90 protein-coding genes, 6 tRNA genes and 1 riboswitch (1 of these 97 running past the window's edge) are annotated in these 115,343 nt (G+C 62.3%); of the genes, 65 read left to right on the forward strand and 31 right to left on the reverse strand.

The window, feature by feature from the left end; all coding sequences use genetic code 11:
- Positions 1-90 precede the first annotated feature (90 nt).
- From HMPREF3036_RS05035 to HMPREF3036_RS05045, 3 genes are read left to right on the forward strand one after another with little or no spacing between them, the layout of a single operon-like run.
- On the forward strand, positions 91-420 hold the full coding sequence (locus HMPREF3036_RS05035) for an ATP-dependent Clp protease adaptor ClpS (RefSeq protein ID WP_005435621.1): 330 nt from the start codon (positions 91-93) through the stop codon (positions 418-420).
- A 16-nt stretch (positions 421-436) separates the two neighbouring features.
- On the forward strand, positions 437-3,088 hold the full coding sequence (locus HMPREF3036_RS05040; RefSeq protein ID WP_062332135.1) for an AAA family ATPase: 2,652 nt from the start codon (positions 437-439) through the stop codon (positions 3,086-3,088).
- The gene (locus HMPREF3036_RS05045) at positions 3,088-3,597 is read left to right on the forward strand and encodes a DUF2199 domain-containing protein (RefSeq protein WP_062332138.1); all 510 of its coding nucleotides are present in this window, start codon (positions 3,088-3,090) and stop codon (positions 3,595-3,597) included. The genes HMPREF3036_RS05040 and HMPREF3036_RS05045 overlap by 1 nt, the downstream gene beginning before the upstream one ends.
- Before the next feature lie 66 nt (positions 3,598-3,663).
- Here HMPREF3036_RS05045 and dut read toward each other — a convergent pair whose 3' ends face one another.
- The 6 genes from dut to HMPREF3036_RS05075 form a co-directional block, all read right to left on the reverse strand.
- Positions 3,664-4,110, reverse strand: coding sequence for a dUTP diphosphatase (gene dut / locus HMPREF3036_RS05050; protein ID WP_005435627.1), 447 nt, complete (start codon positions 4,108-4,110; stop codon positions 3,664-3,666).
- Positions 4,100-5,320, reverse strand: a complete 1,221-nt coding sequence (gene coaBC / locus HMPREF3036_RS05055; protein ID WP_062332350.1) for a bifunctional phosphopantothenoylcysteine decarboxylase/phosphopantothenate--cysteine ligase CoaBC — start codon at positions 5,318-5,320, stop codon at positions 4,100-4,102. Before coaBC ends, dut begins: the two co-directional genes overlap by 11 nt.
- 87 nt (positions 5,321-5,407) lie before the next feature.
- The gene (locus tag HMPREF3036_RS05060) at positions 5,408-7,444 is read right to left on the reverse strand and encodes a cation:proton antiporter domain-containing protein (RefSeq protein WP_062332140.1); all 2,037 of its coding nucleotides are present in this window, start codon (positions 7,442-7,444) and stop codon (positions 5,408-5,410) included.
- 208 nt (positions 7,445-7,652) lie between these two features.
- Positions 7,653-8,147 carry a signal peptidase II gene (lspA, locus tag HMPREF3036_RS05065; protein ID WP_005435632.1) on the reverse strand — a complete coding sequence of 165 codons (495 nt, stop codon included), beginning with the start codon at positions 8,145-8,147 and terminating at the stop codon, positions 7,653-7,655.
- A 23-nt stretch (positions 8,148-8,170) separates the two neighbouring features.
- Positions 8,171-11,038: an isoleucine--tRNA ligase gene (gene ileS, locus HMPREF3036_RS05070; RefSeq protein WP_062332143.1), complete on the reverse strand. Its 2,868-nt coding sequence runs from the start codon at positions 11,036-11,038 to the stop codon at positions 8,171-8,173.
- Positions 11,039-11,078: 40 nt separating this feature from the next.
- Entirely contained in the window at positions 11,079-12,059 is a 981-nt protein-coding gene (locus HMPREF3036_RS05075) for a bifunctional riboflavin kinase/FAD synthetase (RefSeq protein ID WP_062332146.1), read from the reverse strand.
- Between the two features lie 105 nt (positions 12,060-12,164).
- Between HMPREF3036_RS05075 and purN the strand changes: the two genes are divergently transcribed.
- Together purN and HMPREF3036_RS05085 are read left to right on the forward strand one after the other, a co-directional pair.
- Positions 12,165-12,815, forward strand: a complete 651-nt coding sequence (purN, locus tag HMPREF3036_RS05080) for a phosphoribosylglycinamide formyltransferase (RefSeq protein ID WP_062332148.1) — start codon at positions 12,165-12,167, stop codon at positions 12,813-12,815.
- Positions 12,816-12,932: 117 nt separating this feature from the next.
- The gene (locus HMPREF3036_RS05085; RefSeq protein WP_005435644.1) at positions 12,933-14,405 is read left to right on the forward strand and encodes an RsmB/NOP family class I SAM-dependent RNA methyltransferase; all 1,473 of its coding nucleotides are present in this window, start codon (positions 12,933-12,935) and stop codon (positions 14,403-14,405) included.
- A 174-nt stretch (positions 14,406-14,579) separates the two neighbouring features.
- On the opposite strand, the gene rpmG is transcribed toward HMPREF3036_RS05085, so the two are convergent.
- A complete protein-coding gene (gene rpmG, locus HMPREF3036_RS05090) occupies positions 14,580-14,747 on the reverse strand; it encodes a 50S ribosomal protein L33 (RefSeq protein WP_005435645.1) in 168 nt (55 codons plus the stop codon).
- A 16-nt stretch (positions 14,748-14,763) separates the two neighbouring features.
- The gene (rpmB, locus tag HMPREF3036_RS05095) at positions 14,764-14,997 is read right to left on the reverse strand and encodes a 50S ribosomal protein L28 (RefSeq protein WP_005435646.1); all 234 of its coding nucleotides are present in this window, start codon (positions 14,995-14,997) and stop codon (positions 14,764-14,766) included.
- A gap of 386 nt (positions 14,998-15,383) precedes the next feature.
- On the opposite strand from rpmB, the gene ispH reads away from it, so the two are divergent.
- Positions 15,384-16,325: a 4-hydroxy-3-methylbut-2-enyl diphosphate reductase gene (gene ispH, locus HMPREF3036_RS05100; RefSeq protein WP_005435647.1), complete on the forward strand. Its 942-nt coding sequence runs from the start codon at positions 15,384-15,386 to the stop codon at positions 16,323-16,325.
- A 135-nt stretch (positions 16,326-16,460) separates the two neighbouring features.
- The gene (ybaK, locus tag HMPREF3036_RS05105; RefSeq protein ID WP_005435648.1) at positions 16,461-16,955 is read left to right on the forward strand and encodes a Cys-tRNA(Pro) deacylase; all 495 of its coding nucleotides are present in this window, start codon (positions 16,461-16,463) and stop codon (positions 16,953-16,955) included.
- A gap of 100 nt (positions 16,956-17,055) precedes the next feature.
- Here ybaK and tsaD read toward each other — a convergent pair whose 3' ends face one another.
- Entirely contained in the window at positions 17,056-18,087 is a 1,032-nt protein-coding gene (gene tsaD / locus HMPREF3036_RS05110; RefSeq protein WP_062332151.1) for a tRNA (adenosine(37)-N6)-threonylcarbamoyltransferase complex transferase subunit TsaD, read from the reverse strand.
- 231 nt (positions 18,088-18,318) lie between these two features.
- On the opposite strand from tsaD, the gene rpsU reads away from it, so the two are divergent.
- From rpsU to HMPREF3036_RS05165, 10 genes are all read left to right on the forward strand, one after another.
- On the forward strand, positions 18,319-18,531 hold the full coding sequence (gene rpsU, locus HMPREF3036_RS05115; RefSeq protein WP_005431181.1) for a 30S ribosomal protein S21: 213 nt from the start codon (positions 18,319-18,321) through the stop codon (positions 18,529-18,531).
- A gap of 113 nt (positions 18,532-18,644) precedes the next feature.
- Positions 18,645-19,088 carry a GatB/YqeY domain-containing protein gene (locus HMPREF3036_RS05120; protein WP_005435650.1) on the forward strand — a complete coding sequence of 148 codons (444 nt, stop codon included), beginning with the start codon at positions 18,645-18,647 and terminating at the stop codon, positions 19,086-19,088.
- A gap of 216 nt (positions 19,089-19,304) precedes the next feature.
- The gene (dnaG, locus tag HMPREF3036_RS05125; protein ID WP_062332154.1) at positions 19,305-21,593 is read left to right on the forward strand and encodes a DNA primase; all 2,289 of its coding nucleotides are present in this window, start codon (positions 19,305-19,307) and stop codon (positions 21,591-21,593) included.
- A gap of 53 nt (positions 21,594-21,646) precedes the next feature.
- Positions 21,647-22,585 (forward strand): ABC transporter substrate-binding protein, encoded by a 939-nt coding sequence (locus tag HMPREF3036_RS05130; protein ID WP_156469745.1) that lies wholly within the window; start codon positions 21,647-21,649, stop codon positions 22,583-22,585.
- A 13-nt stretch (positions 22,586-22,598) separates the two neighbouring features.
- The gene (locus HMPREF3036_RS05135) at positions 22,599-23,399 is read left to right on the forward strand and encodes an ABC transporter ATP-binding protein (protein ID WP_005435660.1); all 801 of its coding nucleotides are present in this window, start codon (positions 22,599-22,601) and stop codon (positions 23,397-23,399) included.
- Positions 23,396-24,142, forward strand: coding sequence for an ABC transporter permease (locus HMPREF3036_RS05140; RefSeq protein ID WP_005435662.1), 747 nt, complete (start codon positions 23,396-23,398; stop codon positions 24,140-24,142). The genes HMPREF3036_RS05135 and HMPREF3036_RS05140 overlap by 4 nt, the downstream gene beginning before the upstream one ends.
- A gap of 485 nt (positions 24,143-24,627) precedes the next feature.
- Positions 24,628-27,090, forward strand: coding sequence for an RNA polymerase sigma factor RpoD (gene rpoD / locus HMPREF3036_RS05145; protein WP_062332161.1), 2,463 nt, complete (start codon positions 24,628-24,630; stop codon positions 27,088-27,090).
- A 519-nt stretch (positions 27,091-27,609) separates the two neighbouring features.
- Positions 27,610-29,562 (forward strand): sigma-70 family RNA polymerase sigma factor, encoded by a 1,953-nt coding sequence (locus tag HMPREF3036_RS05155; protein ID WP_062332166.1) that lies wholly within the window; start codon positions 27,610-27,612, stop codon positions 29,560-29,562.
- 209 nt (positions 29,563-29,771) lie between these two features.
- Positions 29,772-31,223 (forward strand): DEAD/DEAH box helicase, encoded by a 1,452-nt coding sequence (locus tag HMPREF3036_RS05160; protein WP_062332169.1) that lies wholly within the window; start codon positions 29,772-29,774, stop codon positions 31,221-31,223.
- Between the two features lie 90 nt (positions 31,224-31,313).
- Positions 31,314-31,446, forward strand: a riboswitch (SAM-I-IV-variant riboswitch).
- Between the two features lie 141 nt (positions 31,447-31,587).
- Positions 31,588-31,848: an AbrB/MazE/SpoVT family DNA-binding domain-containing protein gene (locus HMPREF3036_RS05165; protein ID WP_005435672.1), complete on the forward strand. Its 261-nt coding sequence runs from the start codon at positions 31,588-31,590 to the stop codon at positions 31,846-31,848.
- A 62-nt stretch (positions 31,849-31,910) separates the two neighbouring features.
- Here HMPREF3036_RS05165 and HMPREF3036_RS05170 read toward each other — a convergent pair whose 3' ends face one another.
- The 4 genes from HMPREF3036_RS05170 to HMPREF3036_RS05185 form a co-directional block, all read right to left on the reverse strand.
- Positions 31,911-32,810 carry a GT-D fold domain-containing glycosyltransferase gene (locus HMPREF3036_RS05170; protein WP_062332171.1) on the reverse strand — a complete coding sequence of 300 codons (900 nt, stop codon included), beginning with the start codon at positions 32,808-32,810 and terminating at the stop codon, positions 31,911-31,913.
- A 190-nt stretch (positions 32,811-33,000) separates the two neighbouring features.
- Positions 33,001-33,076: transfer RNA gene (locus tag HMPREF3036_RS05175), tRNA-Glu, on the reverse strand.
- A gap of 159 nt (positions 33,077-33,235) precedes the next feature.
- Entirely contained in the window at positions 33,236-34,627 is a 1,392-nt protein-coding gene (gene gltX, locus HMPREF3036_RS05180) for a glutamate--tRNA ligase (protein WP_062332174.1), read from the reverse strand.
- A 229-nt stretch (positions 34,628-34,856) separates the two neighbouring features.
- Positions 34,857-36,083, reverse strand: a complete 1,227-nt coding sequence (locus HMPREF3036_RS05185) for a DUF401 family protein (protein ID WP_062332176.1) — start codon at positions 36,081-36,083, stop codon at positions 34,857-34,859.
- 303 nt (positions 36,084-36,386) lie between these two features.
- On the opposite strand from HMPREF3036_RS05185, the gene HMPREF3036_RS05190 reads away from it, so the two are divergent.
- Positions 36,387-38,351, forward strand: a complete 1,965-nt coding sequence (locus tag HMPREF3036_RS05190) for an LTA synthase family protein (RefSeq protein ID WP_005435684.1) — start codon at positions 36,387-36,389, stop codon at positions 38,349-38,351.
- A 69-nt stretch (positions 38,352-38,420) separates the two neighbouring features.
- Here HMPREF3036_RS05190 and HMPREF3036_RS05195 read toward each other — a convergent pair whose 3' ends face one another.
- From HMPREF3036_RS05195 to HMPREF3036_RS05205, 3 genes are read right to left on the reverse strand one after another with little or no spacing between them, the layout of a single operon-like run.
- Complete coding sequence (locus tag HMPREF3036_RS05195; RefSeq protein ID WP_005435685.1) at positions 38,421-39,041, reverse strand: epoxyqueuosine reductase QueH; 621 nt, start codon at positions 39,039-39,041, stop codon at positions 38,421-38,423.
- A 45-nt stretch (positions 39,042-39,086) separates the two neighbouring features.
- Positions 39,087-39,824: a hypothetical protein gene (locus HMPREF3036_RS05200; protein ID WP_062332179.1), complete on the reverse strand. Its 738-nt coding sequence runs from the start codon at positions 39,822-39,824 to the stop codon at positions 39,087-39,089.
- A 38-nt stretch (positions 39,825-39,862) separates the two neighbouring features.
- The gene (locus tag HMPREF3036_RS05205) at positions 39,863-40,570 is read right to left on the reverse strand and encodes a hypothetical protein (RefSeq protein WP_005435687.1); all 708 of its coding nucleotides are present in this window, start codon (positions 40,568-40,570) and stop codon (positions 39,863-39,865) included.
- 480 nt (positions 40,571-41,050) lie between these two features.
- On the opposite strand from HMPREF3036_RS05205, the gene HMPREF3036_RS05210 reads away from it, so the two are divergent.
- The 13 genes from HMPREF3036_RS05210 to rplS all read left to right on the forward strand — a co-directional run bounded on the left by HMPREF3036_RS05210 (position 41,051) and on the right by rplS (position 52,580).
- Entirely contained in the window at positions 41,051-41,779 is a 729-nt protein-coding gene (locus HMPREF3036_RS05210; RefSeq protein WP_062332182.1) for a YggS family pyridoxal phosphate-dependent enzyme, read from the forward strand.
- Positions 41,780-42,063: 284 nt separating this feature from the next.
- The gene (gene ugpB, locus HMPREF3036_RS05215) at positions 42,064-43,380 is read left to right on the forward strand and encodes a sn-glycerol-3-phosphate ABC transporter substrate-binding protein UgpB (RefSeq protein ID WP_062332186.1); all 1,317 of its coding nucleotides are present in this window, start codon (positions 42,064-42,066) and stop codon (positions 43,378-43,380) included.
- A 157-nt stretch (positions 43,381-43,537) separates the two neighbouring features.
- The gene (gene ugpA / locus HMPREF3036_RS05220) at positions 43,538-44,419 is read left to right on the forward strand and encodes a sn-glycerol-3-phosphate ABC transporter permease UgpA (protein ID WP_005435691.1); all 882 of its coding nucleotides are present in this window, start codon (positions 43,538-43,540) and stop codon (positions 44,417-44,419) included.
- Positions 44,420-44,432: 13 nt separating this feature from the next.
- Entirely contained in the window at positions 44,433-45,281 is an 849-nt protein-coding gene (ugpE, locus tag HMPREF3036_RS05225) for a sn-glycerol-3-phosphate ABC transporter permease UgpE (protein ID WP_005435693.1), read from the forward strand.
- A gap of 12 nt (positions 45,282-45,293) precedes the next feature.
- Positions 45,294-46,364, forward strand: coding sequence for a sn-glycerol-3-phosphate import ATP-binding protein UgpC (locus HMPREF3036_RS05230; protein ID WP_005435694.1), 1,071 nt, complete (start codon positions 45,294-45,296; stop codon positions 46,362-46,364).
- A 106-nt stretch (positions 46,365-46,470) separates the two neighbouring features.
- On the forward strand, positions 46,471-46,911 hold the full coding sequence (locus HMPREF3036_RS05235; RefSeq protein WP_005435697.1) for a YqaA family protein: 441 nt from the start codon (positions 46,471-46,473) through the stop codon (positions 46,909-46,911).
- A 44-nt stretch (positions 46,912-46,955) separates the two neighbouring features.
- Positions 46,956-48,284: a sodium:solute symporter family protein gene (locus tag HMPREF3036_RS05240; protein ID WP_231289372.1), complete on the forward strand. Its 1,329-nt coding sequence runs from the start codon at positions 46,956-46,958 to the stop codon at positions 48,282-48,284.
- Positions 48,285-48,452: 168 nt separating this feature from the next.
- A complete protein-coding gene (locus tag HMPREF3036_RS05245; RefSeq protein ID WP_005435701.1) occupies positions 48,453-49,202 on the forward strand; it encodes an electron transfer flavoprotein subunit beta/FixA family protein in 750 nt (249 codons plus the stop codon).
- Between the two features lie 20 nt (positions 49,203-49,222).
- Positions 49,223-50,158, forward strand: a complete 936-nt coding sequence (locus tag HMPREF3036_RS05250) for an electron transfer flavoprotein subunit alpha/FixB family protein (RefSeq protein WP_062332189.1) — start codon at positions 49,223-49,225, stop codon at positions 50,156-50,158.
- A 233-nt stretch (positions 50,159-50,391) separates the two neighbouring features.
- Positions 50,392-50,640, forward strand: coding sequence for a 30S ribosomal protein S16 (gene rpsP / locus HMPREF3036_RS05255; RefSeq protein ID WP_005435705.1), 249 nt, complete (start codon positions 50,392-50,394; stop codon positions 50,638-50,640).
- Between the two features lie 215 nt (positions 50,641-50,855).
- Positions 50,856-51,374: a ribosome maturation factor RimM gene (rimM, locus tag HMPREF3036_RS05260; RefSeq protein ID WP_062332192.1), complete on the forward strand. Its 519-nt coding sequence runs from the start codon at positions 50,856-50,858 to the stop codon at positions 51,372-51,374.
- 11 nt (positions 51,375-51,385) lie between these two features.
- Positions 51,386-52,126 carry a tRNA (guanosine(37)-N1)-methyltransferase TrmD gene (gene trmD, locus HMPREF3036_RS05265; RefSeq protein ID WP_062332195.1) on the forward strand — a complete coding sequence of 247 codons (741 nt, stop codon included), beginning with the start codon at positions 51,386-51,388 and terminating at the stop codon, positions 52,124-52,126.
- An 85-nt stretch (positions 52,127-52,211) separates the two neighbouring features.
- On the forward strand, positions 52,212-52,580 hold the full coding sequence (gene rplS / locus HMPREF3036_RS05270; protein WP_005435727.1) for a 50S ribosomal protein L19: 369 nt from the start codon (positions 52,212-52,214) through the stop codon (positions 52,578-52,580).
- Between the two features lie 128 nt (positions 52,581-52,708).
- On the opposite strand, the gene HMPREF3036_RS05275 is transcribed toward rplS, so the two are convergent.
- From HMPREF3036_RS05275 to leuS, 5 genes are all read right to left on the reverse strand, one after another.
- Positions 52,709-53,902, reverse strand: coding sequence for a THUMP domain-containing class I SAM-dependent RNA methyltransferase (locus tag HMPREF3036_RS05275; RefSeq protein ID WP_005435729.1), 1,194 nt, complete (start codon positions 53,900-53,902; stop codon positions 52,709-52,711).
- A gap of 35 nt (positions 53,903-53,937) precedes the next feature.
- Positions 53,938-55,206, reverse strand: coding sequence for a glutamate-5-semialdehyde dehydrogenase (locus HMPREF3036_RS05280; protein ID WP_369818385.1), 1,269 nt, complete (start codon positions 55,204-55,206; stop codon positions 53,938-53,940).
- A gap of 176 nt (positions 55,207-55,382) precedes the next feature.
- The gene (gene holA / locus HMPREF3036_RS05285; RefSeq protein ID WP_062332198.1) at positions 55,383-56,384 is read right to left on the reverse strand and encodes a DNA polymerase III subunit delta; all 1,002 of its coding nucleotides are present in this window, start codon (positions 56,382-56,384) and stop codon (positions 55,383-55,385) included.
- A 3-nt stretch (positions 56,385-56,387) separates the two neighbouring features.
- Positions 56,388-56,900 carry an LPS-assembly lipoprotein LptE gene (lptE, locus tag HMPREF3036_RS05290; RefSeq protein WP_062332201.1) on the reverse strand — a complete coding sequence of 171 codons (513 nt, stop codon included), beginning with the start codon at positions 56,898-56,900 and terminating at the stop codon, positions 56,388-56,390.
- 188 nt (positions 56,901-57,088) lie between these two features.
- A complete protein-coding gene (gene leuS, locus HMPREF3036_RS05295) occupies positions 57,089-59,725 on the reverse strand; it encodes a leucine--tRNA ligase (protein ID WP_062332203.1) in 2,637 nt (878 codons plus the stop codon).
- A gap of 230 nt (positions 59,726-59,955) precedes the next feature.
- Here leuS and HMPREF3036_RS05300 point away from each other — a divergent pair, with 230 nt between their 5' ends.
- Positions 59,956-62,409 (forward strand): ATP-dependent helicase, encoded by a 2,454-nt coding sequence (locus HMPREF3036_RS05300; protein ID WP_062332206.1) that lies wholly within the window; start codon positions 59,956-59,958, stop codon positions 62,407-62,409.
- A gap of 87 nt (positions 62,410-62,496) precedes the next feature.
- Positions 62,497-62,572 (forward strand) — tRNA-Arg (locus tag HMPREF3036_RS05305).
- 210 nt (positions 62,573-62,782) lie between these two features.
- Here HMPREF3036_RS05305 and ansB read toward each other — a convergent pair.
- Positions 62,783-63,826, reverse strand: coding sequence for an L-asparaginase 2 (ansB, locus tag HMPREF3036_RS05310; protein WP_062332209.1), 1,044 nt, complete (start codon positions 63,824-63,826; stop codon positions 62,783-62,785).
- 614 nt (positions 63,827-64,440) lie between these two features.
- Here ansB and argG point away from each other — a divergent pair.
- The 6 genes from argG to HMPREF3036_RS05340 all read left to right on the forward strand — a co-directional run bounded on the left by argG (position 64,441) and on the right by HMPREF3036_RS05340 (position 71,684).
- Positions 64,441-65,766 (forward strand): argininosuccinate synthase, encoded by a 1,326-nt coding sequence (gene argG / locus HMPREF3036_RS05315; RefSeq protein ID WP_062332212.1) that lies wholly within the window; start codon positions 64,441-64,443, stop codon positions 65,764-65,766.
- 147 nt (positions 65,767-65,913) lie between these two features.
- Positions 65,914-66,975 carry a cation diffusion facilitator family transporter gene (locus HMPREF3036_RS05320; RefSeq protein WP_062332215.1) on the forward strand — a complete coding sequence of 354 codons (1,062 nt, stop codon included), beginning with the start codon at positions 65,914-65,916 and terminating at the stop codon, positions 66,973-66,975.
- A gap of 220 nt (positions 66,976-67,195) precedes the next feature.
- On the forward strand, positions 67,196-68,851 hold the full coding sequence (locus HMPREF3036_RS05325) for a CTP synthase (RefSeq protein WP_005435754.1): 1,656 nt from the start codon (positions 67,196-67,198) through the stop codon (positions 68,849-68,851).
- A gap of 134 nt (positions 68,852-68,985) precedes the next feature.
- Complete coding sequence (gene kdsA, locus HMPREF3036_RS05330) at positions 68,986-69,843, forward strand: 3-deoxy-8-phosphooctulonate synthase (protein WP_005435756.1); 858 nt, start codon at positions 68,986-68,988, stop codon at positions 69,841-69,843.
- A 98-nt stretch (positions 69,844-69,941) separates the two neighbouring features.
- On the forward strand, positions 69,942-71,231 hold the full coding sequence (gene eno / locus HMPREF3036_RS05335) for a phosphopyruvate hydratase (protein ID WP_005435758.1): 1,290 nt from the start codon (positions 69,942-69,944) through the stop codon (positions 71,229-71,231).
- A gap of 18 nt (positions 71,232-71,249) precedes the next feature.
- Positions 71,250-71,684 carry an FtsB family cell division protein gene (locus tag HMPREF3036_RS05340; RefSeq protein ID WP_062332218.1) on the forward strand — a complete coding sequence of 145 codons (435 nt, stop codon included), beginning with the start codon at positions 71,250-71,252 and terminating at the stop codon, positions 71,682-71,684.
- 101 nt (positions 71,685-71,785) lie between these two features.
- Here the strand turns inward: HMPREF3036_RS05340 and HMPREF3036_RS05345 are convergent, their stop codons facing one another.
- Complete coding sequence (locus HMPREF3036_RS05345) at positions 71,786-72,694, reverse strand: Hsp33 family molecular chaperone HslO (RefSeq protein ID WP_005435762.1); 909 nt, start codon at positions 72,692-72,694, stop codon at positions 71,786-71,788.
- A gap of 222 nt (positions 72,695-72,916) precedes the next feature.
- Here HMPREF3036_RS05345 and HMPREF3036_RS05350 point away from each other — a divergent pair, with 222 nt between their 5' ends.
- The 7 genes from HMPREF3036_RS05350 (at position 72,917) to HMPREF3036_RS05380 (ending at position 78,394) form a co-directional block, all read left to right on the forward strand.
- Entirely contained in the window at positions 72,917-73,762 is an 846-nt protein-coding gene (locus HMPREF3036_RS05350; protein WP_062332221.1) for a PHP domain-containing protein, read from the forward strand.
- 146 nt (positions 73,763-73,908) lie between these two features.
- Positions 73,909-74,559 carry a site-2 protease family protein gene (locus HMPREF3036_RS05355; RefSeq protein ID WP_062332224.1) on the forward strand — a complete coding sequence of 217 codons (651 nt, stop codon included), beginning with the start codon at positions 73,909-73,911 and terminating at the stop codon, positions 74,557-74,559.
- Between the two features lie 59 nt (positions 74,560-74,618).
- Positions 74,619-75,149 carry a class I SAM-dependent methyltransferase gene (locus HMPREF3036_RS05360; RefSeq protein ID WP_231853576.1) on the forward strand — a complete coding sequence of 177 codons (531 nt, stop codon included), beginning with the start codon at positions 74,619-74,621 and terminating at the stop codon, positions 75,147-75,149.
- Between the two features lie 215 nt (positions 75,150-75,364).
- A complete protein-coding gene (bamC, locus tag HMPREF3036_RS05365; protein ID WP_062332229.1) occupies positions 75,365-76,522 on the forward strand; it encodes an outer membrane protein assembly factor BamC in 1,158 nt (385 codons plus the stop codon).
- Positions 76,523-76,651: 129 nt separating this feature from the next.
- Positions 76,652-77,356, forward strand: coding sequence for a DUF805 domain-containing protein (locus HMPREF3036_RS05370; protein ID WP_062332231.1), 705 nt, complete (start codon positions 76,652-76,654; stop codon positions 77,354-77,356).
- Between the two features lie 11 nt (positions 77,357-77,367).
- Positions 77,368-77,763, forward strand: a complete 396-nt coding sequence (locus tag HMPREF3036_RS05375) for a DUF805 domain-containing protein (RefSeq protein WP_005435768.1) — start codon at positions 77,368-77,370, stop codon at positions 77,761-77,763.
- A gap of 4 nt (positions 77,764-77,767) precedes the next feature.
- Positions 77,768-78,394 (forward strand): FKBP-type peptidyl-prolyl cis-trans isomerase, encoded by a 627-nt coding sequence (locus tag HMPREF3036_RS05380; RefSeq protein WP_062332233.1) that lies wholly within the window; start codon positions 77,768-77,770, stop codon positions 78,392-78,394.
- Between the two features lie 84 nt (positions 78,395-78,478).
- On the opposite strand, the gene gluQRS is transcribed toward HMPREF3036_RS05380, so the two are convergent.
- Together gluQRS and HMPREF3036_RS05390 are read right to left on the reverse strand one after the other, a co-directional pair.
- Positions 78,479-79,342, reverse strand: coding sequence for a tRNA glutamyl-Q(34) synthetase GluQRS (gene gluQRS, locus HMPREF3036_RS05385; protein WP_062332235.1), 864 nt, complete (start codon positions 79,340-79,342; stop codon positions 78,479-78,481).
- A gap of 114 nt (positions 79,343-79,456) precedes the next feature.
- Positions 79,457-82,954, reverse strand: a complete 3,498-nt coding sequence (locus HMPREF3036_RS05390) for an Rne/Rng family ribonuclease (RefSeq protein WP_062332238.1) — start codon at positions 82,952-82,954, stop codon at positions 79,457-79,459.
- Between the two features lie 1,209 nt (positions 82,955-84,163).
- On the opposite strand from HMPREF3036_RS05390, the gene HMPREF3036_RS05395 reads away from it, so the two are divergent.
- Both HMPREF3036_RS05395 and HMPREF3036_RS05400 read left to right on the forward strand, forming a co-directional pair.
- Complete coding sequence (locus HMPREF3036_RS05395) at positions 84,164-85,129, forward strand: RluA family pseudouridine synthase (protein ID WP_231853577.1); 966 nt, start codon at positions 84,164-84,166, stop codon at positions 85,127-85,129.
- A 1-nt stretch (position 85,130) separates the two neighbouring features.
- The gene (locus tag HMPREF3036_RS05400; protein ID WP_062332257.1) at positions 85,131-85,823 is read left to right on the forward strand and encodes an HAD family hydrolase; all 693 of its coding nucleotides are present in this window, start codon (positions 85,131-85,133) and stop codon (positions 85,821-85,823) included.
- 87 nt (positions 85,824-85,910) lie between these two features.
- On the opposite strand, the gene HMPREF3036_RS05405 is transcribed toward HMPREF3036_RS05400, so the two are convergent.
- The 3 genes from HMPREF3036_RS05405 to HMPREF3036_RS05415 all read right to left on the reverse strand — a co-directional run bounded on the left by HMPREF3036_RS05405 (position 85,911) and on the right by HMPREF3036_RS05415 (position 92,181).
- Entirely contained in the window at positions 85,911-89,288 is a 3,378-nt protein-coding gene (locus HMPREF3036_RS05405) for an AAA family ATPase (protein ID WP_062332260.1), read from the reverse strand.
- A complete protein-coding gene (locus HMPREF3036_RS05410; protein ID WP_062332263.1) occupies positions 89,285-90,589 on the reverse strand; it encodes an exonuclease SbcCD subunit D in 1,305 nt (434 codons plus the stop codon). The genes HMPREF3036_RS05405 and HMPREF3036_RS05410 overlap by 4 nt, the downstream gene beginning before the upstream one ends.
- 80 nt (positions 90,590-90,669) lie before the next feature.
- Entirely contained in the window at positions 90,670-92,181 is a 1,512-nt protein-coding gene (locus tag HMPREF3036_RS05415) for an FAD-dependent oxidoreductase (RefSeq protein WP_062332266.1), read from the reverse strand.
- Between the two features lie 496 nt (positions 92,182-92,677).
- Here HMPREF3036_RS05415 and HMPREF3036_RS05420 point away from each other — a divergent pair, with 496 nt between their 5' ends.
- From HMPREF3036_RS05420 to HMPREF3036_RS05445, 6 genes are all read left to right on the forward strand, one after another.
- A complete protein-coding gene (locus tag HMPREF3036_RS05420) occupies positions 92,678-95,785 on the forward strand; it encodes a molybdopterin-dependent oxidoreductase (RefSeq protein WP_062332269.1) in 3,108 nt (1,035 codons plus the stop codon).
- A gap of 23 nt (positions 95,786-95,808) precedes the next feature.
- Complete coding sequence (locus HMPREF3036_RS05425) at positions 95,809-96,705, forward strand: 4Fe-4S dicluster domain-containing protein (RefSeq protein ID WP_005435797.1); 897 nt, start codon at positions 95,809-95,811, stop codon at positions 96,703-96,705.
- Positions 96,706-96,718: 13 nt separating this feature from the next.
- Positions 96,719-97,444, forward strand: coding sequence for a cytochrome b/b6 domain-containing protein (locus HMPREF3036_RS05430; RefSeq protein WP_005435800.1), 726 nt, complete (start codon positions 96,719-96,721; stop codon positions 97,442-97,444).
- Positions 97,445-97,656: 212 nt separating this feature from the next.
- A complete protein-coding gene (locus tag HMPREF3036_RS05435; protein WP_062332272.1) occupies positions 97,657-98,541 on the forward strand; it encodes a formate dehydrogenase accessory protein FdhE in 885 nt (294 codons plus the stop codon).
- 55 nt (positions 98,542-98,596) lie between these two features.
- On the forward strand, positions 98,597-99,478 hold the full coding sequence (gene fdhD / locus HMPREF3036_RS05440; protein WP_156469746.1) for a formate dehydrogenase accessory sulfurtransferase FdhD: 882 nt from the start codon (positions 98,597-98,599) through the stop codon (positions 99,476-99,478).
- A gap of 370 nt (positions 99,479-99,848) precedes the next feature.
- The gene (locus HMPREF3036_RS05445; RefSeq protein ID WP_062332275.1) at positions 99,849-101,117 is read left to right on the forward strand and encodes a dicarboxylate/amino acid:cation symporter; all 1,269 of its coding nucleotides are present in this window, start codon (positions 99,849-99,851) and stop codon (positions 101,115-101,117) included.
- Between the two features lie 248 nt (positions 101,118-101,365).
- Here HMPREF3036_RS05445 and lplT read toward each other — a convergent pair whose 3' ends face one another.
- Positions 101,366-102,697 carry a lysophospholipid transporter LplT gene (gene lplT, locus HMPREF3036_RS05450; protein ID WP_062332278.1) on the reverse strand — a complete coding sequence of 444 codons (1,332 nt, stop codon included), beginning with the start codon at positions 102,695-102,697 and terminating at the stop codon, positions 101,366-101,368.
- A gap of 240 nt (positions 102,698-102,937) precedes the next feature.
- Between lplT and alr the strand changes: the two genes are divergently transcribed.
- The 3 genes from alr to HMPREF3036_RS05465 all read left to right on the forward strand — a co-directional run bounded on the left by alr (position 102,938) and on the right by HMPREF3036_RS05465 (position 106,353).
- Positions 102,938-104,020 carry an alanine racemase gene (gene alr / locus HMPREF3036_RS05455; protein WP_005435805.1) on the forward strand — a complete coding sequence of 361 codons (1,083 nt, stop codon included), beginning with the start codon at positions 102,938-102,940 and terminating at the stop codon, positions 104,018-104,020.
- 20 nt (positions 104,021-104,040) lie between these two features.
- A complete protein-coding gene (radA, locus tag HMPREF3036_RS05460) occupies positions 104,041-105,438 on the forward strand; it encodes a DNA repair protein RadA (protein ID WP_062332282.1) in 1,398 nt (465 codons plus the stop codon).
- A gap of 126 nt (positions 105,439-105,564) precedes the next feature.
- Positions 105,565-106,353 (forward strand): urease accessory protein UreE, encoded by a 789-nt coding sequence (locus tag HMPREF3036_RS05465; RefSeq protein ID WP_062332285.1) that lies wholly within the window; start codon positions 105,565-105,567, stop codon positions 106,351-106,353.
- 102 nt (positions 106,354-106,455) lie between these two features.
- Here the strand turns inward: HMPREF3036_RS05465 and HMPREF3036_RS05470 are convergent.
- Both HMPREF3036_RS05470 and HMPREF3036_RS05475 read right to left on the reverse strand, forming a co-directional pair.
- A tRNA-Leu gene (locus tag HMPREF3036_RS05470) sits at positions 106,456-106,541 on the reverse strand.
- A gap of 63 nt (positions 106,542-106,604) precedes the next feature.
- A complete protein-coding gene (locus HMPREF3036_RS05475; protein ID WP_005435814.1) occupies positions 106,605-107,171 on the reverse strand; it encodes a hypothetical protein in 567 nt (188 codons plus the stop codon).
- Positions 107,172-107,606: 435 nt separating this feature from the next.
- Between HMPREF3036_RS05475 and tig the strand changes: the two genes are divergently transcribed.
- The 8 genes from tig to HMPREF3036_RS05515 all read left to right on the forward strand — a co-directional run.
- Positions 107,607-108,935: a trigger factor gene (gene tig, locus HMPREF3036_RS05480; protein WP_005435815.1), complete on the forward strand. Its 1,329-nt coding sequence runs from the start codon at positions 107,607-107,609 to the stop codon at positions 108,933-108,935.
- A 183-nt stretch (positions 108,936-109,118) separates the two neighbouring features.
- Positions 109,119-109,718 (forward strand): ATP-dependent Clp endopeptidase proteolytic subunit ClpP, encoded by a 600-nt coding sequence (clpP, locus tag HMPREF3036_RS05485; protein ID WP_005435819.1) that lies wholly within the window; start codon positions 109,119-109,121, stop codon positions 109,716-109,718.
- Between the two features lie 20 nt (positions 109,719-109,738).
- Positions 109,739-110,968 carry an ATP-dependent Clp protease ATP-binding subunit ClpX gene (gene clpX / locus HMPREF3036_RS05490; protein WP_062332351.1) on the forward strand — a complete coding sequence of 410 codons (1,230 nt, stop codon included), beginning with the start codon at positions 109,739-109,741 and terminating at the stop codon, positions 110,966-110,968.
- Positions 110,969-111,064: 96 nt separating this feature from the next.
- Positions 111,065-113,548, forward strand: coding sequence for an endopeptidase La (lon, locus tag HMPREF3036_RS05495; RefSeq protein WP_005435821.1), 2,484 nt, complete (start codon positions 111,065-111,067; stop codon positions 113,546-113,548).
- A gap of 209 nt (positions 113,549-113,757) precedes the next feature.
- Positions 113,758-113,833: transfer RNA gene (locus HMPREF3036_RS05500), tRNA-Val, on the forward strand.
- Positions 113,834-113,930: 97 nt separating this feature from the next.
- Positions 113,931-114,007: transfer RNA gene (locus HMPREF3036_RS05505), tRNA-Asp, on the forward strand.
- A 47-nt stretch (positions 114,008-114,054) separates the two neighbouring features.
- Positions 114,055-114,131, forward strand: a tRNA-Asp gene (locus HMPREF3036_RS05510).
- Positions 114,132-114,252: 121 nt separating this feature from the next.
- A protein-coding gene (locus HMPREF3036_RS05515; RefSeq protein ID WP_005435822.1) for a SurA N-terminal domain-containing protein crosses the window boundary here: on the forward strand, positions 114,253-115,343 show its 5' portion. It continues 817 nt past the right edge of the window; 1,091 of the gene's 1,908 nt are visible here — the first part of the coding sequence; its start codon is at positions 114,253-114,255; the stop codon falls past the right edge of the window.

Genomic DNA, 115,343 nt, shown 5'->3' on the forward strand with positions numbered 1-115,343 from the left:
CCCCTGAAAGAGCTGTCTGACGGTCAAAGTGAATACTCTGTCTTCAGACAGGGGAGCTTCAACGGATCACACGACACTGGGAAGGCAGCTATGACTGTGGATTCTTCCTGCGGCACGGCCGCGGAAAAGGAAAGGGGCGAGGAAAGGTCGCCCGATCGCTGGATGGTGGTTTTTCTGAACGACGACTACACGCCCTTTGACTGGGTGATCGACGTACTCATCCGAATTTTCGAGCGCACGCCGGTCGACGCCATGACGGTCACGCGAAGCGTGCATCAGCAGGGCAGGGGCATCGCAGGCGTCTATCCGCGCGTCAAGGCCCTTCGCCTTGTCGCCAAATGCATGAGCGAGGCCCGCAGAGACGGCTATCCCTTCACCTGCATTGCCGTGCCCGCCGAGGGCGGCGGCCTTTCCCTCTGACTGTCCGGAGCTGCTTATGACGGAATATCGTTTTCAGGACGCCGTGGAGGAGATCGTCAGATCCACGCTCTTCTGCGCGCAGGAAGCCAGCGACGACTGGGTTCCGCTTCTTTTCCTTGCCTTCCTGTGCAGGCATCAGGCGACGCTGGACGCGCTCTCGCAGGCCGGGTTTGATGTCGAGCGCTTTGAGCAGGCCAATCAGGCGTGGCTCTCCAAGGCTGAAGACGTCTGTCGCAAGGTGGAGTCGTGCGAGGCCATGACGCTTGCGGACCTGCCGGAATTCGATGCAATCGAGGATGCCGGCGTCGTTTCGTGGCTTGCCAATGCAGGCATCCACGTGATGAGCGCGGGGCGCCGCGATCGCGTCGTCGACGTCTATGACATTCTCATCGCCATCAAGACGGTGATGTCGGCAGGGTCCGTCATTTCCCAGGCTTGGGATCAGGCGGGGGTTACGCTTGCCGAGCTTCGCAGGCGTGATGCCGTGCTTCACGGTCCTCAGGGCTTCTATACGCTGACGCCGCCTGCGACCACAGGCTTCATGGCGGATTTTCTCGATGACTTCTTGTTTGGAGGTCCCGACGAGGAGGCCAGGAATGAAGAGGTGGAAGAGGGGGAAGAAGGAGAGGGCGCAGCGACGGCCGGGACGGAGTCTTGGGGCGAGGTCGTTGCCGACGGACGCGGCGGGAAGGTCGTGCGCATCAATCTCCATGACGGTGACGAGGTTCCGGAGGCTTTTAAGAAGATGATCTTCCGTCTAGCCGACCGGGTTGCCGGGAGCGATTCTGGAGACGAGCCTGAGAATCAGGCTGAGGCGGTGGAGACGGACAAGCCCCGGGCGAAGGGCCTGAGCCGAGAGGAAAAGTACCTGCAGGGGTGCACGCGCGATTTGAGCGCGGCAGCGGCAGGAGGGGAGCTTGATCCTCTCATCGGACGCGACGCCGAGGTGCTACGCATCTGCGAAATCCTCTGTTGCAGGCGCAAGAACAAGCCGCTGATCCTCGGTGAGACGGGCGCGGGCAAGACGGCGCTGGTCGAAGGGCTTGCGCTTCGCATCCATGAGGGCCGCGTGCCTGCGGCACTCAGGGGGCTCCGCATCTTTGCGCTCAACGCCTCCTCCATGTCGAGCCGCTACAAGGGCGCATTCGCCGAAAAGCTTTCGGAAATCGTCTCCGTCATCAAGAAGGTGCCGGGAGCCGTGCTCTTCATCGACAACCTGCATATGCTGATCAACGGCACCGACGGCAACTCGCAGGAGGAGTACAACGCGCTCGGTCATCTGGCGGGCGACGATTCGCTGCGCCTCATCACGACGTCCACTTTCCGCGCCTGGCGCCAGACCTTCAGCAAGGACGATCTGCTCACGCGTCGTCTGCAGACGGTGGAGCTCGCGCCTGTCTCCAGAGATGAGGCTCTGCGCATCGTGACGGGCGTGCTTCCGAAGTTCGAGCAGTACCACGGCGTGCATTACGCGCCCGAGGTTGCAGAAAGGGCCGTGGCGCTGGCCGATCGCTGGATTACGGACAGGCCCTTCCCCGACAAGGCGCTCGATCTGGTGGATGAGCTTGGCGGCGCAGCCCGCATGAACAGGGAGGCGGGGAATGAGACGCCCATCGAGGTCGGCGTGCAGAAGCTCCCCGAGCTCGTCGCGCGCATGGCCCGCATTCCGGCCGAGCAGATTTCCGAGAGCGAGCACGGTGAGCTCGCCGCGCTCGACAAGGTCATTCGAAGTGCTGTGTTCGGTCAGGACGAGGCGATCGACAGAATCGTTTCGGCGATCCGCGTCTCCCGTTCGGGGCTCGGCAGTCCCGAGCGTCCCGTGGGCTCCTTCCTCTTCACGGGGCCGACGGGCGTCGGCAAGACCGAGGTGGCCCGCAGGCTTGCGGGAGCGCTCGGCGTACAGCTTCTTCGTTTCGACATGTCCGAGTACGCGGAATCGCATACGATCAGCCGTCTCATCGGCTCGCCTCCAGGCTATGTCGGACACGGCGAGGGCGGGCTTCTCACCGAGCAGGTGACGAAGCATCCCTACAGCGTCGTGCTGCTCGATGAAATGGAAAAGGCGCACCCGTCGCTCTTCAACCTGATGCTACAGGTCATGGACCACGGCAAGCTCACCGACGCCTCCGGCCGCGAGGCGGATTTCCGAAACGTGGTGCTCATCATGACCAGCAATGTGGGCGCCCGAGAGATGGAGCGCAACACCATCGGGTTCGGCGGAAGCAGGACGGGAGATGACGGCGCGGCCATCAGGATGGCCTTCACGCCCGAGTTCCGCAATCGACTCGACGCCGTGGTGCGCTTCGCGCCGCTTTCGGTGGATTCCATTGCGTCCGTCGTGGACAAATTCCTTGCCGAGCTTTCCGATCAGCTCAGAGCCAGAGGTGTCGAGCCCGTCTATTCGGCGGACTTCCGCGCCTGGCTGGCCAGAAACGGTTACGACCCGCACATGGGGGCGCGTCCGATGCGCCGCCTGATTGCCGACAAGGTCCGCCGTCCGCTGGCCGAAGAGCTGCTGTTCGGCCGCCTGGCGGGTGGTGGAAAGGTCGTCTTCGACATCCGAACCGATGCGGGCGGTGAGGAAGTGGTGTTTGAAATCCCTGCCGCCGACTACAATGACCAGAAGCCGTCCCGTTTGTCGGAGGACGGTCCTGAAGGAGAAGCCTGATGACTGAAATCAACGAGCTCTGCCGCGACATTCAGATGAAGCTTCCGGACGAGATCTGGATGCTGGATTCGCTCGAGCGCTACCGCCGCGGCGCCGTCCATACCGATGACTTTGCCAGAATGGACGGCCGCACCTATCTTTTCGGCGTGGTTGAGGTTCCCCTCGCCTACGAAGACGATGCGAGCTTCACATGGGGTTGCTGGATTGAGGTCGACCGTTCTCTGCACGACGCATATCTCGAGGCTTTCCAGAGTCCTGCCGCCGACCGCCTGACGGGCGATGGGAGGCTTGCCAACGACATCCCGGGGTATGAGGATGCTGCAGGCGCCCGCGTTGAAGTGATGTTCTCGTCCGAACGCCGCCCTGTCTTCGTCGTGGACGCGAGCAACTCTCTCGGGCGGGACCAGAGGAGCGGTCTTTCGCTTGAGGATCATCAGGCGCTCGACGACATCCTTTTCGGCGACGATGAGGATGAGGACGACGAACAGGACTGGAACGAGCGCGACTGACGTTTGTTTGAGATCACTGAAATGAAACAGGCTTCCGTGTGGAAGCCTGTTTCATTTGGAGAGAGGTCAGCCCCTGCCCGTGGATCCGAAGCCGCCTTCGCCGCGTTCGCTTTCGTCGAACTCATCGACCACGCGGAAGTCCGCCTGCATGACGGGCACGATCATGAGCTGAGCGAGGCGTTCGAAGGGTTCGAGCGTGAAGGGTGCCTGACCGCGGTTCCAGGTCGAGATCATCAGCTCGCCCTGATAGTCGCTGTCGATGAGACCAACGAGATTGCCGAGCACGATGCCTTTTTTGTGACCGAGCCCCGAGCGTGGGAGGATCAGGGCGGCATAGCCGGGATCTCCGATGTGGATGGCGAGGCCTGTGCGCACCAGCACGGTTTCACCGGGATTGATGACGAGAGGCTCGTCAAGAAGGGCACGGAGGTCGAGGCCTGCGCTGCCGGGCGTGGCGTAGGCGGGCATGCGTTCGCGCATGCGTTCGTCGAGGATTTTGACGTCAATCTGCATGGTTCTGAATGAGTGAGGTTTGAGAATTGAGCATGGAGGCGATGCGGCTGACGATTTTCAGTGCAACCTCCCGCTTGGAGGCAGGCCCGAAGGCTTCGGCGCTCTCTGGCGTTACAAGGAGCACGCAGTTGTCGGGGCTTCCGATGGCTGTGCGTGCAAGGTTGCCCACGATCAGGTCCGCGTGTTTTGAGATGCACTTGCCTCTGGCATAGGCCTCGAGGTTTTCAGCCTCGGCAGCAAAGCCGACCTTGAGCTTTACGTCGCTGCGCGTCCCGACAGTTCTGAGAATGTCGGGGTTTTCTTCAAAGCGAAGCTCAGGGGGGCGGCCGTCCGTTTTCTTCATTTTTCCGCTGACGGCGGTGGCGATGCGCCAGTCGGCCACGGCGGCGACGCCGATGAAGACGTCCGCGCCGTTTGCCTTGAGGGCTTCTTCGACGGAGGCGAGCATTTCCGCGGCCGTCGTGACGTCAACACGCTTGACGCCGAAGGGCGTCGGAAGGTGAACGGGACCCGAGACAAGCGTCACGTCGGCGCCCGCATCACGGGAGGCGCGGGCGATTTCGTATCCCTGAAGTCCGGAACTTTTGTTGGTGATGCCCCGAACGTCGTCGATGGGCTCGAAGGTGGGCCCCGCCGTGATGACGACGCGTCTTCCGCTGAGGCTTTTGGGTGCAAGCAGTCCGGGGAGCAGGTCAAGGACTTCCGAAGGCTCAACCATGCGTCCTGCACCGACGTCGCCGCAGGCCTGAAAGCCGCAGGCGGGGCCCGCAAACAGGGCGCCGTCCCTTCGGAGCTGCTCGACGTTGCGCAGATTCGCGGGATTCTCCCACATGAAGCGGTTCATGGCGGGCACGAACAGGACGGGCTGGCGTCTGGCGGCGATCATGGTGGAGACGAGGTCATCTGCGATGCCGTGAGCGGCCTTGGCGATGATGTTCGCCGTAGCGGGCATCACGATGAGGAGGTCGTTCGAGCGGTTGAGCTCGATGTGCGGCATGGAGCCCTGAGGACCCGGCGCCCATTCCGTGAGGGCGACGGGATGGCCCGTCAGCGCCTCGAAAGTGATGGGGCCGACGAAGGCGGCGGCATGCTCCGTCATGGCGACGTGTACGTCGATGCCGGCCTTTTTCAGACCGCGCACGAGTTCGCAGCACTTGTAGGCGGCAATCCCGCCCGTTATGGCCAGCGTGACGCTTCGCAGTGTCGTCATGAGAATCTCCATAAGAAAAGGCGCGGCCTTCACGGATGGTGAAGGCCGCGCCCGTTCATTTTAGCGGAAGCGACAGGGAGCAATCAGTCATTGCTTGCGACGCAGGAAGCTGAAGATGCCGGGACGATCCTTCGTTTCGCCTGCTGCCTTCTCTTCCGTCGGCACGGCGGTTTCGGCTCCCGATCCTTCGGAGAGGGAAACGGATTCGACTGCTTCGGCGGAGGGAGCGGAAGAGGCTTGAAGCTCAATGGAGGCATCGGAGGGTGCTGCGGGCGCAACGCCTGTAGTCTCGGACTGAGGTACGGAGACGGAAGCCTGTTCGGGAGCGGCGGTTTCATCCCTGTCCTTGTCTTCGGTGTTCTCGGTTCGTTCCTCCTCACGGGCCGTCGCCTCGGCGAGCTTCGTGTTGATGATGGTGCCGATGGGAGCGTTTTCGGCGAAGGCGGTGTTCACGTCGACGGAGATCTTTTCGGCGGCGCTTTCATAGCTGCTCACGAAGCGAACGCCGTCGATGCCGGGCACGTCGGTCCAGATGCCGGGATCGGGAGCCACGATCGTGATGGGCGTGTCACCCTTGACAGCTCGGGCGGCTTCGGCGATGCGCAGCGAAGTGGTCGAGTTGTCGAGGATCATCAGCATGCCGGCGTTCTTGAGATGCGCAGCGACCATGGCCTGCGGATCGGCGGGGTTGCAGACGATGACCGTGACGTCGAGCTTGTCGAGTTCGGTGGCGAGGTCATGATCCTGAACGATGGCGACGACGGCCACGCCTGCCTTGTGAAGCTCGGTGGCGAGCGGCGGCAACAGGCGGCTCTTGCCCGTGATGACGATCTGGTTGTGAAGCTTTTCGGCGGTCGTTTCGTTGGAGACGCGTTCGAAGGGTGCTTCACGCAGCGCGGCGGCGCGCGCCCAGGCCCAACGGGAGGTCAGCTCTCTGCCGATGGCGGGGATGAAGCTGAAGACGACGGGGTTGAGTGCGATCGACAGAATGGCGGCGCCCACGATCAGATTGACCGTGTAGTCGGTCGCCAGGCCGAGGCCCTTGGCCTGACCGACGAGAATGAACGAAAATTCGCCGATCTGTGCGAGTGAGGCGGCGACCGTGATGGCCGTGTGCAGCGGGTAGCGCAGCACGTAGACGAGGCCGAAGGCGGCGAGACCCTTGCCGAGCATGATGATGAGCAGCACGGTGAGGACGGAGAGCGGGGCCTCGATGATGATGTGCCAGTCAAAGAGCATGCCCACGCCGACGAAGAAGAGCACGGAGAAGGCGTCCTGGAGCGGGAGCGATTCGGTGGCCGCCCTGTGGGCGAATTTCGACTCGCGCATCACCATGCCTGCGAAGAAGGCGCCGAGGGCGAAGCTCACGTTGAAGATGGCGGAGGCGCCGTAGGCGATGCCAACGGCTGCGGCAAGCACGAAGAGCGTGAAGAGCTCGCGGGAGCCCGTGCGGGCAACCTGAGCCATGATCCACGGGAGGACGCGGCGGCCGACGAGCATCATCACGGCGATGAAGGCGATGACGTTGCCGATCGTGATGGCGATCTGGATCGCAATGTCCTTACCCGTAATGCCTGGCGCGGCGTCGGAGCCGAGAAGGCCGGCGAGCGGCGGCAGAAGCACGAGGATAAGCACGGTGGCGACGTCCTCGACGACGAGCCAGCCGACGGCGATCTGGCCGTCCATGCTCTGCAGGATTCCTCTCACTTCAAGCGCCTTGAGAAGCACGACCGTCGATGCACACGAGAGGCACATGCCGAGCACGAGTGCATCCCCCCAGTGCCAGTCCCAGATGAAGTGCGCGACGAGGCCGCCGAGCAGGGTGGCGATGAACATCTGCAGCACGGCCCCGGGCACGGCGATGCCCTTGACGTTCATCAGGTCTCGAACGGAGAAGTGGAGGCCGACGCCGAACATCAGCAGCATGACGCCGATTTCGGAGAGCTGCTGGGCAAGGGCCGCGTCGGCGAAGACGCCCGGCGTGTACTTGCCCGCAGCAATGCCTGCCAGAAGGTAGCCGACGAGCGGAGGTGCCTTGAAGAGGCGCTCGGCCAGAAAGCCGAAGACGAGCGCCAGACTGAAGGCGATGACGAGTGTTGAAATGAGGGGAAGGGAGTGTTCCATAGGAGGCGTTGACGCGTGTACGGGTGGCGGGGCAGGAACGGGATATTCAATCCGTGTGATTGTACTTTGAGCGCCGTTTCAATGGGGGTGAAAAAGCTGAAAAAACTTGTGCGGGATGCGTTTTCGGGAGGTGAAAGGTAAAAGGAAAGGGACTGGAATCCGTTTGGTTTCCAGTCCCTCATTGAGGAGCGGTGATGCCCGAAATGACTTATCTGCGTCCGCTTCTCAGTTCGTCGATGATCAGGAAGAAGGCGCCGCCGCAGATGGCGACGTCCGCGACGTTGAAGGCGGGCCAGTGCCAGCCCTGCCAGTAGAAGTCGAGAAAGTCGACGACGTAGCCGTAGACGGTGCGGTCAATCATGTTCCCGAGCGCACCTGCCGCGATGAGCGTGAGCGAGAGGCTCAGCAGCTTGCGGTGGCTGTTGCGCACGAGAAGCACGATCATCGCGACGATGACGGCGGCGGCGAGGGCCGCGAACGCCCAGCGCTGCCAGCCGCCCGCATCGGCCAGGAACGAAAAGGCCGCGCCCGTGTTGTGCGCCAGGACCAGATTGAATCCCGTGCACACGGGCAGGACCTCGCCGAGCGAGAAGTTCTGCTCGAACCAGATCTTCGTCGCCTGATCAATGCCGAGGACGAAGAGTCCGAGGCAGAGCCAGGCGGCGAACTTCGCGGGGGTCGGGCGGGCGGAGGCGTCCGTCATGAGGGCTTCCTCAGGCCGCCGCATCAGGCGAAGAGGCGCTTTTCACCGGCGCCGAAGAGGTTGGATGCGCAGCGCGGGCAGAGCGTCGGATGCTCGGCATCGCTGCCGATGCCGGCGACGTAGTGCCAGCAGCGCTCGCACTTGCCTTCCTTCGAAGCGGAGACGGCGAAGTGCGTCTCCTCGTCGGCGGACTTCACGAGTTCGACGGCGGAGACGATCATCACGAAGCGGAGCTCGTCGCCGAGGGACGCCAGAGCGTCGTAGACGGCGGGAGCGGCCTCGATGCGGACGACGGCCTGAAGCGAGGAGCCGATCTGGCCTTCGCCGCGGAGCTCTTCGATCTTCTTCTGAAGGTCGGCGCGTACCGTGCGGACGGCGTCCCACTTGGCGAGGAGGGCCTCGGCGCCGGCCACTTCGGGCAGCGGTTCGAAGCGTTCCGTGAAGATCGTTTCGCTTTCGTTGGGCGAGAAGACCTTGAAGGCCTCCTCGGCCGTGAAGGAGAGGACCGGAGCCATCAGGCGCAGGAGCGTCTTCGTGATGTACCAGAGGGCCGTCTGAGCGGAGCGGCGGGCCTCGGAGCCGGGAGCCGTCGTGTAGAGACGGTCCTTGAGCACGTCGAGGTAGAAGCTGCCGAGGTCGGCGGACGCGAACGTCTGGAGCATCGAGACGACGTTGTGGAAGCGGAATTCGCCGTACTCGGCGAGGACTTCCTTCTGGAACCTTTCTGTATAGGCGAGGGCCCAGCGGTCGAGCTCGAGCAGGTTCTCGACAGGCACGAGATCCTTCGAAGCATCGAAGTCGGACGTGTTGGCGAGCAGGAAGCGCAGCGTGTTGCGCACGCGGCGGTAGCTTTCGACGACGCGCTTGAGAATCGTCTGGCCGAGGCGGAGCTCGCCCGAGTAGTCGGTGGAGGCGACCCAGAGACGGAGGATTTCAGCGCCGAACTTCTCGCTGACTTCCTGCGGACGAACGACGTTGCCCTTGGACTTGGACATCTTCTCGCCCTTTTCGTCCACGACGAAGCCGTGGGTGAGAAGCATCTTGTACGGCGCGCGGCCGTCGATCATCGTGCCCGTGAGGAGCGAGGAGTGGAACCAGCCGCGGTGCTGGTCGGAGCCCTCCAGGTAGAGGTCGGCCGGCCAGGCGAGTTCGTCGGCATGGCTGCCGCGCATCACGGTGTAGTGCGTGACGCCGGAGTCGAACCACACGTCGAGAATGTCGGTGGAGCGGACGTAGTTGGCGGCCTCGTCGGCAGTGAGGAAGTCCTCGGGTTTGGCGGTGGCCCAGGATTCGATGCCCTTTTCCTCGACCATCTTCGCGACCTCTTCCATGATCTCAAGGGTGCGCGGGTGCAGCTCGCCCGTTTCCTTGTGCATGAAGAAGGGGAGCGGAACGCCCCAGTTGCGCTGACGGGAGATGCACCAGTCGGGACGGTTCTCGATCATCGCGTAGAGGCGGTTGATACCCCAGGTCGGGAAGAACTTCGTGGCCTTGACGCATTCGAGGGCGGCATCGCGAAGGGATCTTTCGCTCGCCTCTGTGTCGAGCACGCCGCGCGTGTCGGCGTTCGGAGCGTCCATGCGGACGAACCACTGGTTCGTGGCGCGGTAGACGAGCGGGGTCTTGTGGCGCCAGCAGTGCATGTAGCTGTGCACGATCGAGCCGTGGGAGAGCAGGTTGCCTGCAACGGCGATCGTCTCGCAGATCTTGTCGGCCGCAGCCCAGATGTTGAGGCCGCCGAAGAGCGGAAGCGACTCGGAGTAGGTGCCGTCGCCCATCACGGGGGTGAGGACCTGGTCGTTCGTCATGCCGTGCTTCTTGCAGGAGATGAAGTCGTCCACGCCGTAGGCGGGAGCGGAGTGCACGATGCCCGTACCGGCCGTCGCGTCGACGTAGTCGGCGAGATAGACGGGCGAGAAGCGGCGGAAGCCCTCGTGGACGTGCCAGAGAGGATGACGGAAGCGCACGAGCTCGAACTTGTCGCCCATGGCGGTAGCGATCTTCTCGCCCTTCATGCCGTAGCGCTCAAGCGCGGCTTCGGCGAGGCCCGTGCCGAGGATGAGAAGGCGGTCGCCCACGTCGTAGAGCCCGTATTCGAGCTCGGGGTTCATGTTCAGGGCCTGGTTGGCGGGAATCGTCCAGGGCGTCGTCGTCCAGATGACGTTGAAGCAGGGCTTTTCAAGGCTGTGGCCGAAGATTTCCTCGACGCGTGCGCGGTCCTCGTCGGCGAGCTCGAAGGCGACGTCGATCGTGTGGCTCTTCTTGTCCTTGTACTCGACTTCGGCTTCGGCCAGGGCGGACTGGCAGTCGAAGCACCAGTTCACGGGCTTGAGGCCGCGGTAGACATAGCCCTTTTTCACGACGGCGGCAAGGGCGCGGATTTCCTCGGCCTCGTTCTTGAACTTCATCGTGCGGTAGGGGTTGTCCCAGTCGCCGAGAACGCCGAGGCGCTTGAAGTCGGCTAGCTGGAGCTTGCTCTGCTCGAGGGCGTAGGCACGGGCAAGGCTCTGCATCTTGTCGACGGGGAGGTTCTTGCCGTGCATCTTCTCGATCTGCACTTCGATCGGCATGCCGTGGCAGTCCCAGCCCGGAACGTACGGGGCCTGGAAGCCCTCAAGGGTCTTTTCCTTGAGGATCATGTCCTTGAGGATCTTGTTGACGGCGTGACCGACGTGGATGTTGCCGTTGGCGTAGGGAGGACCGTCATGAAGGATGAACTTCTTGGCGTCGCGGCGGGCGTCGATGATGCGTTCGTAGATGTGCTTTTCGTCCCACTCCCTGATCCATTCCGGTTCGCGCTTGGGCAGGTTGCCGCGCATCGGGAACGGGGTGTCGGGAAGGTTGAGCGGGTATTTCTTGGTGTCGGCGGCCGATCCGGCTTCTTTTGCCATGGTCAGTACTCCTGGCCCCCTCGGGCTCTTCAGGTAAGGGTTAAGGATTCATGCCTTGAAGGGGGACGTCCGCCTGAGGACGGACGCACCCGAGAATCCGACGGGCATGATCGGCGTCGGACTCGATGGCGGCCTTGAGCTCGTCAAGACCGGAAAACTTCTTCTCTCCCCTCAGGCGTTCGACGAACTCGACCTTGATGATGCGGCCGTAGGCGCTGCCGCTCCAGTCAAAGACGTGCGTCTCGAGAAGCCAGCACCCGTCGGTTGCGACCGTGGGCTTGATACCGATCGAGGCGACGCCGTTCTGAACGGCCTGTCCGAGTCCGTGGATGCGGACGGCGAAGACGCCCGTGACGGCGGGACGGGAGTGGCTGCCCGGCGGAATCGGCGCCATGTTGAGCGTGGGGAAGCCCAGCGTGCGGCCGAGCGCGGCGCCGTGGATGACGCGGCCCGTCATGCTGTAGGGACGACCGAGCATCAGGGCGGCCTCGTAGAGGTCGCCTGCGGCGAGGGCCTCGCGGATGCGCGAGGAGCTCACGCGGGCCTCCTTGTGATAGAAGGTCGGGGAGACGTAGAGCTCGTAGGGCAGTGTGCGGGAGAGCTCTTCAAGAAGCTCGACGCTGCCCGCGCGGTCGCCGCCGAAGCGGAAATCCTTGCCGACGCTCATCCAGCAGGCGTCGAGTCCCTTGAGAAGGACGTCGCGCACGAACGTCTCGGCCGGCATGCAGGCCAGACGCGAGTTGAATGGCAGTATGTAGATGCGCTCGATGCCGGTTCCAAGGATGGCGTTCACCTTGTCGTAGAGCGTGGAGATGCGCGCGACTTCGCCGCCACGGCCGAAGAAGTCCTTCGGATGGGGCTCGAAGGTGACGACGGAGGGAACGAGTCCGCGCGCCTGCGCGGCTTCCTTCACGTATTCGAGAAGCGCCTGATGACCGAGGTGGACGCCGTCGAAGTTGCCGATGGCGACCGCCGACGGACGGCGCTGGAGCGGAGAAGGCAGACCGCGGAAAATGTGCATGACTTGAACGGCCTTTTGCTGGATTGGGGAAAGTTCCGATTATACGGAAAATTTCTTCTGCCCCGCCCGAAGTGTGCACGGTCTTTGGTTTAGAATGACGCCACTATGCAGAACATCGTAATTCTTATCTCCGGCCGCGGCAGCAACTTCGAGGCGATCCTTCGAACGAGCCGCGAGGAAAACTGGGAGTCCGCCTGCAATGCACGCATTGCGGCGGTGATCTCCAACCGCCCTCAGGCGGCTGGTCTTGACATCGCGCGCGCTGCGGGCATCGAGGCCGTGGCCATGGACCACAAGGCCTACGACTCCCGCGAGGCATTCGAGGCCGAACTCGCCGACATCATCAGCCGCTATGATCCGGCCGTGATCGTTCTGGCGGGCTTCATGCGCGTTCTGACGGAGGGCTTTGTCTCTAGGTTCGAGGGGAAGATCCTCAACATCCATCCCGCCTTGTTGCCGCTTTTCCCCGGCCTCAATACGCACCAGCGCGCCATCGATGCGGGTTGCCGCGTGCACGGCTCGACCGTTCACTTCGTGACGGCCGTGCTTGACGGCGGTTCGATCATCGGCCAGGCCGTCGTGCCCGTTCTGCCGTCCGACGATGCCGATGCGCTTGCGCACCGCAGCCTCGTCTACGAGCACCAGCTGTATCCGAAGTGCGTCCGCGCCATTCTCGAAGGCCGCGTCCGCTGTGAGGACGGCCGCACCGTCTGCAACGACGAGACCGCCCGCTCGCTCACGATCTTCGGCTGCTGACCGTTTTTTGACAACACCGCGCCGGCGGACGGTCCGTTCGCCGGCCTCATGGAGGAAGCGCAGGCCCCGCAGGGGTTCGGGTCGCTTCCTTTTTGCTTTAACTACCGCTGAATACATATGGCTGAAACCAAGTTCCCGAAGCGTCGCGCGTTTGCGATGCAGAAGCCCCGCAAGACCGAGCGCACTGAGTCGCCCCGCCGCACGGAGCGCCAGCGCGCCGCCGACAAGCGCCGCCGCGAGGAGGCCCGCGCCATGGGCGGCTACGCGAAGGGCCCGAAGACGCCCGAAAAGCGCATGACTGCGCTCCAGCCGGGCCAAGTCCGCATCACGGGCCTGATCGTCGACGAGCTCACCCGAGCGCTCGGCGTCATCCTGAAGCTTGACGGTCCCGCCGACGTGCTGATGAAGCTCTTCTTCCGTAGCAACCCGCGTCTGGGCATGCGCGACCGAGGCATTATCGCCGAGGGCATCTACTATGCGCTTCGCCATCTCGGCACGCTCTCCTGGGCTATGCATCCCGTGCCTCCCGCCCGTGCGCCCCGCCTTGTCGCTCTCGCGACGCTTGCACGCCAACACGGCATCGAGTCCCTCCCGCCCGCTTCCATCGGCCGCGAGGAAGGCCCCCTCAAGAACGTGCTCGCCGCAGACTTCTCGAAGGCGCCCCCCCACATTCAGGCCGAACTGCCCGAGTGGATCTACAGTCTCCTCGAAGCCCAGTACGATGACACGAAGGAGCTCTATGCCTCGATGCTCGAGGGCGCTCCGCTCGATCTGCGCGTCAATCTCCTGAAGGCCAGCCGTGAGGAGGTTCTTCAGGAGCTCGCCGCCAACGGCGTCGAGGCCTATCCGACGCCCTTCAGCCCCGACGGCGTTCGTCTGCCGACGAAGCCCGGACTCACCCAGTGGCCGATCTACAAGGAAGGCAAGGTGGACGTTCAGGACGAGGGTTCCCAGCTCATCGCCCGCCTGCTCACCCCGCGCCGCCGTGAAATGATCTGCGACTTTTGCGCGGGGGCGGGCGGCAAGACGCTCGCCATCGGCGCCCTGATGCGCTCGACGGGCAGCCTCTATGCCTTTGACGTCAACGAAAAGCGCCTTGCGGGCCTTACGCCCCGCATGCGCAGAGCGGGTCTCTCCAACGTGCATCCGATCGCGATCCGCAGCGAGCGAGACGAACGCATCCGCCGCCTGCAGGGCAAGTTCGACCGAGTGCTCATCGACGCGCCGTGCACGGGCACCGGCACCTTCCGTCGAAACCCCGACCTGAAGTGGCGTCTCGCCCCGTCCGAACTTGATCGCATCAACAAGATCCAGAAGGATGTGCTCGAGCACGCCTCGCGTCTCGTGAAGAAGGGCGGCCGCATGGTCTACGCCACCTGCTCGATGCTCAGGCGCGAAAACCAGGAGGTCGTCGAGGCCTTCCTCGAAGCGCATCCCGAATGGCATCTCGTGCCCGCGGCCGACGTATTCGCGCAGCAGGGCATTCAGTTCGACGCCTCCCAGTGGGAGCGCTTCGGCAGCTACTTCCAGATGCTCCCGCATGTCAACAGCACCGACGGCTTCTTCGCCGCCGTACTCCAGCGTGACTGACGCGGACTGACGGACCGCCCGTAACGGTTTGCACGCCGCTACCCTAAAAATGACGCTGCCCCAGACTTCTCCTGAAGTCGGGGGCAGCGGTCGGAGACTTTTCCTGTCCTCGGACAAGCAAAAAGCCCGGCCGATATGAATTGCCGAGCTTTTTCGCCGAATCGAATGCTCAGATTACTTGAGCTTCGTTTCCTTGTAGATCACATGCTTGCGAGCCACCGGGTCGAACTTGGAGATTTCCATCTTGCCGGAAGAGGTCTTCTTGTTCTTCGTGGTGGTGTAAAAATGACCGGTACCGGCCGTGGATTCAAGCTTGATCTTTTCGCGAGCGCCTTTCGCCATGGTGAAACTCCCTTAATTAGATTTCGCCGCGGGCGCGGAGGTCCGCCAGAACCGCATCAATACCAATCTTATCAACCGTACGAAGGCCAGCCGTCGTCAAACGCAGACGAACCCAACGGTTTTCGCTTTCAACCCAGAAACGGCGGTACTGCAGATTGGGCATAAAACGACGCTTGGTCTTGTTGTTCGCGTGCGAGACGTGATGGCCGACCATCGGCGCCTTACCGGTGACTTGACACACTCGTGCCATCTCTAACTCCAGTGAAATGAAAATAAAACATCTCGCAGGCCAGTCCCTCTCGGGCAGCCACGCGAGCGCATAAAAGAGAAATTATACGCCTCCTCATGTTCGCATGCCACCTGTCTCTGCAGTGCATGACACCGCATGGCAGGCTGACGCCCCACTGTGTCAGTACAGGGAGTCGGCAGTGCGCAGATTTGAGCGTGGAGCGCATTCTACCCGTTTTTTTTGATGCGTGTGCGGATTTTCCCAAAAAACTTTAGACTTAATGGAAAAATTTTCGTCCGCACGCGTGCCTGCGACCTCTTAGGAGGGACTGCGGCAGGCATATGCGCTCCGTCAGGCAGCGTCTGCGGCCTCCGACAAGCAAAGTCAGTCACGAGGAAATGACAGTCATGAAGGTTCTCCTTGCCCAGCCGCGCGGTTTCTGCGCGGGCGTCACGCGCGCCATCGCGATCGTTGAGCGTGCGCTTGCCATCTACGGCGCGCCCATCTATGTCAGGCACGAGATCGTGCACAACCGCACGGTCGTCAACAGTCTGCGTGAGCGCGGCGCAGTCTTCGTCGACAATCTTGCCGAGGTGCCCGAGGGTGCGACGGTCGTCTTCTCGGCCCACGGCGTGCCGAGGGCGGTGTCTGAAGAGGCGGAGCGCCGGGGCTTCCGCGTTTTCGACGCCACCTGTCCGCTTGTCACCAAGGTGCATCGCGAGGTTGCCCGCATGCGCGCCGAAGGACGCACCGTGCTGATGATCGGTCACGCCGGTCACCCCGAGGTCGAGGGCACGATGGGCCAGGTCGACGGCGGCATCGAGCTTGTCGAGAACACCGCCGACGTAGCAGCGCTGCCCTACACGAACGATGACTCGCTTGCCTATGTCACCCAGACGACGATCAGCGCCGATGACAGTCAGGCCGTGATCGACGCGCTCAGGCACCGCTTCCCCTTCATTCAGGAACCCAAGCGCCAGGACATCTGCTATGCCACGACGAATCGCCAGGAGGCCGTCAAGCTTCTCGCCCGCTCGGGCGTCGACATCGTGCTCGTGATCGGCTCCGCCACAAGCTCCAACTCCAATCGTCTGCGCGAAGTGGCCGAACGCGAGGGGGCCCGCGCCTATCTGATCGACACGGCCGAGCACATCGATCCCAAGTGGTTCGAGGGCGTTGCATGCGTGGGCATCACGGCGGGTGCCTCCGCCCCTGAATCCCTCGTCCAGGGCGTGCTTCGTTATCTTGAGGCCAACCTCAACGCCGAGCATGCCGTGGCGCTCGAAGGCGTCGAGGAGAACGTCGTCTTTCCGCTTCCCAAGGGACTTCGCGAGGAGGATGCCGACTGAGCCCCGCAAGGTAAAGTCGCATTCCGTTCTTGCGCTCGGGCATGGGCGGGAGACGGCGCACGCGCCGCATCCGCCCGCTTCGGGCACAATCCTTCTTTCCGCTTCCTCTATATAAGAAAGGCACGCAAGTAGAAAATGAGTTCGAAAGTGAAGCACCAGAGCCTGACGCCCGCCACCCAGTGGCTCAGGCAGCACGACATTCCCTTTGAGGAAAAGTCCTACGAATACGTCGAGCACGGCGGTACGGCGCTGGCCGCCTCGTCCTGCGGGATTGATCATCATCACGTGATCAAGACGCTTATCATGGAGGACGAGCACGCCAGACCGCTGGTCATCCTGATGCACGGCGACTGCGAGGTCTCCACGAAGAACCTCGCCCGACAGATCGGCGCCAAGCATGTTGCGCCCTGCAAGCCCGAGCAGGCCCAGCGCAATTCAGGCTACATGGTGGGCGGCACGAGTCCCTTCGGCACCCGAAAGAAGATGCCGGTCTACGTCCAGAAGACCATTCTCGAGCTTGACCATATCTTCATCAACGGCGGGCGACGGGGCTATCAGGTCGGCATCGATCCCAAGGTGCTCGTCGACGTGCTCGGCGGCATCCCCGTCGACTGCGCGAACGAGGAGTAGTCCTTCATCGGGACCTGCAGCAAAGACTCGACCAACAAAAAAAGGATCCGTATCTGAAAGATCGGATCCTTTTTCAGTTTTGAGGGCCGTGGGGCGGAGGTCAGAGGCTTGAGAGCTGCCAGCGGGGGCTGACGCCGAAGCTGCGCTTCGCCTTGAGCGCCTCGAGTTCCTCTGCCGTCATGCCTTCGAGGCGTGCGAGGCCTGCGGCGGCGATCATGGCGCCGTTGTCGGTGCAGAGCCGCATGGGCGGATAGAAGATCGTGCCGCGACGGCGGCGGACTTCGGCGGTGAGGCGCTGTCTGAGCTGGCGGTTGGCGGACACGCCGCCGGCGACGACGACGTTGCGAAGCCCCGTCTGCTTCATGGCGCGCACGAGCTTGGCGGCGAGCACGTCGACAAGAGCGTCCACGAAGCCGCGGGCGAGATTACGGCGGAAGACTTCGTCTCCTGCGTCGGGAGCACTCTGGACGGCGGTGAGCACGGAGGTCTTGAGACCAGAGAAGCTCATGTCGAGATTGGGGGCGTGGATCATCGGACGGGCAAGCTCTATGGCGCCGGGCTCGCCCTCTTCGGCAAGGGCGGACACGGCGGGGCCGCCCGGGTAGGGCAGGCCGAGCAGCTGGGCGGTCTTGTCGAAGGCCTCGCCCGCTGCGTCGTCGAGAGTCTGGCCGAGAAGCTCGTAGCTGCCGAACTTCTCCACCTTCATGATCTGGGTATGGCCGCCCGAGACGAGAAGGGCAAGAAACGGGAATTCGGGAGCGGGATCCGAAAGACGGGCTGCAAGCAGGTGCCCCTCGAGGTGGTGCACGCCGAGCACGGGCACATCGAGCGCCCAGCCGATGGCGTGCGCAACGCCCGCGCCTGCGAGCAGGGCGCCGGCAAGTCCGGGGCCCTCCGTCACGGCGACGGCGTCGATGTCTCCGCGGGTCTTGCCCGCCTTCACGAGCACTTCGTCGACGAGTGCGACGGCGCGCCGGATGTGGTCGCGGCTCGCAAGTTCGGGCACGACGCCGCCGTAGGCGCGGTGCATGTCGATCTGGGAGTAGAGGGCGTCTGCGAGGAGGCCGTCCTTGTCGGAAATCAGGGCGGCTCCCGTCTCGTCGCAGGAGGATTCAATACCGAGAACTAGCATAGTGCCGAAAATTCTAGAGCCTTTTTGCGGTGGACGTGCAAAAAAATGGTGCTTCGGTTTGAATTTTCCCAGTGTTTTATGTCAAAATCTCGGACTCGACATTCGGACGGCTCCGCTCAGGGGCCGTCTTTGTTCGATTGCGTCCTCCGTCTCTTGTCCCGGAACCAGAGATGCCGGAGGCTTTCCATTTGATTTCCGGGTCATCACACTGTTTACTGAGGTTAGGTTCTAATGCCTACTATCCGCGTTAAAGAAAACGAACCGTTTGAAGTTGCCCTCCGCCGCTTCAAGCGCACCATCGAAAAGTCTGGTCTCCTTACCGAACTCCGCGCCCGCGAGTTCTACGAAAAGCCCACCGCCGAACGTAAGCGTAAGAAGGCTGCTGCCGTCAAGCGTCACTACAAGCGCCTGCGCAGCATGATGCTCCCCAAGAAGCTCTACTAATTCGAGTTTCTGCCCGGGCGTTGGAGGCCGGAGGCCGCCGATCCCCGTGCTGTCGGTTGGGCGGCGGCACAAAGCTCCACAGACAAACAATTTTTTCCTCACGAAGGATGGTGATGATTAAGGACAGAATCCGCGAAGATATGAAGGCTGCCATGCGTGCGCATGACGCGGCGGGTCTGAGCACGATTCGCTTGCTCCTTGCCGCGATCAAGCAGCGTGAGGTCGACGAACAGATCGAGGCCGACGATGCCCTGATCCTCTCGGTGATCGCCAAGATGGTCAAGCAGCGTCAGGATTCCGTGCAGCAGTATCTGGCGGGGGACCGTCAGGATCTCGCTGACAAGGAATCGGTCGAAATCAAGGTGCTCGAAGCGTATCTCCCGAAGGGACTTTCCGACGAGGAGATCGCTGCCGTCATTGATGCTGCCGTTGCCGAAGTCGGTGCGACCGGCATGGCTGCGATGGGCAAGGTGATGGCGATCGTCAAGCCGAAGGTGACGGGCCGTGCCGACATGGGCAAGGTCAGCGCTCTCGTCAAGGCGAAGCTCACCGCTTAAGTCGAAGTCCGCTGCATGGCGGGTGCGGCTGCTCTAAGCCGCACGTTCATAACGCAGGAATGCCGCTCAAGAGTTTCTCTTGGGCGGCCTTCTTTTTTATTGGGCGCCCTCAGGAGGCACCCGAGAGCCGGCCCGCTCAAGGCTCTATAATCAAAATCCTACCCGCCGCCCCTTCCGGGCGGAAGATCCACGCCTTTTCCCCTAGCAAGACCATCCATGATTCCCGAGGGCTTTATCACAGGACTGCTTGAACGCGCCGACATCGTCGACGTGATCAACCGCTACGTCCCTTTGAAGAAGGCGGGGCGCAACTGGATGTGCTGCTGTCCCTTCCACAAAGAGAAGACGCCGTCCTTCTCGGTGAGCCAGACGAAGCAGTTCTTCAAGTGCTTCGGCTGCGGTGAGGCGGGCAACGCCATCGGCTTCATCATGAAGTACGAGGGGCTTGAATTCCCTGATGCGGTGAGAAAGCTTGCGGGCTACTACTCGATGGAGGTTCCCGAGGACCGCTCGCCCGCAAAGATCAAAGCCCGCGAGAAGGCGCGCACGCTCACGGACTACATGGGAGAGGCCGCGGCCTTTTACACGGAGCAGCTCAGGCGGAACGCTGGGGCCTCCGATTACCTCAAGAACCGCTGCATTTCGGCCGCCACGGCTGCGAAGTTCGGTCTCGGCTATTCGCCCGACGACTGGCATCCCCTTCAGACCCTTTTCGGAGAGAAGTATTCCGACAGGGCGCTTGAGGAGTGCGGTCTTGTCAACGTCAGGAACGACAGGCGCTACGATGCGTTCAGAGGGCGCATCATGTTCCCGATCCGCAACGCCAAGGGCCTTGTGATCGGTTTCGGCGCCCGCACGATGAACGGCGACGAGCAGCCCAAGTACCTCAACAGTCCCGAAACGCCGATCTACCACAAGGGCAGCGAACTCTACGGTTATTTTGAGGGCAGGGAGGCGATCTACGGCAAGGGTCGCGCCATCGTCTGCGAGGGCTACATGGACGTGATCCAGCTTTCGCAGGCCGGGTTCGAGGAGGCCGTCGCCGCACTCGGCACGTCGATCACGCCCGAGCATGTCAGGAAGCTCTTCAAGCTCACCGACAGCGTCTACTTCTCGTTCGACGGCGACGCCGCCGGCCGCAAGGCCGCGCGTCGTGCGCTTGAGGCGGCCCTGCCTGTCATCACGGACGTGCAGAAGGCGGGTTTCATCATTCTGCCGCCCGAGCACGATCCCGACAGCCTCATCAAGGCGGAGGGCGCGGAGGGGTTCGAGCGCCAGATTGAAAAGGCCTACGGACTCACGGACTTCATGAAGAAGCTCCTTCTCGAAGGGAAGGAGCTCATGTACGCCGAGGAGCGTGCGAAGCTCGTGGCCGAGGCCAAGCCTTGGGTGCTCTCGATGCAGCATGCTCCCATTCTGCGGCTTGCATTCATCCGCGAGCTCGCAGGCATCGCCCGCCTGCAGGCGGATGACATCGAGCGCCAGTACGGGCTCGCCGGCGCCGCTCCCTCCAGGCCGTCCTTCGATGGCGGCCGGCAGCAGGGCCGTGGCGGCTTTGCCCGCAGGCGTGACGACCGCTTTCCACGCTGGCCCGCGAAGCCCGCACCCGAGCCTCGAGTTCGCGTCAAGGACGTTAGGGAGCGCATGCTCCAGTGCCTCCTTTCCTATCCTCATCTCGTGAGCGAATTCAGCCACTCGATCGAGGAGGAGTTCCTGTCGAGCACGCATCCCGCCGCCGAACGCATCATCGAGGTCTGGCGCGCAGCGGCGGCCGAGGACGAGGAAGGAGGCTGCGTCAATCCTGCTTCCCTTCTCATGAGGCTCGGAGAGAGCGCCAGCCTTTCCTATTATGAGGAGCTCCTCACCGAGGAGCTCTCGACGGGCACGCCCGAGGAGGGCGCCCGTCTTGAGGTAAGGAAGGCCTTCATCGAGCTCGAGCTCGAGCGCACGAAGGCCCGCATCGAAATGCTCGCCCATGATGCGGCGAGGGACATGGACGCGATGCGCAGGCTCAACGACAGAAGGGCTGAGCTTCAGCGCCTTGCGGACGAGGCCCGTCTTGCGGAGCGCGAGTACCGCCTGCGCATTGAGAATCAGGCAAGGTTCGAGAGCCAGCGTGCGGCTGAAAAGCCTTCGGGCGGCGAGTTCGCCCCTCTTTCGTCCAATCCGATCGTCGCGCAGCTGCAGCGCTTCCTCAGGGGCGACACGGGGACTTCTTCTGTCTCGGGCGCGCAGGCCGCGCCTCAGGGAGCCTCCCGTGTTTCAACGAGTGCCGTGAGGGAGGCTCTGGCAGCAAGCGCCGCAGGGCGTACCGCGGGAGATTTCACCGCCTTCGCGGAGAGCTTGCCGCCTGAGCTTTCGGATGAGAAGGTTGATTTTGTACCCGATGGTATGAAAGAATATGACGTCTCGGGCATGCCGCCCGACGTGCCGTTCGACGATGAAGCTCCCTACCGCTATGACGACGCCGGAGATCCCGACGCGGATCTCAACGTGGGTCTGTGACGGCGGGGGAGGCCGCGCGCCGGCGCGACTAGCTTTTCCCTAAGGAGCTCATTTTGAAGAAGACTTTATGGGCGGCCCTGCTGGCTGCCGGCACGATGGTTTCTGCGGCGGTCGACGCCGAGCCCCTTCGCATCGGTGTGCTTCCAGCCGCCGACGCCATTGTGATCCACGCCGCGGCCGACGAGAAGCTGTTCAAGGCCAGAGGGCTTGACGTTGAGGTGATTCCCTTCAAGTCTGCTCTCGAACTTGGTGCCGCCATGCGTGCGGGCCGCCTTGACGGGCATTTCGGCGATCTGATGAACGTCTTCACTCAGAATGAGCGCGGCGTTCCCCAGGCCGTGATTCTCACGACGACCCATACGAGCCGGGCACAGCGTGCCTTCGGTCTCGTCGTCGCGCCTGCCGCCGAGAAGATCCGCTCGCTCAAGGATCTCGACGGCACTGAGACGGCCATGAGCTCCGCCACGATCATCGACTACCTTCTCGACCGCATGAAGGCTGAGGAAAAGCTTTCCGACGGCGCGCTCAGGAACCTTGAGGTCAAGCAAATCCCGATCCGCCTTCAGATGCTTCAGACCGGCAAGGCCGCGACGGCCATGCTGCCCGAGCCGCTCGTCTCCGTCGTCGAAGCGAAGGGCGGACGCGTGATCTGGGATGACCGCGGTCTCAACGAGGCGCTTGCCGTCGTTGCGCTCAAGAAGGACAGGCTTGACGACAAGACCGTCGCCGCCTTCCGGGGTGCCGTGGCGGACGCCGCCAGACTCATCGAGTCGGAGCCCGACCGCTTCCGCGCCGTCATGGTGAAGAAGGGCCTGCTACCTGCGCCCGTTGCGCAGAACTACACGATGGTCCGCTTCTCCATGTTCGGCACGAATGACGGTCTGCCTCCCCTGCCGAGCGCCGAAGACGTGCGCCGCGTGGGAGAATGGATGGTCGGAAAGAACATGATCAAGGCGGTGCCCGCTTACGACAGCGTGGTGATCCGTCCGTAATTCGAAGGTGCGCATGCAGAATCAAAGGGAAGAGGCGCTTGAGCCGCCGGGACTGGCCTGCAACGGGCTTACGCTTGGCTACGACGGCAGGCCCGTCATTGAGGGGCTGGATCTGTCGTTGCCGCCGGGGGCCTCGCTTGCCATCGTCGGCGAGTCCGGTTGCGGGAAGTCGACGCTTCTCACCGCTCTCGCGGGGCTGAGGCCTGCGATTTCGGGGACGGTCAGGTGGACCTCTCCTCAGGGCGGAGTCCGTTCGATTCAGGATATGCGCACAAGCTTCGTCTGGCAGCATCTCGGTCTTTTTCCGTGGAAGCGCGTGAGGGAGAACCTCGCGCTTCCACTGGAGCTTTCCGCCGGACGCTGCGCCGATTCGGCCGGGCGTGTCTCGGCCATGCTTTCCGAACTCAGACTCTCTGGGCTCGAGTCGCGCTTTCCCTCCGAGCTTTCGGGAGGACAGCGGCAACGTCTTGCGCTCGGCCGCGCGCTCATTGTGCAGCCTCAGGTTCTCTTCATGGACGAGCCCTTCTCGGCTCTTGACGCGCTTTTGCGCGCGCGCATGCAGGATTTCCTGACGGCGCTCCGCCGCAGGCATCCATGCAGCGTGATTCTGGTGACACACGACATCAGCGAGGCCGTTGCGCTCGGTTCGCATGTCCTGATGCTTGCGCCCCACGGCCGCAGAGCGCCCGAATGCTTTGAAAATCCCGCCTACTCGCAGGAGCTCGGCTGCGGCGACAGGGCCTCGCCCGCCTTTTACGACACCGTGCGCCGCATCCACGCGGGGCTGGCGGCCGCTTCGGGAGAGGACGAATGATCGTGATGCGCTACATCCTCGGCTTTCTCTTTCTGGGCGGATGCTGGCACGCGGGCGCGCTTGCGCTCGGACCCGACCTTCTGCCCGATCCCGTGGCCACGATCAGGCTCTTCGCCGAGTCTCTAGGCACGCCTGAATTCTGGGGGCACATCCTCGTGAGCCTCTGGCGCCTGACGCTCGGCCTTGTTGCGGCCGTCGCGGTTGCCTTTCCTCTGGGACTTCTGCTCGGACACTGCCGTGCGGCGGATCTGGCGGGCAGTCCGCTCCTCTTCATTACTTATCCGCTGCCCAAGATCGTATTGCTTCCCGTGTTCTTCACGCTGGTGGGGCTCGGAGACGCCTCGCGCGTTCTCCTCATTGCGCTTACAACGGGCTATCAGGTGCTCGTCATCATCCGTGCGGGGGCGCTCAGCATCGATCCCTCCTGGGCCAAGGCCTTCCGCTCGATGGGCGGCACGACGGCCGAGGCCGTCCGACATCTCTATGTTCCTGCAGCGCTCCCTGCGCTCTTCACCTCCCTCAAGGTGGCGAGCGGCACGGCGGTCGCGGTGCTCTTTCTGGCCGAAAGCTTCGCAACCACCTCGGGGCTCGGCTACCTCATCATGGACGCCTGGGGCATGGGGGACGTGCTCTCCATGTTCAACGCCATTCTGGGCATGAGCCTTCTTGGTCTCGTGATCTACGGCGTCATCGGACTGCTCGAGAGGGTGTGCTGTCCCTGGCTCTTTGCGGGCAGGAGGTAGGGCTCCGACAGAGGGTGCCTATTCGGACAAACCATCATAAACGGCGGAATTTTCCGCCGTTTTTTTGATTAAAAGCATGCTTTCTGACGGAAAAACACGACTTCGAAGGCAGGGATTGCCATTATGCCGCCTCCACTTTCGGGAGGCGGTGTGGCAAAATGATTAAGTCGTTGTCCTTTGCTTTGTCAAGCGGAAAGACGTACTTTTTTGAAACCTTTGAAAAAAGCATATCGGCTCCCGGTTTGGCGAATGACATCACGTGGAGACGACACGCGGATTTTGCCGTGAGTTTTTCGACCGGAAGAAGTCAGGGCAAAAGATGCGTCGGAGGGCGCCCGACGGGCGCCATGCTCCGCATGCAGCGGCGAAGGGAGGCCTCCGGGTCTCCGTGTTTGATCCGCGTGCCGCTCGGCCTAGTCAGTCGTGCGCAGCGCAGGGAGTCGGCGTGAGAGAGATGCGCGCCGTCTCAGCAGAAGAGGGCAGGTATGGCTGTATCCAAAAAGACGACGGTGAATGAGGCGGCTCAGGATGAAACGGAGCAGGCGCCTCAGACGGTGGCTCCCAAAAGGAGGCGTGCCCCAGCAAAGCGCGCCGAGAAGGAGGTCGCGACCTTGGAAACCGCCGGTCTGAAGCTCTCCGTGGAGGCCCCTGAAGAGGCGGAGGCCCCCAAGACCAAGCCCGTGCGTCGCCGTACCCGCAAGACCGCCGAGGCCGCTGAAGCCGCCCCTGCCGTCGAGGAAGCGGCTCCCGCCGCTGAAGAGGAGGCCGCCAAGCCCCGCCGCACCCGCCGCAAGAAGGCGGGGACCGAGGAAAAGGAGGCGGGTGCCGCAAAGGCCGCGCCGAAGCGTAGGAAGACCGCTTCAAAGAAGTCGAAGGCCAAGGGACGCTCGGATGAGGACGATCTGGCCGAATACGACGACGATGGAACGGGCGACTTCGACGCTGTGCTTGACGACGACGTCGACTACGAGGAGGACATTCCCGATCTGCCTGATGATCTTTCCGAAGAGGACGAGGCCGATGAAGTCGGCGAGGCGGAGACGGACGCCCAGATCGGCCGCCGCAAGCGCAAGGCGCGCAGCGCCCGCGACAAGAAGGCGCTTCTCAACGGTTACGGCTCCGACGAGGAGGACTCCACCGAGGACCGCCGTTCCAAGCTCTTCACGCTCATCCGCATGGGGCGCGAGCGCGGCTATGTCACCTACGGCGAAATCAACGACAACCTGCCCAACAGCCTGATCGATGACGATGCGATCGAGACCGTCGTGGCGATTCTTTCGAATCTGCATATTCAGGTCTTTGAATCCGCTCCCGACGAGGATACGCTCGCCATGATGGGCAACGAGAGCGTTGCCAGCGAGGAGGATGCGGATGCGGAGGCCGAAGCCGCGCTCTCGACCGTCGACAGCGAATTCGGCCGCACGACCGACCCCGTGCGCATCTACATGCGCGAGATGGGCTCGGTGGAGCTTCTTTCCCGTGAAGGCGAAATCGAAATCTCCAAGCGCATCGAGGACGGCCTGAAGCACATGGTGCTCGCCATCTCCCGCTGCCCGGTCACCGTGGCGGCGATCGTCGGCTATGCGCATGAAATCCGCGAGGGCACGCTGCCCATTGACGACATCGTCGACGGCCTCGTTGCTGCGGATGATACGGGCAACGTGCTCGGCCACAACGACGATGAGACCGACATGGGCGCCTCCGCCATGACGGTGGACCAGCTCGAGGACATGAAGCAGCGCAGCCTCGCGATCTTTGCCGTCGTGGAGGAGCATTTCAATACGCTCAAGACCGTTGTCCGCGAGGAGGGTTACGGCAGCGACAGGCTCGACCCGCTCAAGGATTCGATCCAGCGCGAGCTGATGGCCGTGCGCTTCACCGCCAAGACCGCTGACAAGCTCTGCGAGCTTCTTCGCACGACGATCGACGAGGTGCGCACCCGCCAGAAGACGATCTACAACGAGCTCGTGCGCCGCGTCGGGCTTGACCGCACGTGGTTCCTTGCAACATTTGCCGATCATGCGACCGATCTTGACTGGATGAGCGCCATTGTACGTGACAATCCCGAAAAGGCCGCCTATCTCGAGCACCTCAGGCCCACGGTTGAGGAGGAGCAGCGCAAGCTTGCCGAACTGGTCTCGAATGCCTGCATGACCGTGCCCGAGCTCTTTGATACCTACAAGCAGATGGCGACGGGCGAGGCCAAGGCACGCAACGCCAAGCGTGAGATGACCGAGGCCAATCTCAGGCTCGTCATCTCGATCGCGAAGAAGTACACGAACCGCGGCCTGCAGTTCCTCGATCTCATTCAGGAGGGCAATGTCGGCCTCATGAAAGCCGTCGACAAGTTCGAGTACCGCCGCGGCTACAAGTTCTCGACCTATGCCACCTGGTGGATCCGTCAGGCCATCACGCGTTCGATCGCGGACCAGGCCCGTACGATCCGCATTCCCGTGCACATGATCGAGACGATCAACCGCATGAATCGCATCACGCGCCAGATCCTGCAGGAAACGGGCGTCGAGCCCGATTCCCGCGAGCTTGCGAAGCTGATGGAGCTGCCCGAGGACAAAATTCTCAAGATTATGAAGATCGCCAAGGAGCCCATCTCGATGGAGACACCGATCGGCGACGATGACGATTCCCATCTCGGCGACTTCCTTGAGGACACGCAGACGGTGGCGCCCGCCGAGGCCATTCAGAACACGAGCCTCTCCGAAACCGTCCGTCAGGTTCTCGACAGTCTTTCCCCGAGGGAGGCCAAGGTTCTGCGCATGCGCTTCGGCATCGAGATGCAGTCCGACCACACGCTTGAGGAGGTCGGCAAGCAGTTCGACGTCACGCGCGAACGCATCCGCCAGATCGAGACGAAGGCGCTCAGAAAGCTTCGTCATCCGTCTAGAGCCGACAAGCTGAGAAGCTTCGTCGAGGGCGACGGAAAGGATTGATGCCTTGCATGACGGGGAGCGGCTAAGGCCGTTCCCCGTTTTCAAATGCGGCGCCCGTGCCGCTCGGAGGCCCTGACGGGAGGGCGACGGGCGGCGTTTCGCCGTTTGTTGCTTTTTCTGCTTGAAAAGAGTATGGCGCAGTGTTAAGCTATCCGCCTTTTTCGCCCATGACGGTGTCTGCCGACACTGTCGCGGAAGGCGTCGTGCGGTCTGGACCGCCGGAGGCGCAGGATCGCGTTGCTCCGGAAGAGAACGGGAGATCAGGCAACGACGGCACGAAGCGCGCTGACGTAGGACGAAAAATAATCGATGCAGCGCCGGGCTGCGAGGATGACCGGCTGCTTTTCCCTGGATGCATGGCTCCCAGGCCGATAGTCGGCAGGCCCCGAGAAGACAGAATGATTCGGGCGGACGAGAGGAGGATGCGGGAGAAGGGCGGCGCCGAGGCGGTCCGGAGAAATTAGGAAGAAGCGGGGCAATTGCAACAATAAGAGCCCCGCCAACGAGAGATTGGAACAGATGAAGACGAACGAAGACGCTTTTGAGAATGATGACGACATCGACGAAATGGAGGAGGACTCTTCCATCGACGATGAAGCCGCAGAACTCGACAAGTGGGAGGATGAAGGTTCCGAGGAACAGGGTTCTGCTTCTGGCAGCCGCCGTTCGGTGACGGCGGGCAATGGCTACGGCGCTCTGGTGCGTCTCGGCCGCTCCCGCGGCTGGGTGACGGTTGAGGAAATCAACGACCACCTGCCTGAAAGCGCCGTGCGTACGGCCGAAAACGTGCAGGAGATCACGGAGGCGCTCGGCCGCCTTTCGATCAAGGTGTTCGAGACGCGTCCCGACGAAGACGACCTTCTCATCACCGGCAACGGCGTCGACGAGGCCGAGGACATCGACGAGGATGACGCCGCCGCCATGCTGACGCCCGAGGAGTCCGCAGGCCTCTCCAAGGATCCTCTCCGCGCCTATCTGCGCGGCGTGGGCTCGCACAAGCTTCTCACCCGTGCGGGTGAAATCGAGGTTGCCAAGTCGATCGAAATGTTCACGGGCAGGCTTGTCTCGACGCTCGTGCAGTATCCGATGGCCGTGGCCGAGCTTTGCAAGATGGCCGAAACCCTCAAGGATACGTCCGTCTCCGTCGACACGCTCGTCGACGGCTTTACGGACAACCTCGAGGAAGTGGACGCCGTCTCCTCTGACGGCGACGACATCGCCACCGACATCGGCGCCGCCGCCATGACGGCCGACCAGCTCGAGGAGATGCGCGCTCGCGTGCTCGACATCTTCGAGAATTGCGGCAGGCATCTTGAGACCGTTCGCGCCAACTTCGGCCCGAAGGGCGACGCCGAGGCCTACAAGGCCGCCTGCGCCGCCATCGCCGAGCTCCTCGCGCCCGTGCGCTTCTCCGTGAAGGTTGTCACGCAGCTCTCCGAGGACATCTCCAAGCACATGGACGAGGTGACGACGTCCCTCAAGAACGTCCGCAGGGTTCTTGCCGACCAGTGCCGCATGCCGCAGCGCGCCACGCTTGACGTGATCAACGGTGATCCGACCGCCGACGGGCTTTTTGAGGCCATCGCCGAGAGCGAGACGCCGTGGGCGCCTGCCGTTGCGCGCAACCTTGGCGTTCTGCACGAGGAGCAGCGTCATCTGCGCGGTTTCGAGGAGCGCGCGATGATGACGATCGCCAGCCAGCGCGAACTTGCCCGTCTGCTCAAGCTTGCGCAGACGAATCTCATGCAGGCCAAGGCCCGCATGATCGAGGCGAACCTGCGTCTGGTGATCTCGATCGCCAAGGGCTATGTCAACCGCGGTCTCGCGATGACCGACCTGATTCAGGAGGGCAACCTTGGTCTGATGAAGGCTGTGGACAAGTTCGAGTATCGCCGAGGCTACAAGTTCTCGACCTATGCGACCTGGTGGGTCCGTCAGTCCGTCACGCGTGCCGTGGCCGACTTCGGCAACACCATCCGCATTCCGGTCCACATGACGGAGTCCTACAACAAGATCCGCCGTCACAAGCAGCACTTCCTGCAGGAGCACGGCCGGCAGCCGACCGAGCAGGAGCTTGCCGATCTTGCCGAGCTTCCGCTCGCCAAGGTGCAGCTTCTCACGCAGGCTATGCGCGGCGTCGAGTCCATCGACGCACCAATCGGTGATGACGAGGATGCGACGAAGCTCGACTTCGTGCGCGGCGATGAACATGACGATCCGAGCCGTGCCTTCCAGGACCGTTCGATGATCGAATGCATCAAGAAGTCGCTTGACGATCTCGCTCCCCGTGAGGCTCAGGTGCTTCGCCTGCGCTACGGCATCGGTACGAACAAGGACCACACGCTTGAGGAAGTCGGCCATGCGCTCGGTCTTACGCGCGAGCGCGTCCGCCAGATCGAGTCGGCGGCCATCCGCAAGCTTCGCAGTCCCGAGTTCCAGGAACGTCTGCGCGACTACCTGACTGAGAACTGATCCCCTTGACTCCGCCTCGTGCGGAGTCGCCTGAAAAGGCTCCTTCGGGAGCCTTTTCGCGTTTTCGGGAGGACGCGCCGCCCTGATGCGGGTGGCCGAAAACTGCGCCACGTGCGGAATCCCGCTAAAATAACGGTTTTCAGGCGTTCAGCAAGTGCCCTTGCGACGCCGCCCACACTCAAGAGCCATTCCAAGAGAACGCCAGCAGCATGTCATCGTTCGCACAATTCAATCTCGACTCCCGCATCATGTCCGCCATCGAACGCATCGGCTACAAGGAGCCGACGCCGATTCAGCTTCAGGCCATTCCCGTGGTGATGAAGGGGGGAGACGTGATGGGCGCAGCCCAGACGGGCACGGGCAAGACGGCGAGCTTCGGTCTCCCGCTCATCGCCCGCATTCTTCCGCATGCGAACACCTCGATGTCGCCCGCCCGTCATCCCGTGCGCGCGCTCATTCTGACGCCTACGCGCGAGCTGGCCGATCAGGTCTCTGCCAACATGACGCAGTATGCGGCGGACACGCCGTTGCGCGTCGGTGTGGTCTACGGCGGCGTCGACATTCGTCCGCAGTCCGACATGCTCCGCCGCGGCGTCGAAATTCTGACGGCGACGCCGGGCCGTCTGCTTGACCATATCGAGCAGCGCGCGACGAATCTCTCTCAGGTCGAGGTCGTCGTGCTCGACGAGGCTGACCGCATGCTCGACATGGGCTTCCTGCCTGACATCAGCCGCATCCTCAAGCTTCTACCGGCCAACCGTCAGAGTCTGATGTTTTCGGCTACGTTCTCGCCCGACATCGCCAGGCTCGCGAAGAACTTCCTCAAGCCCGATCCGTTCATGATCGAAGTCGCCCGTCAGAATCAGACGGCCGACACGGTTACTCAGGAGGTCTTTCAGGTCGCGGATCGCGAGAAGACGGACGTGCTGATCGACATCCTCAAGACGCGAGGTCCCGAAAACAAGCCGCTCGAGCAGGTCATCGTCTTCGTCAACGCGAAGATCACCTGCCGTCGCCTTGCCCGCACGCTTGAGCGCGTCGGGATCAATGCAGACGCCATTCACGGCGACAAGACGCAGGAGGAGCGTCAGGCGGCGCTCGACGGCTTCAAGTCGGGCGCCATCCATGTTCTCGTTGCGACCGACGTCGCGGCGCGAGGTCTGGACATCAAGGAGTTGCCCTGCGTCATCAACTATGATGTTCCGTTCAGCGCCGAGGACTACGTGCACCGCATCGGCCGTACCGGTCGAGCCGGTTCCCACGGCCTTGCCATCATGCTCGCGACGCGCGAAGACGGCCGTCTTGTCGACGCCATCGAGAAGCTCACGAAGCAGACCTTCGAACAGAAGCCCCTGCGCCCGCTCTCGCGTCAGGCTCGTTCGGAAATGCGCCGCGCCTCAGGAGAGCGTCCCGAACGACGTGGCGAGCGAGAGATCGAGCGCGTCGATACGCCCGAGGATGAACGTCTCGCCAAGGAGCGTGCCCGTGCATATGTGCCGCCCTCCCACCGCAACCGAGATCCGATCTTCGACACGCCCTATCGTGAGCGCAGCGGCGCTTCAGGCAAGCCCGAAGAGCTTCGAGTCTTCGAGCGCGAGACCGTTCGAAAGCCCCGACAGGCGGCGGTTCTGCTTTGCGGCTTTCCCCGTCGACGCGATTGATCGAAATGATCAGCTCGTCTAGGCACTTTGTCCATCACCTATCCATGGTAGGCGTGTTGCGACGAAGTGCCTCGGACGTGTATATTAATTCGACAGCATGAAGAGATGAGGACTTTCCTAAAAGCCCTCACGCCAACCTGCCCGCCTCCGGGCAAGGTGGTGGCCTCCGCGGGAGGCCATGTGGCCGGTAGCTCATCGCGCACCGACAAACATACGGAGAATGGCAATGCCTCTCGACATGCGTGTACGCTGCGGGAGGCTTTTTCGCATCAGGACCGGAGCTTCATCGAGGATGAGGCCCCTGACCGAAAAAGTTCCGCGGCATGCACATCCATCAACATTTATCTGCATGAAGGAGAAGCATATGTCGCATCGTCTTACCATCAAGGGGCAGGTCACGATCCCCAAGGAAATTCGTGACTTTCTCGGACTCGAGGAAGGCTGCTCCTGCGTGGAGTTCGTCGTTGAAGCCGACGGCAGCGTCAGCGTGCGCAAGGCGGGCGAAAAGCCTCGTTCCAGTCGTTCCTCCCGCACTTCCTCCGTTCAAACCGTGCGCAAACCCGTGCACGGTGTTCGCACGCGCGCCCATGGCGGCGTTCTCGCCCTGCTTGCGGGCGGCCTTTGAAGCGAGTCTCTACTTCAAAAGAAAGCCTCTGCAGGCGCACAACCAGCGGAGGCGAAAGTCGTCTAGTTCAAAAACTTGGCGATGATTTGAGATTCGTAAAGACTTGGGTCGAAAGGTTCTGACTCGGAATCGAAGTTGACTCTGGCTTCATTGACATATTTGTTGGGGACGCTGCCGCCCTCCTTCATTTTTCTCAGATACCATTCGTATCCAATGTCCAGATGCCCCAGATCAAGGGTTTTGAACTGGTTGGAGAGTTCGTAGGCGATGATTTTGGCTGCGGGACCGAGTGCAACGATGAAGATTGTATCCTCGGGCTGTTTGCGGGCTTCTTCGAGGAGCTGATCGCATTTTTCGAAGGCGTTTTTGGCAGGGCCGATGATTCTTTTGACGCTGGCTGCGTCGTTGAGAAGATCGTTTCCGACTCCGAAACGGGTAAGCTCCCCTTCGATCACGACAACATTTTTATTGGCCCAGAGTGTTCGGATCTGCCTAAAAACTTGAGTAGCAAGCTGGTCATCTTGACTATTGGTATAGGGTCTTGAAACGCAGGCATCCCCATACAAACGGGTTGAATCGAGAATGTGGCGGAACAGCTGAGCTCTCAAGACGACATAGGTTCTCCAGAATCTCAAGTGGGAATTGGTGCTGTTTTCTGGTGTCAGCACATCCACTGACAGAGCCTCAGGAACGGCCACGCAAATGCTCCTGCTGTTCAAAATCTTCAAAAGCGCTTCCCTGAGGCGCGGAGAGGTTCTCTGGTAGTTTGGTCCCCTCTTTTGGGCGATGATGTCGAACTCACCGTCGCCAAAACGCACAAGGGAAAGCTTGTCGTTCTTTTTCAGCAGGTCAATGGTTTCCAGCGCCGACAGCACCTTGAATTTCGGGAGGTGATTTTTGAACAGACTGAAGAAAATGACCCCAAACAGGATGGGAAAAATGTACTTTCGCAGGAACCCCATTTTGGCTATTTTGGATGTGTCGTTGATGGGAGACGGAAACGGTGTGCTTGCAAGAGTTGGGACTCTCTCGCCAGTTGAGCGACCGGATGTGGAGATTATAAAGAGGGGAGTTGTGATGTTGAGAATAGGCGGGCGGCGTTCTGATAAAACAAAACCTCCGTCAGTTCAAGATACTGCGGAGGTTGAGTTGTGGCGTCCCCAGCGGGGTTCGAACCCGCGTTAGCAACGTGAGAGGCTGCGGTCCTGGACCACTAGACGATAGGGACGTTGTTTCGTAGGAGATGAACTATACGCCGTTTTTCCAGAAGATGCGAATCGGGGTTTGCGTTAAGTCAATATTTTGCGTAATAAGGATGAAAATAAAGCTCAGCCCGGATGCTTGCGGACTGAGCTTCAACTGATCAGCTTGTTGCCTCTGTCAGAAATCAGAGCGCGCGGGCGATGCGGGCGAGCACTTCTTCCTTGCCGATGAGGCAGAGCGTTTTGTCGATCTGCGGTGTGCGATCGGCGGCGCAGACACAGACGCGGAGCGGGTTGGCGAGAACCTTCATCGCAACACCCTGCTCCTCCATCACGGCCTGAATGCAGCCGTAGACGGCCTCAGGCGTAACGTCGGAGACGGCCTCGAGCTTTTCACCGAAGAGCTTGAGGGCTTCGCGACCGCCGTCGGCGAGGACCTTGGTGGCTTCCTCTTCGTTGACCTTGGGTTCAACGTAGAAGAAGAGGGCGGCGTCGGCCAGCTTTTCGAGAGTGGCGGAGCGGGACTTCAGCAGTTCGCAGACGGCAGCGAGATCGGGACCGCCTTCAACCTTGCCGCCGCGGGCCTCGATGCGGGCCTTCGTGAGATCGGCCAGACGATTCGCGTCGGCTTCCTTCATGTACTGCTGGTTGAGCCAGTCGAACTTCTTCCAGTCGATGCGGGCGGCAGCACGGGAGCAGTCGGAGAGCTCGAACACTTCGGCGAGCTCGTCGCGGGTGAACTTCTCCATGTTGCCGTGGCCCCAGCCAAGGCGGGCGAGATAGTTGAAGACGGCTTCGGGGAGGTAGCCCTGACGTTCATATTCGAGCACGGAGACGGTGCCGTGGCGCTTCGAGAGCTTCTGACCGTCCTGGCCATTGATGAGCGGCAGGTGGGCGAAGACGGGCACTTCAGCGCCGAGCGCGCGGTAGATGTTGATCTGGCGCGGGGTGTTGTTGATGTGGTCCGCGCCGCGGATCACGTGGCTCACTTCCATGTCCCAGTCGTCGACGACGACGGCGAAGTTGTACGTGGGAATGCCGTTGCGCATGATGATCAGGTCGTCAAGTTCGCTGTTGGAGACCGTAATCGTGCCGTAGACGGCGTCGTTCCAGGTGACGGCGCCGTCATCGGGATTGCGGAAGCGGATGACCGGCTTCACGCCTTCGGGGATGGGCTTGCCCTGACAGTTCTCAGGACGCCAGCGACCGTCATAGCGAGGCTTGAGGCCCTTGGCCTTCTGTTCTTCGCGCATGGCGTCGAGCTCTTCGGGCGTGGCGTAGCAGTAGTAGGCGCGGCCGTCGGCCAGCATCTGGTCGACGACTTCGCGGTAGCGCTCGAGGCGGTCCATCTGATAGACGGGACCCTCGTCGTAGTCGAGGTTGAGCCACTTCATGCCGTCGAGAATGACCTGAACGGCCTCCTTCGTGGAGCGGACCTGATCGGTGTCCTCGATGCGAAGCAGGAACTTGCCGCCGAAGTGGCGGGCGACGGCCCAGCAGTAGATGGCCGTGCGGGCGGTGCCGAGATGCATCATGCCCGTGGGGCTCGGTGCAATGCGGGTGCGAATCGTCTTCATCACTAAAACTCGTTGTTTGAAAAGGGTCCCGCCTGAGCACTGCGGCTTCGGGCGCGGAGAGCGGACGCGCGCGGGGTTGGACGCGCGGCTTGAAAGCTGAACAAAGTCAATATTTTACCCCGTTTGCTGGTACTGACGTTAAGCGGAAGTCAAATCAGGAGGTGCGGGGAAAGAAAGGGGGGGCGACGCGTGTGAGCGTCAGGCCCCGCCTGATGGATCTGGGATGCGGTCAGGCTGCCCAAGTGAGCCAGGTCCAGGCCGAGAAGACGACGAGAACGATGGCTTCCGCAAGGATGACGGGCACCAGCGTCTTGAAGAAGTCCGACTTGAAGTAGTCGATCGTGATCGTGAGGCAGACGTGGGTGGGCGTGATCATCTGGCCTGCGACACCGAAGACCATGGCGACGCCGGCCAGATCAAGAGAGCCGGGCATGAGGCCCGCCACGATCGGCATCACGATGGCGACGTGGCCCTGGCTCATGCCGGTGAGGATGCCGATGACGAAGCTCGTGAGCGCGATGATGACGGGCACGGGAAGCGCCGAGCCTTCGAAGCAGGTGATGATCTGGTGCAGGATGCCCGTGGCCTCAAGAAGCTGGATGAAGAAGAGGATGCAGCCGACGTTGAGGAGAAGGCGCCAGTCGGCGGCGCCGACGAACACGTCCTTGACGCTCACGCCGCGCTTCATCATCAGAAGTACGGGGATGAGCAGCACGACCACGGCGCCCATGGCGAGGGCGGCGGAGAGATTGAAGGCCATCATGAGAACGACGCTCAGAAGCACGGGCGCGATGGCGAGCACGACGTTGATGAGGTCTGTCCTGCGCTGCTCGGACGACAGTTCGGCCTTGCGGCGCTTTTCCTCAAACTTGAGCGGGCGGACCATGACGAACCAGCCTGCGGCGAAGGCGACGACGGACATCCAGAAAAGATGGATGACGAGATCGGCGACGCTCACGTGAGCGATGGCGCAGCCGAGGATCATGCCGGGAATGATGGGGCTGGCGAACTCGCAGATGTGGCGGAACCAGAAGTTGATGGCGGCCTTGCTTTCGGGCTTGATGTCCATGCCTTCGCAGGCCGTCTCGACGATCGGAGCGGAAAAGCGTGCGCCGCCGACAGAGGGCAGAAGACCAAGGAAGGCGGGCATGCTGGAGATGACGACTTTCGTCGAGGAGAAGAAGCGGTTGAGCGCGTCGACCATGCCCTTGAGCGTGCCGGATCTGCGGAGCTGGATTTCAAGGCACATCACGAAGTAGAGCGCAAAGAGGAGGTCGTAGGTGCGGTTCATCGTTAGCATGTCGTGACCGGCTTCGGTGAGGGCGCGCAGAGTGGGGTCTTCAAAGAGCCAGAGAAGGGCGCCGCCGGCCAGAATGGCCGGTCCGATCGGACACTTGAAGCGAAGCAGGACGACGATGAGGATGATTGCCGCCGCAATGAGGAGGAAAACGTTCATTGTTGTTGCCTTGGTGATGGGCGGTCCCTCCTGAATTCGGGGACCGCGAATGTGCATCCCGAAATTTTCCGCCTATTCTCCGAATTTGGCAAAAAATACTTTCCGAACTCGCCATGGCCGGAGCGTGACGTGCTCGGAGCGCAACAGATTGAGGAGGTTTCGTGCAGAAAGGCGTCGTTCTTGGGGAAAAATGATCGCCCTGTGAACTGAAAAAAAGTTCGCGCCTAAGTAGAATGCACCCTTTGGCCTGCAACGGCACGGTGCCATGCGGGTCCTGCAATGATTCAACGGCTCTTTCGGACAATGACAGAATCCTTTAACTGGCTCGGGCGGTGCGCCCGGGCAGCGGCTTTCGGCATCGCCGCACTCCTTCTGCTGACGATTGCGAGAATCGTCTTCTTCTTCGCCTATAAAAACGACGATCTCGGCTTTCTGAGCGACTTTGCACCTGCAATGGTGATGGGGCTTCGCGTTGATGCCAAGTGGCTGGCAATCCTGCTACTGCCCGCCTGGATCTGCGTTCTCCTTTCCTACTGGAAGGCCTTCTTCTGGAAGCTGGCGCGCATTCTTGCCTTCGTGGGCATGTTTGTGACGGCGCTTCTGACGGTCATCAACTTCGGCTTTTACGGCTTCTACGCAACGCCCATCAGCCCTATCATCTTCGGCTTCCTTCAGGACGACACGAAGGCGATCGTCATCACGATCATGAAGGACTGGCCCGTGTTCACCTACCTGCTTTGTCTGGCGGGTTTCACGGCTCTGCCCTTTGCGTGCACCATGCTTCTCGGTCGCAGCCGTGAGCGCAGGGTCGGCAGGGCCGCCTACGGCGTCCTTTCGATTCTTTCGATTGTCGTGATGGCGCTTGTCATTCGCGGTAGCTTGGGCACCTTCCCGCTTCGAATCCAGAGCTATTCCGTTACGAAGAACGCCTTCATCAACGCCACTGTTCCCAACGGCATGGCTGCCTTCCATGAGGCCCGAAAGGGCATGCAGGTGCTTGAACTCAAGGGCGGCGCCATTGCCGCCCTCCAGCAGATGGGCTTTGGCAAGGCATCAGATGCTGAGGCTCTCATTGCCGAGGTTCGCCCTGTACTGCCTCAGAGCAAGCCGCTCAAGTCGCAGCCTCATGTTGTTCTGGCCGTCATGGAGTCCATGGGGCGTGACGTGTTCGAGTCGCACAAGCCCGGTGTCAACGACACGCTGGGTGCTCTGGCAGGCGAACTCGATTCGGCGCTTGTCTTCAAGCAGTCGCTGTGTGTGGGACAGGCAACCTTCCCGACGCTCGAGGGCCTGCTTTTCGACTCTCCCCTGAATCCGATCACGCAGAGCCGCTACGGCCGGCACGTCTTCGATTTCTCCCGTATGCTTGAGTACAAGAAGGCGGGCTACAGGACGATCTTCTTGACGGCGGGTCCCGAGGCCTGGCGCCAGATCGAAACCAATTTTCCGCAACAGGGCTTCGACGAGATTGTCGGTGCGGGCAAGCTGTCGTCCCGCTATCCCGGCGTCGAGAACGGCACGTGGGGTGTCGGTGACGCCTGGATGTTCAAGCGTGCGGAGGAGATTCTGAAGGAGGCGGACCAGAAGGGGGAGAAGCTCTTTATCGTGATGCTCTCCACCGCCAATCATCCGCCGCACAGGGTGCCCGACGGCGTCAAGGTCAATCCCGTTTCCTACAAGGAGTTGCCGCCCTTCATCACGGACAACAGGTACGACATCCTGACGGGTTCTCTTGAAACCTATCAGTACGCGGCCAATGCTCTGGGCGGATTCGTGCATGACATGAGACGCGGCGCGCTCAAGCGCGAGCTTCTGATCGTGGCGACCGGCGACCACAATCTTCGCATGTCGTACGCAGGCGGCTACGCCCATCATTTGCATGGCGTTCCGATTCTGATCTGGGCGCCAGAGAGCCTTGAGGCTGACGCCGGGAAGGTCGACGTCACGCGTTGGGCGGGGCATCGCGACATCTTCCCGACGATTGCAGGCGTCGTGTTGGGCAGGACGCCCGAAATTCACGAAGGCCGCAACCTGTTTGCCAACGAATCGATGGACCTCATCGTTTCCTATACGGGCATCGCAGCGGGCAGCTGGGGTGCCGCCGAGATCAGGGACAACGGAAGCGTGACCTGCTATCGCTGGGAGAATGACCGCATGGTGCCTGAGGATGCCTGCACGGGGCTTTCCAAAAAGATGGCCGATGCGGCCAGAGCCCAGAGGGCGCTCGCCGACTACAAGGTCAGGAAGGGGCTTCTCAACGAGAAGTAAACACCCGGATTGAAATGACAGCGGGCCCGCAGCCGAGAAGACTGCGGGCCCGCTGTCCATTGAAACTTGTCAGCCCTTTCCCGTAAGCCCCAGTGCTTCAAGATAAGGCTTCATGTGGGCGGGAAGGTCGGAGGGATCGCGTTCTCGAAGATGTCCCATGGAGAATTCGCAGCCGCACCAGAGCTGATTGTAGAAGTTTTCCTCTCTGAGGATCTCGCCCCTGCGCTCCTGCAGACCGCCCTTGCGCCAGTTCTGATCCCAGTAGGTGGTGCCGGGGTGCAGGGCAGCCGCTTCGAGCGCGGCCTCTCGAATCTGATCAAGGCGCTTCCAGCGGCTTCCTGCGAGGGTTGTCGTAAAGCGCCTGATGCCGAGCTTTGCGGCCATGGCGGCGGTGGCCCTCATGCGCACGCCGAAACACAGCCTGCAGCGTTCGCCGCGTTCTGGATCGCATTCGTGTCCCTTGACGGCGTTGCGCCAGCCTGCGTGGTCCCAGTCGCCGTCCGTGAACGGAACGGCAAGCTTTTCACAGTAGCGGATGCACTCGTTCTTGCGAACGAGATACTCCTCTTCAGGAAATATGTTGGGATTGAAGTAGTAGACGTGAGGCGCGTAGTCGTTCTGCAGAAGCCATTCGAGAATGGCGGAGGAACAGGGCGCGCAGCAGCTGTGCAGCAGAATGGGTTCTTTCACGGGCTCGGATCCCTTGCTGAGGATTGAAGTCCGCTCATTATAGGTTCAGGAAAAGAACCCGTGGAGGTGCCAGCGGACCTCCGTCTTGTCGGAATCCTCCGTTCGGTAAAGCCAGACGCGGCGGCCGCTCGAACTTTCGGCCACAAAGTAGTCGCGGATCTCCGAGTCGTCGGCATGGCGCACGGGACCATCAACCAGACGCAGGGACTCTTGACGCCATGCAAGTCCATCGTCCGAAGCGTGGAGCGGTAGCGGATCAGAGAGAAGCATCGTGGGCCTCACGTCTGCTTTGCCGGCAGGAGCGCTCATGGGCTTGCGCGCAAAGGCGTCCGCAACGGGAGCAAGACGGCTCGAGGTGGAGGGAAGGCCTTCATCGAGGTTGCTGAGACGGAAGACGCGTCCCGGACCAAGGCGTGCCTGAAGTCGGGCGGCAAGCCCCGTCGGGACGGAAGCGTTCGGCGTGTCCCTGATGAGATCAGAGATTTCGGGCTCAAGCGAGAGCGTCATGCGTCGCAGGCTTCCCGGAATGGGCGTGCGGATCAGTCGGTCGGTCAGGACGTCGGTGAAGGCGCGTGCGCTGCCGTTATTGACGCTGACGACGATCCTGCGGGTTTCGTCCAGCCCCTCGAGCGTGAGAGTGAGTTCGCCGCCTGAGCAGTCGGCGTTGCCCGCAATCCCTGCGCAGAGACTTTTGACCATTGAGGGAAGTTCCTGCAGACGGATGCCGACGGGGACGCTGACGACGGCTTTGAGGGATGTTTTGGCGCAGGTGGCGATGTTCATGAGCTGGACTCCTTGATGGACGAGCATGAGGGCTGCGTTCAGCAGGCGGGAGAGAGACGGGCCGAGGCGAGAGCCTGTTGCACTTTGCGGCGGCATGCGCGCGGGGCGGGAACGAGGGGCCTTTCCTCCAGACTGACGTCTGCTTCCCGCGTGCGGTCGAAGAATGCGCCGCGTCGCGTAGCTCGAACGTGTACGGTGCCGGACCTGCCCGGCCGCAGCATCAGACGGAGTTCGGCAGGGGACGGCGTGCAGGCCATGCTCGAGGGGCGGATGAGGAAGATCGTCGTGCCCGTCGAGTGCGCGGCCATGTCGAGCCTTGCGAGGGCCGCACCGTCCTTCCCGTGAACGAGCGGATTGAGCCAGACGACGACGGCCGAGGTTTCTCCGCTGGCGGCGGCCTGTTCCGCGCACCAGAAGGCCTCTTCAGGCGTAGAGGGAATGGAAAAGAGCTGTCGGTCAAGATCGAGGCCGGCGTCGGCAAGGGCGGGCGCGTAGGGAGCCGCCTCCGAGTCGCAGGGTAGCACCCAGGTGACGTGCTTCAGGGATGCCAGAGCGGGAAGCAGCATGCGGACCTCTCCGATGCCGGCGTGCGGAATGAAAAGCTCGGTCAGGGCGTTCACGGGAAAGCCGCCCTCCGTCAGTTCGTCGAGCGCGGGAATGCGGCTTGCAAGGCTGGCAGGGCGTTCGGAACGAGCCTCTCTCAGGGCTGCGGTGAAAAAGTCGGAAAGGACTGCGGCGGTCGACATGCTGGTACTCCTGAATTTGCTTGAACGTAACACTTGAACGATGCTGTCGTCGTAAGGTCAGTGTACTTTGAGTCTGTCTGTTGCGTATCGACCCGTGATCCTCTGGCGTGATCCACTTGTATTTTATTCTTGCTATCTTGTTGAAGAGTAAGTAAAAGATTTGTTTTGGTGGTTGATTGCGTGTCTTTGCAGGATCATGAAAGGATGCAGTGTGTCGCAAGTTGTGCGCCTTCGCAAATCCGCTCCGGGCTTCAGTTTGCGAAAAAGACAGCGTGAGCTGCGTTTGCGTCAGAACGGCGGGGACGGCTGTTCGGAGGGGGCTTCGAGAGGATCAAATCCGAAAAATGATGCATTTGAAAATTTGACGGAGGTCAAGAAATCGTCAATCTTCGTGCGATGCCGATGCGCCGCCACCCTTGCTAGACTGTCGTTGCGCACGAAGGACGCCTTTCCTTCGAACAGCTTTCAGGAGAATGCATCGTGAGCGAACTCAAGCCGGGACTGCCCGAACGACTGGAACGGGTGCGGGGTGAACTTGCGGCCGCGGAGCGTGCGGCGGGCAGGCCTGCGGGCTCCGTCAGGCTCATTGCCGTCGGGAAGACCTTTCCCGTCGAGGCCTGCGAGGAGGCCTATGCCTGCGGTCAGAGGGCGTTCGGGGAAAACTACGTTCAGGAAGGGGTGGAGAAGATCGTGCACTTTCGTGCGGTGCATCCGGAGGATCCCGGCGAGTGGCACTTCATCGGGCCGCTTCAGGCCAACAAAACCCGCCTCGTCGCCGAGCACTTCGACTGGGTTCAGTCCGTCGACCGCCTTCGCATTGCGTCGCGGCTTTCCGCTCAAAGACCCGCTGGCATGCCGCCCCTCAACATTCTGATCGAGGTCAACATCGACGGAGAGGAGACGAAGTCGGGGGTTGTGCCTTCCGAAGTCGAGGCCTTCGCGGACGAGATCGCCGGCTATCCGGGCCTGAGGCTAAGGGGGCTGATGGCGATTCCCGCGCCGGCGGCGGACAGCGAATCTCGTCGAAGGCCCCTTGCGGCCATGCGCGCACTCTTCGAGCGGCTCCGTGTGAAGCACCCCGGCATGGACACGCTTTCCATGGGCATGAGCGCCGACATGGACGAGGCGGTGTCGGAGGGAGCGACCATGGTGAGGGTCGGCAGGGCCGTCTTCGGACCGCGCGACTATTCGGCGAAGTGCGCCGTTTGAGGCAGTTGGATGCAGAAAACGCCTTTCGTAGGGAAAATCCCATCATGATGCCGCGAAGGCCTGCCAGAGCGCACTTTGGAGGCGGCTTCAGCATCTGGTGGTAGGCGCATCCACCGATCGGCGTATGGACAGGGGAGGGGGCATCCCCTATGATCCAAAATCGGACGAAGGCTTTTCGTCCAAGGAGTTTGCCTTTCCTCCTTCATGGAAGTGTCCTCGGAGACCGGTGACGGATGCTGCTGACGGCGCCTGGCAAAGGCCCCCTCTGCTCAAAGGAGAACAGCATGAGCAAAAAGTTTGTCGCTGCCGGCGTGATGGCGGCTTCCCTTATGGCCGCGGGCGCGGCCTCCGCCGCTCCCACTGAAATCACGATGTGGCATGCGATGGCCAATACGCTCGGCGACTGGGTTGCCGACGTGACCAAGGACTTCAACGCCAAGACCCCGCAGTGTCATCTCACGTCCACGTACAAGGGCAGCTACGACCAGACGATGACGTCGGGCATCGCAGCCCACCGCGCAGGACGCTCCCCTAACATTCTTCAGGTGTTTGAAGTCGGCACGGCAACCATGATGTTCAGCAAGGGTGCCATTGTTCCTGTCGGCGAGCTTCTCGACAAGGCAGGCTACGAATTCAATCCCAAGGACTACATCCCCGCCGTCTACGGCTACTATTCCACGGCCGACGGCAGGATGCTCAGCTATCCGTTCAACTCCTCCACCACCGTCCTCTACCTCAATCTCACCAAGTTCAAGAACGCAGGCCTGCCGACCGAGCCGGACAAGCTCCCGCGCACCTGGCCTGAGATCGAAAAGGCCGCCAAGGCCCTCAAGGCCGCAGGCGAAACCTGCCCGATGACCACTTCCTGGATGGGCTGGACCCAGCTCGAGAGCTTCTCCACCTGGCACAACGTCGAGTACGCCACGCTCAACAACGGCTTCGGCGGCACGGGCGCGCGCCTCATGGTCAACTCTCCTCTCCATCAGCGCCATCTTGAAAATCTGGCCCGCATGGCCAAGGAAGGCACCTTCGTCTACAAGGGCCGCGGCAATCTTGCCGACGCCACCTTCTACTCGGGCGAATGCGCGATCAACATGGGCTCCTCGGGCTCGCTCGGCAACATCCGCCGCAACGCGAAGTTCGAGTACATGACGATGCCGATGCCCTACTACGAGGGCGTGCCTGATGCTCCGCAGAACACCGCTATCGGCGGCGCCTCGCTCTGGGCCATGGCAGGCAAGTCCGACGAGCAGAACCGCTGCGTCGCCGAGTTCTTCCACTACCTCTCCGACCCGCAGGTTCAGGCGAACAACCACATGCGCACGGGCTATCTCCCGGTGACGCAGAAGGCTTTTGAAATCGCCAAGGCCAGCGGCTACTACGAAAAGAATCCGGGCGCAGACGTCGCCGTCAAGCAGATGCTCAAGACGACCGACAAGAGCCGCGGCATTCGTCTCGGCTACCTGCCCAACATCCGCACGATCGTTGACGAGGAATTCGAAAAGATCTGGTCCGGCAAGGCGACCGCCAAGGAGGCCCTTGATGCCGTCGTCCGCCGCGGCAACGAGCAGCTCGTCCGCTTTGAACGCGTGACGAAGTAAGCACGAGCCCTTTCCGACGACAGCTCGCGGACGCCCTCGAACCCCTGAAGGCGTCCGTCCTGCTGCGATACCGCATCCCGAAGACGTCAGGGCACACGGCCCTGCCGTCTTGCGGGATGCTTGCGGTTAGGTTTTTAATATCCTCAGAGTCAACAACGTGGAAAAACGAGTCGTATTCCAAAACCGCTGGCTGCCCTACCTGCTGGTGGCGCCGCAGCTCGCCATTACGCTCATCTTCTTCTTCCTGCCCGCCGGCCAGGCCATCTACCAGTCGGTGCTGATGCAGGATCCCTTCGGGCTCAGCACGGAATTCGTGGGTCTTCAGAACTTTGAAACGCTTCTGTCCGACCCGAACTATGTCTCGAGCTTCAAGATCACGATGGTCTTCTCGGCGCTCGTGGCCTTCCTCGGCCTTGCGATCAGCCTTCTGCTTGCCGTCTGTGCGGACCGCGTGCTGCGCGGCGCCTCGGCCTACAAGACCTTCCTCATCGTGCCGTACGCCGTCGCCCCCGCCGTGGCGGGCGTCCTCTGGATGTTCATCTTCAATCCGACGCTCGGCGTTCTCTCCTACGTGATGCGCATGTTCGGCATCGACTGGAACTATCTGGTCGACGCGGACCAGGCCCTGACGCTTCTCGTCATCGCGGCGGTCTGGAAGCAGGTGAGCTACAACTTCATCTTCTTCCTCGCAGGTCTGCAGGCCATTCCGAAGTCGCTGCTCGAGGCGGCGGCCATGGACGGCGCGGGTCCCTTCCGCCGCTTCTGGACGGTGGTCTTCCCGCTGCTGTCGCCCACGACCTTCTTCCTGCTCGTGATGAACATCGTCTACGCGTTCTTCGACACGTTCGCCATCGTCGATGCGACGACCATGGGCGGTCCGGGGCAGGATACGAACATTCTCGTCTACAAGGTGTTCGTCGACGGCTTCCGCAACATGGACTTCGGCGGCTCCGCCGCACAGTCCGTCATCCTGATGGTGATGGTGATCATCCTCACGGTGATCCAGTTCCGCTTCATCGAGCGGCGCGTCAACTACTGACGGGAGACGACAGATGGTTGAAAATCGTCCCTGGCTCAATTTCTTCACGCACCTGATTCTGATTCTGGGCGTGATCGTGGTGGTCTTCCCCGTCTACGTGGCGTTCGTCGCGTCGACACAGACCGCCGTCGAAGTGGAACAGGCGCCCATGAGCCTTCTTCCCGGCGCCCACTTCATCGAAAACTACATGCAGATCCTCACTGAGGGCGGTGGCACCGCTTCGCGCGCCCCCGTGGGCCGCATGCTCTTCGTCTCGCTCATGATGGCCATGGGCATCTCGATCGGCAAGATCCTGATCTCGCTCGTCTCGGCCTTCGCGATCGTTTACTTCAGGTTCCCCGGCCGCAAGCTCTGCTTCTGGCTCATCTTCATCACGCTGATGCTGCCCGTCGAGGTCCGCATCTCGCCCACCTATGAAGTGATGGCGGATCTGCACCTTCTTGACAGTTGGGGCGGCCTGATTCTTCCCGTGATCGCGTCAGCGACGGCGACCTTCCTCTTCAGGCAGTTCTTCCTCACCGTTCCCGACGAGCTCACCGAAGCCGCCCGCATGGACGGCGCCGGGCCGATGCGCTTCTTCTTCACGATTCTGATGCCGCTTTCCCTCACCAACATCGCGGCAATGTTCGTGATTCAGTTCATCTACGGCTGGAACCAGTACCTGTGGCCGCTGCTTGTGACCACGTCCGAGGACATGTACCCGATCGTGATCGGCATCAAGCGCATGATCGGCGGCGGCGACTCCGCCAACGAATGGAACCTCATCATGGCGACGGCCATGCTTGCAATGATCCCGCCCGCCATCGTGGTGACCGTCATGCAGCGCTGGTTCGTCAAGGGCCTCGTCGACACGGAAAAGTAAGAGACAGACAACATGGCTAACATTCAATTCAAAGACATCCGAAAGAGCTACGGCGACGTGGCAGTCGTGCACGGCATCTCGCTCGACATCAGGGACGGCGAGTTCATCGTGATCGTGGGCCCGTCGGGCTGCGGCAAGTCGACCCTGCTGCGCATGGTGGCGGGCCTCGAGCAGATCACCTCGGGCGAACTCATCATCGGCGAGCGCGTCGTCAACAATCTCGAACCCAAGGACCGCGACTGCGCCATGGTGTTCCAGAACTATGCGCTCTACCCGCACATGACGGTCTTCGACAACATGGCTTACGGCCTCAAGATCCGCGGGGTTCCAAAGGACGAGATCGAGCGTCGCGTCAACGAGGCCGCGAAGATGCTCGAACTCGGAGGCCTGCTTGCGCGCCGTCCTCGCCAGCTCTCCGGCGGCCAGCGCCAGCGCGTCGCCATGGGCCGCGCGATCGTGCGCGAGCCCTCCGTCTTTCTCTTCGACGAACCGCTCTCGAACCTCGACGCAAAGCTGCGCGTGCAGACGCGCCTGCAGATCCAGAAGCTGCACCGTCGTCTCAAGACGACGAGTCTTTACGTCACTCACGATCAGGTCGAGGCCATGACGCTCGCCCACCGCATGATCGTGATGAACGCAGGCCGCGCCGAGCAGGTTGGCACGCCTCAGGAGGTCTATGACGATCCCGAGACGATGTTCGTCGCGAACTTTATCGGCTCTCCTCCGATGAACCTTGTTCACGGCCGCGTCTCCGCAGACGGCAGTCACTTCGAGCACGATTCGGGTGTCCTGTCGCTGCCCGAACCCTGCACGGCACTTGCCGGCAGGGCGGTGGTGCTCGGCGTGCGGCCCGAACACGTGACGCTCCGTCCCGAGGGCGGACTCGCCGCCTTCGAGGTGGAGACGGTCGAGGCCCTCGGCGCCGATCATCTGATCCACGGCGTCCTGCTGGGGCAGAACGTGGTCTTCCGCGTCGACAACCACATGTACATCCCGGAAGTGGGCATCAGGGCGGGACTCGAGTTCTCGGCGGAACACGTGTACTGGTTCGATCCTGAAACGACGAAGCGCATCCGTCTCTGACCCTGTACATGAGCAGGGGTCCCTGCTTCAGGCTACAATCGGAACGTCGCTCTCCTGTTGGGGGCGGCGTTTCGTTTTTTGAATTCCCACGAAGGAGCCGCGTCCGATGCAGGACTTTCTTTTTGAATGGCTGTCGGGCGCAGGGGCCGAGGCTGCGGTTTTCGCGAGTGCCTTCATTTCCTCGACGCTGATGCCTGGCGGATCCGAGGCGCTCCTGGCAGGGGCGCTGTCGCAAACGCCTGACGACACGCCCCGCCTCTGTCGTCTCGTGCTCCTTGCAACGGCAGGCAATACGCTCGGCGCGATGACCACGTGGCTCATCGGTCGACTGATTCCCGAAAGGGAGAAGACGGACAGGGCGCTTGTGTGGCTCAGGCGATGGGGAGCGCCCGCGCTGCTTCTGTCGTGGCTGCCCGTCGTGGGAGACGCCCTGCCGCTTGCGGCGGGCTGGCTCAGGATGCCTGCTGCAAGCTGTGCAGTCTGGGTGGCCGTGGGAAAGCTTCTGCGCTACGTCGTCGTGGCGGCGGGCACGCTCTCGCTTGTCTGAGTCGGTCTGCCTGAAACAATGGAAAGGAAGAAATCGTCGTGAACATGCTTACAGGCCTTGTGCTCATTTATCTGATCGTTCTGATGTGGTTCGGCTTCTGCGGGGAGCGACATTCGAGCTCGGGGCGCGCCTTTCTTACGAGCGGCGGCCGAGCAGGCGCGCTTCTCTGCGCGCTCTCTCTCGTGAGCACCATCATTGGCGGGTCCGCAACGCTCGGCATGGGAAGCCTCGCGCAGAAGATTGGTTCGGGCGCCTTCTGGTGGCTCGGCGTAGGTGCGGTCGGCCTTCTTCTTCACGGATGGATCGCTCCGAAGATTCGTGCGCTTCCCGCCGTTACGCTTCCCGAGGTGGTCGGCGTCGTGGCGGGCAGGAATGCTGAGCGCTGGGCGGGCGTCATCATTGCGGTCTCCTGGATCGCCGTCACGGCCGCGCAGTTCGTCGCGCTTCACACGCTCCTGCTGACGCTCTCGAGCCCGCTCGCCGCCGAGGTGCTCTATGTGATGATCGCGGGCGTTGTGATCGTGCATACCATCACGGGCGGACAGAGTGCAGTGATCCGCACCGACGCCTTTCAGGCCGTTCTGCTTCTGGGCGGATTCACGGCCGCCGCCTTCTGGCTGCTCGGCGATCGTCCCGACGCCGTAATGGCGCTTGATCCCGTCCCCTTGGGCGACAGGTTCGGGCCGTGGGATCTGGGCAGGATGATGCTTCTCGTGGGCATCACCTATGTCGTAGGTCCCGACATGTTCTCACGCACCTTCACGGCCAGAGACGGACAGTCCGCTCGTTTCGCCGCCTGGATCGCCTCGCCCTGCCTCGTGTGGTTCGGCGTCGTCGTGACGGGGCTCGCGCTTCTCAATCTGCAGGATCCCCAGCCCGTGGCGGGCTGGCTCTCGAGTGCTTCGGAGATGCCCGCCTGGCTCAAGGGAGCGCTCGCGCTCGGCCTCATCAGCGCGCTCTGCGGGTCGGCCGACACGGTGCTTCTTTCGGCCTCCGGCATTGTCGAGCGAAGCCTTCTGGCGGGAGACCGTACGAACGCCGTGCGCTTCTTCGTGGGCGTCTTCGGATTTGCCGCCGCTGCGGCCGTCTATGTCTCGAAGGACATCATCTGGCTGCTGCTCACAGCCTACTCTTTCTTCGTGCCGGGAGTAGCCCTGCCGCTTCTCATTGCGCTCATCGGGCGGGTGAGGCGCCTCAACGCACAGCTCTGGACGGCGGGCGCCGTCTTCGGCGGCATCGGCGGCCTGGTGGGCAACGTCACGGGGGACGAGGTGTGGACTTTTGCAGGCATGGGCGTCTCGGCTGCCTTTGCCGTCGCCTCCCGTTTCAAGGCGCCTGCGGGCGGTTCGGACGCCTTCGGCTCGCTCCGCTGAGCGCGGGCTGAGGGCATTGCGGAACCTGTGTTTCCGTGGGCAAAACGGCTTTTTCCTTAAGCGAAACGGGCGTTGAGTCCCGTTATAATTTCCCGCAAGTTGATTTTTCATGGACGGCGCGCGCTTCAGGTTGAAGGCGCGCCCTCTCAATAGGACTGGAGTTTTTTGATGAAGATCCTGGTCGCTGTCAAGCGCGTGGTGGACGCCAAGATCAAGGTGCGCCCGCTTCCCGATCATTCCGGTGTGGATGTCAAGCTCGCCAAAATGGCGATGAACCCCTTTGATGAAATCGCAATCGAAAAGGCCGTCACGCTTCGCGAGGCTGGCGTCGCCGACGAAGTCGTTGCCGTGACCGTCGGTCCCCTCAAGGCCGTCGACACCCTGCGCGTCGCCATGGCGATCGGCGCGGACCGCGCCGTTCACGTCCGCACCGACGAGTCCCTCGAGCCCCTCGCTGTCGCGAAGGTGCTTCGCGCCGTCGTCGAGCGTGAAAAGCCCGATCTGGTGCTTCTGGGCAAGCAGGCGATCGATGACGACGCCAACCAGACGGGGCAGATGCTCTCCGCCCTTTGCGACATGCCGCTGGCAACCTTTGCCAACGAGATCGTCCTTGAGGGCGGCCGCTGGGTCGTTACCCGCGAGACCGACGGCGGGACGCAGACCGTCTCGCTTGCAACGCCTGCCGTCGTGACGGCGGACCTGCGTCTTGCCGAGCCGCGCTACGTGACGCTGCCCGCCATGGGCAAGGCCCGCAAGAAGCCTGTCGAGGACATTGAGCTTGCCGGCCTCGGCATTGACACGGCTCCGCGCATCCGCATCCTCGGCGTCGAGGAGCCGCCCGCCCGCAAGGCAGGCGTCATGGTCTCCGGCGTCGACGAGCTCGTCGACCGCCTCAAGAACGAAGCGCACGTCATCTGAGAAAAGAGGAGTAAAGCAAAATGACAGCTCTTTTGATTGCCGAACATGACAACGTGACGCTCAAGTCCGCAACGGCTCAGGCGCTCACGGCTGCGCTCAGGATGACGGACGTCGTCGACGTCCTCGTGGCGGGCAGCAACGGCCAGTCCGTTGCCGAGCAGGCCGCGAAGCTCTCGGGCGTGCGCACCGTCTACTACGCCGACCATCCCCAGCTCGCCCAGGAGTCGCCCGAAGTGCTCGCACGCCTCGTGCTTGACGAAGCCGAAGGCTATTCGCACGTGCTCTTCGTCGCCTCCGCCGTCGGCAAGTCCGCCATGCCCCGCGTGGCCGCGAAGCTCGACGTCTCCCCCGTTTCCGACGTTCTCGACGTCAAGGGCCCCAAAACCTTCGTGCGCGGCATCTATGCGGGTTCGCTTCTCGCGACCGTCGAGGTGACCGATCCCGTCGTCGTGGCCACGATCCGCACGACGGCCTTCGAGGCCGCCGCTCAGGAGGGATCCGCTGTCGTCGAGGAGGTCATCGCTCCGGAAGGCTATGACGCCTCCCGCTTCGTGCGCTTCTCCGAAGCCAAGTCCGACCGTCCCGAACTCGTCTCCGCCCGCATCGTCGTCGGCGGCGGGCGCGGTCTTCTCGACGAGGCCGGCTTCAAGACCCTTGAGGCCTTCGCCGACTCCATCGGCGCGGCCGTCGGCGCCACCCGCACCGCCGTCGACATGGGGCTCTGCCCCAATGACTGGCAGGTGGGCCAGACGGGCAAGATGATCGCCCCAGAGCTCTATATTGCCGTGGGCATCTCCGGTGCCATTCAGCATACCGCTGGCATCAAGGATGCCAAGACGGTCGTGGCGATCAACAAGGACGCCGAGGCTCCGATCTTCGAGGTGGCCGATTACGGTCTCGTCGCCGACGGCGTCGAGGCGCTTGAGGCTTTGCGCGCCAGACTCGGCACCAAGTAAGAAGAGGGAGTTTCCCCGCTTGCATGCCCGCCCGCCTTGCGCGGGCTGCTTCTTTTTAGAAAAGGCTGAAAAAATCGCGTTGACGGACTTGCGTCCTGTATTCCCGTGAGATAAAATTCAGACCTTTCGCAACGGGCGGATTGACCGCGCGCTGCATGAAGAATTCTTCCGAACGCTCCTCGTGACGGGGGCTTCGGCTTTCAATTGAACCAATAAGTTAAAGAGGTAAACTCATGGTTATCGTTCGTCTCGCCCGCGGTGGCTCCAAGAAGCGTCCGTTCTACAGCATCAACGTCTGCGACAGCCGCTGCCGCCGCGACGGCCGCTTCATCGAACGCATCGGCTACTACAACCCGATGGCTGCCGGTCAGGCCGTCCGTCTCAACGTCAACCAGGAACGTCTGGCCTACTGGCAGAGCCAGGGCGCCCAGCTCTCCGAAACGGTTGCCCGTCTCGTGAAGGAAGCCAAGGCTGCCGCCTAATTTCCTGACGGAAAGCACTAGTCATTGCGCCGGACTTTAAACGGCGCGGAAACCCCGCAAAACCTCAAGTGCGGGCTCGCTCGCAAGCGGTCGTGCCTCTCGTGTCCAGCACATCGTGATCCGTTCGCAGCACCTGGAGCCCGGTATCTACGCCTGAGAGTCTGCGGGGTTTTGTTTTGTTCGCAAAAAACGATTGATTTTCGGAGACTGTTGTTATGGACGATCTCGTCGAGCTCGGACGCACCGCCGGCGCCTACGGCTTCCGCGGCTGGGTGCGCATTGTGCCGCTGGAATCCGGCGAAGTGCTTCAGAAGGCCAGGACCTGGGTCCTCACGGACCTCAAGGGGGTGCGCACGACGCTCAGCATCGAGGCCTTCCGTCGTCACGGAGACGGCTTCATCGCCAAGTGGGCGGGCTGTGAAACGAAGGAGGCGGCCGACGCCGCCCGAGGCCGCGTGTCGGTCTCCCGCGCGGACTTTCCTGATGCGGGCAAGGACGCCGTGTGGGCCGTCGATCTGGTCGGCTGCAAGGTCGTCAACAAGGAGGGCACGGCCCTCGGCACGGTCGAGAGCATCGGCTCCAACGGCGCGCAGGATCTGCTCGTCATCGCCTACGACAATGCTGACGGCAAGAAGGCCGTGTTCATGCTTCCGCTCGTGAAGGACGTCTATCTGATCGCCATTGATACCGACGTCCGCACGATCACCGTCGACTGGCAGTCCGACTGGCGCTGAGGAGGCGGATCATGCGCTTTGACGTCGTTACGCTCTTTCCGGAAATATTCGACTCGATCACGAAGTGCGGCATCACCGCCCGTGCGATGAAGCGAGGCCTGTGGTCCTGCCACACCTGGAATCCCCGCGCCATGACCGAGGACGTGCACCGCACGGTCGACGACCGCCCCTTCGGCGGCGGTCCCGGCATGGTGATGATGGCCGATCCGCTCGCGAAGACGGTCGACATGATCCGTGCATCCGGCAACCGCGGCCGCGTCATCTCCTTTGCACCCAACGGCACGAAGCTCACCGATGAGCGCGTTCGTCGCATGGTGGCCGAGGATGAGAGTGTCGTGCTCGTGTGCGGACGCTATGAGGGCATTGACGAGCGCTTCCTGTCGACCTATGTCGACGAGGTGGTGAGCCTTGGGGACTTCGTTCTCTCGGGCGGCGAGATCCCTGCATGCGCCCTGATGGACGCCGTAGTGCGACAGCTCCCCGGCGCTATCAAGGATCTCTCCACGTCGGACGAGAGCTTTGCGACTGGGCTTCTTGACGCGCCCCACTATACGCGTCCCGAAGTCTGGCGCGGCATGGAGGTGCCCTCCGTGCTCCTTTCCGGGCACCACGCAAACATCAGCAGGTGGACGCGCGAAGAAAGTTTGCGATTCACCTTGCAAACTCGCCCGGACTTGATTAAAATCGCGAATTCTTCTGGCAAGTTGAGCGATGCGGACCGCAAGTGGTTGCGCGCCAACGGCTGGAAGTAAGATTTTGGATTAATTTTGCCATCCTCTCGGCGGTGGGCTCAGCTCCCTCAAAAACAGCCGCATGACGATGGTTTTGGAGAAAAAAATGAATCTGATTCAGATTCTCGAACAGGAAGAAATGGCCCGCGTCACCGCTGGCAAGACGATCCCCTCTTTCCGCGCCGGTGACACGGTTGTCGTGAACGTCAACGTCGTTGAAGGTTCCCGCAAGCGCGTTCAGGCCTTCGAAGGCGTCGTGATCGCCCGCCGCAACCGCGGTCTCAACTCTTCCTTCATCGTCCGCAAGATCTCTTCCGGCGAAGGCGTTGAACGTACGTTCCAGCTCTACGCCCCGACGATCGCTTCCATCGAAGTGAAGCGCTACGGCGATGTCTGCCGTTCCAAGCTCTACTACCTGCGTGACCGCTCCGGCAAGGCCGCTCGTATTAAGGAACTGCTGGTTCGCAAGAACTAATCTGAAGGCTCCGGCTGACAGACATGAAAAATCCCCGCGATTTCGGTTGCGGGGATTTTTTTTCGCGCTCGAAAAACAGAGCCCCCATGCTGTGCACGGGGGCTCTGTTGCGAGGAGAACGGAGGGACTTATTCGTCCGCCTCTTCGCGCGGCTTTCTGCGGTTGCTGCCCGCAACCATGTCAAAGCGGAAGAAGCGGCATTCAAGCGGTCCGTTGAAGAGAACTGTCTTGCGCGACTCCTTGAGGCGCATCTGCTGCGGGAGCGTGCGGTCGGAGGTGAGCATCCAGGCGGTCCAGCCTGCGAAGTTGGCCTTCAGATTGTCGGCGACGTGCTTCATCATCGACTGGATGGAGGCGGACTTCGGGTTGGACTGTTCACCGTAGGGCGGGTTTGCGATGAGAAGTCCGGGCGCCATGCCTTCTTCGGGACAGGCTTCGCGGGCGTCGCCCTGACGGAAGGTAAGGCGTCCGTCGTCGAGCATGTCGCCGAGGCCCGCGCGGCGGGCGTTTTCCTCGGCCTTCTCGACGACGAGGGACGAGATGTCGCTGCCTGCAATGCGGATCCTGACGTGCCGATTGACGGCGGCGCGCGCATCTTCCTTCATTTCGGCCCAGAGGTCGACGTCAAAGCCCTCGAGCTTTTCGAAGGCGAAGCGGCGGTTGAGGCCAGGCGCCATGCCTGCAGCCATCTGCGCAGCTTCGATTCCGATCGTGCCCGAGCCGCAGAACGGATCGATGAGTGTTTGGGAGGGATCCCAGCCCGAGAGCATCAGAAGACCTGCCGCAAGGTTTTCCTTCAGGGGAGCCTCGCCGTGGGTGAGACGCCAGCCGCGCTTGAAGAGCGCTTCGCCCGCAAGATCCAGATAGAAGGTGCAGGTGTCGTAGGTGAGGAAGGCGGCGATGCGCACGTCGGGGTTGTATCGCTCGACGTCGGGACGACGTCCCGCGAGGTCGCGGAAGCGGTCGCAGATGCCGTCCTTGATGCGGAGCACGGCGAAGTCGATCGATTCGAGCGGGCAGCGCTGGCCGTTGGCCGAGACCTTGATCGTCAGGTCGGGACCGAACCACTTCTCCCAAGGGGTGTCTGCAGCCATTTCATAAATGTCGCGGGTGTCCCAGTAGGAGGCCTCGGCGACCTTCATGAGCACGCGGCTGGCGAGGCGGGAGTTGAGGCATACGGCCATCGCCGTGGCGGCGGAGCCGGAAAAGGAGACGCCGCCACGCGCAGCGCGGATGCGTTCGGCGCCGCAGGCGGAGATTTCGCCAGCAAGCAGTTCTTCAAGCCCGAAGGGGCAGACGGCGTAAAAGGAAAGGTTGGCCATGGATTGTCAGTCGGTGTGTGTTCAGAAAGGGGCGGTCAGCGGCGGCCTTCGCCGTGGCCGAGCACGACGTACTTGAGCGAGGTGAGGCCTTCAAGACCGACCGGACCGCGCACGTGAAGCTTGTCGGTAGAGATGCCGATTTCAGCGCCGAGGCCGTATTCGAAGCCGTCGGCAAAGCGAGTCGAGGCGTTGACCATCACGGAGCTCGAGTCCACCTCGCGCAGGAAGCGGCGGGCGTTGTCGAAGTTCTTCGTGATGATGGCGTCGGTGTGGTGCGAGGAATGGAGGTTGATGAAGTCAATCGCCTCGTCGAGACTTTCGACAATGCGGATCGAAATGATCGGGGCATTGTACTCGGTATCCCAGTCCTGCGGGGTGGCGTCGACGGCGCTCATGCCGCTCTGTTCGACGATGCGGCGGGAGAGCTCGTCACAGCGCATCTCGACATCGTGGTCGTGGAAGACGCGGGCCATGGGAGGCAGAAAGTCGAAGGCGACGGCGCGGTGCACGAGCAGCGTTTCAGTGGCGTTACAGGGCGAGTAGCGCTGGGTCTTGGCGTTTTCAGTCACGCGAACGGCTATGTCGAGGTCGGCTTCGGCGTCGACGTAGGTGTGGCAGATGCCCTCAAGATGCTTGATCATCGGAACGGTCGCTTCGGCCGTGAGACGGGCGACGAGGCTCTTGCCGCCGCGCGGAATAAGCACGTCGACGTAGTCGCGGGCACGGATGAGCTCGCCCACCAGGGCGCGGTCGGAGGATTCGATGAGTTGGACGGCGCGTGCGGGGAGGCCTTTTTCGGCAAGGGCCCGGCCGACAAGCTCCCAGAGGACCGTGTTGCTGCGAAGCGCCTCATGGCCGCCGCGCAGGATGATGGCGTTGCCCGACTTGACGGCAAGGGCGGCGGCGTCGATCGTCACATTGGGACGGGACTCGTAGATCATGGCGAGCACGCCGAGGGGCACGCGCATGCGGCCCACCTGAATGCCGCTAGGCCGGAAGGCAAGATCGGTGACAGTACCCACGGGATCCTCGAGTGCGGCGATCTGGCGGCATCCTTCGGCCATGGCGCGAAGACCTACGGCGCTGATCGTCAGACGATCGAGAAAGACCTCGTCCAGACCTTCGGCGCGGGCGGCCTCGAGGTCGGCCTCATTGGCGGCGCGGATGTCCGCCTCCTGTTCGAGCAGAAGCTCGGCGATGCGTTCAAGCACCGCATTCTTGGCGGCCGTGGAGGCGCGAGCCATGGAGCGCGAGGCTTCGCGGGCCTGACGGCCGATGCGGCTGATGTAATCGCTGGGAGTGATGGTGATTTCGGGCATGATGCGCGGTTCCTGAAAAAGGGCCGGAGAACGCCGCCCTCAAAGGACGGGGCGGCATGCATTTTCCGGGCATGTCTTTCCATTTTAGCCCGAACGACGGCATCTCTTTGATCTTTGCAGGACCTGCGGATGCGCGAAGGCCTCCTCCCGTGGAGCCGGCTTCAGGAGGCGAGAAAGAGGACGACGCTCTTGAGCTCGATCCAGGGATCGGAGTCCCGCTTGGGAACGGGAAGCCCCTTGACGAGCCTGTCGATGTCGGCGCAGACGGAGAGGGCGCCGCAGAGCTTCTTCACGGTGAGGCGGCGGGCGGCCTTCTGAAGGGACGGCGTTGCGAAGACTCCGGTCACTCTGGACTGGCCGTTGTCGTAGCCCGTGCGTAGCTTGATGAGGGAACGGATTTCGGCAGTGAGCATGGCCAGCAGGAAGGGCAGGGCTTCGGCCTGCGCCTCAAGCCCGTCGATGATGCGCACGATGCGGTCGGCCTGACCGAGGCGCATGCTCTCAAAGAGCGTGTCGAAATCGAATCGGGCGTTGCTCGAGACGGCCTGACGGAGCTGTTCGGAGGTGATCTCGCCCTTAGGATGGAGAAGAGAGAGCTTTTCGATCTCTTGTGCGGCAGCAAAGAGGTTGCCCTCCATCATATCGGCGAAGTAGTCGAGCGTCTCGGGGGACATGACGAGCTCGTGGCGGGCGAGTCTTGCCTTGAGCCAGGAGGGGAGTTGTGCGCGTTCCACGGGCGAGCAGTCTACGACGGTGGCCTTGCGCTGAAGCGCCCCCCACCACGCCTCCTTCGTGACCGTCCAGTCGGGGGCGGGCATCGTGATGAGCGTGACGACGCCGTCGATCGGGTTGTCAAGATACTTCACGATGGCGGGCGCGCCGTTCTTGCCCGGATTCCCCGTGGAGAGACGCACGTCGACGATCTTGCGGTCGTCGAACATGCCGATGTCGGCGGCGGCCATCGTCAGGCGCGACCAGTCCGCCGAGGCGTTCATGTCGAGCACCTGACGGTCTGTGTAGCCCTGTCGGCGCGCTTCGGCACGGATGGCGTCGCCTGCTTCGACGGCGAGGAAGGCGTCCGAGCCCGTCAGAAGCCAGAAGGGATCCAGACGTCCGTCCTTCGCGGATCGCGCGAGGTAGCCCTGGAGCTGGTCGGCCTTCACGGATCAGCCTCCCGCCTGCTTCGGGGGCTTGATCGCCTCGATGCGGCGCATGAGCTGGTTGACGAGGTCGGCCTCCATGTCGCGGTAGAGGAATGCCTCCTCCTTTTCACGCGAGAGGAAGTCCGATTCGGAGTAGGTGAGGTCTCGGCTGGCGGTGAGCGTCACGGCTTCCATGTAGTCGATGCCGCTGGGGTTCGACACTCGGAAGGAGAGCGAGAGCGTGATCTCGTATTCACGCGCGCGGCCCGTGTCGTTGATCGAGAGGACGTCGCGCGAACGGGAGTCGGAGAGGAGTTCAAGGATCGCTTTGGCCTCGGAGGGCGTGTTCACGATCGTGACGTCGGATCCTGCCAGAAGCTCCTGTCTGAGACGCACCGCAAGGTACGAGTTTTCCGGCATCTGGAGGTACAGGGTCCTGAACGGCGTCGAATAGGAGCCGCGCAGCCGGAAGCCGCAGCCTGTGAGCGGGAGTGCGCCGATGAGGGCGGCGCCGAGAAGATGACGACGGGAAGTCACGGAGATGATCCTCGGGATGGCAGGATGATGTTGGAGGCCCCTTGGAAGGGCTTCGGAATCATCAATTATAACGGCCGACCGCAGGAGTCGAGAAGGAGTCAAGAAGACGGGGGAGTGCGAAAGAACGAGGGCCTGCGTCCGGTCGGACACAGGCCCCCTTAGGATGGTCAGCTTGAAGGTGTGGCGCCTTACTTGGCGACCACGACGTTCACGAGCTTGTTCTTCACGATGATGATCTTGCGGACCGTCATGCCTTCAGTGAAGCGCTGCACGTCTGGATTGGCGAGTGCGGCGGCCTCGATTTCGGCCTGAGCGGCCTCGGCGGGTACGAGGATCTCGCCGCGGAGCTTGCCGTTGACCTGGACGACGAGCTTGAGCTCGTCGGCCTTGATTGCGTCTTCGCTGACTTCGGGCCACGGTGCGTCGATCAGGTCGCCGATGCGTTCGACGAAGCCGAGCTCCTGCCAGAGCGCCGTCGTGATGTGCGGGGCGATCGGGTAGAGCGTGCGCAGCAGGATCGAGGCACATTCGCAGAGAGCCGCCAGATCGGCGGGCGTCTCGCCCTTGAAGCCTTCGATCGTGTTGAACATCTTCATGCAGGCGGAGACGACCGTGTTGTACTGCATGCGGCTGAAGTCGTACTCGGCCTGGCGAAGCGTCGTGTGGACTTCGCGGCGCAGGGTCTTGGCGTCGTGCGGAAGCATCTGGCCTTCAAGGGCACCTGCACTTGCGATGAGGTTCTTCTTCGCGAATGCCCAGTTCCAGATGCGGCGCAGGAAGCGGTAGGTGCCTTCGGCGCCGGAGTTGGACCAGGCGGCGGACTGATCGGGAGGACCAGCGAACATCACGAAGCTGCGGGCCGTGTCGGCGCCGAATTTCTTGATGATTTCGCGCGGCTCGACCACGTTGTTCTTCGACTTGGACATCTTTTCGATGCCGCCGAGGGTGACGGGCTGACCGTCGGCCTTGCAGACGGCACCGACGGGGCGGCCCTTCTCGTCGTACTGGACCTCAACCTCGTCCGGGTAGAACCAGACCTTGCGGCCGTCGTCGCCGTTGCGGTAGTAGCAGTCGGCCATCAGCATGCCCTGGGTGAAGAGGTTCTTGAACGGCTCGTCGTACTTGACGAGGCCGAGATCGCGCATCACCTTCGTCCAGAAGCGGGCGTAGAGCAGATGGAGCACGGCGTGCTCGATGCCGCCGATGTACTGGTCCATCGGCATCCAATAGTCGGCGCGCTTGTCGACCATGGCCGTGGAGCAGTCGGGCGAGCAGTAGCGCTGGAAGTACCAGGAGCTGTCGACGAATGTGTCCATCGTGTCGGTTTCGCGCTGGGCGTCGCCGCCGCACTTCGGGCACTTGACGTTGAGGAAGGATTCGCACTTGGTGAGCGGGTTGCCGGAGCCGTCGGGAATCAGGTCTTCAGGCAGCACGACAGGGAGATCCTGCTCGGGGACGGGCACGGGGCCGCAGCACGGGCAGTTGATCATCGGGATCGGGGTGCCCCAGTAGCGCTGGCGGGAGATGCCCCAGTCGCGCAGACGGAATTGGACCTGTTTGTCGCCGAGGCCGCGGGCCTTGAGGTCGGTGGCGATGGCGTCGAAGGCTTCGTGGATACCGAGGCCGTCGAACTTGCCGGAGTTGACGAGACGGCCGTCAAGCGTCTTGTCGCCGTACCAGTCCTGCCATGCTTCGGTGGAGTAGGTCTCGCCCTCGACGGCGATGACCTGACGGATCGGAAGACCGAACTTTTTGGCGAAGGCGAAGTCGCGCTCGTCGTGGGCGGGCACGCCCATCACGGCGCCCTCACCGTAGCTCATGAGAACGTAGTTGGCGATCCAGACCTCGACGTTGTCGCCCGTGATCGGGTGGCGGACGTAGAAGCCGGTGGGCACGCCCTTCTTTTCCATGGAGGCCATGTCGGCTTCGCTCACGCTGCCCTTCGAGCATTCCTCGATAAAGGCCTGAAGGTCGGGGCGGTTGCGGGAGACGTAGGCGGCGAGCGGATGCTCGGCGGCGATCGCAACGAAGCTCACGCCCATGAGCGTGTCGGGGCGGGTCGTGTAGACGCGCAGAAGCTTCGGGGTGCCCTCGAGTTCGTACGGGAAGGAGAGGTTCACGCCTTCGGAGCGACCGATCCAGTGCTCCTGCATGCGGCGGACCTGCTCGGGCCAGCCCTGAAGCTGGTCGAGGTCGTCAAGGAGTTCCTGAGCATACTGCGTGATGCCGAGGTAGTAGCCGGGGATCTCGCGCTTTTCGACGACGGCACCAGAGCGCCAGCCGCGGCCTTCAATCACCTGCTCGTTGGCAAGCACGGTCTTGTCGACGGGGTCCCAGTTGACGATCTGGGTCTTGCGGTAGGCGATGCCCTTCTCGAGCATCTTGAGGAACATCCACTGGCTCCAGCGGTAGTATTCGGGCTTGCAAGTGGCGACTTCGCGCGACCAGTCGAAGGCGAGGCCGAGCGGCTCCATCTGGCTCTTCATGTCCGCGATGTTCGAGTACGTCCAGGCGGCGGGAGCAACCTTCTTGGCGATGGCGGCGTTTTCAGCCGGCAGGCCGAAGGCGTCCCATCCCATCGGGGTCATCACGTTGTAGCCTTTCATGCGGTAGAAGCGGTACATCACGTCGTTGAGCGTGTAGTTACGGACGTGTCCCATGTGAAGCTTGCCGCTCGGGTAAGGGAGCATGGAGCAGACGTAGAACTTGGGTTTGGGCTGTCCGTTGTTGTCGACCGCGTTCTCGACGGCACGGTAGACGTCCTTGGCCTTCCACATGGCCTGGACTTCGGATTCCACTGCCTGAGCAGAGTAAGTCTCGCGCATAACGCCTTCCAAAGAAGAGGGTTCAAAAAAAGAATAATTGCCTAGTATACCTGTTGCGGAGCGCCTTCGGCATTGCAGGGACTGCCTAGCGGACGGCATCCAGGTCGTGATTTCGGGCGTTTGGGAGGGGAGCGGAGCGGGGGCGTGAGCCTGTCGTCGAAATGTGCTACCTTTTAGCCCGTCCGGCCCTTCCTGCCGGCTTCCGAATTCTTCGCCGGAGGTTTTCCCGCATGTCGTCCGATCTTCTTCAGTCCCTCAATCCCCGCCAGCTGCAGGCCGTCACGGCCCCCGAAAAGAGCGTACTCATTCTGGCGGGCGCGGGTTCGGGCAAGACGCGCGTGCTGACGACGCGCATCGCCTGGCTCTTGAGCGAGCACAAGGCCCAGACGGGAGACATTCTGGCTGTGACCTTCACGAACAAGGCCGCCAAGGAGATGCTCGTCCGACTGGAGGCTATCCTGCCCTACGATCTGCGCCGCATGTGGGTCGGAACCTTCCACGGCCTGTGCAACCGCATTCTGCGCACCCACGCCCAAGACGCGGGGCTCCCGAAGACCTTCCAGATTCTTGACTCGAGCGATCAGCTCTCCATGGTCAAGCGCGTCATGAAGGCGCTCAACATCGATACCGAGAGCTACGATCCCCGTCAGGTGGCGAACGTCATCAACTGGTACAAGGAAAACGGCATGCGTGCGTCGCACGCCGCAGGCCAGCAGGGCGGCGACGAGACCGCCGTCAAGGTCTATCAGGCCTATGAGCAGCAGTGCCAGCGCGAAGGCGTCGTGGACTTTGCCGAGCTTCTTCTGCGCTGCTACGAGCTTCTCGACCGCAATGAAATCGTCCGCTCGCATTATCAGAACCGCTTCCGTCACATTCTCGTCGACGAGTTCCAGGACACGAACGTCCTGCAGTACCGTTGGCTTCAGATGCTGGCGGGGTTCGGACGAGGCCCCGGCGGCGCACCGATGAACGCCGTCTTCGCCGTGGGTGACGACGACCAGTCGATCTACGCCTTCCGAGGTGCGAACGTGGGAAACATGAGCGACTTCCTCCGCGACTTCGGCGTTGAGGAGCCCATCAGGCTTGAGGAGAACTATCGCTCGACGGGGACGATTCTTGACGCGGCCAACGCGCTCATTGCACACAATTCGAACCGTCTCGGCAAGAATCTCTGGACGTCGGGCAGCCGCGGCGACCGCATCTGCGTGGCAGAGCTTGACGACGACCGCGCTGAAGCAGAGTGGATCGCCCGCGAAATCGAGGCGGACCGCTCCCGAGGCCGCGCCTGGCGCGACCATGCGATCCTCTATCGTGCGAACGCGCAGTCGCGCGCGCTCGAAAGCGCCTTTGTTGCCCGAGGGATTCCCTACCGCATCTACGGCGGACAGCGCTTCTTCGAGCGTGCCGAAGTCAAGCACGTGCTCGCCTATCTGCGCCTGATGGACAACCCGGGCGACGACACGAGCTTTCAGCGCGTCGTCAACTTCCCGCTTCGCGGGATCGGTGCGCGCACGATCGAGACGCTGGCGGAGGAAGCCGCCGCACGCGGACTCACGCTCTTCGGCACACTCTTTGCGCCCGACTACAAGGTGCCCCCGAAGCTCGCAGCCTTCCGCGAGCTCATCATGAACATGCGCGAGGAAGCGGATTCCCTCAGCCTTCAGGACGCCATCAAGCTCGTCATCGTGCGCTCGGGTCTTGAGGCCCACTACAACGCCGAGAAGGACGGCGAGGACCGCATTGCGAACATGCGTGAAATGATGTCGGCTGCGGCGGGCTACATCGCCAACGAGGGTCTGCCCGACAGCATGCCTGCCTTCAGGCCCGCCGATGAAGGCGGTCAGACGCCGCTTCAGGGCTTTCTGACTCAGGCGACGCTCGAGGCGGGTGACAAGAACGAGCAGGGTGATGTGGACGCCGTTCAGCTCATGACGGTGCACGCCGCCAAGGGTCTGGAGTTCCCGCAGGTCTTCATCGCCGGTGTCGAAGAAGGACTCTTCCCGCACTTCTCCGCCCTCAAGGACGAGCGGGGTCCAGGCGTCTCCGAAGAACGCCGCCTGATGTACGTGGCCATCACGCGCGCCAAGCAGCGTCTGGTCATCACGTATTGCAAGAGCCGCATGCAGTACGGCGAATACCGCAGGAACGAACCCTCAAGCTTCCTTGACGAGATTCCTGAGCAGCTGGTCGACAACAAGGACCTGACGGCCGAAGCACAGGGCTACAGGAGTTCGTACGGCGGGCAGAGTCGTGCAAGTGGTTACGGATGGGAGCGTCCGTCCTTCGGCGGATCGCGCGGTGGCGAGCGAAGCTACGGCCGCTCGTCCTCTTCCTCCCGCAGCTGGAGTTCGTCTTCGTCGTCCCGCGGTGGCTCGTCCTCCTACGGTTCCTCGCGCTCGTCCGCTTCTCAGGACAAGGACGACTGGCGCAGGGGACTCTCGGGCGCAGGCGGCACTTACCGCTCGGGTGAGGATCCCGTCGTGAAGAAGGCGGCCGCGCGCGCAGCAGGCTCTACATTCGGCTACGAGGCGGGCGACAAGGTAGAGCACAAGAAGTTCGGTCGCGGCGTGATTGAGTCGATCACGGGCTCGGGCAATGATGCCCGCGTCTACATCCGCTTCAACGACGTTGGCCGCAAGGAGCTCCTCCTTGCGCTTGCAGCGAAGAACATGCAGAAGAAGTGATGCACGGGACTGGTTTTTTGCAAGGACTTCACTGCAATCGGTCAGGATCTGCTAGAATTCACTACCCTGACGCAAGACAGGACGGTGGTGGCCATAGTTCAACTGGATAGAACTGTCCCCTCCTAAGGGACGGATCTGGGTTCGAGTCCCGGTGGCCGCACCAGGCACATCTTGACGTCAAAACGAAGTGGCTCGTTCAATGTGAACGGGCCATTGTCGTTTCTGGAGAGTCCCTGTATTTGTTCAACAGCTGCCTTGGCTGCGGCCGTGCCGCCGCTGTGATGAAAAAAGCCCTGAACCTTTCGGATCAGGGCTTTTCAAGACTTGAGTCATGCGCTTCAGCAATCATGTGAAGCGCAGGCGGAGACTTCGATTAGTAGAGGTCGAAGTACTTCTGGACTTCCTTCCAGTCGGAGGTCTTCGTCAGGGCGAGCTGCAGGAGGACGCGGGCCTTCTGCGGATTCAGTTCGCCGGAGGAGACCCAGTGCTGGGCCTTGTCGTCCACTTCAGCGTCCTTCGTGGTGGCGCCCGTCGGAACGCGGGAGGAGCGAACAACGACGGCACCGTTCTTCGTGGCCTGTTCAAGAACCGGCCAGATGGACTTGTGGATGTTGCCGTTGCCGACGCCGGCGTTCACGATGCCCTTGTAGCCGGCCTTGACGAGCGCTTCAGCCTGGAGGCCTTCCACGCCGGCGTGGTTGTAGACGATGCCGACCTTCGGGAGTTCCTTCAGACCCGTGACGTCGAACGGCGTGGCGGTCGTGTGAGCACGAACCGGGAGCGTGGAGTACGTCACCTTGTTGTTGAAGATCGTGCCGACCTTGCCGAAGTTGGCGGCCTGGAACGTTTCGGGCTGAACCGTGTTGGTCTTGATGACTTCACGAGCGCCGACGACGATGTTGTCCATGGCGACCACGACGCCCTGCTTGGCGGTTTCAGGCGTGGCGGCGGTCAGAACGGCGTTGTAGAGGTTGCGCGGGCCGTCAGCACCGAGGCCCGTGGACGGCAGCATGGCGCCGACCATGGCGACGGGCTTGTCGCACTTGAGCGTGAGGTTCAGGAAGTAGGCGGTTTCTTCCATCGTGTCCGTGCCGTGCGTGATGACGAAGCCGTCATACTTCTTGCAGTCGGCGTTGATCGTCTGGGCGAGCTTGAGCCAGACTTCGTCGGACATGTCCTGAGAGCCGATCTGGGCGACCTGCTTCGGGGTCACGTTGGCGATGTTGGCAAGTTCCGGAACGGCGGCAACGAGATGGTTGACGCTCACCTTGCCGGCCTGATAGGCAGTGCCCGTGGCGGAGGCGCCGGCACCGGCGATCGTGCCGCCGGTGGCGAGAACGGCGATGTTCGGAAGGGCGAGGGCGGCGCCGGAGGCGGCGACGAGGCCGAGGCCGATCAGGGTCTTCTTCATGGACATGGTTGTTTGCTCCTCTAGTTTGGAGCGCGTCAGTTGAATGGCGCTCCTGTTGTTTGAGTGTCCGCCGCTTGAAAAACGGCGGACTGGCCGTCAGGCGTACCCTGCAGTTCGTTTTCATGGTCCTGGAACCGCGGTACCTTCAGGTAACTCATTCAGTCTATACGGATTGATTGAGGTCAAGCAATCAACAGTGCATTGCGTTTGATCTTGGACTACAAAGATTAAAAAATAGGAAAACCCCTATGGAAAAATGGAAAAGCCCTTCCCTGATTTTCCTGTAACGGATTGTTCGAGAACTGTTCTCCTGGAGGGGAAAGGAGGGAAGGTGTCGTTTAAGAGCAAACAAGCATGTACCTGAGGGTTCTTACGGATTTGGTGTGTTTCCCTGCGATGGGTGCGGTGCGCAGGCGGACAAATGCGGTCATATGTCGACCATTTGTCTGTTGTTCTCAGACCGTCTAGGTACAACTCCTCAAGCTGTTTGAGGACTCTTCAAAAAGTCTCACATAGTGGCGTTCGGAGGCGGCAGGCGGGGCTGAGAGAGCGGATAATCATCGCCACAGGCCCCAGGTTGCTGGGTAAACAACAACACGAACTCACAAGAAACTCAAAACATGTCTGAAACGATCCTTCAAAGCGTTCCCGTCGGCCAGAAAGTCGGCATTGCCTTTTCCGGCGGCCTCGATACGAGCGCTGCTCTTCGCTGGATGAAGAACAAGGGCGCTCTGCCTTACGCCTACACGGCCAACCTCGGCCAGCCCGACGAAACCGACTATGAAGCCATTCCGCGTCGCGCCATGGAGTACGGCGCCGAAAACGCCCGCCTGATCGACTGCCGCGAACAGCTCGTGAATGAAGGCATCGCCGCCATTCAGTCCGGCGCCTTCCACATCTCGACGGCCGGCCAGCTCTACTTCAACACCACCCCGCTCGGTCGCGCCGTGACGGGCACGATGCTCGTCGCCGCCATGCGTGAGGACGGCGTCAACATCTGGGGTGACGGATCCACGTACAAGGGCAACGACATCGAGCGCTTCTACCGCTACGGTCTTCTTGCCAATCCGAACCTCAAGATCTACAAGCCCTGGCTCGACGTGCAGTTCATCACCGAGCTCGGCGGCCGCGCCGAAATGTCCGCCTTCCTTCAGAAGGAGGGCTTCAACTACCGCATGAGCGCCGAGAAGGCCTACTCGACCGACTCGAACATGCTCGGCGCCACGCATGAGGCCAAGGACCTGGAAAGCCTCGACTCCAACATGAAGATCGTTGAGCCGATCATGGGCGTCGCCTTCTGGCGTGACGACGTTGAAGTCAAGCCTGAAACGGTCACGGTTGAATTCAAGGAGGGCGTTCCCGTCGCCATCAATGGGCAGAAGTTCTCGAATCCCGTCGCTCTCATGGAAGAGGCCAACCGCATCGGCGGCCGTCACGGTCTCGGCATGTCCGACCAGATCGAGAACCGCATCATCGAGGCCAAGTCCCGCGGCATCTATGAAGCTCCGGGCATGGCGCTTCTCTTCCTTGCCTACGAACGCCTCGTCACCGGCATTCACAATGAGGATACGATCGCCGAATACCGCATCAACGGCATCAAGCTCGGCCGCTACCTCTATCAGGGCCGCTGGTTCGACAGTCAGGCGCTGATGATCCGCGAAAGCGCCATGCGCTGGGTCGCCCGTGCCGTCACCGGCGAAGTGACGATCGAGCTGCGCCGCGGCAATGACTATACGATCGTCTCCACCAAGAGCCCGAACCTGACGTACGAACCGTCCCGCCTCACGATGGAGAAGGGCGACTCGATGTTCACCGCCGTCGACCGCATCGGTCAGCTCACGATGCGCAACCTCGACATCACGGACACGCGCGCCAAGCTCGGCATCTACGCCAGCGCGGGGCTTCTCGCAGGCAGCGGCTCGGTGGCGATGCTCACCGGCAAGTAAGTCCTGTCGCCGCCCGAGGGCATGCCTGACGGAGGCGGAGGCTTTATAATCCGTCTCAAATCAGAACAAAGGCCCGGACAGCCCTGAGGATGTCCGGGCCTTGCGCTTGTCTGCGCGCAGCAGAGGTCAACAACGGCACCATTCATCATGTCCGAACAGAAGCATTTCGACGACGTTTTTCAAAAGCCCGAGCCCAACTCCGAGTTCTCGAGTCACGGCCGAGGAGACAGCCACTGGCTTCATGCGGCCGAAAAGACGAAGACGAGCGTGCTGGGCTTCGCGGTTGCGCTCACGTTCACCTTCTCCATTATTGAGCTTGTGGGCGGCCTCTGGGGCAATTCTCTTGCCCTGATCGGCGACGCCGGGCACATGGTGACCGACTCGGCGAGCCTGCTTTTCGCGTTAGTTGCCAACAAGATCGCCCAGAAGGGGGCGGACGACGACCACTCCTTTGGTCACGGCCGCGTCGAGGTGCTCGCCGCCTTCATTAACGGTCTCGTGATGCTCTGCGTCGTGGGATGGATCTTCTTCGAGGCCGTCTCGCGCATCATGACGCCCGAACCCGTCTCCGGCCTTTCCGTCATGGCGATCGCGGCTGTGGGCCTGGTGATCAACATTCTCGTTGCCTGGTCCCTCTCCCGAGACCGCAAGAATATGAACACGCGCGCGGCGCTTCTGCACGTGATGGGCGACCTGCTCGGCTCCGTGGCGGCCATTGTCGCGGGCGCCGTCATCTACTTCGGCGGTCCGACGATTGCCGACCCGATTCTCTCGCTCGTCGTCTGCTGCCTGCTTCTGCATGCAACCTGGGAGATCCTCCGCGACTCGACGCGCGTTCTTCTTGACAGCGTGCCTGAAGGTGTCAACTATTTCAGCGTCGGTCGCACGATCGAGGCTATCCCAGGCGTCAACCGCGTGCACGACCTGCACGTCTGGACGATGAGCCCCGGTCACGGCGCCATCCAGTGCCACGTGCACATCGAAAGCCCCGAGTGCTGGCCCAAGATCCTCGACGTGTTGCGCAGGCAGCTTCATGAGGAGTTCCAGATCGACCACGTCACCGTGCAGCCCGAGTGGGACTTTCGCGGCAGCGACGAAGAGTGCGAGGTCTGCCGCTATGCGGAGTTCGAGGCCGCCTGCCGCGCGGACTTCGACGATCCGAGGGCCGCGCCTGCGGCGCCTGTGCTCGATGCGGAGAAGCTTCTCTGAGCCCGAGGGCTTCCTCCGTACGCGTAGGCCGGGCGGGGAAGCCCTTCGGGAGTCCCGGCAAAAAGTCGTGTCGGCGTCGGGAGAATTCTCGTACAATGAATAATCGGCCTGATTCGGAGGCGGCGCGGAAGCGGAGACGTTTTTCGGGCGGTATGCCGAACTTCAGGTATAATCTCGGCTTTAATTTTTTCCTGTACCTCCTTGCGTGGGGCTCTTCTTCATGACCAAGTACGTATTTGTGACCGGCGGCGTTGTCTCTTCTCTCGGCAAGGGCATCGCCGCCGCTTCGTTAGCGGCTATTCTGGAATCTCGTGGTCTGAAGGTGACCATGATCAAGCTCGATCCGTATATCAACGTCGACCCGGGCACGATGTCGCCTTTCCAGCACGGTGAAGTTTTTGTGACGGAAGACGGGGCGGAAACCGACCTCGACCTCGGTCACTACGAACGCTTCATCTCCACGAAGATGCACAAGCCCAACAACTTCACGTCGGGTCAGATCTACGAGAGCGTGCTTCGCAAGGAACGTCGCGGCGAATACCTCGGCAAGACCGTTCAGGTGATCCCGCACATCACGAACGAAATTCAGGAGTTCATCCAGCGCGGCGCCGCCAGCACCTTTGACGGCAAGCCCGACGTGGCCGTCGTTGAAATCGGCGGTACGGTCGGCGACATTGAGTCCCTGCCGTTCGTCGAGGCCGTCCGCCAGATGTCCTTCCGCGTGGGCCGCAACAACACCTGCTTCATCCACCTGACGCTCTGCCCGTGGATTCCGTCCGCCGGCGAGCTCAAGACGAAGCCGACCCAGCACTCCGTTCAGAAGCTCCGCGAAGAGGGCGTCTATCCCGACATGCTCCTCTGTCGCGCCGAGCACATGATCCCGGAAGGCGAGCGCGCCAAGATCTCGCTCTTCTCCAACGTGCCGATGGACTGCGTGATCAGCGTCGCCGACGCCTCCACGATCTACGAAGTGCCGCTCATGCTCCACGCCCAGCATCTTGACGACCTCGTCTGCAAGAAGCTCGGCCTTGAGACGAAGCCCGCCGATCTCTCCGCCTGGGAGGACATCGTCCGTCGCATCAAGAACCCGCAGCGCGAGGTCACGGTCGCCATGGTCGGCAAGTACGTCGACTACGCCGACAGCTACAAGTCCCTCAACGAAGCGCTGATCCATGCCGGCATCCGCACGGAGACCCGCGTCAAGATCCGCTACGTCGACGCCGGCCAGATCGAAGAGGAAGGCGCCGAGAAGATCCTTCAGGACGTCGATGCGATCCTCGTCCCGGGAGGTTTCGGCAAGCGTGGCACGGAAGGCATGATCAAGGCCATCGAGTTCGCCCGTGAAAATAAGATCCCGTTCCTCGGCATCTGCCTCGGCATGCAGATGGCCGTCATCGAGTTCGCCCGTCACGTGTGCGGTCTCGGCGGAGCCAACTCCACCGAGCTCGATCCCGACACGGCCCATCCCGTCGTCGCCCTCATCACCGAGTGGAAGGACCGCACGGGCAGCGTCCAGAAGCGCGACGAGTCGTCCGACCTCGGCGGCACGATGCGCCTCGGTCGTCAGGAAGTTCCCGTCGAAAAGGGTACGCTCGCCCACAAGATCTACGGCGACGTCGTGGCTGAACGCCATCGTCACCGCTATGAGGTGAACAACGCCTATGTGGCCCAGTTCGAGGAAAAGGGCATGGTCATTTCCGCCAAGACTCCGACGGAGCACCTCCCCGAAATGATGGAGCTCCCGGGCCATCCCTTCTTCTTCGCCGTCCAGTTCCATCCGGAATTCACGTCGAGCCCTCGCTTCGGCCATCCGCTCTTCAAGGCCTACATTGAGGCCGCGATCGCGCACGCCGATGAAAAGAAGGCTCAGGCCTAAGCCGGACTGATCCGACCTAGACGCAAGGCAGCTCAACGGGCACTGCAGTTCGTGGGGCTGCCTTTTTCATTTCGGGCGCCGTCTTGTCTGGACGACTTTTCCGGGGCGCGCCCTCCTGCAAGAGGACAACAAACATGAAGCTCTGCGGCTTTGACATCGGGCTCGACCGCCCGTTCTTCTTGATCGCCGGCCCCTGCGTGCTCGAGGGCGAGCAGATGGCCGTCGACATCGCCTCCGCCATGAAGGAGATCACGGACGAGCTCGGCATTCCGTATCTCTTCAAGGCGAGCTATGACAAGGCGAACCGCACGTCCGCCCATTCCTTCCGCGGTCCCGGCATGGACGAGGGCCTTCGCATTCTCGCCGCCGTTCGCGAGAAGGTCGGCGTGCCCGTTCTCACCGACGTGCATACCGAAGCAGAGGTCCCCGTCGTCGCCTCCGTCGTCGACATGCTCCAGACGCCCGCCTTCCTCTGCCGTCAGACGGATTTCATCCGCGCCTGCGCAGTTTCTGGCAAGCCCGTCAACATCAAGAAGGGCCAGTTCCTTGCACCGGGCGACATGCTCAACGTCGTCGAGAAGGCCCGTGAGGCCGCCTCGGCTGCAGGCCTTGACCCCGACGTCTTCACGGTCTGCGAGCGCGGCGCCTCGTTCGGTTACGGCAACCTCGTGTCCGACATGCGAAGCCTTGCGATCATGCGCCAGACGATGGCTCCCGTGGTCTTCGACGCCACACATTCCGTGCAGCTTCCCGGCGGCAACGGCACGTGCTCCGGCGGTCAGCGCCAGTTCGTTCCCGTGCTCGCGCGAGCTGCGGTCGCAGCGGGCGTCTCCGGCCTCTTCATGGAAGCCCATCCGACGCCCGCCTCCGCCAAGAGCGACGGTCCCAACCTCGTTCCGCTCGGCCGCATGCGTGAGCTCCTCGAGAGCCTTGTGGAGATCGACCGCCTCGTGAAGGCCCGCCCCTTCCTTGAAGATACGATCAACGGGTAAAATATTCTGATGTGCCCGCGATCCGCACGCAACGTCGTCGAACCGCGGGAATCTTCTTTCCTTGACATCCCTTTTTCATCCAAACGAAAGGACAAAAGATGAGCGCAATTATTGATGTGATCGGCCGTGAAGTTCTCGACAGCCGCGGCAATCCGACCGTTGAAGCCGAAGTCTGGCTCGAAAGCGGCGCCATGGGCCGCGCCGCCGTGCCGTCCGGCGCCTCCACGGGCGTGCGCGAGGCTCTCGAGCTTCGCGACAAGGATCCGAAGCGCTACTGCGGCAAGGGCGTGCTGACCGCCGTCGCCAACGTCTCCGGCGAAATCGCCGACGCCCTCATGGGCCTTGAGGCCTCCGACCAGGCCTACATCGACCGCACGATGATTGCGCTCGACGGCACCGAAAACAAGGGCCGCCTCGGCGCCAATGCCATCCTCGCCGTCTCCATGGCCGTGGCCCGCGCCGCCGCCGAAGAGGCCGGCATGCCGCTCTACCGCTACTTCGGCGGCATGGGTGCCCTCCAGATGCCCGTCCCGATGATGAACGTCATCAACGGCGGTGCTCACGCCAACAACAACCTCGACCTGCAGGAGTTCATGATCATTCCGGTGGGCGCTCCGTCCTTCCGTGAAGCCCTTCGCTACGGTGCCGAGACGTTCCATGCCCTCAAGAAGATCATCAACGCCCGCGGCATGTCCACGGCCGTCGGTGACGAGGGCGGCTTCGCCCCCAAGTGCGAAAGCCATGAAGAAGCCATCGAGCTCATCCTCGAAGCCATCAAGGCTGCCGGCTTTGAAGCAGGCAAGGACATCATGATCGGTCTCGACTGCGCCTCGAGCGAATTCTTCGAAGACGGCAAGTACGTCATGAAGAAGTCCTCTGGCAAGGCCCTCACGGCCGAGGAATGGATCGCTGTTCTCGAGGACTGGGTCAACAAGTACCCGATCATCTCGATCGAAGACGGCATGGCTGAAGGCGACTGGGAAGGTTGGGCCAAGCTCACGGCCGCTCTCGGCAAGCGCGTCCAGCTCGTGGGTGACGACCTCTTCGTGACGAATCCCGCTATCCTCAAGGAAGGCATTGAAAAGGGGGTTGCGAACTCCATCCTCATCAAGGTCAACCAGATCGGTACGCTTACCGAAACGTTTGAAGCCATTGAGATGGCCAAGCGCGCGGGCTACACCGCCGTCGTCTCCCACCGCTCGGGCGAGACGGAAGACAGCACGATCGCCGACATCGCCGTTGGTCTCAACGCCGGTCAGATCAAGACCGGTTCCATGAGCCGCTCCGACCGCATGGCCAAGTACAACCAGCTTCTTCGCATCGAGGAACACCTCGCCGAAGTGGCTCAGTATCCCGGCCGCGATGCCTTCTACTGCCTTCGCAAGTAAGACGGACGCCTTGAAGCGATGACGCGCATCTTCATGCTCGTGCTGGCGGCAGGCATCTGCGTCGTGGGGTTCCAGCTCTTCGGGCCCGGCGGCGCATGGTTTCGTGCCGCCGAGCTTGAGGAGGCGCTCGCGCTTCAGAATGAGGCCAACCGCGTTCAGCAGGACCGCAACGAGGCTCTGGGCGCAGAGCTTTATTCGCTTGAGCACCGCAGGGACGCCATTGAGGAGCGCGCCCGCAGGGAGCTCTACATGGTGAAGGACGACGAGGTGCTTTTCCGCCTTGAGACGCCGGGAGAATATGAGCAGAGGGCCCGCGAGCTCGCGAGCATGCCTGACTACCGCTCTCCCAACATCAAGCCGGGCTCCGCGCCGACGTTCTCCGCGAAGCGCGCCGACCTCTACCATGCGCCCAAGAACCTTCGCGCGCCTCCGTCCCGCACGAAGCGCCAGTAAGGCAAGAAAAAAACGCACGATCCGCCGCAATCGGACCGTGCGTTTTTTCTTTGCTCGTGAAGTAGGGAGGAAAGTGAAGCTTTCCTCCCTGGAAGACCTGATCAGTTGAGCGTTCTGGGCTGGGCGGGAGCGCCCGCGAAAAGAGAGGCAACATCAGCGCTGTCGAAGGAGCGTACCTGACCGCAGAAGTGGCAGGTGATGTCGATCGAGCCGCGTTCGGCGATGATGGCTTCGGCCTCCTCCCGGCCCAGAGAAAGGATCATGCTCCGCACGCCTTCGTCGGAGCAGCGGCATTTGAATTCGGGCCTGGCTTCGAGCGTGACGTTCGGGGATTCCTCCCAGAAGAGACGGCGGTTGATCTCTTCGGGATCGAGCGTGAGAAGCTCTTCGCTCTTGACGGTGTCGGCGAAGATCTTGAGACGCTGCCAGCCTTCCTCGTCGAAGTCCTCGGGAAGGGCCTTGCCGCCGAGAAGCGGCATTTTCTGCAGCATCAGACCGCCGACGCCGGATTCGTCGCTTGCGAGCTTGATCTTCGTTTCGACCTGTTCGCTCGTCGCGAAGTAGTTCGTCATGGCTTCGGCGAAGGTTTCACCTGCAAGACTCACCACGCCCTGATAGGGCTGGGTGTCGGGATCGCGCCCCGTCTGGTCGAGAATGAGCGCGCAGCGACCGCGGCCGCCTGCGTTGACGAGTTCGGTCATGCCTGCGTCGGCGCTGATCTCGCCAGCGTCCTCTCGCATCGTCACGGAGACGCGGAAGAGGAGGCCGGGACGGACTTCCGCCACGAGTAGCTTGATGGGACCGTCGCCCGCAATCTGCAGAAGCACCGTGCCGTCAAACTCGAGGGCGGCTGCCGCAAGAAGTGCGGAGGCCGTCACTTCGCCCGCCAAGCGGCGAACGGCGAGGGGCAGATGCTGATGCTCGACCGAGCGGCTGAATTCGTCGTGAAGCACGACGGTCTCGCCGCGGACGGCGGCACGCTGGAAAAGCAGTTTCTGAAGGGCGTCCATATGAATTCCTGTGTGTTCGCGCGCAGTGCGGGCGGCGCAGGCGGGATCATGCGCCCGCCGCGGCCGGAGCGGGCCCGCGCGCAATTGAAGCAATACGCTTTATATGGGGGCAAGGGGACGCCTTTTCAAGTGAGCCGAATACCATGTCCGCCTCAAGCGGTCCTGAACGCGCGGCCGTATAATCAAAAAATTACTACATACTTCCCGCGCAAGGCTCTTCTGATGATCATCGACCTGCACATGCACTCCAATGTTTCCGACGGGAAGCTTTCGCCCGCCGACCTCGTGCGTCTCGTGCATGCAAACGGCGTGGAGCTCATGGCGCTGACGGACCACGATACGATGGACGGCGTCAGGCAGGCATCGGCCGCCGCCGAGGAGCTCGGCGTCGGGTTCATTCCCGGCGTGGAGATCTCGACGGGATGGGGAGGACGCGTCGTGCACATTGTGGGGCTCGGAGTCGATCCTGATGCGCCAGGCATCGACGCATTCTTCAGCAGCATCTGCACCAAGCGCGACCGGCGCGGCCGCCTTATCGGCGAACGATTCGAGCAGCTCTACGGCATACGCGGCGCCTACGAGGGCGCGCTTTCGCTTGCCGACAACAAGGACAACCTTTCCCGCACTCACTTCGCACGCTGGCTCATGCAGGAGGGCGTCGTGAAGGAGTATCAGGAGGCCTTCGACCGCTTTCTCAAGACGGGGAGGCCTTGTTGCGTCGACATCGACTGGCCGGGACTCACCGAAGTGGTCGACGTCATCCACAATTCGGGCGGCGTCGCGGTCATTGCACATCCCGGACGCTACAGCTTCAGCGAGTCCTGGATGCTCGACGAGTTTCTCAAGGCCTTCAGGGACGCGGGCGGCGAGGCGATTGAGGTCTGCTCAGGATCCCAGTCTCGTGATGCGGACGTCTTCTTTGCGGACGTCGCGCGCCGCATGGACTTTCTCGCGAGTTCGGGCTCCGACTGGCATGCGCCCGGCACCGTGCGTCCCATGCCCGGCACGCAGCCGCAGATTCCCGAGGATCTCACGCCCGTCTGGCGCATCATTCCGCGTCGCCGTTGACACGTTTTCAAACAGTCTGTCGACATTTACGCGGGTCGGTCGGCGTGCACGGCGCGGGTTTGTGGCAGACTTTCACGATTGAACCCCTTCCGTAAATCCATCCGGGCGCAGTCTTTCCACTGCACCCCGAAGCCTTTGCTCCTTCCATGATTGAAAACGCCATTCAGATCATCTGCGTCTACGCCATTCCGCTCATCTTCGCCATCACGCTCCATGAGGCCGCGCACGGCTGGGCGGCGAAGAAGCTTGGCGACGACACCGCCTGGATTCTCGGCCGCGTGACGGCCAATCCCGTTCCCCACATCGATCCCGTCGGCACCGTGCTCGTGCCCGGGGCGCTTGTCCTGATGTCCGCTCTCACGGGCGGCGCGGGCTTCGTCTTCGGCTGGGCCAAGCCCGTGCCGATCAATCCGCGTTACTTCAGGCACTTCAACCGCGACATGATGCTCACGGCGCTTGCGGGGCCCGCCTCCAACCTTTTGCAGGCGATCGGCTGGGCCGTGGTGCTCAAGCTCGTCGTGATGCTCGGGATCTCCGAGCGGTTTGTGATCAGCGTGTGCGCGGCCGGCATCTCGGTCAACCTGATGCTGATGGCCTTCAACCTCATTCCGATTCCGCCGCTCGACGGCGGCCGCATCCTGAGGGGACTTCTGCCCTCGAGCGGCAGGAGCCTTCTGGACAGGATCGAGCCCTACGGCATGGTGATCCTCGTCGTGCTGATGGCGGGCGGCGGCCTCGGGTTCTTCGCTCGTCCCTTCCTCGAGGCGGGACGCTGGCTCGTCGAGCTCGTGCTGTGACGGGAGGTGCCATGGCGCGCAACGACTATTCCGAATGTTTCACGAGGCCTTCGCCTTGGGTGCTTAGCTGGAAGCACCTGCTGCCCCGTCAGGGCGAGGTGCTGGACGTGGCTTGCGGGCCCGGAAGGCATACGGCGCTTCTGGCTCTTGAGGGCCACAGGGTTCTTGCCTGCGACATCGACCTGACGGGCGTCGAGGCCCTTGCGGAGCTCCCGAATGTGACGCTCGAGTGCAGGGATCTCGAGGGTGAGCCCTGGCCTTGGGAGGCGGAGCGGTTTGCGGGCATCGTCGTGACAAACTACCTGCACAGGCCGCACTTTCCGCATTACTGGGATAGCCTGATGTCGGGCGGCGTCCTCATCATGGAGACCTTCACGGAAGCCAACATGATGATCTGGGAGCATCCGCGCAATCCCGACCACTATCTGACGGAGGGGGAGCTCATTCGCCTGGCTCCTGCCGATGCGCGAGTCGTCGCCTACGAGGAGGGACTCACTCCCGCCGACACGTGCGTCGCGAGAATCGTCCTCATGAAGCATGCGCCTGCGGAGTGCTACGCCGCACCGCTTGAGGCGGGGCTCGGTATCTGAGGGCGGACCTCCGTAATTACCGCAATCGCACGCTTTCAAAAGCGCCTTGAGGCGGTCAAGTTTGCTAAACTCTTCAAGATATTGTCGGCCGCCCTGCGGTCGGAGGTCTTCGCACGGCGGAGACGTTTTTTCGCGGAGCTATTCCGGACGGGGCCTTCCCGGCCTGTGTTCGACGCACGGTTCCGCATTGGTTTCTCTAGCAAAGGATTACCCCGATGAATAAGCGTACGCTGCGTGCCGCCGCTCTCTGTCCTGCTCTGCTGGTCCTTGGCGGCTGCTCGGCTCTCGGCATCAACTTTACGGACGACAAGGTCCAGTACGAAGCCTCCAATACGCGTGCCAATCTCGAAGTGCCGCCTGATCTTGCGCCTGTCGCCAATGAAAACCGCTTCGAGGTGCCGTCCCGTCCGGGCGTCGTCAGTGCCAACACCGAGATGGCAAGGGCTCAGGTCGCAGGCGAAGCCACTCAGGAGCGCGGCTCCATCGTGCAGCGCACGGTCGTTGCCAAGCTCATGCGCGACGGCAACGAGCGCTGGCTTCGCGTCAACGCCGACGCCGAGCCGCTCTGGACCGTCGTCACAGACTTCTGGCCGAGCGTCGGCCTCACGATTCGTCGTCAGGACGCCAAGACCGGCTACCTTGAGACCGAATGGGCCGAAAACAAGGCCAAGCTCCCGCAGGACATCATCCGCGGCACGATCGGCAAGGTGCTCGACTTCGCCTACTCCACGGGCGAACGCGATCAGTACCGTTGCCGCATCGAGCGCAATGACGACGGCACGAGTGACATCTTCCTGACGCATCGTTCGATGGTTGAGGTCGTCACTGGCTCTCAGAGCGACTCCACGGTCTGGCAGCCCGGTCCCTCCGATCCGACGATGGAGGCCGAAATGCTCCAGCGTCTGGCCATCCGCATCGACGAGGAGTTCAATCCCGATGCCCAACCGATCAAGAAGGCCGATGCGGCCGTTGTTGAGGACATCACCAAGCGCGAGTCCCGCAGCGATGTCGTGAAGGCTGCCGACGGCACGCTTGAGGCAGTCGTCCTCAAGGAACCGTTTGACCGCGCCTGGCGCACCACGGGGCTCCTCATCGACCGCATGGGCTTTGAGCTTGTCGACCGCGACCGTGCCGCCGGCAACTTCATCGTCCGCTACCTTGACCCCGCCTATGAAGCCAAGGTCAAGTCCGAACGCGGTTTCTTCAAGCGTGTCTTCGGTTCCGACGAGGCCATTGAGGCGCCCGAATACCGCATCCATCTGGGCGATGAAGGCTCCGTGACACGCATTCAGGTGCTCGGTGCCGATGGTGGCGCCGATACGACCGGTTCCGCCGGAAGCATCCTGACGCTTCTCGCCGAGCAGCTCCGCTGACCGCCGAAAGGCGCATCCGGCCTGCGGCTTGCCGCAGGTGCGTTCAAAGCCTCGGATCCGGACTCTCTCGTAGAGGTCCTCCGGGGCTTTTCAAGTTTTGGACCGCTTGCCTTCAGGGATTGATGAACGATGAGTGTGGCCGTCAATGAGATCCTCTCTCTGTCCTTCAAGGGACGTGCGAGCCGCGGTGCCTACTGGCGCACGCTTGCGGCGCTGGCCGTGCTTGCTACGGCAGGCGGACTGGCGCTCGACTCGCTTTCGGGCCTTGCGGGCGGAGGCGCCGCGCAGAAGGGACTCGATCTTCTCATATGGGGGTGGCTCCTCTTTCTGGCCGCCTTTCTGGTGTCGGCCGTCGTGCGCCGGCTGCACGACATCAGCTATGGGGCCGTTGCGGCGGTATTTCTGATCGTGCCAGGCCTTCAGATCATCGTGCTCGTCATCCTCGGTCTGATGCCGGGCAAGAAGGGGCTCAACCGCTTCGGTCCGGATCCGCTTGCCGTGATGACGGTGAGGGATGCCGCGCCCGTGCGTCGAACCGAACGGAGCGACACCGTCAGGTGTCCTGCGCGCGAAGTGCGCGAGACGCTTGAGGGCGAGGTCGTGGAGCCGGGGCCCGATCTGGAGGGCACGATCATTCGCGAACGCATGAGTGCCGAGGCCGAAGACTGGGCCTCCGATCTCATCGCAGGAGCGAAGGCGCGCATCGAAGCTTCGCCTGAAAGCCGTGAGGGTGAGGTTGCCGCCGTCAGGGCGGGGCTTGTTGCCGCGCGCAACGAGGGGCGTCTCACCCAGTCTGCGTTCGTGCGATGGGTGCAGATCCTCGAGGGGCTCTGAGGCGGGGCATCATGCGCTGGAGCAGGCTCGCCATGGGATTCTGCCCGCAGTTCCGAAGCGGGAGGAGGCTTTACGCCCAGGAGACGACGGGCGCGCTTCTGGCGGGGCTTTTTCTCTGGCTCATGATCAATCCGATAGCCGACGCCGAGTTCATCAGCGACGAGATGCTGACTTGGATCGGCCGCTTCGTCTATCCTCTCCTCATCAATCTCATTCTTATCTTCATGACCGTGTCCGCGGCGCGCAGGCTGCACGATGCCGGTCATTCGGGGGCCTGGGCACTGTTCGTGATGTGTCCGGGCGCAAATATTTTTCTGATGCTGTACCTGCTGCTGCGCCCCGGCGTCTCACGGCCAACGGGTTGGAGACGTCTGGAAGAGGCGGCTGCCGAGTGCGGCTGGGAGTGAAAACATGGCGCTTGCCGTCAAGAAAGACATGCTCGTAACCCTGTCCGTTCGCATGGCGGACATGTCCGGAAAGATTCTTGAGGAATCGGGCCCCGAGGGGCTCACCTATCTGCACGGGCACGGCGACATCTTCCCGAAGCTCGAGGCTGCGCTTGAGGGCCGCTTTCCCGGCGAAGGCTTCTTCATCAAGCTTGAGCCCGAGGATGCCTTCGGGGAATACGATCCCGATTCGCTCGTCATGGTGCCGGTTGAACGTCTGGGCAACCCCGAGACCGTGGTCCGTGGTCTTGTCTTCGAGGGCGTGCCCGGCGAGGCCAATGACGGCCGACGCTGGCACGTGACCGACATTGCCGATGGCATGGCGGTGCTCGAAACCAATCATCCGCTCGCAGGCATGGCGCTTCAGTTCGAGGTGAAGGTGACGGAAGTCGCCGAACCTTCCGACGAGGATGCCGTGGGCGACGACAATGTCGTCGTGCCGGGCTTCCTGTCTATCGCAGACCGCATCGTGAGCGAGGATGAAGAGGACGAAAGCGACGAGACGATGGACCGTATGCTTGAGGAGCATGCGCACCCGGACGACTCGGCCATGGCCCGCATGGCTTCGGCGGCGCCGCGCATCATCCGCTGATCGTCACCACGATTTCCTTTCAAAAGGCGGTTGCTCTTCTTGAGAGCGCCGCCTTTTGTCGCATCTGCGCCTTCTTCGGAGGCATTACGGGACGGCGTGCCTCGACTTCCAGAGGGGGAGCGCCGCATCCCAGAAGGCATGAATCGAGTCTGCACCAAGTCTGTCGAATCCGAGGTGCATCCATGCACGCTCGAGTTCGCCGAGTGGATCGTCTTCATCAAGGGGCGTTGCTCCCTGCTGCTTAGAGAGCTTCTGTCCCTCGGGGTTGAGTACCAAGGGCAGATGCATGTAGCGGGGAGCTTGGGCACCGAGCGCCTCGATGAGCTGGATCTGACGAGGCGTGTTGTCGAGCAGGTCGGCGCCGCGCACCACGTCGGTGACGCCCTGATGTATGTCGTCGACGATGGCGGCGAGCTGATAGGCCCAGAGGCCGTCTGCACGCTTGAGCACGAAGTCGCCGACTTCGTGCTCAACGTCCTGCGTGAAGTCGCCGCAGAGGCGGTCTGTGAAGGTGGTGGTTCCTGAAGTCGTCAGAAAACGCATGGCGCGCACGGGGCGACCGTGCGTTCCCAAGCGGCATGTGCCGGGATAGACGCCGGCGGAAAGACCAAGCTCGGCGGCCCGAAGGGCAACTTCCTTGCGGGAGCAGGCGCAGCCGTATACGCGCCCTTGGGCGATCAGGCGATCGAGGGCCGCCTGATATGCTTCGTGTCTGTCGTGCTGCCAGAGAACGGGCTCGTCCGATGCAAGGCCGAGCCTTGCGAGGGTGCGGATGATGTGTTCGCCTGCGCCCGGAATGTCCCTGGGCGGGTCGATGTCCTCGATGCGAACGAGCCAGACGCCGTCGTGGGCGCGCGCATCGAGAAAGCTCGCCATGGCAGCGACAAGACTGCCTGCATGAAGGGCGCCTGTGGGAGAGGGGGCAAAACGGCCTCGGTAGGACGACATGGTGCGGGAGACAGAGGTGAAGATGAAGATGATTGTAGAAGAAAAAGGGCGCCGCACGCCTTGAAGCGTTCGGCGCCCTTGGGGGCTCTGACCGGGGTCAGTCATCAGGGCTCATCAGGCCTCGCGGGTGTGAACCTGCACGAGCGGCTCTTCGTTGAGAGCAGCAGGAGCCTGATAGGGACGACCGGGATAGCGCACGGCCTCGTAGACGACGGGGCGGCAGAGCTCGGGACGGGTATGAACCTGTTCGAGCGGGCCCTCGGTCTCGCCTTCAGCCTTGACGGGCATCGGGCGGCCGCTGTAGCGGACGACGTCGTAGCCCTTGAAGGTCACGAGCTCGGGCTTGGTGTGCACCTGCTCGAGGCCAGCGCGGGCGAGGTTGGCTTCGAGGCCCTCGGCCACGTCGCCCATGAGCGGCGCGTGCACGACGGCTTCGGTCCCGACAGCGGGAGCGGCTTCGACGACGGGTGCGGCTTCAACAGCGGATTCTGCAGCGGCTTCGACAGCCTCAGCCTTGAGTTCGACAGCTTCAGCCTGAACCTGAACCTTTCCCGCCTCTTCCTCCTTGGTCTCAAGGGCCTTGGCGGTGACGGCGATCTTCCCGAGCGGATCGGGCTCGGCGACGATGCCGGCGACGGCTTCGGCGATCGGCTTCAGGTGGGTCTTCACTGTTTCGTCCGGCTTGACCTTGCTGCGACGGGAGCGGCGCGGACGGCGGTCGGACTTCTCGAAGCTTTCCGTAATGAGCTGGGCCACGTCGGCCATGTGCTCGGGGCTCTTCAGCAGGTCGGCTTCCGTCTTGGGGGCTTCAGCCTCGGCAGATCGGGTTTCGATCTGCACGAGCGGCTCTTCGGCGGCTTCAACGGCCTGATGAACGGGCTTGCGGCCGCGCGGCTGGGCCTCGACGTAGTCGGAGGGCTCGGCCTTGGCCGTCGTCTCGACCTGAACGAGTTCAGAGGCGCCGACGTCCATGCCTGCGAAGAGATCCTCTGCGGGCTTGAGGTCTTCGGCGGGCCGGGACTCGACCTGAGCTTCAGGCTTGGCCTGCGCCTGTTCCTCGGCCTTCACTTCGTCAGGAGCCTCGACGGCAGCTTCGGGAGCGGCATCGGCGGTCGTTTCGGCGGCGCCTTCGGCAGTCTCGCCTGCGGCCTTGCCGCTGCGACGACGGCGGCGCGGACGACGGCGGCGGGTTTCGCCCTGAGCTTCGTCGACGGCTTCCTCGCCTTCGGGACGAACGGCTTCAGCTTCGTCGGCCTTCGGTTCCTTGGTCACCGCTTCGGCGGGCATCTCGACAACGGGGGCGGCCTTGACTTCGGTCTTGACCTCTTCCTTCACCTCGGGAGCGACTTCAGCCTGAGCGGCGGGGGCGACCTCCTGGGCTTCGGAGACAATGGTCTGAAGGGCTTCGGGCTGTGCGGCCTGAGCTTCGGCTTCGGCAGGACGACGGCGGCGGGAGCGGCGGCGCTGGGTGCGTTCGCCCTCGGCCTTTTCGACGGATTCGTCACGGGCGTCCTGAGCCTGCGGGGCGGCCTCGGCGACCGGACGGCGGGCGGGACGCTCGCGGCGCTTCTTCTCTTCGATGCGCTCTTCGGGCTTTTCAGTCTTGTCGGCCTTTTCCTCGGTGCGTTCCGTGCGGCGGGTGCGGGAGGAGGCGTCACGACGGGAGTCGCGGCGGCCACCGCGGCGACGGCGGTCTTCGCGGCCGGCGTCCTTGGACTTTTCCTTGCCTTCGGTCTTGTTTTCCTCGACCTTCTTTTCCTCTTCCTTCTTTTCATCCTTGCTGCCGAAGAGGAAGCTCATGATGCGAGAGAAGAGGCCCTTTTCCTGCGTGACGGGCTGGAGCTGGGCGGACTTGCCGGCCTCGGCCTTGGCTTCCTCGGCCTTTTGCGGATGCACGGGAGCGGGATCGCGCGGGAGTACGTTCTTGATGACGGGAACCTGCTTCGGACGCTGGGGCTTGTCCTCCTGGCTCTTCAGGGCGTACGGATCGTCGGCAACCTGGGCGACGTCCTCGGCGCGGTTGAAACTCGGCGTCGTGTCTTCGAGGCGCTCGTCGTCCTGACGCAGGCGCTCGATGTGGTAGTGCGGCGTCTCGAGCTTGGTGTTCGGGATGAGCACGATGGGCACGCGGTGGCGTGCCTCAAGCTTCGTGATGTCGTTGCGCTTCTCGTTGAGGAGGAAGGTGGCGACGTCGACGGGAACCTGCGCGTGCACGGCGCCCGTGCCTTCCTTCATGGCCTCTTCCTGAAGGATGCGCAGGACCTGCAGGGCGCAGCTTTCCGTGTCGCGGATCACGCCGACGCCGTTGCAGCGCGGGCAGGTGACGTGGCTGCCTTCGGAAAGGGCAGGACGCAGGCGTTGGCGGGAGAGCTCCATCAGGCCGAAGCGGCTGATCTTGGCCATTTGGACGCGGGCGCGGTCGTACTTGAGGGCGTCCTTGAGACGCTGCTCGACGGCGCGCTGGTTCTTCGTGTCGGCCATGTCGATAAAGTCGATCACGATGAGGCCGCCAAGGTCGCGCAGGCGCATCTGGCGGGCCACTTCGTCGGCAGCCTCGCAGTTGGTGCGGAAGGCCGTCTCCTCGATGTCGGCGCCGCGCGTGGCGCGTGCGGAGTTGACGTCGACGGCGACGAGGGCTTCCGTATGGTCGATCACGATCGCGCCGCCGGAGGGCAGCGGGACCGTGCGGGAGTAGGCCGTTTCGATCTGGTGTTCGATCTGGAAGCGCGTGAAGAGCGGAATGTCCTCACGGTAGCGCTTGACGCGGCCGACCATGTCGGGCATGACGTGCGACATGAACTGGCGGGCCTGTTCATAGATCTCGTCCGTGTCGACGAGCACTTCGCCGATGTCGGGCTGGAAGTAGTCGCGGATGGCGCGCACGACGAGGTTGGATTCCTCAACAATCAGGAAGGGCGGCGGATTGGCGCGGCGAAGCGGGCGGCCTTCGACGACGCTCGTCTTGACGAGCTGCGTGGTGCGGCGGCCGTTTTCCTCGCGCACGAGCTCATACTGCGGCGCAGCGGCTTCGGAGATGGCCTCCCAGAGCTTGAGGAGGTAGTTGAGGTCCCACTGGAGCTCTTCGGTCGTACGGCCGATGCCGGCCGTGCGGGCGATGGTGGACATGCCGCCAGGCAGGTCGAGCTTTTCCATGGCCTCGCGCAGTTCCTGACGTTCCTCGCCTTCAATGCGGCGGGAGACGCCGCCACCGCGCGGATTGTTCGGCATGAGGACGAGATAGCGGCCGGCAAGGCTGATGAAGGTCGTGAGGGCGGCGCCCTTGTTGCCGCGCTCTTCCTTTTCGACCTGAACGATCAGTTCCTGACCTTCCGTGATGGCTTCGCGGATGGAGGCCGAACGGACGTCGACGCCTTCCTTGAAGTAGGCGCGGGAGATTTCCTTGAAGGGAAGGAAGCCGTGGCGCTCTTCGCCGTAGTTGACGAAGCAGGCTTCGAGGCTGGGCTCGATGCGGGTCACGACGCCCTTGTAGATGTTGGACTTGCGGGCTTCGCGGCCCACGGTCTCGATGTCGATGTCGATGAGCTTCTGTCCATCGACGATGCCGACGCGGGTTTCTTCCGCGTGCGTGGCATTGAAAAGCATGCGCTTCATGGCATTGCACTCCGGCCGCCACTGACGCGGGCGGACTTTGGCGTGCCTTGAAGTGAAATGGCGCCTGTCCCTGCATTCGCTGCGGGCAACGGCAAGCGCGCCTCAGCCGCATCGAAGGACGCAGGCCCGTCATGCCGGACCTCGTTGAGGTCGGCACGGGTGGCGTCTTCCGCGCGTTTCGGCGCCGACGGCACGCGTGCTCCCATGGTGCGTGTGACGCACCTTTTGGAGCCCTGCGGCCGGCCATCCTGGTTGCTGTCGGGTGCGTCAACGGCGCTGTGTCTGCCCCGATCGGGGCAACTGGGGAGAGTCTTCACGAGCGGACGCGGGAGCGTTCGAACGGGCTCAATCCCTCACAGCATTCCGAGCCTTCTCCATCGTGCGGAGCACGAGGAAAAGCCCGCCGGTGCATACGCTGATAAGCGCGGCCGGAGCATTTTTCAGACCCGTCGGAGGCTTCGGGCGCAGATGACTCTACGCGGCGCGCTCAACACCCGAAGGGAAGACGGGGGAGCTGCGCCAGTGCGTGCTGCGCGGCGGGAAAGAGGGACCTCCCTCGAATTTCCCGGTCCGGGGTCCGCTCAGGCCGGGCTGACAGCCCGGAGCGGCAGACAAGTGAATTTCAGCTTCAAAGGCAACGGCATCGGGGATTGTCGCCCTGATGCCGCCTGCATCCCTCTCTCGGCAGGAGCCGTCGCAGGCGCGGGCTGCTCGGCCGGCGGACCGGTCGCGATGCTTCTCCGCTCGTCTCGCTTCGGTTCCGGACACGACCGCCGCAAAGGGGGCGGACAAGCGCTCAAGCTGGCCTCACGGCTTTGCCGGGGCTGCGAGCCTAATGTCGGGGAGCCGTTTCGAGAACGGTGCGGCGCATCGCGGAGGTCCTGTCGGACGGCGCGGACGCCTTGGCGAGGGCTCGGTACGCCGGGTACCGGGACGCCTGTTGAACAAAATGGGTTTTAGCCCGACGCTTCGCCAGTGGGGCGGCGGACACAAAAATCGATGAAAACGTGAGAGAATGCGCGTCATGACGCGGCTTCGGGCCGCATCAATGCCTGACGGGGCGCTTTCAAGCCTCGTCACGTCTGAAACCTGACCGCCTGAAGCCGTCGAGCGGACGGTGGTTCAAACGATCATAGCCGACAAGTATAAACGATGAGTGGAGAAAACAAAGCGGAAATTTCCATCCTGCCTTCGTCCGGGATCACGTCTTTGCGTACTGACGGCGTCAACTGGATTGCGGTCGGCCCGGATGCGGACGGCCAGCGTGTCGACAACTATCTTGCACGCGTTGCCAAGGGCGTGCCCAAAAGCCACATCTACCGCATCATCAGGGCTGGTGAGGTGCGCGTCAACAAGGCGCGCGTCAAGGCGGAGACGAAGCTCGTCGAGGGCGACCTGCTGCGCGTGCCTCCGATCAGGATTTCTCAGAAGCCCGCAGGCAGGCCTGCGGCCGTGCCCCTTGCTGAAGGGACGGTTCCCGTCCTGTACGAGGACAGACATCTTCTCATCGTCAACAAGCCTTCGGGCATTGCCGCCCACGGCGGCTCGGGCATTTCGCACGGTCTCATCGAGCGCCTGCGCGCCTCGCGTCCCGACGAACCCTTTCTTGAGCTTGCCCACAGGCTCGACCGCGAGACCTCCGGCGCCATCATCGTCTGTCGAAGCCGCAAGGCACTCGTGCGCCTTCACGACATGATGAAGGAGAGCGGCGGCATTGAGAAGCACTACCGCCTGCTCGTCAAGGGCGACTGGGTCAACGACCGCCAGCACGTGAAGCTTCCGCTCGTGCGCTATCTGTTGCCCTCGGGCGAGCGTCGCGTGCGCGTCGATCAGGTCGAGGGAGTTCCCGCCCACACGATCTTCACGCTTCTGAAGCGCTACGGCTCCGTCAGCTATCTTGATGCGGAGCTCAAGACGGGGCGCACGCACCAGATTCGCGTCCATGCGCTCTCCCAGGGCTTCCCGCTCGTGGGTGACGACAAGTACGGGGACTTCGACTTCAACAGGGAGGTGTCGCGAGGCCTGCTCGGTGCGCCTCTCAAGCGCATGTTTCTGCACGCCGCCCGCCTGCGCTTCACGCATCCCGTGACGGGCGAGCAGCTCGACATTCAGGCGCCGATGCCTGAGGACTGTGCTGCGCTTCTAAAGGTTCTTGATAAGAAGGGAGGCCGCTGACATGACGGGCTTTGCACCCAAGTACGATCTTTTTGTCTTTGACTGGGACGGCACCGTCATGGACACGACGGCTCTCATCGCGAAGGGCATCCAGCATGCCGCGCGCGAAATGGGCTATCCCGTGCCGTCCTTTCAGGACGCCTGTGGCGTGATCGGCCTCGACTGGCGAGGCGCCATCCTCAAGGTCGTGCCTGACTGTCCCGAGTCCGAGCACCTGAGGTTCGGTGAAATCTACCGCGCGTGGTACATCCCGCACGAGGCGGACGTGATCCTCTTCCCCGGCATGCGCGAGTTGATCGTTGGACTTCATGCAAGAGGCCTCAGGACGGCGGTTGCAACGGGCAAGAGTCGTGAAGGCCTTCGGCGCGTATTCGAGCGTACGGGATTGGAAGGCTTCTTCATGACGACGCAGACGGCGTCCGAATGTCTTCCCAAGCCCAATGCCGAGATGCTCGAGAAGATCGGCATTGAGCTTGATGTTCCTGCCGAACGAACGGTCATGATCGGCGATACGACCCACGACGTGATCATGGCGCACCGCTACGGCTGCGATGCTGCGGCCATGACTTACGGCGCATCGACGCTTCAGGACCTCATCGCCTCGAAGCCTGCCGTGCTTTGCCCTGACGTCAGGGCGCTTGCCGAATACTTGGGAGTGTCCGAGTTGGTGAAGGACGTTGACTTTACACGCTGAGTGTTTTCTCACCTGACTTGAAGAAGCCCTGCGGGGGTGATCCTGCAGGGCTTCGCTTTCTTTTGAGCTTGTTGTGGAACTGTACAGCTATTCTGCGTCAATTTTCGTGACTCCAGGTCCTGACAGCGTGCTTCTGCCGCTTCCGGGACGCTTCGTCACGACGATCTGCGCATCAATGCGTTCACGAATGCTCTTGACATGGGAGATGATGCCGATGAGCTTGCCGCTCGACTTCTGGAGCGTCTCGAGGGCGTAAAGCGCTTTGTTGAGCGTGTCCTCGTCGAGAGTGCCGAAGCCTTCGTCGAGGAACAGTGTGTCGACCCTCAGATTTCGGCCGCCCATGCGTGAGAGCCCGAGGGCAAGCGCCAGACTCACCATGAAGCTTTCGCCACCGGAGAGGTTCTGGGAGGTGCGCACCTGACTTCCCATCTCGTGGTCGATGACGTCGAGAGAAAGTCCCGAGGGCCCGCCCGTCCTGAGCTGGTAGCGGGGCGACATGGTCTTCATGGCCTCGTTGGCGAGCTTGAGGAGGATGCGGAACGTGATCTTCTGGGCGGCCGCCCTGAACTTCTTGCCGTCATGGCTGCCGAGCAGCATGTTGAGCTGCTCCCACTGACCGGCAAGTTCACGAAGCCGTTCGATTTCCCTGCGTGCGTCGTCGGCTTCAAGTCTACGACGGTCATCCTCGGCCATCGACTTTTTCGCTGCGCTCAGTTCATCCCTGCCTGCAAGGAGCTTGGTGGCGGCATTCGCCGCCTTGGGCGCAAGCGCTTCGGCCGTCTCTGTTGTCAGAGACTTGGCGGATTCTTCCTTCACCTGTCTATCAAGCTGCGCGACCTCGCCGGAAAGACGCACGCGCTCTTCGACGAGCTTTTGCATTTGCGTTCTGCAAGCTCTGATCGTCTCAGCCGGCAGAGCGGCGCCTCTGGCTTCGTCGATCGTTTCAAAATCTGCATCCTCAAGTGCCTTGGCAAGAGCAGTGCGCTTCTCTGTGATCTGGGCGTCCAGATCCGCCGAGGTTTTTCTGAGCGTTTCGGCACGGGCAGTGCCTTCCCTTTCGTTTGCCTGCGCCTTTGAGAGAGCGTCTTGCGCGACGTGCAGGCGGGCGCGGGCCTCGTTGAGGGCCCGATCGTGAGCGGTGAGCTCTGCTTCGGGATTGCGTTCTCCGAAGGCTTCCGCTCTCAGAGCGACAGCGTCGGTGCATGCCTTCTTCGCTGCGCCGCACGCTGCCTCCGCGGTGTTCTTCGCTTGTGTTGCCCTGGCGGCATCGGACTGACAAACGGCAAGCGTACGGTCGGCGCGGGTGAGTGCGTCGGCAGCCTGGCTTGCCTGAGCTTCGAGCTTCCTTCGGTTTGCAACGCGGGCTTCGAGCGCGGTGCAGAGCGCGGGGAGATCGAGTTCGGCGTCGCTGTCAGGAAGCTGTGAGCGAAGTTCCTGAGCATGCGTCTTTTCAGCCTCCAAAGCCTTGGAGGCGGCGTCACGGTTCTCGCGGGTATGCCTGAGCTCTCCCTCAAGTTTTTCGAGAAGAGCCTGCGCCTTCCGGAACCTTTCTGCGGATAGGCTTTTGTTTTCCAGCGCCTCGCGCTCCTTGAGCTCTGCGGCACGGCAGGCGCGCTCGCCTTCTGCAAGATCGCTCGTCCACTTGTCCAGTGCGTTTCGTTCTTCACTGAGAGACTTGAGGTGCGTGTTGTCAGGTGTCGACAGCACGGTGCAAAGTCCCGGATGGCGCTTCTCGATGGCATCAAGGCGCTCTTCGAGACGGTGCAGAAGCCCCTGCATTTCGGGAGCACCCGAGGCCTCCCACCAGATGGGGTCGGCCGATGCGGCCATGCGTGCCGTGCTAGCCTCAATCGTGGCCTTCTGCTGAAGGAGCGTCTCGACGTGGCGTGCGAGTGCCATCTCTTCGGTCAGAGTCTTCATGCGAAGCAGTGTGGCTTCGTAGGAGCTCTTTGCCTGCATGGCGGCAAGGGTCTTGCGAGCCTGTTCCAGAGTGGTCTGACACGCGGCATGGGCTTCGACGGCGGCCTTCACCTCTGCTTCGAATGACGCCGTCTTGACGCGGCCGAGCTCAAGACGTCCCACGAGGGTGTCGGCATTCTGCTCCTCCTGCCGCAGGCGGGTGGAGAGCGCTTCAATCGCAGCGGCAGACTGCTTCAGAAGCGCAAGCGGAGTCTCGAGCTGTGCATCGGCAGAAGTGGTGGTCATGCGTTCCTGCAGGCGGGCGGACTCATCGGCGGCCTTCATTTGTCGGGCGGCTGCTGTTTCGAGGTCCGCGCATGCGGTCTTCTCAGCCTCGAAGGCTGCTTCGGCAGTCTTTTGTGCGGTTGACGCCTGATGAGAGAGTCGTCTGATGCCTTCGTCAGCCTCGAGCATGCGGCGGTATTCGGGCATGAAGCCGTCTCTGGTGGCTGCGGCTCCTCGCTCCGCCGTCGCGGCGGTCTTCAGGGTAGCTTCCAGATCAGGGAGGGCAGTGCGTACCGCTTCAAGCTGAGATTCCGCTTCGGCCAGTTCGGACTTGTTGCGTGTGAACAGAACCTCGGTCTTGAGAAGCTCTTCATGGCGCTCGACAGGCTTTGCGGCCTGCTCGGCGCGTTCGGCCTTCCTGAGCTCGGGCTCGAAGGCAGCCTCGGCCGCCTTTGCGGCGGCTTCGACCCCGACGCGGTCTGCAAGGTCGCAGGTCAGTCTGTCGAGTCCCCTGCGCCAGCGCAGTGCTTCGTCCAGCTCTTTCGAGGCTTTTTCCATGGCGGGCACCTTGAGCGAGAGCTCGGTCACCGTTTGTTCCAGCGCCCGACGATCCTCGTCGGAGAGAATCTGCATGCCCTCGAGTCTGGCGACGGCCATGTCAAGACTGTCGCGGGCGCTTCGGTTTTTCTCGAAGATCTTCATGCTGACGGCCGAATAAAGATCCGTCCCCGTGATCTTTTCGAGGAGATTTGCACGCTCGTCGTCGGCAGCCTTGAGGAAGTTGGAGAAGGCGCCCTGCGCAAGCAGCACCGAGCGGGTGAAGATCGGGAAGGACATGCGCGTGATGCGCTGGATCTCGCTTTCCCACAGGCGCTTCTGACTGGCGATGACGCGTCCCGTCCTGTCTTCGGGGCTTGCGAAGGCCACAAGCTCGACTTCGTCTTCGGAAAGCCTGCCCGTACGCTTCGTGCGCCGGCTCCATCGCGACAGGTACGCGCGGCCGTCCGCCTCGAATCGAACGGCGGCGCTGGCCGCGCCTTCCCCCTTCGTCATGACGGGGCAGGCGTCGGGTCCCTCGAACTTGACGTGTGTGTCCGTCATGCGGGGCGTCGTGGCATAAAGCGCGAGCGAGACGGCGTCGAGAATCGTCGACTTGCCGCTGCCCGTCGGGCCGATGATGGCAAAAAGCGGACTGCGCCTGAAGTCGGCGTTCGTGAAGTCGATCTCCCAGGTGCCCGCAAGTGAGTTGATGTTCGTGAACCGGAGTTGCAGGAGCCTCATGCCGGAACCTCCTCGGCGGTGTTCTTCTCTTGGTTGGGTGTGTCGGCGCTTTCGATGGCGGGGCGCGTCTCGATGCGCACCTCCTCGACCGCTTCGTCGAGAAGCGGCATGAGCTTGCGATAGGCGTCGTCTGCGCCTTCGCGCGTTTCAAAGCGCTCCTCAAGAAAGGACTTGAAGACGGATTCGGGCGTCAGGTCGTCGAGGGACGGCGCATTGAGCTCGTCCTCTTCGTATTTGCGTGCGGCCTGCTGGTTGCGTACGGCGGTGACGATGACGCCGTGCGCCTCGCCCCAGGCGGTGAGTTCGCCCGCAAGGTCGGGCACGCATTCGTCCGACGTGAGCGTCGCTTCGACGAAGGGCTTTTCATGTGTTGCGCCGGCCTCGGCAATGTCTGCGCGAAGCTCCTCGAACGTGCCGCTGACACGAACGAATTCACGGGGCTGCCTGACGGGAAGTTCCTCGAAGGTCATGCCGCCCGTTTCATCGAAGGTGAGCTCGACGATGTGATGGCGGTACGGGATGTGCGAGTAGGAAAGCGAGACGGGAGAGCCGCTGTAGCGCATGGGAATCTGTGCCTTGACCGTCTGGCTGTTGTGAATGTGTCCGAGGGCGACGTAGTCCCAGTCCGTGCCGAAGGCGTCGGCCGTGACGTTGCGAAGAGAGCCCACGTAGGCACTCTCGTTCGGTGTCGTCGGGTCGTCGTCGGGTCGCAGGCGCGATCCCGTCACGAACAGGTGCCCCATGGCGATTCGGGGTACTCGTGCGCCGTCGAGCGCCTCGTCCAGAAAGCCGTTAACGGTATCGTAGTGCTTCCTGACGCCCGACTCGAATCTGGCGGCCCTCGTGGCGTCCGTGTCGTCGATTGAGCCGCCTCTTACGTCGCCCTCGCGCAGGAAGGGAACGGCCGCGACGGCAAGGAGGGGCTCGCCCGCATCGTCTCGGAGAACGAACGCCTGACTTTCGGGCGACTCGCCCGCGACAAAGCAGTTCATCGTTTCGAGAAGTGCCCTGGGGGCTTCGAGAAAGCGCTGTGAGTCGTGGTTGCCCGCCGTGATGACGGTGGCCATGACCGACGTGCCCGAGAGGGCGCGGATCATGTCGTAATAGAGGCGCTGGGCACTGTTTGCGGGCATGGACGTGTCGAAGATGTCGCCCGCTAGAAGAATGACATCGGGCCTGCGCTTCTCGACGAGTTCGAGAAAGTCGCGGATGAAGACCCGGAAGTCGTCCGTGCGGTCGATCGTTCCGAGTCCCTTGCCGATGTGCCAGTCGGCCGAGTGAAAGATGCGAAGCTTTGGCAAAGGAAGGGCCTCCGTGGGTTCTGTGGAACCATTATGACGGAAGCCGCGTCAGGTTGCGTCGTCTAGCGACGGAGTGGTCCTCAGCCGCCCGTTCCAGTCGCAGGCTTCGTCTTCGCGCGCAGCTTTGCCCAGTCTGCGGCTTCGGTGCCCGCGATGCGGCCGTAGACGATGGCTGCGGTAAGACCTGCGCCCTCAAGGCGTCTGGCGCCGAGGACGCCGCCCGTCACTTCGCCCGCTGCATAGAGCCCGGCAATGGGGCCCTTGTCGCTCAGGACGCGGGCGCGCGGGTCGATCTTGAGGCCGCCGAGTGTCGTGTGAATGCCGGGGCGCACGCTCACGGCGTAGAGCGGGGAGCTGTCGAGGCGGCTCAGGAGCTGGGGACGGCCGAAGTCCGTGTCCTCCTGACGGTCGACCATGCTACGGTAGCGCACGAGGGTTTCGTGGAACTTTTCGGGAGGCACGCGGATGCCTCGGGCGAGTTCAAGGTCGGACGTGCCGCGAATGAAGTAGCCCGAGCGGGCGTAGCTCTTGAGAACTGGCATGTCGTCGATCATCGCCTGATCGAAGATGAGCCAGGCGCGGCCGCTGTTCTTGTCGCGGATCTGCTCCGCCAGTTTTTCGGAAAGCTCGTCGGCGAAGCGTTCGCCCTTGTCGTTGACGAGGATCGCGCCGTTGACGCGCACCTGATGAGGCAGGATGAGACCGGAAAAAGGAAGCGTGGTCGGATGAACCGTCACGGCGTGCATGTCGACTGTTCGGGCCCCCATGTTCTCGGCAAGAAGGATGCCGTCGCCCGTGGCGGCGGGGGAGTTGGTGGACTGAAGGCCCTGCGTGTGGCGTGCGAAACGGGAGACCATCGCCTCGTTTGCGCTGAAGCCGCCCGTTGCGATGACCACGGCGGGCGCATCAATCCTGTACTCCCTGCCCTTCGTGTTGAGGACGACGACGCCGTTGACGCGGCCCTCGGCGTCGGTTGTGATTCTCTTGACGGCGGTGCGGGTGCGGATGGGCACACCGTGGGATTCGATCCCGTGCAGAAGGGCGTTGATGATTTCGGGCCCGATGAGGCCGCGCTTGGGCTGGATGCCGCGCTTGGAAACCGTGCCGTCCTCATTGAGGTTGCAGGCCGTCTGAAGGCTGTCGTCGCGGGTGATGCAGAGGGGCTCGAGTTCGGCGCCGTAGCTGCGAAGCCATTCAACGGCTTCGCCCGAGCCGGAGACGATGCGTGTGAGAAGGGCCTGATCGGTCGTGCGGCCGCCCTTGCGGATCATGTCGCTCTCGAGCAGCTCGAGCTCGCGGGGTTCGCCCTTCGGGACGCCGAGCATGAAGCCCGTGGCAAGAACGGTGTTGCCTCCAATGAAGGGCATCTTCTCGACGACGATTACCTTCGCGCCCGCTTCGGCTGCGGAGAGCGCCGACGTGAGACCTGAGCCGCCCGCACCGATCACGACCACGTCGCAGTGCGCGTCGGCGGCAAGGGCCGATGTGGCTGCCGCTGCAAGGCCGATGCCGGCGGCAATGCCCGCCGCGCCGCGAAGGCAGCGCGAAAGAAATTTGCCGAGGGTCTGATGACCGTGTCCGCTGTTGAGCATGGTGTGGTTTCGAGCTGAAGACAGTCTTTGAAGGTTGGGCGTCGTTCGCCCTTTGCAGGTCTCGGGTAAACCCGTAGGCAAAAGAATAGCAAAAAAAAGAGAAGGGCGCAGTGGCGTTTTCCGCAAACGCTTCGGGCAGGCGGACTTGAAAACCTGAGAATACCGTGAATGCGGTATGCCGGCCATGTGATCTTTGGACAACTCGCTATTTTCATTGTGAATAGCGGGGCTCTCCTGCAGAAATGAGTTTCCCGTTGAAGACCCTTCGTCAGAAGTACCTCTCAGGTGGTAGGTGTATTAAAGCTAAGGGAGGGGGCTTTTGGTTGAAAACTACTGCGAGAGTAGGGTTGTCATGAATTCGACATGAGGGCAGACTCTCTGTGTCGACGGAGTCCCCCTCTGTCATGACGAAAATCACCGCCGCGATGCGCCGCCCCTGATTCGGTGCATCGCTCATGCGACGGCAAGAACAACAACTTTCCAAGAAGGATCCCCCATGGAAGTATCTCGCAGAAGTTTTCTCAAGCGTGGTTTGCTTCTCGGCGGCGGTGCTGCGTCCGGTCTTGCCGGCGCGGCTGCCCATGCGGCCGGCGGCTCCAAGAAGCCCTACAAGCTCACCAGCGTGAATGAAACGACGAACATCTGCTGCTACTGCTCAGGCGGCTGCGGCACGATCTGCTCGACGCGAAACGGCGAACTCATCAATCTTGAAGGCGACCCGGATCATCCGGTCAACCTTGGTGGCCTGTGCCCGAAGGGCGCCGCCATGTGGGGCCTTCGCAACATCGTGACGAAGGATCGCCGCGCCCAGCTTCATCCGGACCGCGTGCTCTATCCGATGGTTCGCCGTCCGGGCAGCAAGACCTGGGAGCGTCTTTCCTGGGATCAGGCCGCTCTTGAAATTGCCAGGCACGTCAAGAAGACTCGCGACGCCACCTTCGTCGAGAAGGAAGGCGACGTGACGGTCAATCGCTGCGACGGCATCGCCAGCCTAGGCGCCGCCCAGCTTAACAACGAGGAAGGCTGGCTCGTGCAGAAGTTCGCGCGCAGCCTCGGCGTCCTCGCCATCGACAACCAGACCCGCGTCTGTCACTCTTCGACCGTTTCCGGTCTTGCGCCGTCGTTCGGCCGCGGCTCCATGACGAGCCACTGGTGCGACTTCGCCAACTCCGACGTCATCATGTCGATCGGTTCGAACAACGTCGAAAACCATCCGCTCTCCTCCCGCTGGGTCGAGCGCGCCCAAGACAAGGGCGCCACGTGGATCGTGGTCGATCCGCGCTACTCCCGTTCGGCCGCCCGCGCCGACATCTACGCCCGCATCCGTCCGGGCTCCGACCTTGCCTTCTACGGCGGCCTGATCAACTACATCCTGCAGAACGACCTTTTCCAGAAGGAATACGTCCTGCACTACACGAACGCCGCCTGCCTGCTGCGTCCCGACTTCAAGTTCGACGTCGATCACGGCCTCTTTTCCGGCTGGGATCCGGAAACGAAGCGCTACGACAATGAAACCTGGGGCTACGACGTCGATCACAAGGCCGTCTGGGACACTTCCGAAGGCTCCGCCTTCGCCTGGGTCAACCGTCCGGGCACGCCGAAGTTCAAGACGCCTGACCTCAAGGTCCTCAAGCGCGACATGACCCTTCAGGATCCGAACTGCGTCCTCAACGTCATGAAGCGTCACTATGCCCGCTACACGCCCGAGCTCGTCACGCGCGTCACCGGCATGGATCCCGACGTCATGAAGAAGGTCTGGGAGGTCTTCGCCTCCACCGGCCGTCCCGACAAGGCGGGCTCCATCCTCTACGCCCTCGGTCAGACGCAGCACACCTACGGCTCCCAGAACTGCCGCGCCATGTGCGTCATCCAGCTTCTGCTCGGCAACATCGGCATAGCGGGCGGCGGCATCAACGCCCTTCGCGGCGAACCGAACGTTCAGGGTTCGACCGACGTCGGCGCAAGCTCGCATCAGGCTCCCGCCTATCTCTCCTGGCCGACCGGCAAGGCTCACCCGAAGCTCGCCGACTATCTTTCGAAGGAAACGTACGCCGCGGGCTACTATGCCAACAAGCCGAAGTTCTGGATCTCCCAGCTTCGCGAATGGTTCGGCGCCAACGCCACGGTCGAGAACGACTACTGCTACGACCTGCTGCCGAAGATCAGCCCGAAGCTCGACTACGGCGACTACTCCACGATCATGTCGTTCAACGACATGCGCGACAACAAGATCAAGGGCTACTTCTGCTGGGGCATGAATCCGATGCATTCCACCCCGAACGGCAAGCACGCCCGCCACTCGATGGCCAACCTCGACTGGCTCGTCGTCGCCGACTGGTTCCAGACGGAGACCTCGACCTTCTGGGAAGCTCCGGACATGAAGCCCGAGGACGTCAAGACCGAGGTCTACTTCCTTCCCGCCGCGCTCATCTATGAAAAAATCGGCTCCATCAACAACTCCGGTCGGTGGATCCAGTGGCGTGAAAAGGCCATCGAGCCGCCGGGAGAATGCCGTTCCGACTTCGAGATGATGATGCTTCTCTGGAAGAACATCGTCGAGCTCTACAAGAAGGAAGGCGGCGCCTGCCCGGATCAGATCCTGAAGACGAACTTCGACTACACGATCGACGGCAAGCCCGATCTGCGCGCCCTCTGCTGGGCCCTCAACGGCTACACGGTCGGCGACGGCAAGCTCCTCAAGGGCTACGGCCAGCTTCAGGCTGACGGCACGACCGCTTGCGGCATGTGGATCTTCTCGGGCTACTACAACAACGAGTCCCAGAAGCTCGACCCGATGAAGCAGCCGATGACAAACCGCTCGAAGGAAGACCCGACCGGTCTCGGTCTCTTCCCCGGCTGGTCCTTCGCCTGGCCCGCCAACCGCCGCATCCTCTACAACCGCTGCTCCGCCGACCCGAAGGGCAAGCCCTGGGATCCGAAGCGCGTGCTCGTCGAATGGGACGGCAAGAAGTGGCTCCAGAACGACGTGGGCGACTTCGTCACGGCCAAGGCCCCCGACGACAACGCCTTCTTCATGACCTGGGAGCAGAACGCCCGTCTCTTCGCCTACTCGATGGCCGACGGTCCGCTGCCCGAGCACTTCGAACCGCATGAGGCTCCGGTGAAGAACCTCCTCAACGGTGCAGGCGGCAACCCGTGCGCTCGCTTCACGGAGGACCCGTCGGTCCGCCGCGGCAGCATCAAGGACTACCCGTACGTGGTCACGACCTACTCCGTCGTCGAGCACTGGCAGTCCGGCACGCAGACCCGCAACATCCCGTGGCTCAACGAACTCATCCCGAGCAACTTCATCGAGCTTTCCGAAGAGCTTGCGAAGGAAAAGGGCATTCGTCCGGGCGACAAGGTCCGAGTCTGGAACAACCGAGGCTCCGTCGTGGTCGACGCCATGATCACCATCCGCATGAAGCCGATGATGATCGACGGCAAGCTCACGCACGTGGTCGGCATGCCGCACCACTTCTCCTGGGCGACGAAGCTCGCCACCGGCGACAACGTGAACGACCTCACTCCCAACGTCGGTGACCCGAACTCGTACATTCCGGAATACAAGGCGTTCCTTGTCAACCTTGAGAAGGCAGCCTGACGGCGTGCCAATGGAGATGAATGATGGCAAACACTAAAGAAGTCGCCATGCTGTTCGACTCTTCGCACTGCACCGGCTGCAAGGGCTGCCAGGTTGCGTGCAAGCAGTGGAACATGCTTCCCTCGAAGCTCGGCCTCAACGAGAACAAGTTCTCGGGCACGTATCAGAACCCGCCTGACCTCAACGGCGACACGCGTCTCGTGATGACGTTCGACGAGAAGGAGTCCGGCAACAAGTACCAGCCGATCAACTTCGCAATCGGCCGCCGCTCGTGCTACCACTGCACGGACGCCGCCTGCGTTGCGATCTGCTCGTCCGGCGCCCTCTACAAGAAGGAGAACGGCGTCGTCGCGTACGACACGGACAAGTGCAACGGCTGCACGTACTGCCAGTCCGCCTGCCCGTTCGACGTGCCCCGCTTCCGTCCGATGGACGGCTGCGTGGACAAGTGCACGCTCTGCATCGACCGTCTCGAAGAGGGCGGCATCCCGGCCTGCGTCAAGACCTGCCAGCCTGAGGCGCTCAAGTTCGGCCCGCGCGACGAAATGATCGCGCTCGGTCAGAAGCGAGTCGAGTTCCTCAAGAAGAAGGGCTTTGACAAGGCCGAGCTCTACGGCGTCAACGAGATGGGCGGTCTGCACGTGCTGCAGGTCTGCCAGTTCGGTCACGAAGCCTATGGCCTCCCGACCGATCCCAAGCCCAACAAGATGATCGGCATGATGAACGCCATGCGCACGGTGACCGGTGTCGGCACCGCTGCGGTGCTCGCCGGCCTCGCCGTTTCCTTCGTCGCCGCCACCGGCTACCGCCGCGAAAAGGTGACCGTCGAGGAAGCCAAGAAGCACTGGACGCCTGAACAGCGCGCCACCGCCGATCGTGAAGTCAAGGAGCTTCTTGAAAAAGAAGCCTCCGGCAAGTAATAGGAGACTCAGAATGACCAGATACATTCAGCGTCACTCTCTGCTCACCCGCGTGACTCACGGCGTTGCCGCCGTCGCCTGCATCCTGCTCGCGGTCACCGGCGTGTTCGTGTTCGTTCCGAGCCTCGGCGGCGGCATTATGGGCGGTGAGTTCACCCAGACCATGCGCATGCTCCATCGCGTCCTCGCGGTTCCGTTCATCCTCGTTCCGCTCTTCGCCGTGCTGAAGTCGCCCGCCGGCTTCGTGCACCTCTTCAAGGAGGACATCTTCGGCAAGTGGGACAAGGACGACGTGACCTGGGCCATGAAATTCCCGTTCTATCTGTTTGCGCCGGGCAAGGTTCACATGCCCCCGCAGCACCACGTGAAGTCCGCCCAGCGTCTCGCCGACGGCGCCCTGCTGTTCTTCTGCATCATGCTCGCGCTCTCGGGCATCGTGCTCTGGCTCAACACGGGTTTCCCGACCGGCTCCGGCCTCAAGGTCGACTTCGCCCCTGAAACGCTGCTTCTTGCACACCTCGTGCATGACGTGTTCTTCTTCCTCACCGTCTTTGTCGGCATCGCCCACATCTATCTCGGCGCCGGCATCTTCCAGCCGTATCGCGGCACCGCCCGCATCATGTTCGGCGACGGCAAGGTGAGCGAGTCCGACGCGGTCTACCACTGGGGCTACTGGGCGAATGAGGAAATCGCCCTTGGCAAGAACGTGACCGTTGAAAAGGACGGCAAGGAAAAGTAAGGGGAAGCTTTTCCGAACTCTCCGAAAGAGCCGCCGGTGCTTCTGCGACGCCGACGACCCCCGGACGGGCCCCGCAGGGGGCTCGTCCGGAAAGAGGCCTCTAGAGACTTGGAGACCTCTTTCCGGACGCCCGAAGCGGCGCCGAATCCACAATCAGAAAACGCGCATTCTGGGCTTACGGCACGGAGTGCCTTGAAAAAAAGGAAAGTCACATGCTCAACCGCAAGTCGATCGAAAGGGCCCTTGCCCGTGCCGCCGGTCACCAGGACGAAAGCGTCGTCGCGCGTCTCGCGCTCTTTGCGCCCGCGCTGCTCAAGGCGGCGGATCTGCGCGCACAGCTTGCCGCTGAAGCTCCCGAGTGGACTGACGAAGAGATCGAGGCCGCCCGTCTGGGCAAGGAGACGCTTCTCTCGCTCCGTCCCGTCACGATTGACTCGGAGCGCTTCCTGCAGACGGTCGACGCCATCGCGGCGGCCCTTCTCGACAACGACGAGATCGAGGGCGACATGCTCGAAGCCTGCCGAGCCATCGACTGGACGCGCTTTGCGTCGGCTGAGCTCCTTGAGAGCGCAGGTCGCGATCCGATGGGGTATCTCCATGCCGTCGAGGTGCACGCGGGCGAGGACGCCCTTCTTGACATCTTCCTTCTTCCCGTGCTCGGCCTCGCGCTTCGCGTCTTCCTTGACGAGGCGGCCGACGAAGGCAGCCGCCGCATCGCCAGAACGGGCACCGACACGACGCATCACAACCGTCCGCTTCACTGCCCCGTCTGCGGCTCCGACGCCGCCGTCGCGAGCGTGACCGACACGCCGCTCAACGGGCACATCAAGCAGCTCTGGTGCACGTGCTGCGGCGCACACTGGGGCTTCGAGCGCATCCGCTGCGCCGTCTGCGGCGATCAGGCCGTGTCGGACCTCTCCTACATCCATGACGAGACCGACGAAACGCGCCGCCTGCACGTCTGCGCCGGCTGTCATGCCGCCTTCCCGACGATCTTCGCGGGAGAGGAGCTCAACTTCTGCGCCGACGTCGAGCAGATCGTCATGACGGGGCTTGAGCTCTTCTATCAGAACGCCGTTGAGGGCAAGGAAGCCTGAGGATCAATATTTCCGCAACGAGACGCCGCTGGCACGAAACGCACGGGAGATGAACATGGGATGCGCTTATTTGAACAAGGCCGAACACGCGCTTGCGACCGCCATTGAGGCGGGGACCTGCATGCCCGTCTCCATGGGCGGCGTCGAGCGTCTGGGGGCCCGCGAGGTCGAGGTCTTTCGCATGAATGCAGACGAGCCTGCGCTCGACTGGGTGGCAGAGGAGGTTCCCGTTGCGCTTGTCTACAACGGCATCTCGCACGCCGTCATGATGGCCTCTCCCTCGATGCTCGAAGAATTCGCGCTCGGCTTCTCGCTTGCCGAGGGCATCATTCCCGACGCCTCGCATCTCTATGCCTGCGAGGTGCGCGAGGCCTGCCGCGGCGGCATCGAGGTGGACCTCACGATTTCGTCCGAATGCTTCTGGAAGCTCAAGGACCGCCGCCGCTCGATGACGGGCCGCACGGGTTGCGGCATCTGCGGCGTCGAAAGTCTTGGAGAGGCCGTGCGCGAAAAGCGGGTCGTGCCGCACGAGCAGACCTTCCCGATGGCGGCCTATGCCGACGCCCTCGGCTATCTGGAGCGTGTCGAGCGCCTCGGCGGCATCACGGGCTGCACCCACGCCGCCGTCTGGGTTCGTCCCGACGGAAGCTTTGCGGGCGGCGCCGAAGACGTCGGCAGGCATGTCGCGCTTGACAAGCTGCTCGGTCTTCGTGCCCGCAGGGGCTGGCGTGACGGCGCGCTTGTCATCAGCTCCAGAGCCTCCTACGAAATGGTTCAGAAGGCGGCCATGTGCGGCGTCGAGATCATCTTCGCCGTCTCCGCACCGACGGCGCTCGCCGTCGAACTTGCACGAGAGTGCGGGATCACGCTTGCGGCCTTCTGCCGTCGCAGCCGCGCCAACGTCTACTCCCATCCCGAGCGCCTCATTGGGCTCTGAGAGAAAAAGGGCGAAGACGGAACAAGTTGTCTTGGAATGCCTTCCGGTTTTTCCTTTTTCTCCGGAAGGCCTTTTGACAGGCGGAGGACTGGTCTCACGGTCTTCCGCCTCTTTTTCGTCTGTTGTCGTCAGAAGGCGGCGTTACCCTGCGGGGCAGACGCCTTTGGATTACGGTGAGTCGAACTAGGCAGTTGTGCTTAGATGGATCGGTTCGCTACTGCTGCAGGCCGGGAAAGTATGCCTGATTTTTGTTGACGCAAAATGAGGATGTGCGGATATACCTGAGCGAGTTACTCGGGTATACACTTCGAAAAGACTGTTGCGGATCCGCAGCACTGCAGTTTTTCAAAAACAAGAAGGAAACTCCCAGATGACTCAATCCCCCGACGAAGCCAGGCCCCGCGTCAAGGGTTCCCAGACCGCCATGGCGGCCGCCTATCTCGTTGCGATCGTGCTCGGCGTCTGCAGCGGCCTCTGGGGCGGCGAGACTATCCATGCATTCGCGGACTTCGTGAGCTCGATCTTCATTCGCCTCTTCAAGTTCATCAGCATTCCGATCATCGCCGTGTCGATCATCGCGACGCTCGCCTCGATCTCCCGTTCGAGCGAGTCTGGTCGCATCTTCCGCCACACGATCTTCTACACGCTCTTCACGACGATTCTGGCGGCCACGCTCGCCGCCGTCCTCTACGTCGCCATGTCTCCCGCCAACGTCGCCATGACGGCGGGCGCCATCGCGCCGCAGGTGGCGGAGCACTCCTATCTCGAGTACATCCAGTCCGTGATTCCGGACAACTTCCTGGCGCCGTTCCTCTCCGCGAACGTGCTCTCTGTCCTGCTCGTCTCCGCCGCCATCGGCATCGCAATCTCCCGCCTGCCGCGCGACAGCCGCTCGCAGGAGGTGCTGCTTGCCTTCTTCACGGGCGCTCAGGAGGTCCTCTTCATTCTCGTGAAGTGGCTCATCCGCGTGCTTCCGATCGGCATCTTCGGCTTCATCTCTGCACTTGTCGTCGAGATGAACAAGGGCGTTGAGATCGGCGGTCTCGGCACCTACTTCGGCGTCATTCTCGCCGCCAACTTCGTCCAGATGCTCGTCGTGCTTCCGCTTCTCATGCTTGCCCGCGGCGTCAATCCGATCCGCGTCGCCAAGGGCATGGCGCCTGCGCTTGCCGTCGCCTTCTTCTCGAAGTCCTCCGCCGGCACGCTGCCCGTCACGATGTCCTGCGCGGAAAACAACGTGGGCGTCGCTCGCCCCGTCTCCCGCTTCGTGCTGCCGATCTGCACGACGATCAACATGAACGGCTGCGCCGCCTTCATCCTCGTTACGGTCGTCTACCTGATGCAGAATGCGGGTGCCGAGGTGACGCTGCCGATGCTCGCCGCCTGGATCCTGATCTCGACACTCGCGGCCGTGGGCAACGCAGGCGTTCCGATGGGTTGCTTCTTCCTTTCGGCGAGTCTTCTCGCAAGCATGAACGTGCCCATCATGCTCATGGGCGTGATCCTGCCCTTCTACGCCGTCATCGATATGATCGAAACGACGCTCAACGTCTGGTCCGACTCCACGGTCGCAGCCATGGTGAACCATGATCTCGGCAAGGATGAAAAGGATGACGAGGCAGTTCCCGCCGCCGTATAAGACAGGAACTTTCTCCTGACGTCTTCAGGCGGACCGTTCTCCCGACGTGGAGGCGGTCCGCTTTTTCTTGTACTCGCGTTTCCTAAGGCTTTGAGGGGGCTTTCGATGGGGGGCAGGTGGTTGCTGTGTTGTTTGCTGGCGAGGAGAGGGCGTTTGGCTTTTTGCGCTTCATGGCTGGGAGCCATGAACGGAAACGTGCCCGTGCTGTCGTGCAGGGCCCGTTCGGGAGGGTGCCTTGGTGATGCTGATCAGTGCTCTTCAGTCACGTGGCGGGTGCCTTCGCCGATCAGGTGGGTGCTGTCGTACTCGGCCTGATTGCGGCGGTGCTTGAGGATGACGAGCAGCATGGAGATGCTCACGAAGACGCCGAAGATCATCATCGTGGCGGGAACCGAGAGGTCGGCCTTGATGAGCAGGGAGTAGACGCCGAGCATCACGAGGATGGAGGAGTTCTCATTGAAGTTCTGCACGGCGATGGAGCGTCCCGCGCTCATGAGGACATGGCCGCGGTGTTGCAGGAGCGCGTTCATCGGAACGACGAAGAAGCCCGCGCAGATGCCCACGAGGATCATGATGAGGCCGGCGATCATGACGGCCCAGGAAAGCTCGAAGCCGAAGAGCGAGAGGCCGCCTGCGGGCGCAATGTCGCGCGTGAAGTAGGAGGCGCCCACGACGAGCACGCCCATGCAGATGCCCATGGGCAGAACGTTGAGGGACTTCTTGAGAGGAACCTTGGCGGCGGCGAGGAAGGCGCCGACGGCGATGCCGAGGCTCACGACGGCCTGCATGACGGCACCCTGAGAGAGATCCATGCCGAGCGCGTGGTCGCACCATTTGAGAACGAGGAACTGAAGCACTGCGCCTGCGCCCCAGAAGAGCGTCGTGACGGAGAGGGAGATCTGACCGAGACGGTCGCTCCAGAGAAGACGGCAGCTCTTGACGAAGCCCTTGATGGAGTCGACGGGGTCGAACTTCTGCGGGGGATAGCGCACGCCCGTGTCGGGAATGGCGAGGTTGACGGCCGAGGCGGCGAGGTAGACGAAGGCGATTGCGAAGATGGCGGCCTCGGCAAAGCTCGACAGGCCGAGAGCATCAAGATGGAACAAATCGAGGATGGACTGTGCGATCTCAGGCTTGATGAGAACACCGCCGAGCACAACGCCGAGAATGATGGAACCAACCGTGAGGCCCTCGATCCAGCCGTTGGCGACAACGAGCTTCTGCGGCGGGAGAAGCTCGGTGAGAATGCCGTACTTCGCGGGCGAGTAGGCCGCAGCGCCCACGCCCACGATCGCGTAGGCGAGAAGTGGGTGGCCGCCGAAGAGCATCAGCAGGCAGCCGACCGCCTTGACGAAGTTCGTCAGGAACATGACGCGGCCCTTGGGCATCGAGTCTGCGAAGATGCCCACCCAGGCGGCGAGGCACACGTAGCTCACCACGAAAAAGAGCTTGAGGAGCGGCGTCATCCAGTCAGGAGCGTTGATGCTCGTCAGAAGGGCGATGGCAGCGATGAGCAGTGCGTTGTCGGCCAGAGACGACAGGAACTGCGCGCACATGATGGTATAGAAGCCGCGGTTCATAAAAGCCTGTGAATGAGCCTGAATGGTTGGAGGTCAATCCGTTAAGTCTACCTTGCCTGAGGGCGTACGTAAACATTCGGTGCAAATTCCTTCCGAGAACGGGGAGAGGCGGGAGGTGGGCCGAGTCACTTTCAAATTGTGAAATTCGAACGAATCGCGGCGCAGGCGAGTAACATTAACGGGTTTCTGCACGAGACGCCCCGTGCGGGTTCCCTTGACTTATGAAAGAAGAGTATTCGAGTGCCCCGTCCCATATACGCTGAAATTGATATTCAGGCGCTGAAGCACAATCTTGCCCGCCTTCGTGAGAGTGTCGGCGATCGCACCCTCTGGGCGGTCGTCAAGGCCAATGCCTACGGCCACGGTCTTGAGAATGCCGTCGAGGCCTTCGCCGATGCGGACGGCTTTGCGACCATCGACCTGTGCGACGCCGAACGCGCGCGCCGCGCGGGCTGGCACAAGCGCGTGCTGCTTCTGGAGGGCTTCTTCGATGAAACGGACATCGAGCCGCTTCAGGACCTTGACGTCGAAACGGTCGTCCACTCCATGTGGCAGATCGACATTCTCAAGCGTCTCCAGCTGCGTGAGGTGAAGGTTCACATCAAGGTGAACTCGGGCATGAACCGTCTGGGCTTCCTGCCCGTCGAGGTGGGCACGATCTACGACCTCCTCACGTCCATTCCGGGCGTGAAGGTGATGGGCGTCGTCACGCACTTTGCCAACGCCGAGCCGAGCTATCTCGGCGATGCGCCCGCATCGGTCTCCCGGCAGCTCACCCGCATGGGCAGGCTCGCGCATTCCGCCACGGCGGCCTGCATGGCCAACTCCGCTGCCATCCTCTGGCATCCCGAAGTGGGAGGTGACGGCGTGCGTGCGGGCGTTGCGCTTTACGGCGTGAGCCCTGACTCCCACATTTCCTCCGAGGAGCTCGGCCTCATTCCCGCCATGACGCTCTCGGCGAAGATCATCGCCGTTCAGGAGATTGCGCCGGGCGAGGCCGTGGGCTACGGCTCGCGCTGGATCGCCAAGCGTCCCACGCGCGTGGGCATCGTTGCCTGCGGCTACGCGGACGGTTATCCACGTTCGATGCCCGACGGCTCTCCCACGTGGGTCGAGGGCGCCATCGCGCCGCTCGTGGGCGCCGTCTCGATGGACATGCTCGAGATCGACATCACCGACATCCCGTCCGCAGGCCTCGGCAGCCGCGTGGAGCTCTGGGGCAGGCACCTGCCCGTCAACCGAGTGGCGGCCGCTGCAGGCACGATCGGCTATGAGCTCATCTGCGCGCTTGCACGCCGCGTTCCGCTTCAAATCAAGCACTGACAACCGACATACGGCAACCGATGGCACCTCGCACGACCAAGACCAGAACCGAATTCGTCTGCAATGAGTGCGGCGGCACGACTGCCAAGTGGCAGGGACAGTGCCCGCACTGCAAGGCCTGGAACACGCTCCAGGAGTTCAAGGTGTCGCAGGGCGCCGCCGCCCGCTACGGTGCGGGCTCCCCGCGCTCCGCAGGCGGCTTCGTCGACACGACGGGCTCCCTGCAGGACCTCTCCGACGTGGCGATCGAGGAGATCCCCCGCACCGTGACGGGACTCGGCGAATTCGACCGAGTCATGGGAGGCGGGCTTGTGAAGGGATGCGTCGCCCTGATCGGCGGCGACCCCGGCATCGGCAAGTCGACGCTTCTGCTGCAGGTCATGGCCAGACTCGTCGAGCTCGGCCATTCGGCGCTTTACGTTTCGGGCGAGGAAAGCCCCACGCAGATCGCGCTCAGGGCGCAGCGCCTTCAGCTCGAGCCCCGCGGCCTCACCCTCATGAGTGAAATCGAGCTCGAGCATATCGAGAGCGTGATTTCTAGCCGCAAGCCCGAGTACGTCGTGATCGACTCGATCCAGACCATCTTCTCAAGCCTGCTTGACAGCGCGCCGGGTTCCGTTTCTCAGGTGCGCGAGTGCGCCGCAAGACTCACGCGCATGGCCAAGACCGTGGGTACGACCCTCATCTTCGTCGGTCACGTCACCAAGGACGGCTCTCTTGCCGGTCCTCGAATTCTCGAGCACATCGTCGATACGGTGCTCTATTTCGAGGGCGACCAGCACTCGAACTTCCGTCTCGTGCGCGCCTTCAAGAACCGCTTCGGCGCCGTGAACGAGCTCGGCGTCTTCGCCATGACGGATCACGGTCTTCGCGGCGTGACGAACCCGTCGGCCATCTTCCTCTCCGAATACAAGTCCGACATTCCCGGGTCGAGCGTGCTGGTGACGCAGGAGGGCACTCGCCCGCTTCTCGTTGAGATTCAGGCGCTCGTCGACGCCACGCACCTGCCCGCGCCGAGGAGGCTTGCCCTCGGCGTGGACTCGCAGCGCCTTGCCATGCTTCTTGCGGTCCTGCACCGCCACGCGGGCGTGGGCTGCTTTGATCAGGACGTCTTCGTCAACGCCGTGGGCGGCGTGAAGATCTCGGAGCCAGCGGCCGACCTCGCGCTTTTGTGCGCCATCTATTCGAGCATTCGAAACAAGCCCCTGCGCCGCGGTCTCGTTGTCTTCGGCGAAGTGGGCCTCGCCGGAGAAATCAGGCCTGCGCCCAGAGGTCAGGAAAGGCTTCGTGAGGCGGCGAAGCTTGGCTTCGCAAAGGCCGTGATTCCGCGCGCCAATGCGCCGAGAACGCCCGTCGAGGGCCTCGAGGTCATTGCCGTCGACCGTCTTTCCGATGCGCTGGCGGCTGCTGTCGAATAGCCTTTGCCGGGCGCAAAGTTTTCTTACACGCGAATGATTCTCTTTGCTTAAAATGGGTAGACACTTGTCGGCGCCTGAGGGCGAAGCCTGTCGCTTCGCGAGGCGCCGGCCTCACAGGAATTCAAAATGACGACTTTTACCAAGCTCCTGCCGCCCGAAGCGGCCCCTGCCCAGCCCATTCTCGCCCGCGCCAAGCAGCTCGTTCTCACGTCCGCCCAGCGCATGGCCTGGGAGGACTCCTTTGAAACGCCCGAAGGCGTGATCGCCGTCTCCGTTGAGGAAAAGCGCCCGCTCTTCGTCAACGACGTTTTCGTTGACGACGCAGGCCAGTTCTGGGTCGTGCGTCCCGCCGTTGAAAAGGTTCTTCACGTGACGGGCGACCTGCGCACGATGCAGGAGGCCGTCGGCGCCCTCATCAACCGCGGCGTCGAAGTGGCCGAAGCTCCCGAGGGCTTCGCCGTTCGGCCGCTCCCGAACATCGCCAAGATGCTCGGCATGATCGGTCTCGAGGTCACCGAGGTCGAAGAGGCCTTCGAACCCGTCCGCATCGAGCGTCATGCAGGCGGCTGCGGCTGTGGCGGCGGTTGCGGCTGCGGCGGTCATCATCACCATCACGGCGAAGAGGAATGCGGCTGTGGCTGCGGCGGGCACCACCACGACGAGGAAGAGTGCGGCTGCGGCTGTGGCGGCCATCACCACCATCATGCCGAAGAGGAATGCGGCTGCGGTTGCGGCGGTCATGACCATCACCACGAGGAAGCGTGTGGTTGCGGCTGTGGCGAACATCATCACCACCATGAAGATGAGTGCGGTTGCGGCGAGCACCACCATCATCATGACGGTAAAGAGCATCATCACCATCATCACGAGGAAGGCGCCTGCGGCTGCGGCTGCGGTTGCGGTCACAAGCACTGACTTGTGAAGGGGTGCGCACGGCCGCGCCCCATTTGCCCTGCGGCGGGCTGAATGAAGAAAAGGGAGACACTCGGAAGCGTCTCCCTTTTCTTTTTTAATCCTTGGTGCGGGGAATCGGACTCGAACCGACACGCCTCAACGGCGTCAGGACCTAAACCTGGTGCGTCTACCAATTTCGCCATCCCCGCACGAACAACGCATTCTACAGGAATTCAGGGCGCGGATGTCCTGACCTTGAGCCTGATGGCGTGTCATTCGGCGGGAGCGCCCGTCCTGCTTGCATCGTAGACCTCGAGACGGGCGCGGTTGTACTCGGCCCAGGTCATGGCGCCCTTGAGAAGCGAGGACTGCAGGGCGGAGATTTTTGGATCGACCATTTCACGGGAATGGCGCGCAAGCTTGATGAGGTGGGCGTCTCCCGAGGAGATCATCAGGCTGCGGGTGTCCTCGTTGAGCTTGTGCAGGCTTGCAAAGACGCGCTCAGCGACGCGTCGCGCCTCCGGGGTGATGCGCGAGCCGTCCTTGAGGTGAGCTTCCGTCATGCCCGAGGGCAGGCAGGGCGTCTTCGCATAGTAAGGACGGTTTGCTGGCGAGGTGCAGATGGCGCGTATGTCCCTTGACACCTGAGCGATCCTCTCGTTGTAGAGTTCGTTGTCGGTGGTCTTTGCAAAGCGTTCTGCGGTCGTGTGACGGCGGGTACTCGTGACTTCCTGTTGCGTCCCCGCATCAGTGTTCGTCCCCCTGGGCGCAGTTGCGCAGCCTGCAAGAAGGGAGAGCATGGCGAAGGAGATGGTCAGAAGGGAAAGACGGGACCGCATGGTTCTGAAGGCAGGAGGAAGATGAGGGCTGGCGCAGGCCGGATTGAACGGGAGAAAAATTCTAGCAAGCTCGAAAGAGCCTCGTCGCAGGAATTGTAAGCAATTGGCCGTGCGGATGCGGAGGAAGGCGTCTCCTGCACAAGAGGAGGACGGCGCCTGAATCGAGGCCGAATTCAGTGCGGGGAGCGGGTTTCCCGCAGGAACCCGTTGAAACAACAGCTGAATTTCTCCGCTATAATTAAAAAATTCAGGTCCGCCGACATCAGAAGCCGGCGGATGCTCTTTTTATAGAAGAGAACGAACGACGGTCCGCCGCATGCGGGTGCGCTTCGCTCTGGAAAGGATTTTTCACGCGGTCCGTTCTGCAAAGGGACGGATTTCTTCCACAAATTCCGCCGCGCGTCAAGCGGGCGGACTTTTATAAAGACTACTGCGATGACTGAACAAGAAACCGTCAAGACCGAAGAGGTCGCCAAGGTCAACCCGCTCGAACGCACGCTCGATCTGGTCGTTTCCTACGCTTCCGCTGAAGAACTCACCGAAAAGGCCCTGAAGAACTACGGCAAGAACGCCAAGCTCCCGGGCTTCCGCAAGGGTCACGTTCCGGCCGCTCAGGTCCGCCGCATGTACGGCATGCAGGCCTATGACGAAGCCATCAACCAGCTCGTCGGCGAAGCCTGGCAGAAGGCCGCCTCCGAAAGCGAGCTCCGCATTGCCGGCTATCCGCGCATCGACGCCGCCAAGAACGAAGAGGACAAGGAGAACATGCACTTCACGGCCAAGTTCGAAGTGTTCCCTGACGTTCAGGTTCCCGACTTCTCCGCCGTCGAACTCAAGCGCTACGTCTGCCCGGTGACGGACGCCGAAGTCGAAAAGACGATTGACGTCATGCGCCGCCAGCGCGCCACGTACAACGTCGTGGAACGCGCCGCCGCCAACGACGACCGCGTCAAGCTCAACTTCAAGGGCAAGAAGGACGGCGTTGAATTCCAGGGCGGTTCCGCCGAAGGCTACGTGTTCGTTCTCGGCCAGGGCCGCATGCTCCCCGAGTTCGAAGCCGCCGTCACGGGCATGGCTGCCGGTGAAAAGAAGACCTTCCCGATGACCTTCCCCGCCGACTACGGCATCAAGGAACTCGAAGGTCAGGCCGTTGAATTCGACGTTGAAGTCGTCGAAGTCGCCGAACCCGCCTACCCGGAAGTTGACGACGAATTCGCCGCCAGCCTCGGCGTCAAGGGTGGTGTTGAAGCCATGCGCGCTGAAATCCGCGCCAACCTCGAACGCGAAGTCAAGGCCCGCCTCGAAACGAAGACCAAGGCCGAAGTGATGGAAGCCGCCGCCAACGCCTGCGACTTCGCCCTTCCGACCGTTCTCGTGAACGACCAGTGCGAAGCCCTCCGCCAGCAGATGGAAAGCGACCTCGCCGGCCGCGGCATCGACGTCAAGAAGATGCCCGCCATGCCCGTCGACGCCTTCAAGCCGCAGGCTGAACGCCGCGTGCGCCTCGGCCTCTTCGTCGAAGCCCTGATCTCTCAGGAAAATATCTCCGGTTCCGACGAACAGGTTCGTGAAATCGCCGCCGATATCGCTTCCAGCTACGAAAAGCCGGAAGAAGTCATCGAGTACATCATGAAGGACCAGAACCGCGTGGGCAACCTCCGCGCCCAGGCCACGGAAAACAACGTGACCGAATGGATCCTCGCCAAGGCCAAGACCGTTGAGGAAACGGTTGAATTCGACAAGCTGATGGCCGGCCAGTTCTAACGAACGGGACAACGTCAGACTTGCGGGCGCGGCCTGCCGCGCCGGCCCTGATCGACTCGAGAGGCATCACGGACAACACGCCGGATGCCTCTTTTTTCTTTTCCGTGGTCCGCAGGCGGGAGCTTTTCCGCTCGCTCCGCTACAATCGGCAGATACCCCTTTTTCCACAAGGCGAATAAAAAAATGCTAGTCCCTTATGTCATTGAAGACACCGGCCGCGGCGAACGCAGCTACGACATCTATTCGCGCCTCCTTCGCGACCGCATCATCTTCCTTACGGGTGAGGTGAACGACCAGTCCGCGAGCCTCGTGATTGCACAGATGCTCTTCCTCGAGAGCGAGAATCCGGACAAGGACATCTACTTCTACATCAACAGCCCCGGCGGTTCCGTTTCCGCCGGCATGGGCATCTACGACACGATGAAGTTCATTCGTCCGAAGGTCTGCACGATCTGCGTGGGCCTTGCCGCCTCGATGGGCGCGCTCCTCCTGAGCTCGGGCGAGAAGGGCCGCCGCTATGCGCTGCCGCACTCCCGCGTCATGATCCATCAGCCGCTCGGCGGCATCCAGGGGCAGGCGACCGAAATCGAGATTACCGCCCGCCAGATCCTGCGCACGAAGCAGGAGCTCAACCAGATTCTTGCCGACAACTGCGGCAAGCCTGTTTCCGAAGTCTCCCTCGACACCGAGCGTGACTACTGGCTCGTGGGCGAGGAGGCCATGAACTACGGCCTCGTCGACCGCATCTTCACGACGCGCGCCGAGCTTGAAAAGGCGCTTTGAGCGGAATCGAGGTGAATGACATGCGAACCTGTTCCTTCTGCGGCCGCAGCGAGAGCGAGTGCAAGGAGCTCTTCTCCGGCATTCGCGGCGAACTGATCTGCGGTGAATGCATCCGCTCGATGAACGACGAGCTCAGGAGCGGCCCCACTCCTGAGAGCGCTCCCGAGGCGAAGCCCGAGGCTGAGAAGCCCCTGCCCAAGCCCAAGGAGCTCTATGACCTGCTCGACCAGTACGTCGTAGGTCAGGAGCGCGCCAAGCGCACGCTATCCGTGGCGGTCTACAACCACTACAAGCGACTGAAGAACCAGGCGGACGCTGCGCGCTCCGTCGAGCTTCAGAAGTCAAACATTCTTCTGATCGGTCCGACGGGCTCCGGCAAGACGCTGCTGGCGCAGACGCTTGCCCGTGCGCTCGACGTGCCGTTCGCCATTGCCGACGCGACGACGCTCACCGAGGCGGGCTACGTGGGCGAGGACGTCGAGAACATCGTCGCCAAGCTCGTGCAGGCCGCCGACGGCGACATCGAGCGCGCCCAGCGAGGCATCATCTACCTTGACGAAATCGACAAGATCGCTCGCAAGAGCGAGAACCCGTCGATCACGCGCGACGTGTCCGGCGAAGGCGTGCAGCAGGCGCTGCTCAAGCTCGTCGAGGGCACCGTGGCAAGCATGCCCGCCCAGGGCGGCCGCAAGAATCCCGGCAAGGCCATGATTCAGGTCGACACCTCGCAGATCCTCTTCATCTGCGGCGGCGCCTTCGACGGCATGCAGAGCATCATCAGCCGCCGCACCGAAAGGGCGGAGATGGGCTTTGGAGGCCGCGTCTTCAGCAAGGACGGCGACAAGAGCCTCACCAAGGTGTACAGCCAGGTCGAGCCCGCCGACCTCGTGAAGTACGGCCTGATCCCCGAGCTCGTCGGCCGTCTGCCCGTGATCGCTGCGCTTCAGGAGCTCGACGAGGAGGCGCTCATCGCCATCCTCACGAAGCCCAAGAACGCCATCGTCCGCCAGTATCAGGCCCTGCTCGGCATGGAGGACGTCGAACTCGAGTTCACGCCCGACGCGCTCAAGGCGGTCGCCGAAAAGGCCATCGCCCGCAAGACGGGCGCCCGAGGCCTGCGCTCCATCGTCGAGGGCGTGCTTCTTGATGCCATGTTCGACATTCCGACGCGTGGAAACATCGCGCGGGCGCGCGTTACGCGTGAGACGGTCGAGAAGAGCGCACCCGTTGAGCTCATCGAGCACGACTGACGAAACTGATCTGCATACGACTTGAAAACGGGGGCTCTGGCCCCCATATATTCAAGACCGAACCGAACATTCACTAGGACTAGAGATTTGGACAACATGACCGACGGGGAAGTGATTTACCCCGAACAAATTGAAGTGCCTGCTGTCGCAGTGCGGGACATGGTGATCTTCCCCTCGACGCTGGTGCCCGTCTTCATGGCGCGCGAGGCTTCCGTCAACGCCGCTAGGAAGGCCTTTCAATCCGACAATAAGTACGTTTTCGTGGTCACGCAGAAGGAGCCCGACACCGATGCGCCCAAGCAGGACGACTGCTACGGGGTCGGCACGCTCGCAAGCGTGATGCAGTTCTTCGGCCTGGCTGACGGCACCTCGAAGATGCTCGTCGAGGGCCTCGCCCGCTATCGCGTCGACTCGCTCTTCGAGCGTGACGGCTCGCTTGTGGCTCGCTGCACCCGCCTCCATACCGTCTACGCCCCAGAGCGCACGCTTGAGCCGCTGCGCCGCCAGTTGATGAGTGAGTGGAAGAAATACGGCTCCTTCGGCACCGGAAAGAGCGAGCCTGCGGGCCGTTTCGACGCGGAGACTGATCCCGAGCGTCTGCTTGACCTTGTCTGTGGCCAGATGTCCGGCCTTGCTGCCGCCAAGATGGAGATGCTTGCCGAGGTCGACCTTGCGGCGCGCTTCCGTCATGGGATCGACTTCCTGCTGACCCAGATTGATCTTCAGAAGCTCAATGTTCGCATCGACGGCCGCGTCAAGCGCCAGATGGACAAGAACCAGCGCGACTACTATCTCCACGAGCAACTCAAGGCCATCCGCAAGGAGCTCGGCGACACGGATGAGGGCGCTGATGAAGAATACGCCGATCTTGAAGCCCGCATCGCCTCGGCGAAGATGCCCAAGTACGCCGAGGAGACCGTGCGCAACGAGCTTCGCCGCCTGCGCCAGATGCCGGCGATGAGCTCCGAGTCCGTCGTCGTGCGCAGCTACATCGAAACGCTCACGGACTATCCGTGGACGAAGAAGTCCCGCGTTTCGCGCGACCTTGAGGCCGCCGCCCGCATTCTTGACGAGGATCACTCCGGTCTCGAAAAGGTGAAGGAGAGGATTCTCGAGTATCTCGCCGTTCAGAAGCGCGTGGGCAAGGTGAAGTCTCCGATTCTCTGCTTCGTGGGTGCGCCCGGCGTCGGCAAGACCTCGCTCGGCGAGTCCATCGCCCGAGCCACGGGCCGCAAGTATGTGCGCGTGGCTCTGGGCGGCGTGCATGACGAAAGTGAGATTCGCGGCCACCGTCGCACCTACGTGGGCTCGATGCCAGGTCAGATCATCAAGAGCATGATTCGTGCCGGCGTGCGCAACCCGCTCTTCCTGCTTGACGAAATCGACAAGATGGGCACGGATCATCGCGGGGATCCCGCTTCGGCCATGCTCGAGGTGCTTGATCCCGAACAGAACAACGCGTTTGCCGACCACTACATGGAGATTCCGGTGGATCTCTCCGACGTGATGTTTGTGGCGACCTCGAACAGCTACGACATTCCGCCGGCCCTGCTGGACCGCATGGAGGTGATTTCTCTTTCGGGCTATACCGAGGAGGAGAAGATCCACATCTCCGAGCACCACCTGATTCCCAAGCAGCTTCGCGCCACGGGGCTCAAGGCTGAAGAGGTCGACCTCCCCCGAGAGGCCATCGTCGACATCATCCGCTACTGGACCCGCGAGGCGGGCGTGCGCGGACTTGAGCGTCTCATCGGCAAGATCTTCCGCAAGGTTGTGTTCGCCGCCGACAAGAAGGGCGGTAGCATGCCTGAAAAGGTGGTGATCAAGCCCGAAAGCCTCAGCACCTATCTTGGGCCCGCCAAGTACACGATCGGCCTTGCCAGCAAGGAGCCGCGCGTGGGCGTCGTCAACGGCCTGGCCTGGACGTCCGTGGGTGGTGAAATGCTCGTTATCGAAGCTCAGATCTTCCCCGGCAAGGGGGGCGTGCAGCGTACGGGCAGTCTCGGCGACGTGATGAAGGAAAGCGTCGAGACGGCCCGCTCCGTCGTGCGCGCCCGTGCGGCCAACCTCGGCATCGACACGAAGCGCTTCTACGAAACCGACCTTCACGTCCACTATCCTGAGGGTGCGACGCCCAAGGACGGTCCGTCGGCAGGCATCGCCACGACCACGGCCATCATCTCGGCCATGACGGGAATTCCCGTACGCTCCGACGTCGCCATGACGGGCGAGATCACGCTTCACGGCGAAGTGCTCGAAATCGGCGGCCTCAAGGAAAAGCTCCTCGCCGCCGTCCGTGCGGGCTGCACGAAGATCCTGATCCCCGATGTCAACAGGCGCGATCTTGAGGACGTGCCCGAGACCGCCAAGACTCAGATCGAGGTCATCCCCGTGAAGACCATCGATGAGGTGATCGCACAGGCGCTCGTCCGCCTGCCCGAGCCTCTCGCGGTCGAAGCTGAAACGGCTGGAGCTGCAGCAGGGGCCGCGACCGGCGAAGCCGCTGCGTCCGCCGCAGAGGAAAGGTCCTCCAAGGCCAGCAGTGCGGGCAAGACTCCCACGCTTGAGGTCCATGCCTGACCTTGCGGGAAGAGGGCCTTCTGAGAAGGAGGTTCCTCGCATGAAATGATGTTCGGCCCGTCCGCGCAAGCGGTCGGGCCGAACACGTTTGAGGAATGGCCGAAGCGAGCAAGGCATACCGTGTTTGCGGTATGGTTTTGCCTAGGGCATCGTGTACAATCCGAGTTCTGCAGCGCGCAACGAGGCGTCATGCAGGACTTTTACCGTGGGGGTGCTTAGCTCAGTTGGTAGAGCACCGCCTTTACACGGCGATGGTCGGGAGTTCGACCCTCTCAGCACCCACCAGTCAAAATAGTTGAGGAGTTTTGGAAAAAAAACTTCTTGACAGATTGGAAAAGTTCTGTATAATACGCTTCTCTGCTGATGCAAAAGCTCTGAAAACGGAGTGGTAGTTCAGTTGGTTAGAATACCGGCCTGTCACGCCGGGGGTCGCGGGTTCGAGTCCCGTCCACTCCGCCAACGTTTCCGAGCGTACATCGACAGATTGCGACAAGCACATGATGTGCGGAGTGGTAGTTCAGTTGGTTAGAATACCGGCCTGTCACGCCGGGGGTCGCGGGTTCGAGTCCCGTCCACTCCGCCAACAGATTCTGAAAAGAGGCGAACCTTGCGGTTCGCCTTTTTTTTGCTCTAAAAAATCATCGGGAACGAGGCCTCTCTGCGTCCGTCGGGCGACAGTTGGCCAAGACAACAAGGAAACGTTCATGCTTCAGGCATTTCGCGATCACAAGCGCTGGCTGATGTTCATCGCCATGGTGCTGATTATTCCGAGCTTCGTCGTGACGGGCATCTACAGCTACAACCGCATGACCCAGGCTGACAACTCCATCGCCAAGGTCGGCGACAGCTCCATTACGCCGGAACTCTTCGACCAGGCTAAGCGCCAGCAGCTCGAGCGCCTTCGCCAGCAGATGGGCGACCAGTTCCGTGCAGGCATGCTCGACACGCCTGAGGCCCGCGAAGCCCTCGTGCGCAATCTGATGGACGAGGCCGCCGTCACCCAGACGGTTGCCAGAGAGCATGTCGGCGTGAGCGAGCAGGAAGCCGTTGCGCTCATCAAGAACGCCGATGCGCTCAAGGAGAACGGTCAGTTTTCTCCCGCGCTCTACGAGCGCTTCCTCCAGAGCCAGGGCAAGAGCGACCAGCAGTTTGTGGCTGAAGTCCGCCGCGACCTCGCCAAGGAGGCTCTTCTCACGGGCGTGACCGCCACCTATCCCGTGCCGTCCGCCGTCGTTGAGCATCTGCACAAGATCATCACCGAAGAGCGTGAAGTCCAGACGCTCATCTTCAACATCGACCAGTACATGGGCGACGTGAAGGTGACGCCCGATGAGGTCAAGGCCTACTACGACGGCCATCAGTCCGAGTTCATGGCCGACGAGCACGTCACGGCCCAGTACGTCGTCCTCTCGCCCGAAAGCTTCAAGGCCTCCATCAAGCCCAATGAAGAGGACGTTCGCAGCTATTACGAACAGAACAAGCAGCGCTACGCCACGGCTGAGGAGCGTCGTGCCAGCCACATCCTGATCAGCTTCGGCGACGACAAGGCCGCTTCCAAGAAGAAGGCCGAAGAAATCCTCGGCAAGGCCAAGGCCGATCCGTCCTCCTTCGCCAAACTGGCCAAGGAAAATTCCGTCGACACGGGCTCCGCCGTTGAGGGCGGCGATCTCTCCTTCTTCGGCCGCGGCATGATGGTCAAGCCCTTTGAGGACGCCGTCTTCTCCGCCAAGAAGGGTGACATCGTCGGCCCCGTCGAGAGCGACTTCGGCTGGCACGTCATCTACGTGACCGACAT

The organism is Sutterella sp. KLE1602, from assembly GCF_001578585.1.
Taxonomy (GTDB): domain Bacteria; phylum Pseudomonadota; class Gammaproteobacteria; order Burkholderiales; family Burkholderiaceae_F; genus Sutterella; species Sutterella wadsworthensis_A.

Bases quoted from the DNA above. Each gene is read 5' to 3' on its own strand.
- HMPREF3036_RS05035 (WP_005435621.1), top strand. From the start codon at position 91: ATGACTGTGGATTCTTCCTGCGGCACGGCCGCGGAAAAGGAAAGGGGC.
- HMPREF3036_RS05040 (WP_062332135.1), top strand. From the start codon at position 437: ATGACGGAATATCGTTTTCAGGACGCCGTGGAGGAGATCGTCAGATCC.
- HMPREF3036_RS05045 (WP_062332138.1), top strand. From the start codon at position 3,088: ATGACTGAAATCAACGAGCTCTGCCGCGACATTCAGATGAAGCTTCCG.
- dut (WP_005435627.1), bottom strand. From the start codon at position 4,110: ATGCAGATTGACGTCAAAATCCTCGACGAACGCATGCGCGAACGCATG.
- coaBC (WP_062332350.1), bottom strand. From the start codon at position 5,320: ATGACGACACTGCGAAGCGTCACGCTGGCCATAACGGGCGGGATTGCC.
- HMPREF3036_RS05060 (WP_062332140.1), bottom strand. From the start codon at position 7,444: ATGGAACACTCCCTTCCCCTCATTTCAACACTCGTCATCGCCTTCAGT.
- lspA (WP_005435632.1), bottom strand. From the start codon at position 8,147: ATGACGGACGCCTCCGCCCGCCCGACCCCCGCGAAGTTCGCCGCCTGG.
- ileS (WP_062332143.1), bottom strand. From the start codon at position 11,038: ATGGCAAAAGAAGCCGGATCGGCCGCCGACACCAAGAAATACCCGCTC.
- HMPREF3036_RS05075 (WP_062332146.1), bottom strand. From the start codon at position 12,059: ATGCACATTTTCCGCGGTCTGCCTTCTCCGCTCCAGCGCCGTCCGTCG.
- purN (WP_062332148.1), top strand. From the start codon at position 12,165: ATGCAGAACATCGTAATTCTTATCTCCGGCCGCGGCAGCAACTTCGAG.
- HMPREF3036_RS05085 (WP_005435644.1), top strand. From the start codon at position 12,933: ATGGCTGAAACCAAGTTCCCGAAGCGTCGCGCGTTTGCGATGCAGAAG.
- rpmG (WP_005435645.1), bottom strand. From the start codon at position 14,747: ATGGCGAAAGGCGCTCGCGAAAAGATCAAGCTTGAATCCACGGCCGGT.
- rpmB (WP_005435646.1), bottom strand. From the start codon at position 14,997: ATGGCACGAGTGTGTCAAGTCACCGGTAAGGCGCCGATGGTCGGCCAT.
- ispH (WP_005435647.1), top strand. From the start codon at position 15,384: ATGAAGGTTCTCCTTGCCCAGCCGCGCGGTTTCTGCGCGGGCGTCACG.
- ybaK (WP_005435648.1), top strand. From the start codon at position 16,461: ATGAGTTCGAAAGTGAAGCACCAGAGCCTGACGCCCGCCACCCAGTGG.
- tsaD (WP_062332151.1), bottom strand. From the start codon at position 18,087: ATGCTAGTTCTCGGTATTGAATCCTCCTGCGACGAGACGGGAGCCGCC.
- rpsU (WP_005431181.1), top strand. From the start codon at position 18,319: ATGCCTACTATCCGCGTTAAAGAAAACGAACCGTTTGAAGTTGCCCTC.
- HMPREF3036_RS05120 (WP_005435650.1), top strand. From the start codon at position 18,645: ATGATTAAGGACAGAATCCGCGAAGATATGAAGGCTGCCATGCGTGCG.
- dnaG (WP_062332154.1), top strand. From the start codon at position 19,305: ATGATTCCCGAGGGCTTTATCACAGGACTGCTTGAACGCGCCGACATC.
- HMPREF3036_RS05135 (WP_005435660.1), top strand. From the start codon at position 22,599: ATGCAGAATCAAAGGGAAGAGGCGCTTGAGCCGCCGGGACTGGCCTGC.
- HMPREF3036_RS05140 (WP_005435662.1), top strand. From the start codon at position 23,396: ATGATCGTGATGCGCTACATCCTCGGCTTTCTCTTTCTGGGCGGATGC.
- rpoD (WP_062332161.1), top strand. From the start codon at position 24,628: ATGGCTGTATCCAAAAAGACGACGGTGAATGAGGCGGCTCAGGATGAA.
- HMPREF3036_RS05155 (WP_062332166.1), top strand. From the start codon at position 27,610: ATGAAGACGAACGAAGACGCTTTTGAGAATGATGACGACATCGACGAA.
- HMPREF3036_RS05160 (WP_062332169.1), top strand. From the start codon at position 29,772: ATGTCATCGTTCGCACAATTCAATCTCGACTCCCGCATCATGTCCGCC.
- HMPREF3036_RS05165 (WP_005435672.1), top strand. From the start codon at position 31,588: ATGTCGCATCGTCTTACCATCAAGGGGCAGGTCACGATCCCCAAGGAA.
- HMPREF3036_RS05170 (WP_062332171.1), bottom strand. From the start codon at position 32,810: ATGGGGTTCCTGCGAAAGTACATTTTTCCCATCCTGTTTGGGGTCATT.
- gltX (WP_062332174.1), bottom strand. From the start codon at position 34,627: ATGAAGACGATTCGCACCCGCATTGCACCGAGCCCCACGGGCATGATG.
- HMPREF3036_RS05185 (WP_062332176.1), bottom strand. From the start codon at position 36,083: ATGAACGTTTTCCTCCTCATTGCGGCGGCAATCATCCTCATCGTCGTC.
- HMPREF3036_RS05190 (WP_005435684.1), top strand. From the start codon at position 36,387: ATGACAGAATCCTTTAACTGGCTCGGGCGGTGCGCCCGGGCAGCGGCT.
- HMPREF3036_RS05200 (WP_062332179.1), bottom strand. From the start codon at position 39,824: ATGAACATCGCCACCTGCGCCAAAACATCCCTCAAAGCCGTCGTCAGC.
- HMPREF3036_RS05205 (WP_005435687.1), bottom strand. From the start codon at position 40,570: ATGTCGACCGCCGCAGTCCTTTCCGACTTTTTCACCGCAGCCCTGAGA.
- ugpB (WP_062332186.1), top strand. From the start codon at position 42,064: ATGAGCAAAAAGTTTGTCGCTGCCGGCGTGATGGCGGCTTCCCTTATG.
- ugpE (WP_005435693.1), top strand. From the start codon at position 44,433: ATGGTTGAAAATCGTCCCTGGCTCAATTTCTTCACGCACCTGATTCTG.
- HMPREF3036_RS05230 (WP_005435694.1), top strand. From the start codon at position 45,294: ATGGCTAACATTCAATTCAAAGACATCCGAAAGAGCTACGGCGACGTG.
- HMPREF3036_RS05235 (WP_005435697.1), top strand. From the start codon at position 46,471: ATGCAGGACTTTCTTTTTGAATGGCTGTCGGGCGCAGGGGCCGAGGCT.
- HMPREF3036_RS05240 (WP_231289372.1), top strand. From the start codon at position 46,956: ATGCTTACAGGCCTTGTGCTCATTTATCTGATCGTTCTGATGTGGTTC.
- HMPREF3036_RS05245 (WP_005435701.1), top strand. From the start codon at position 48,453: ATGAAGATCCTGGTCGCTGTCAAGCGCGTGGTGGACGCCAAGATCAAG.
- HMPREF3036_RS05250 (WP_062332189.1), top strand. From the start codon at position 49,223: ATGACAGCTCTTTTGATTGCCGAACATGACAACGTGACGCTCAAGTCC.
- rpsP (WP_005435705.1), top strand. From the start codon at position 50,392: ATGGTTATCGTTCGTCTCGCCCGCGGTGGCTCCAAGAAGCGTCCGTTC.
- rimM (WP_062332192.1), top strand. From the start codon at position 50,856: ATGGACGATCTCGTCGAGCTCGGACGCACCGCCGGCGCCTACGGCTTC.
- trmD (WP_062332195.1), top strand. From the start codon at position 51,386: ATGCGCTTTGACGTCGTTACGCTCTTTCCGGAAATATTCGACTCGATC.
- rplS (WP_005435727.1), top strand. From the start codon at position 52,212: ATGAATCTGATTCAGATTCTCGAACAGGAAGAAATGGCCCGCGTCACC.
- HMPREF3036_RS05275 (WP_005435729.1), bottom strand. From the start codon at position 53,902: ATGGCCAACCTTTCCTTTTACGCCGTCTGCCCCTTCGGGCTTGAAGAA.
- leuS (WP_062332203.1), bottom strand. From the start codon at position 59,725: ATGCGCGAGACTTACTCTGCTCAGGCAGTGGAATCCGAAGTCCAGGCC.
- HMPREF3036_RS05300 (WP_062332206.1), top strand. From the start codon at position 59,956: ATGTCGTCCGATCTTCTTCAGTCCCTCAATCCCCGCCAGCTGCAGGCC.
- ansB (WP_062332209.1), bottom strand. From the start codon at position 63,826: ATGTCCATGAAGAAGACCCTGATCGGCCTCGGCCTCGTCGCCGCCTCC.
- argG (WP_062332212.1), top strand. From the start codon at position 64,441: ATGTCTGAAACGATCCTTCAAAGCGTTCCCGTCGGCCAGAAAGTCGGC.
- HMPREF3036_RS05320 (WP_062332215.1), top strand. From the start codon at position 65,914: ATGTCCGAACAGAAGCATTTCGACGACGTTTTTCAAAAGCCCGAGCCC.
- HMPREF3036_RS05325 (WP_005435754.1), top strand. From the start codon at position 67,196: ATGACCAAGTACGTATTTGTGACCGGCGGCGTTGTCTCTTCTCTCGGC.
- kdsA (WP_005435756.1), top strand. From the start codon at position 68,986: ATGAAGCTCTGCGGCTTTGACATCGGGCTCGACCGCCCGTTCTTCTTG.
- eno (WP_005435758.1), top strand. From the start codon at position 69,942: ATGAGCGCAATTATTGATGTGATCGGCCGTGAAGTTCTCGACAGCCGC.
- HMPREF3036_RS05340 (WP_062332218.1), top strand. From the start codon at position 71,250: ATGACGCGCATCTTCATGCTCGTGCTGGCGGCAGGCATCTGCGTCGTG.
- HMPREF3036_RS05345 (WP_005435762.1), bottom strand. From the start codon at position 72,694: ATGGACGCCCTTCAGAAACTGCTTTTCCAGCGTGCCGCCGTCCGCGGC.
- HMPREF3036_RS05350 (WP_062332221.1), top strand. From the start codon at position 72,917: ATGATCATCGACCTGCACATGCACTCCAATGTTTCCGACGGGAAGCTT.
- HMPREF3036_RS05355 (WP_062332224.1), top strand. From the start codon at position 73,909: ATGATTGAAAACGCCATTCAGATCATCTGCGTCTACGCCATTCCGCTC.
- bamC (WP_062332229.1), top strand. From the start codon at position 75,365: ATGAATAAGCGTACGCTGCGTGCCGCCGCTCTCTGTCCTGCTCTGCTG.
- HMPREF3036_RS05370 (WP_062332231.1), top strand. From the start codon at position 76,652: ATGAGTGTGGCCGTCAATGAGATCCTCTCTCTGTCCTTCAAGGGACGT.
- HMPREF3036_RS05375 (WP_005435768.1), top strand. From the start codon at position 77,368: ATGCGCTGGAGCAGGCTCGCCATGGGATTCTGCCCGCAGTTCCGAAGC.
- HMPREF3036_RS05380 (WP_062332233.1), top strand. From the start codon at position 77,768: ATGGCGCTTGCCGTCAAGAAAGACATGCTCGTAACCCTGTCCGTTCGC.
- gluQRS (WP_062332235.1), bottom strand. From the start codon at position 79,342: ATGTCGTCCTACCGAGGCCGTTTTGCCCCCTCTCCCACAGGCGCCCTT.
- HMPREF3036_RS05390 (WP_062332238.1), bottom strand. From the start codon at position 82,954: ATGAAGCGCATGCTTTTCAATGCCACGCACGCGGAAGAAACCCGCGTC.
- HMPREF3036_RS05400 (WP_062332257.1), top strand. From the start codon at position 85,131: ATGACGGGCTTTGCACCCAAGTACGATCTTTTTGTCTTTGACTGGGAC.
- HMPREF3036_RS05405 (WP_062332260.1), bottom strand. From the start codon at position 89,288: ATGAGGCTCCTGCAACTCCGGTTCACGAACATCAACTCACTTGCGGGC.
- HMPREF3036_RS05415 (WP_062332266.1), bottom strand. From the start codon at position 92,181: ATGCTCAACAGCGGACACGGTCATCAGACCCTCGGCAAATTTCTTTCG.
- HMPREF3036_RS05420 (WP_062332269.1), top strand. From the start codon at position 92,678: ATGGAAGTATCTCGCAGAAGTTTTCTCAAGCGTGGTTTGCTTCTCGGC.
- HMPREF3036_RS05425 (WP_005435797.1), top strand. From the start codon at position 95,809: ATGGCAAACACTAAAGAAGTCGCCATGCTGTTCGACTCTTCGCACTGC.
- HMPREF3036_RS05430 (WP_005435800.1), top strand. From the start codon at position 96,719: ATGACCAGATACATTCAGCGTCACTCTCTGCTCACCCGCGTGACTCAC.
- HMPREF3036_RS05435 (WP_062332272.1), top strand. From the start codon at position 97,657: ATGCTCAACCGCAAGTCGATCGAAAGGGCCCTTGCCCGTGCCGCCGGT.
- fdhD (WP_156469746.1), top strand. From the start codon at position 98,597: ATGGGATGCGCTTATTTGAACAAGGCCGAACACGCGCTTGCGACCGCC.
- HMPREF3036_RS05445 (WP_062332275.1), top strand. From the start codon at position 99,849: ATGACTCAATCCCCCGACGAAGCCAGGCCCCGCGTCAAGGGTTCCCAG.
- lplT (WP_062332278.1), bottom strand. From the start codon at position 102,697: ATGAACCGCGGCTTCTATACCATCATGTGCGCGCAGTTCCTGTCGTCT.
- radA (WP_062332282.1), top strand. From the start codon at position 104,041: ATGGCACCTCGCACGACCAAGACCAGAACCGAATTCGTCTGCAATGAG.
- HMPREF3036_RS05465 (WP_062332285.1), top strand. From the start codon at position 105,565: ATGACGACTTTTACCAAGCTCCTGCCGCCCGAAGCGGCCCCTGCCCAG.
- HMPREF3036_RS05475 (WP_005435814.1), bottom strand. From the start codon at position 107,171: ATGCGGTCCCGTCTTTCCCTTCTGACCATCTCCTTCGCCATGCTCTCC.
- tig (WP_005435815.1), top strand. From the start codon at position 107,607: ATGACTGAACAAGAAACCGTCAAGACCGAAGAGGTCGCCAAGGTCAAC.
- clpP (WP_005435819.1), top strand. From the start codon at position 109,119: ATGCTAGTCCCTTATGTCATTGAAGACACCGGCCGCGGCGAACGCAGC.
- clpX (WP_062332351.1), top strand. From the start codon at position 109,739: ATGCGAACCTGTTCCTTCTGCGGCCGCAGCGAGAGCGAGTGCAAGGAG.
- lon (WP_005435821.1), top strand. From the start codon at position 111,065: ATGACCGACGGGGAAGTGATTTACCCCGAACAAATTGAAGTGCCTGCT.